The sequence below is a fragment of the Sedimenticola sp. genome, assembly GCF_050289425.1.
Lineage (GTDB): Bacteria > Pseudomonadota > Gammaproteobacteria > Chromatiales > Chromatiaceae > Sedimenticola.
The window spans coordinates 1-115343 of record NZ_JBNKFS010000003.1; the positions used below are offsets into that span (position 1 = coordinate 1).

The following is a 115343-nucleotide window of genomic DNA, read 5'->3' on the forward strand; positions in this document are numbered from 1 at the left end:
GGCGGGGGTGTCTGACTGAAGAGCCAACTCCCTGAGTCGGTTTGAGTTGGAGCTGTTGGGCGAGCCCACTACCAGAACTAAGTCGCACTGCTTGGCTAGCTCCTTGACGGCATCCTGGCGGTTTTGGGTAGCGTAGCAGATGTCGTTCTGTTTTGGGCCCTGAATCTCCGGGAAGCGCTCCTTCAGGGCCTTGATGACCTTGGCCGTGTCGTCCATGGAGAGGGTGGTTTGGGTGACGAACGCGAGGTTTTCGGGATCCTTGATTTGCAGATCCGCTACATCGTCGGCGGTCACCACCAGATAGATGCCACCGCGACCGCCTTGGTTATTGTATTGCCCCATGGTTCCTTCCACTTCCGGGTGGCCTCGGTGGCCAATCAGGATCACTTCATGACCGTTTTTGCTGTGTCTCGCCACTTCCAGGTGCACTTTGGTGACCAGCGGGCAGGTGGCGTCAAATACCTGTAGTTTGCGTCGCTCCGCCTCGCTCCGCACGGCTTGGGCGACGCCGTGGGCACTGAAGATGACGGTGCTGTCTGGCGGAATCTCGTCCAGTTCGTCGACAAATATGGCACCGGCCTTTTTTAAGCTGTCCACCACATAGCGATTGTGCACCACTTCGTGGCGCACATAAATGGGAGCGCCGAATATCGCCAGGGCGCGTTCCACGATCTCGATGGCGCGATCGACCCCGGCGCAAAATCCACGGGGATTGGCGAGTAGTATTTCCATGAGTGACTTGTCCGGTTCTATTCAGGGTTGTTAACGCTGATGATCTCGACAGTAAAGACGATATCATGCCCAGCCAGTGGATGGTTGAAGTCGACCTTCACCTGCTCATCGTCCAGTTCCTGAACGATGCCGGCCAATTCATCCCCGGCCGGCGTGGCGAAACTGACGACCAATTCAGGTTCCAACGCCATATCTGCCGGGAAGGCGCTGCGGGGCATGGAATAAGCCTTCTCTTCATCCCGTGGACCAAAGGCGTTATCCACCTCCAGGATGAGCGACTGTTTCTCTCCCGGCTTCAGCCCGTAAAGGGTCTTTTCAAGGTTTTCTGTCAGGTTGCCGGTGCCCAGGGTGAGCGTAACCGGTTCATCGTCAAAAGTGGTGGTAATGACTGTGCCGTCACACAAGGCGATCGCGAAGTGTAGGGTTACTTCGCCACTTGGAGTGATTTCCGGGGTCTGTTCAGACAAGGTAGTGATTCCGTATAGGTTGTAAATGGAGCTCGATACTATCGAGACGGCACAAGGGTTCAGAGATCCTTGCACCAATAGACCTCTTCGCCGCCATCCAGCCGGGCCAGGACCCGTGCGACAACAAACAGTAGATCGGAGAGTCTGTTGAGATATCTAAGGCCGGTCTGGTTGACCGATTCATGTTCATCTTTGGCTAGTTGTGTCAGTCGTCGTTCGGCGCGGCGACAGACCGCCCGGGCGTGGTGGCAACTGGCGGAGAGTAAGTTGCCGGCTGGCAGGATGAACTCCTGTAGCGGTGGTAGCTGTTCGTTTAGCTGATCCAGGTGTTGTTCCAGTCCTGTCACTGCCGCGTCGCTCATGACGCTATAGCCCGGCATGGCCAGCTCGCCGCCCAGATCAAACAGGCGATGTTGGATCCCGGTCAGCAGCTGTTCGATCTCAGTAGGCGGGCCCTGGGTGATCAGGATGCCGATCAGGCAATTCAATTCGTCAATGGTGCCGATCGCCTCAATACGCGCGTTATTTTTTTCGACCCTTCGGCCGTCACCCAGTCCGGTTGTTCCCTTGTCGCCGGTGCGGGTGTAGATCTTGGAGAGTCTGTAGCCCATGTTTCTCGTGTCTGCCTGGATAGTGGGGATCAGATTATAGCAAGTGACACGCAGGGCGTCTTTGGGATTGATTGGCGGCTGGTTTATGGGGCTATTGCAATAATTTCAATAAGGCGTATGATTTTCTTAATCTAATAATTTATGTAAGTTGCATATCTATATGATTAATAAAGACTATGCGTTGTTTAGTGAGCTGCCGCTATACGAGGTGAAAGAACTGAGTATGGAGGAGGCGCTGCTAGTCCTGGCGGCGGAGAAAGAGTCTCTGCAGCAGACAATATGTTTGTCGGTGCTGATGCCGGAGCGTTGTTCGGCACAAGTGGTATCGCTTTCGGCCGGATCAGCGGCCGCCTGACCGGTATTTCTGTCGGCCGGAGACGTGGTTACCGTTTCGTCAGGAGAGCAGTTCTTGAGTGATGAAGAGATAGCCAAGGACACTGAGTAAAACGGCAATGCTGGCATATTGAAGGATGATGCAGATGCCTGGAAGGCTGTTACACGCTTTGCTGAAACCACACAACTTGCAATTTTTCAAACGATTACCTCCTAACTGCTGCCCCTGATTTAATCATGGTCTGGGGTCTACCTGTCGCTCGCTATCCTCTCATATCCACGGATTTAAACACCCTGTATAAATGCTTATTTATCCATAAGTTATATTTATTCTTGTGATTGACTGAAGGGACCTGTCTATGACCGGTACAAACGATAAGGCTGGTTGGCAGTCACATCAATGAGCAGGCCCGCCTATGCTATTTGGCCTTGGCGGACCTATTCAGATAAAAAACCAGGGGCTATTTTAACGAGGCCGATGGGGTAGAATTGGCAGTTAACTGGCGCTGATACCAGAGTGGGTCAGAAACCTAGCCGATTGAGGAGTATTAAGATGCTGATTGAAGGGCCCATGAATATCACCATTTCTGATCCGGCCGATGGTCAGGGCAAGGTGTTGGTGATCCTGTTTACCCCGGAATTCCAGGCATTGTCACTGGAAGAGCAAGGTAAACAGTTTCAGGACTACATGACCCTGTTATCCGGGCATATGCATTCTACCGATAGTGTTGATGAGCGAAACCGGGCGGGCATGGCGATTATCTACCAATTCGCCGATCAGCTATTACCCCATATCATCAGTGGTGACCTGGCGCTGGAGGAGCGGATTGTGTTGCAGATTCGTCAAGCGTCGCAGGCGGTTGCCCTGACCGACCTGCTTGCCTCAAAACCCAACTGATCGCATGAGTAATCCTTCACCCCAGGTCGGTTTTGTCAGTTTGGGCTGTCCGAAAAATCTGGTTGATTCTGAGCGCATACTCACCCAGCTTCGGGCCGAGGGCTACGATATTGCCTACAGCTATGAAGGGGCCGACTTGGTGGTGGTCAACACCTGCGGTTTTATCGATGCGGCGGTGGAAGAGTCGCTGGAAACCATCGGTGAAGCGCTGAACGAGAATGGCCGGGTGATTGTTACCGGCTGCCTCGGCGTCAAGGAGGATGAGGTGCGTACGGTGCATCCGGGTGTGTTGGCGGTTACGGGCCCCCACGCCTATGAGGCGGTGATGGAGGCGGTGCATGCTCACCTGCCGGCGCCCCATGATCCCTACACCAGCTTGGTGCCGCCTCAAGGGGTGAAGCTGACGCCGCGTCATTATGCCTACCTGAAGATATCCGAGGGGTGTAACCACCGTTGCACTTTCTGCATCATTCCGCAATTGCGCGGGGATCTGGTGAGTCGCCCGGTAGGGGAAGTGGTCAGGGAGGCGGAGAACCTAGTCAGTGCCGGTGTCAGAGAACTGCTGGTGGTGTCACAGGACACCAGCGCCTACGGCGTGGACCTCAAGTACCGCACCGATCTCATCGGTGGGAAGTTATTGAAAACCCGGCTGAAGGAGTTGGCGACGGCACTGGGGGAGCTGCCGGCGTGGACCCGGCTGCACTATGTTTATCCCTATCCCAGCGTGGACGATCTGATCCCACTCATGGCCGAGGGGCATATCCTGCCCTATCTGGATATGCCGCTGCAGCATGCCAATAGCGCTATCCTGAAGGCGATGCAGCGTCCGGCCGCCAGTGAAAAGGTGCTGGAGCGGATCCGCCGCTGGAGGGAGATCTGCCCGGAGCTTACCCTGCGCAGTACCTTTATTGTCGGATTCCCGGGCGAAACCGATGCAGCGTTCGACGAGTTGCTGGCATTTCTGGAAGAGGTGCGACTGGATCGCGTTGGCTGCTTCACTTATTCGCCGGTAGAGGGGGCAACGGCCAATGCATTGGACGGCGCGGTGCCCGAGTCCCTCAAGCAGGAGCGACTGGAACGTTTTATGGCGCTGCAGGAGCAGATCAGCCGTGAACGGTTGGCCGAGAAAGTGGGCAAACAGATAATTGTACTGGTGGATGGGGTGACCGAAGAGGCGGTGTTCGCGCGCAGTTCCTCCGATGCACCGGAGATCGATGGTAATGTGTTGATTGCGGGCGGTTGGGATCTGGAACCGGGCGATTTTGTAGAGGTAAAGATCACCGGCTCGGACGCACACGATCTGTACGCCGAACCGGTGTTATAGCCGGGAGTTCAAGCGGTCTTCGCGCCCAGCGCCTTGAGGATGTTGGCCAACGGGCAGAAGCCGGTAAAGGCGGACTGGAACAGGTTGACGCCGACAAAGGCGGTGAACCAGTGCCAATGGGTGCTATGGAAAATCGGGCTCTGTTCCCAGCCGAGTGCCAGGCTGAGCAGGATAAAGAATCCGGCAAAGGCGAGAATCATACGGTCGACGGTCATGTTATACCTTCCTCTATTCGGGGTGTTCGGGCGAAGGGTATCGCCCTTAAAATGAAAAATACATTAGCATATTCTAATATATTGTCAAATCCATTATGGAGTCCCGGGGTGTGAACAGGGCAGTGGACGGCCACAGGAGGCTGATCGAACGGTTACGGGATCCGGCATGTTGGCCGGATGAGGTGGGGCCGGACCTGGTGATCGAGACCCATATCTCCACCGTTCTGCTGGTTGGCCGGTTCGCTTACAAAATCAAGAAGCCGCTGAACCTCGGCTTTCTCGATTTCTCTACCCTGACGCTACGGCACCATTTCTGTGAAGAGGAGATACGCCTCAACGGACGTCTGGCTCCCGATGTCTATCTCGATGTGGTACCCATCAGCGGCACGCATGATGCGCCACGGCTTTTCGGTAAGGGGAGGGCCATTGAGTATGCGGTGCGTATGCGTCGGTTTGATCAGGCCGGGCTGCTGTCGGAACACCTGGATCGGGTTACGCCGATGGTGATCAACCGTTTGGCCGAGCGTCTGGCCGCGTTTCATACGGCTATCGATACCGCGGATAGCGGTACCGAGTACGGTGATCCGGGGCGGGTGCCGCTTCCCATGCGGGAGAACTTTATCCAGATACGCGCCCTGATCCAGGATCGGACGGTTTTATCCCTGTTGGAGCAGCTTGCCGACTGGACCGAGCGGCGGTTTGAACAACTTGAACCGCTACTGCGTGAACGCAAGCTTGGCGGATTTATCCGTGAGTGCCACGGCGACCTGCACCTGGGTAATATCGCGCTGGAGGGGGATGACCTGCTGATCTTCGACGGTATCGAATTCAATCCGGCACTGCGCTGGATCGACGTAATCAGCGAATTGGCGTTCCTGCTGATGGACCTGGATGAAAAGGGTTTGCAAGCGCTCTCCCAGCGTCTGTTAAACCGCTACCTGGAGTTGAGCGGAGACTACACAGCTTTGCCCCTGCTGCGTTTCTACCAGGTTTACCGGGCCATGGTGCGGGCCAAGGTCACGGCGATTCGACTTGCGCAGGGGGATCTGTTACCGGCCGAGCATGCGCGTCTGGATGCCGAGTTCAACGCCTATCTGCAATTGGCCCGGCGTTATACGGCGAGCGGCAGCGGCGGGGTGATCATTACCCACGGATTTTCTGGATCGGGCAAGAGCACCGGGACCCTGACCTGTCTTGAGCAGTTGTCGGCGGTGCGGGTACGCTCGGATGTGGAGCGCCGCCGCCTGGCCGGCATCGCCGCCGACCAGGCGAGCCATTCGGTAACGGATGGGGGGATCTATCAAGTCGATTTTTCGAGGCGCACCTATGCGCGGCTGGAGCAACTGGCTGGCGCGATTGCCGAGACCGGCTGGGTGGCGATCGTGGATGCCACCTTTCTGCGCCGGGACCAACGGCAACGCTTCCAGCAACGGGCAGAGGCGCTGCAGATACCTTTCCTGATCCTTGATTTTCGTCTGCCGGAGGCGCAACTGCGTCAGCGCATCGCCAAGCGTCAGCGGCAAGGAACCGATCCTTCGGAAGCTACCCTGGCGGTACTGGAAAAGCAGCTTGAAACGGCACAGCCGTTGACAGTAGATGAGTTGAAACAGACTCTCTCTGTCGAGAGTGACCACTTACCTATGGATGAGATCCGGGCGCGGCTCAAGCGTTAGTGTGCTTCCCGCGCTACGCGACTGGCTGGGCTTGTCTGGCACCTGGAGGTACGGTTTATAACAGTTCGGTATCGTCGTGTCGGTAGGGTGGCGCGCAGCAGCAGAGGATCAGCAGGTCTTGATCGCCGCTGTTACGGATGGCGTGGGCCGTGCCAGGTGGGATCAGTACACTGTCGCCGGTCTCTACCTGAAACGTCTTGTCGCCCAGTAGCATCATGCCGCTGCCCTGGGTAATGTGGTAAATCTCTTCCGATTGTCGATGACGATGCAAGTGAGTGGTTACTCCGGGTGGTACCGTGGCCTCGGCCAAGCTCTGGTTTTTTACCGGTTGCCGCCCGGGATGCAGCAGTTCGCGGATCAGTGAACCGTCTTTGGTTTGATAGGGCGCAATATCCCGCTTGGCGCTTTTCATCCTTGTGGCACCTGCCGTGCGGCTTCCCGTATCACCTCCGGGGTGGCGCCGGCCCGGTGGGCGTTTTCGCTGATGTGGCGTCGCCAGGCGCGGGCGCGCGGCTGCCCCTGGAACAGCCCCAGGATATGGCGGCTAATACGGTTTACCGGCGCCCCTTCGGCATGGGACCGTTCGGCAAACGGCATCAACTGTTCAACGATCTCATGACGGCTCGGGATCGGATGGTCATCGCCATACAGGCGGCGATCTGCCTCCGCCAGAATCCAGGGGTTCTGATAAGCCTCGCGCCCGATCATCACGCCATCCACCTGCTGTAACTGCTGTGCCGCTTGATCCAGGGTGGCGATGCCGCCGTTGATGATGATCTCCAACTGCGGAAAGTCCCGTTTGATCCGGTGCACCACATCATATCGAATCGGCGGGATCTCCCGATTCTCCTTTGGGCTGAGTCCGTTGAGCCACGCCTTGCGGGCGTGGATGATGAAGGTGTTGCAACCGGCTTGCGCCACAGTCCGCACAAATTTTACCAACCACTCATAGCTGTCCAGCTCATCGATGCCGATACGGTGTTTCACCGTGACCGGCAGATAAGTGGCATCACGCATGGCGGCAACTCCTTCGGCGACCAGTTCCGGGGTAGCCATCAGACAGGCGCCAAAACGTCCGGACTGTACCCGGTCGGAGGGGCAGCCCACATTCAGATTGACTTCGTCATACCCCCACTGCTCAGCCAATCGGGCGCAGGTGGCCAGTTCAACCGGATCGCTCCCACCGAGCTGCAGCGCTACCGGGTGTTCGGCGGGGTCGAAATCGAGATGGCGTGGCTGGTCACCATGCAGTAGCGCACCGGTGGTTACCATCTCGGTATAGAGCAGGGCGTGACGGGTGATCAGGCGCAGGAAGTAACGACAATAGCGGTCGGTCCAGTCCAGCATGGGGGCAATACAGAGACGGCGGTCGATCATGAGGCGTGGGGTCGTGTTCGTGGATGGCTGAATTGTATCCTTTTCCACCCGTGATACCAATCCGGGGCGAAGGTTATCAGCCGTCATTCAGTCAATTGCATAATGCCGGTATCGACTTGAGGCGGGTTAAGAGGTGAGACGTTTAGCCATCTATAGACTTGTGCACCATAATCGATGTGTCGAAGTCCGCCCGTTTGCCGATGGGATTGTCAAATATCCCGATCGCCAATCAAAACCGAACCGTCTTCTTCAAAATCCTCGTTTTCGATCAGCTTGCGTGCCGCCGCCTGTATTTCCAGCCGGTGTGCGGTGACTGTGCGCATCGGCTCTTCAGTTGAAGCGCCGAACCGGTCGCGTAATAATTCTAACGGAATCCGGCATAACACCCGACGCTTGTCGACATCGGCTGCGACAGTCGCGACTTTTGTTTTGGCATTCCAGCATTCGAGTTTGGGAAATGAGATCACGGAATCTCCGGAGATGGGTGTTTGATGGCGGGTCAGTAACATGTGATCTCCTGTTGAGTGCCTGCATGCTGTCCGGAAGTTGCCGGTTTCGCATGTAATAAAACACCTTGCACGGGTTGGGGTGCGGCGTAAAAAGAGATCCCTTTTCGTGAGCCGGTTATTGTAGTGATGGGTGAGCAATGAAAAGAGGCTTAATTTCAACCCACTATAGCCTAATTTGTCGTCAATTGCCGGTTTACTTGCATGGGGTATGGCAACCGCTTGGTCGCCAACGGGTAATTCGCTGCCGAGAATACGCGGTGGCTGATTCACTTTCATTTCATTGACGGTACTGTAATGATGCGGTCAGACTATTTTGCGCTACGCTATCTTTGAAGGTTTTGCTCTAGTCGATTGATATCCAGTTCCTTGCGATCTACAGTGGTATTGCCTCCGCGATCGAATCGCCGCTGATCGCTCGGTTGGATGGAGGCAGTACCTTGATTGAGTCAGCTGGCTGTCGCCAGTGACCCATGGTTGAATTTAAAATTTCCGGGAGTCGTCAACATGCTACCTGAAGTAAATACTATCCTTTATGCCAGTGATCTGGGAAATCATATGCGGCCCGCTTTCCGCTTTGCGGTCAGTCTGGCGACCAAGTATCACTCAAAGATTGTCATGCTCCACGCATTGGAACCGTTGGGCAGTACCAGTCGGGCGTTGATGGAGAATTACCTGGATGCCGATCAGCGTAAGCGCTTGCAGCAAGAGGGCTATGAGCAGGTCCGGCAGAATATGAAGCAGCGTTTGGCTGCTTTCTCAGCGGATGAACAGGCAGTGCTGGGTGATGACCATTCGCCTGAGGTGGAGGTGGTCGTGGTAACCGGTCATGCGGCACAGGTGATTGTTGAAGAGGCGCGGAAACGAGACGCTGAGTTGATTGTTATGGGGGCCCATACAGATCCCTCTCTTGGACACAAACTGACGGGATCCACCACACGGAAAGTTATTCACGACAGCACAATACCGGTGCTGATTGTACCGGTATAGATCGAGGGGTGAATATTAAATCAATCAGCAACATCTAATCGGCTGAATTGTCCATAGTCAATGGCGTCGCGATAATTTGATGGTAGAACGCATAACCTATGCGAACCTCTGTCGCCCGGGGAAGCCCCGGCGAGATTCGCAATGTTTTCTGCCGATGGAATGAGTTCCGATACGACAGCGGTTGCCAGGCCAGTGAAACCTTTATGTAGATGGAAAACCGGAATAGGCGGAACCGCACCGGTACGCGGGACGCCATCGTTAACTTCCAACACAGACTGATTCGCCAATATGGGTCAGAAGAGGCGCCAGCTCCAGGTCATGCCGTTCACTGCTTTAAAATCCAAGGGCATCCCCTTGCGGACTATTCTGATTGTCCCCTTTGTGGTGCTGATGTTGACGGCAGTCGGCTTGACCGGTTACCTCGCATTTCGCGATGGTCGTCTTGCTGTTCATGACGTAGCGACACAACTGCGTGGTGAGATCAGCAGCAAAATCCAGCGTCATCTGCAGAGCTATCTGAACACGCCGCGGCTGATCAATAAAATCAATGCCGCTGCGTTAGAACAGGGACTACTTGCGTCCGATGATGTGCCGGCGATGGAGCATTATTTCTGGGAACAGATTCAGGTGTTCGATTCGGTTACCAGTATCTATTTCGGCAACCCTCGGGGTGGTTTGGTGGATGCCGGAAGAGAGGGAGCGAAAGGGACGTCTTATGTCATTGCTACCGATGGATTTACGCGGGGGCCATTTAGGAAGTATGCGACCGATAGCCAGGGTAGACGTGTTGATTTACTGTTAACGGTGCCGGATTTTGATGCGCGTAGCCGGCCCTGGTATTCGCGTGCAGCGAAAACCGGGCGGGATGCCTGGAGTGACATCTATATCCTGTTCACCGGTCAGGATATGGCGATTGCTGCCAGTCGACCGGTATATGATACCCAGGGTGGATTACTGGGTGTCGTTTCCAGCGATATTTTTCTCTCCCAGCTTAGCGGCTTTCTGCAAGAGTTGAAAATTGGCAAGACCGGTGAAGCCTTTATCGTCGAGCGATCCGGCTTACTGGTTGCTTCATCCACCGGAGAGGCGCTGTTTTCCCAAGCGTCCAGTGGGCAATCTCGGCAGCGTTTGAATGCCATGGCCAGTGGCACTCCCCTGGTAAACAGCGGTGTCGGTAAATTAACTGAGCAGTTCGGTGGCCTCGACAAGATTGACAGGAGTCACTCCTACCAGTTCAGCGCCGATGGCCAACGTTACCTTGCCCAAGTGACGCCGCTACTGGAAGGCAGTGGTCTCGACTGGTTGATTGTGGTGGCGATTCCCGAGGTCGACTTTATGGCCAGGATCAATGCCAATGCCCGTTTGACGCTGTTGTTGATACTGGCGTTGCTGGTGCTGACCGTGGGGAGTGGCATTTTTGGCGCACGTTGGTTGATGCGACCTCTGGTACATCTAAGCCATGTGGCACGTAATCTGATTCAGGGCAGGGCCGTGAGCCCGGTGAAGCACAGCCGTATTCGTGAAATCGCTGAGTTGACACACTCCTTCAACACCATGACCCACTGGCTGGAGAAGTCGCTGAATGATCTCAATCGGGAGATTGGGGAGCACCGCCAATCCGAAGAACGGCTGCAGAACATCATCGAGGGCACCCAGGCGGCTACCTGGGAGTGGCAGGTACAGAGTGGCGAATTGCGGGTAAATGAGCGCTGGGCGGAGATCATCGGCTACCGTTTGGAGGAGTTGCTGCCGGTCACTTATGCGACTTGGGAGCGCTACGTGCACCCTGAGGACCGGGTCCGTGCCAACGATCGGTTGAAGCGCCACTTCTCCGGAGAGCTGGACTATTACGAGTGCGAAGTACGCGTGCGCCACAAACAGGGGCATTGGGTTTGGGTGATGGACCGCGGCAAGCTGATCGCACGCACGGAGGATGGGGCGCCCCTGCTGATGGTTGGTTTTCATGCAGATATCAGCCAGCTTAAGGAGTCGCAGGCCTCACTGGATCACCTGGCGCATCACGACCCGCTCACTGGTCAGCCCAATCGCTTGTTGTTGAGCGAGCGCATGCAGCACGCCATCCAACGGGCGGAGCGGCATGGTATACCGCTGGCGGTGATTTTTATCGACCTGGATCACTTCAAGCATATCAATGACAGTCTCGGGCACCCCATCGGTGACCAGTTGTTACAACATGTTGCCCTCGCACTGCGGAGTGCCGTGCGCGCGGAGGATACGGTTGCCCGTATCGGTGGCGATGAGTTTGTGTTGCTGCTGGAAGAGATCGAGGGGGTGGATAATGCCACACAGGTGGCACAGAAGGTGATGGCGCTGTTCGACCGACCATTCATGCTCGAGAATCAAGAGATCAGTGTCTCCGCCAGCCTCGGCATCTGCCTCTATCCGCGTGACGGCCGGGACCCTGATACCCTGTTGCGCAATGCCGATGCGGCCATGTATCGGGCCAAAGAGGCGGGCCGCAATAACTACCATTTTTATACAGAAGAGTTGACGCGCAAATCGATTGAACGGGTGCAGATGGAAAATTACCTGCGTCAGGCGATCAAGGGGGAAGAGCTTTATCTGGTTTATCAGCCCCAGGTAGCACTACAGTCTGGTCGGGTCATTGGCGTTGAAGCGCTGATACGCTGGCGCCATGCGCAACTCGGGATGGTATCGCCAGCTCGGTTTATACCACTGGCCGAGGAGTCTGGGTTGATTCATCCGATCGGCGAATGGGTATTGCATACCGCCTGTCGACAGGGACGGGAATGGCTGGATCAGGGGGTCGATTTTGGTCGCATCGCAATCAATATTTCCGGTCGTCAGATCCAGCAGGGCCGGCTGCCCGAACAGGTAAAACGCTTGCTGGAGGAGACAGGATTCCCCGCTGACTGTCTGGAATTGGAGGTGACCGAGGGTTTCATCATGCGCCAGGCAGAAGCGGCCATCGACCAGCTGAGAAAGTTGCGGGAGCTCGGTGTGGTCCTGGCGATTGATGATTTCGGGACCGGTTACTCTTCCCTGAGTTATCTGAAACAGTTACCGATCCACAAGCTTAAGGTCGACCAATCGTTTGTGCGTGATATTCCCGAAGATCCCAATGATATGGCCATTACCGCCGCTGTGATTGCCATGGGGCTCAGTCTCGGTTTGTCGGTGATTGCCGAAGGCGTTGAGACTGGAGAGCAAGTGGAATTCCTTATCCAGCACGCCTGTCAAGAGGGGCAGGGTTACCTGTTTAGCCGGCCGATTCGTGCTGAACAGTTGGTGGAATTTCTGGCGCAGCGGGCCTGTAACGTCAACCCTGACGATTGATCCAAAGTTTCACACCAACCCTTTCTTGATCATCGATCCCAAGTCACAACCGGCAAACAGGTGCAGGTGGTAGTGAGCTACTTCCTGGTGGGCGTGGCGACCGATATTGCTCAGTGCACGGTAACCGTCAGTTTGCAGTCCCAGTGACTCTGCCGCCTGTTGGACGGCGCGGTAGAAGCCGGTCATCGCCTCAGCCGGGGCGGTGCGGGAGAAATCGTCAAAAGAGACGTATTCACCCTTGGGAATGACCAAGACATGGATCGGCGCCTGCGGGGCGATGTCATGAAACGCCAGTGCGTACTCATCTTCATAGACTTTGTTGCAGGGGATTTCTCCGCGCAAAATCCGCGCAAAGATGTTGTTGGGGTCATAGGGCATGGTAGCTCCAGGGTCGGTCCGGTTGTACGGCAGTTGGGCGCCGCGTAGGGGGCGCAGTTTAGCCTAATGCCGTATCGAATGTGAAGGTGGACGGCAGATGGAACTGCGTTGGCATTACAGGCGTCGTTGTCCGGGAGTGGACTGGCATCATGCAGGCATTGCATCGATAAAAAAACCCGGTCGCCCTTGCGGCTAACCGGGTTGTAAGGTCCAGAAAAATACCGGCCCGGATAGCGCGGTTATCAGTCGCTCTTCTCTTTCTTCTCGGCATCCCCTTCTTTGAGGGATTCGACACACTCTTTGATGTATTCGGCCAACTCAGCGGCGGGCACGTTATCTTCCTTGGCAAAGGTGCGGCAGCGCTCTTCAAGACTCTCTTGTGATTCATCTGCGATGATGGCGCTGCTGGCTCCCAGAGTGAGTAACATCAGCAGCAGGCTGTACAACGACGCTTTTTTCATACACAACTATCCTCAATGTGCAAAGGTCAGTGTCACTTGCCGGTGTCGAGGGTGTTCGTCAGGCAAGCAACAAAAAGGCATTCCGGATCATCGTCAATGCGAATATCCGGCGCTATTTATAAGGGATAGTGCGAGCGCTTTCGAGAGAATATTTATTGTCACCACGATCGGTAACGGTGATCGACAAGCGCATCTGCCGGCCACCGTATTCGATACGGTAGCCGGCAGTGTGAGACCCGGTCAGGTCCCTACCAACCGCGGTTGGCACGCACGGTATAGGCGCTCTGTTTGTTACCGACATAGACTTGGCGTGGCCGCCAGATTTTGCCGTCCGCCTGACGCTTCTGTTCATACCAGTGGGCAATCCAGCCCGGGAGTCGGCCAATGGCAAAGATAACGGTAAACATGTTGGTCGGTATGCCGATGGCGCGCAAAATGATGCCGCTGTAAAAGTCCACGTTCGGGTAGAGCTTGCGCTCGATGAAGTACTCATCCTTCAACGCGATCTCTTCCAGTTTGCGGGCGATACTCAGTAACGGGTCTTTTCTTCCCATACGCTCCAACAACTTTTCGCTGACATCGCGCAGGATGGTGGCCCGGGGGTCGAAGTTCCGGTAAACGCGATGACCAAAACCCATCAGTCGCACCGGGCTGTCCTTATCTTTGGCCAGTTTCACATACTCTTCCGCCGTCATGTTGCCGTTATGGATCGACTCCAGCATCTCGATCACTTCCATATTGGCGCCGCCATGCAACGGTCCCCACAGTGCACTGACACCGGCGGCACAGGAGGCAAACAAGTTGGCACCGCTGGATCCCACCATGCGCACGGTGGAGGTACTGCAGTTCTGTTCGTGATCGGCGTGCAGGATCAGCACCATATTCAGCGCGGCCAGGACTTCGTCGTCGATGGTGTACTGCCGGAACGGTTCGGAGAACATCATGTGCAGGAAGTTGGAAACGTAAGGCAGCGACGGGTCCGGATAATTGTAGGGGAGACCGCGTGACCGGCGATAGGCGTAGGCAGCCAGGGTGCGTACTTTGCTGATCAACCGTGCGGCGGCCCGTTCCACTTGCGTGGCGTCTTCCAGTTCGAGGAACTCCGGATGGAAACAGGAGAGGGTGGAGATCATCGCCGAGAGCACGGCCATCGGCGGTGCCGAGCGTGGAAAACCGGCAAAGTGGTGCTTCATATCCTCATCCAGGTTGGCGTTGTTGGTGAGGCTGGCACTGAAACGCTCGTATTGGGATTTGGTGGGTAATTCACCGAAGATCAACATCAGCGCGACTTCGACAAAGTTGGGGTGGTTCTCCAGCGCATCCAGGGAAATGCCCCGGTAACGCAGGATACCCTGCTCGCCGTCGATAAAGGTCACTTCGCTCTGGCAGCTACCGGTATTGCCCAGTCCCGGGTCGAAGGTGATCAGGCCGCTCTGGTTGCGCAGATTACGGATATCGATGGCGTTGTCACCCTCGGTTCCATAGATCAGCGGCAGCTCATATTCCGCCCCCTGGTAGATCAGTTTTGCAGTATCAGACATGGAAAGCTCCCGGAGAAAAGGGATGAATCGGGTTGGTTGCGGCCGTGGAAAATCGACGTGCCTACATTGGCGTATGTTGAGGCTACAGCGGGCTGTCAGGAAGTGTTTTACAACAAAACTTTTTGTCCCAGATGATAAAAATAATTTGTTTTTAAAGCGGATGGGATTGGTTTAAATCTCTGCACGAAATGTCCGTCGGACATCATTTATCGGAGGTGGCAGTCGTGAGCAGAAGGGTGCGTAATGTGTTCGTCGGTGAGTTTGACGAACAGGAGTATCGGTCATCCAACCGGAACCGCAATGGTCGGGGACGAAGCCGATATACCGAGGTTGAAGCACCGCGCCGTCGCAATAGAAACCGCCACAAACCCGAGCGGCGAGACTACGACGACTATTAACGAGGGTGGGAAGGGTATCCCTTTCCCGTACACGTCCTCTGCCGGCTCGATCGATACGGGATCACCGTCTGTTTAATCAGATCCATTATTCATAGTTTCGGATAGGTACCTTGCTATAGCCGCGTCCGTGCACTCTAATTAAAACATGAGGGTGCCGGGTGGACCGGATTAATCTCCGTGCATCATTCCAAAACAAATAAACAGATGCCTGTTGCTTGGACGGAGAAGCGTTTACCGGGTGGCGGATGAATACAGGTGATCGGGGCAGAGTTTCATGTTGCAAGCAATTACTACGGCGCGTTCACTGTTGGTCGGCCAGGGTATCGAACTGCGTCGTCTCAGCCAGGTCAAGATACTCTCGCGTGATCCCACGACTATCGCGGTGGAAGAGGATGGCTATGCGGTGCTGTTCCGTTTTGGTGTCGTGGTGCTGTTCAATGTCTCTGCCCTGGCGGAAGCGTCGTTTTTACAGTTGTTGCGCGATTTTGTTGTTGAGCCCTATGACAACCTGACGGTTGAATCCCTGGAGATCGAGGTGGTACCGGGGGAGGCCGAACGGCTGGAACAGGGTCGGTTGATTCTGCCGGAAGCCGGGTTGCCGCTGCTGCAGGTGGTGGCGGATATCCTGGCCAAGAGTCTGGTGCTGGATGATTATGAAAAACGGGCCGCCGGGGCGTTTGACCGCATCGAGCCGCTGGCGGAGCGCATGCAGTCCGGTGGGCGTCTGCCCAGACAGGTGAATGAACTACTTGGCCATATCGGTGAAATCCTGCAGATTCAACACCGTATGGTGGGGCGTGCCCAGGTTGGAGAGAAACCCGATATCCTGTGGGATCATCCGGAGCTGGAGCGTATCTGGAAACGCCTGGAAAACGAGTACGAGATCGATGAGAGACAAATCGCCCTGGAGCGCAAACTGGACCTGATTAGTAATACCGCCGAGACGTTGCTCGGTTTGTTGCAGGATCGCCGGACCCTGCGTGTGGAGTGGTATATCGTCATACTGATCGTGGTGGAAATTGTGCTCACGCTGTATGAGCTGTTTTTCAGGCACACTGAATGAACCCACCTGACGCGGCTACCGCTGTGCAGATCAGGCAGGCACGCCCCGAAGATCTGGCTGCCTTGGTAGCGCTGGAGCAGCGCTGTTTCGACGCCGATCGCATCTCCCAACGACAGTTCCGTTATCTGCTGACCAAGGGTAATGCCTCGATCCTGGTAGCGGAGGAGGCGGGTGTGCTGCAGGGTGATGTGGTGTTGCTGTTTTCCCGCGCCACTTCCGTGGCACGTCTCTATTCGATTGCCGTGATCCCCGAAGTCAGGGGTAAAGGGCTCGGACGTCGTCTGATGAAAGCGGCGGAAACCGAGGCCTGGGCGCATCACCGGGCGTACCTGCGGCTTGAAGTGCGTAAAGATAATCAGGCGGCAGTACGTCTCTATGAATCGTTGGGTTATCGCCGGCTCGGAGAGTTTCCCGACTATTATGCCGATCACATGGATGCGTGGCGGCTGGAGAAGTCGCTGGCGCCGGATCTGCATCCGGATCTGACACAAGTCCCGTTTTATGAGCAGAGCTTGGAGTTCACCTGTGGTGCCGCATCACTGATGATGGCGATGAAGGCTTTAACACCGGAAGTGGATTTTTCCCGCACTCTGGAACTACGGCTGTGGCGCGAGGCAACCACCATATTCATGACCTCCGGGCATGGCGGCTGTGGTCCCTATGGTTTGGCGCTGGCGGCGGTAAAACGGGGTTATGCCGTCGATGTCTACGTCAGCGGAGAGGGTACCCACCTGGGTGACTCGGTGCGCAGTGAGCATAAGAAAGAGGTGATGCGGCTGGTTCAGGAAGATATGTTCGAACAGCTGCGCGCGCGAGGTGTGCCGGTGATTCGTACCGGCGTCACCGTGCAAGAGATCGAAGAGTGTTTGGCGCGTGGTGGCATACCGCTGGTGCTGATCAGTTCGTGGCAAATCTACAAGGCGCGGGTGCCCCATTGGGTGGTGGTCACCGGTTCGGATGAAAATTTTATCTACGTTAACGATCCGTTTGTCGATCGTGAGGAGGGGGAGACCCTGATCGACTCCATACATATGCCTATTCTCAAGGATAAATTTGCCAGCATGGCCCGCTATGGACGCGTCGGCCTTCAGGCGATGGTGGTGCTTTACCATGATTGAAAACGAATAAGGACGAATACAAGGCGATGCCTGAACATCTATTGCTTGTTGAAAGGGCCAGCTACTGGAAGGGACAGATAGACGGTTATCCGGTGGTGACCGCAGCCGAATATCTGACCGATCCTCGCTGGCAACAGAAAAAGGACCTGCGGATTGTCAATCTCTGCCGCTCCCAGCGTTATCTGGGCGAAGGTTATTACTGCTCGTTGCTGGCTGAGGCGCGTGGCCACAAGATTATCCCCTCGGTCCGTACCCTGCGAGACCTGAGCCGTAAGTCCCTCTACTCATTGGAGACGGAAGATCTGGATAAACAGGTGCAGCGCATACTGGGGCGGCGTCACAAAGGCGTGGAGACCACCTCCTTCAGTGTCACGATGATGTTCGGCAGTTCTCCGCTACGTGATTTCCAGTCCCTGGGTCGGGAGCTGTTTGAGCTGTTTCGAGCGCCGCTGATGCGGGTGTCATTTGAAAAGAAAGGCGAGTGGCGTATTACCGGTATCCGGGCGCTGGGTATTCAGGATTTAAACGACGAACAGGAGGCGGAGTTTGGCGATGCGCTGAAGGGTTACCTCAGCAAACGTTGGCAAGGTCCGCGACAAAAACGCCAGGGTCGCTATGACCTGGCCATTCTGCATAATGCGCAAGAAGCAATGCCTCCCTCCGATGCCAAGGCGCTGAAGAAATTTGTCCGGGCGGCTAAAAAATATGCGCTGGATGCGGAGTTGATTTCACCCAAGGATTTTGGCCGGCTGGGTGAATTTGATGCGCTGTTTATTCGCGAAACCACGGCGATTGATCATCATACCTATCGCTTTTCCAGGAAAGCCGCCTCGGAAGGGCTGGTGGTGATCGATGATCCTGACTCCATCCTGCGCTGTACCAATAAGATCTATCTGGCGGAATTGTTGAAGGCTCATCGGGTCTCCACACCGGAGACCGTGGTGGTGCGCGCCGGCGGGTTGGATGAACTGGAACAGAAGCTGGACTATCCGATCGTGCTCAAAGTGCCGGACGGCTCTTTTTCGCTAGGGGTGTATAAAGTGGAGAGCCGATTGCAACTCGAGCAGGTAGCCAGGCGCCTGTTCAAGGATTCCGATCTGTTGCTGGGCCAGGCCTACACCTACACCCCGTTCGATTGGCGGGTGGGTATTCTTAATCGCAAACCGCTTTACGTCTGTCAGTATTTCATGTCCAAGGATCATTGGCAGATATACGATCATGCGAGTCAGGAAAAGGAGGGGGACTTTCGTACCTTTGCCGTGGAAGATGCGCCGAGGCAGGTGGTGGAGACGGCGCTGAAAGCGGCCAACCTGATCGGCAACGGCCTATACGGCGTAGATCTGAAAGAGACCGATGCCGGGGTGGTGGTGATCGAAGTGAATGATAATCCGAGTATCGAGGCCGGCGTGGAGGATCAGGTGCTGGGTGACAGTCTGTACGATGAAATTATGGCGGAGTTTCTGGCGCGCATAGAGGCGGGGAAAAATCCACTCAGCAGTGGTCGTGGTTCGAACGGTTGATGGCGGGGCGGATGGGCAACTCGAAGCTGCCCATCCACGGTTCTGCCATCGTCAAGTCATGAACCTTAGTCATCCCAGCGTCCAAACCCAGGGATCTTTACGGTATGTTCATCATACAGTCCCTGCTTGGCACTCTGGTGGCAGCGGTCACAATGGCTGAATGATTTGACCTGCGGATTGTCCTGTACCATTTTTTTATCAAGCTCGCTGTGTTCATAAACAAAGTAGCGCAACTCGGTGATGCGTAGGGGCAGCGGCCGGTCTCCCTGTGCCGCCATGATTTTGTTCGGCAAACCGTAGTTGGCCCGGCCGGCGGCATTGTTGAGAAGAAAGTTGCGAATGGCATTGGTGTCTGTCTCGGCCAATTCGGCATTCTCCCCGAAATGGTTATCCAGACTGTCCATGATGGTTTCCCACGAACCTGCCGGAAGCAGACCGGGCTGATAGGGGAAATGGCAACTGCCGCACTCCTGGGTATAGAGCCGGGTCTCTACCGGGTCGATGCCTGGGGTAGTGCGCTCAAACCAGGCGATCAAGGAGTGCTTCCCGTCATCATCATCGCTTAACGCGATACCGGTGGTGGTCAGTAATGAGACGATAACTAAAAGTAAGATGGCTAAATAGGTACGCTTCATGTTTACCTCTCAGTGGTGAGTTATCCGTTCTGGTTGCGTATAAACAGAATCAGGTCGCCCTTCTCCTGTGGTGTGCATTCGCGGCCAAAGGTCCACTTGCAATTTCTCTTGAACCACTTTTCTATTTTTTTACTGTTGGTCAGGCGTTCTGGTGCGATAGCAGGGTTCATCGGGTCAATCACCTTTCCCGTACGGATATGCTTGCCCGGCAGGTTCAGGTTTTTACCATGACAGTCGCTGCATCGTCTGTCATCGGTATCCGGTACAGGACGGTTTGCCTTGAGCCAGAGTTGTCGCCCGGCCATGGGGTCGAACGGTCCAGCTCCCTGGTTCCGGTAACCGTTTAACGATTCGTCTGCTGTTGCGAATACCTGGGACGTGGCGGTAACCAGCAACAAACTCATGAGCAGGTTGTATTTCATGGTGACCTCTTTTAGGTGCGGATCAATAGGGCGCCTGTTTGCGGCCATTGATCATGGATCGGACAAGATTTTCCCCGTGCTGGATACTGGCCATTAAAACGCCGGCAAGATGGAACAACACCAGTAGCAGGGTGAAGTTGGCGAAGAACTCGTGGATCTCTTCGGCGGCCTTGCCGATATAGAGTGGAGCGTTGGCCATAACATCGGCAAGCGGACCGGCAGATTGCTCGGCTCCATAATTGATCAGGCCGGAAAGGATGGTCAGGCTAAGAGCGACCATCAGGGCGACGACCATGGCGCCGCCGGCCGGGTTGTGGCCCACGAACCGATCAGCCTTGAAGCGTACAACCTGCTTCAGGTAGCCGATGACGGTTGTCGGCGGATGGATGAAGTCTTTAAAACGGGCATGGCGTGAGCCGATAAATCCCCAGATTATGCGAAAGCCGATCAAGCCGATAATGGTATAGCCGGCGAAGCTATGTAGTGATATGAAATCATCTTCGGTGATGTAAGCGATCATAAAGCAGATCGCAAGGGACCAGTGGAATAGTCTTACCGGCAGGTCCCATACGCGGACCTCGTTGCTGGGTATATCAGTACGCATAGCGGTTCTCCATTTTGGTTGGCGAGAGCTTATCAGTGAAACCTGAACTCAAGCTTAAAACTCGGGTGTCTCATTGATTGCGCTGCTTGAGTTTCACTTCCTCGATTAGTGCGTCGACCATCTCTTTTTCGGAGATGCGGTTGTCTTGGTCCCTGTCTACATGTTGAAAGTGCCAGATTTCAGGTGTCGTGGAGCGTGCCCTTTTGGGTGCGGCAAATTGTTCGAACTCGACCGGGTCGAGATAACCATCCCGATTTATGTCATAGCCAGAGTACGTGCTCCCACCGTCGGCCTGGGCGGACAGGGAAACGGTCACGAGCACCGCGGCTAATACGCTGGTTGCGGTTGTGAAATGAAAGGGGCCTATGCGCTTGCTATGGGTCATGGTTCTGCTCCCGTCTGTCGGTGGATGTTCCAGTCAGCGTTCAAATGCGGCCATCAAGCCAGCGGCTGATGGGTTTTCAGTGGCGGTCGGTACGGGCCGATCGCCATCTATCGCGCTTTGTTGTACTGAATTCTGATGCGTGTGGATGAAATGAAGCTGAAAACAGGTGACGATAGATGAATCCGATTAGCCGGCTGGGCCCGGATCGTCACCCAGATCGTTGTCGGGTGGTTTTTCTGCTATATAACTGGGTACTGCCCATCATATTTTGGCAAAGGGGGGCCGATGCGTATTGTGCAAAATCGCTGGCAGGCGGCGTCCGGTTGGGATACCCCGTTATTACAAAATAATAAAAGCTATCTGGTATTGGTTTTTGCAGAACGGGCGCTGTTGACAAACGGCGACCTGTTGCGTGAGGTACGGGCCGCCTATCCATCCGCGCAGATAATGGGCTGTTCTACGGCCGGCGAGATTATGGGGCTCGCTGTTTATGATGGCACCTTCTGCCTGACGGCGATTGAATTCGAATATACCCGAGTAAAAGGGACATCGGTCCATGTCCAGGATGCGGGAGAGAGCCATGCTGTGGGGCGTGAAATTGCCCGGCAACTGGCAGCCGATGACCTGAAGCATCTGTTTCTGTTGTCCGATGGACTGGGTATCAATGGCAGTGAGCTGGTTCTGGGCATTACCGAAAGTTTGCCGACAGGTGTGACCGTGACGGGCGGTCTGTCAGGCGACGGTGACCGGTTTGAACAGACCTTGGTCGCCTGGAATGATGTGGCCCGGCGTCAGCAGATATCAGCCGTTGGGCTTTACGGCGAGCGGATCAGCGTGGGCTGTGGTTCGTTGGGCGGTTGGGACAGCTTCGGTCCGGAGCGACTGATCACCCGCTCAAGCGGCAATGTGTTGTATGAGCTGGATGGCCAGTCGGCACTCGACCTGTACAAGACCTACCTGGGCGAGTATGCGATGGGGCTTCCCGCCACGGGTTTACTGTTTCCCCTCAGTTTGCGTCTGCCGGACAATGAAACACCGATCGTGCGCACCATTCTGGCGGTGGACGAATATGAACAGAGTCTGACTTTTGCCGGGGATATCCCTCAGGGTTGTTATGTCCGTCTCATGAAAGCTAACTTCGATCGTCTGGTGGATGGGGCGTCCGGTGCCGCAGAGACAGCGGGAAGGGGGTTGCGCGACAGTCGTCCTGAATTGGCCATACTGATCAGCTGTGTCGGCAGGAAGTTGATCCTCAAGCAGCGGGTCGAGGAAGAGGTGGAAGCCGTGCATGAGGTGCTGGGTGATGGAGTTGTGTTGACCGGTTTTTACTCTTACGGCGAGATCTCCCCCTTTACGCCGGATGCCCGCTGTGAACTGCACAACCAGACCATGACTATTACCGCCCTGTCGGAGCACTGATGCATAAGCTGCTTGCCAGACAGTTGCGCCGATACCTTCCGCCCGAGTGGCAGGAGAAAGATGAGCTGCAGGGATTGTTGCAGGCGATCGATACGGCCTATGTCCAACACGACCAGGACAGGACGATCCTGGAGCGTGCGATGGATCTCAGTTCCGGGGAGCTAACCAGCGCCAACAAGCGCCTGAAGCTGATCCTGGATTCGATTCCGGATGATATCTATGAATTTAACGCCGATAAGCGGGTCCGGCATCGTACCGTCAATAATCGTCTCCCCTTCGTGCTCTGCCATAGCGCTAGTTGCAACAGGTTGTATGAGGTGTTCGTGCAGGATGTGGCGGAACAGTATGACAGTGCCTTGATCGAGGTTTTGCGCAGCGGACAGCCGTTGGAGTTTGAATTCAGTTTTCCGGATGATGACGATACCCGGTTTTACGAGGCGCGGTTGGTCCCGGTGCAAGATGGTCATGTGTTGGCACTGACGCGCGATATCACCAAACGGAAACTGTCCGAAGAGCAGATAGCCTGGTTGGCTTACCACGATAGCCTCACCGGCCTGCCCAACAAGCGGCTGTTTTGCGAGCGGGTTGATCAGGCGTTGATCAACGCCCGACGCCATGATCGCATGGTGGCGGTACTGTTTATGGACCTGGATGGCTTTAAGCTGATCAACGATACCATGGGGCATCATACGGGGGATCTGCTGCTGCAAGAGATAGCGCGGCGGCTTAGGGAGTGTTTACGATCAAGTGACACGATCTCCTATGTAGGGCAGCCGCTGGCCGGCGCTCATACCATTGCCCGACTGGGCGGTGATGAGTTCACTATCCTATTCGATGAGTTCGAGCAGGTCTCCCACATTACCCGGGTCATGCAGCGCATCACTTCGGCTATTGCCGAACCCATCCTGCTGGAAAACAAGGAGCTGGTTATCTCGACCAGTACCGGTGTCGCCGTCTATCCGCAGGATGGGCAGGATACCAACCAGTTGATCAAAAACGCCGACATCGCTATGTACCACGCCAAGGAGCTGGGCAAGAACAATTTCCAGTTCTTTACCGAACAGTTGAACAAGGCCTCCGTTGAACGGCTGCTATTGGAGACCGGGTTACGGCGCGCCCTGGAGAAGGGCGAGTTTGAACTCTATTACCAACCTCAAATGGATCTGAAAAGCGAACGCTTGACGGGACTGGAGGCACTGTTGCGTTGGAAAAGTCCAGAGCTGGGGGGCGTGTCACCGGAGATATTTATACCGATTGCCGAGGAGAGCGGTCAGATCATCAAAATTGGCGAGTGGGTGATCAGTACGGCAATTCAGCAGTTGCTGGCGTGGCAGCGGCAAGGCTACGAGCCGGTACGCATCTCGGTGAATCTGTCCGGTAAGCACTTGCAGAATCATCTGTTCACCGATTACCTGGCGGATCTGCTGGAGGAGACCGGCATCGATACGGAACTGTTGGGGATCGAAATCACCGAGTCGTCCATGTTGATCAATCACGAGCAGACATTGGTGATGCTGGGAGAGCTCCGTTCGATGAATATCAAACTCAGTATGGATGATTTCGGTACCGGTTTTTCCGCCCTCGGTTATCTGCGGCAGTTCCCCATTGATGCGTTAAAAATCGATAAAAGCTTTATCCAGGATATCCGGGTGCGGGATGCCGAAACCGGACTGGTGAAGGCGATCATCGACATGGGGCACGTCCTGGGTATGCAGGTGGTGGCAGAGGGGGTCGAAACCCGGGAGCAACTGGAGTATCTGAAACAGCACCATTGCGATGTTGTGCAGGGCTATTTTTTCAGCCGACCGTTGCCCGCCGACGAACTGGTCAATCTGTTGCAACGGGTATGAGGCGCCTGTCGTGCTGGTCCAGCTATGGTATGGTCGGCGGGTTAACGCCAAATGCGGAAGATTGTCCGGTGACGAGGCGGTTGCACGTCGCGAAAATCGCCCGGCAAACGTGCGTGTGGCAGTTGAATCGAGGACAGCGGATGGTCCGCTGTTTCGGTTTCGCTACGTAGCTCCAGTAACCGTCGTATCCGCTCCGCGGTATCAGGATGGGTTCTGAGTAGCGAGGGTTCCGGGTCGCGATAACCCGGTAGCAACAGACGCTGCCACAGGCTGGAATGTTGCTGCTCGATCTTACCTAGGGCCGACGCCAAGCCGGCGGGATCACCGGTAATACGCACTGCGCTCAGGTCAGCCTGAAACTCCCGTACCCGGGAGAGGCCCAACTGCAGCAGGGCGCTGAGGGTGGGGGCGGCAATCAACAGCAATAGGCCCAGTAGCGGCAGTGGCGCTTGGCCCAGCAGTACCAGCGGTAAGGAGATCAGTGCCAGCAGCAGGCCGAGCATCGACAGCATGTGCGTCAGGCGGCTGATGAGATCCGCCAGATTCATCAGGCGCATATCGTGATTCGCGATATGGCTCACTTCATGGGCCAATACACCGGCTAGTTCCCTGGGTTGCAGCATTTTCAGCAAACCATCGGTGAGCGCGATGGCGGAGCGGCGCGAGCTGCCAACGCTGAAGGCGTTGATGGCGGCGCTGGGGATCCAATAGAGGGTCGGTTGAGGCGTGACGCCGGCACGCCGACAGATCTCCTGCATCATACCGGTCAGGCCCGGTGCATCACCGGGATAGATCGGCCGCGCCTGGTAGAGGCGCAGCAGCCAGTGGGGGGAGATGTCGGGCAGTGTGCTCATGGCGAGGATCACCCCGGCAAACACCCAGGGCCAAACACCTTCACCTAGCAGCAGTTCACTGGTCAACGCCAGCAGCAGGGCCATACTGCCGATTAATAACAGAGTATGTCCCAGGTTGCGCAATCGATGTTCAGTGGACAGGGTTTGATTCATCGTTATCTAGACGGATGACGCACTTCTACTACAGAGGATTGTGTGTCGGCGGCGACATTTCAACCCGAGGTCGTGTCCGCGTATCGGCCGGATCAGCTGAATTCATACATCGACATGCCGATGTTGCCATACATGAAACTATGGTGAAAACGTTTACCGGGTCGGTTACGATCGGCGGCTGCCCAGGCAGTCAACAACGGGGCAAAGTGTTCAACGGTGGGGTGGGCGGTTTCAAACAGTGGGGTAAATCGGTCCGGGTTTAGCAGGTTTTCGAACCGGTTGCCCTCCACGCTCTCCAGTAACCAGCGTTCAAAGCCGCTGGCCCAAGCGTCGGTATGTTCGATTCGATTCATGGCGCGCAGGTTATGCACCGAGCCCCCGGAACCGATGATCAGTATGTCTTCGTCGCGTAACGGTGCTAACGCCTCACCCAGGCGGGCACAACTCGTCAGGTCGTCGGAGGGGAGTGAGACTTGAACGACTGGAATCATGGCTTCCGGATGGCTCAGCATTAGCGGTATCCAGGCCCCGTGGTCGAGTCCCCGTTCGCTGGTCAGCTCGCTGTCAAAGCCGCAGTCGGTTAGCCGTTCGGCAACGCGGGCGGCCAATTCCGGGTCTCCTTTGGCCGGGTAATTAAGCTGATACAAGGCCTGGGGGAAACCGCTGAAGTCGTGGATGGTGGTGTGTGTTTCACTCGCGGTTATACCGACCGGCTGGCGGATCCAGTGGGCGGAGATGATGACGATAGCTCTTGGTTGTGGGAAGCGTTCGCCAAGCTGTTTAAGGGCGGCTACCGCGACCTGTTGGGTCAGGACGAAGTCGGGTGCGCCATGGGAGATAAAGAGGGTTGGATAGGTCGATGGCATGGACGGCTCCTGCTTACAATTCAGCTTATGGTTAAACAGACCGCCAATACGAAGGATGGTTGCCTGTGTGTGACAGGGTGTATATGTTGTACGGACAGATACGTGAAAAACCGGCCGCCAGGGATGATCTGGGCGGATCATTGCATCGACAGGGTAACGGTAGTTTCGAATGATGACATTAGGAAAATTTCTTAAACCGCTGGTTATCGGCGGTCTGCTGAGCCTCGGGTCTACCGATCCCGCGTTTGCCATAGTGGATAAGCAGAGTATCGCTTCCCTCTATGAAGAGGCGTTGATCAAGTTCCGCGAGAAGGATCTGCCAACGGCCGTGATCCACCTCAAGAACGCCCTAAAGGGCGACCCGGAATACCTGGCGGCCCATCTGCTGTTGGGTCAGGCGTACCTGGAACAGGGGGAGGGTGCGCTGGCGGAGCGGGAGTTGAAAACGGCCCGTGACCTGGGTGCCGACGAGGCGCTGGTGGCGGTACCGTTGGCACAGGCGTTCAGGCAACAGCGAAAATACCGGGAGATCCTGGACGAGGTCGATACCGGGGATTTTCTGCCGGCGTTGAACGCGGAGATCATGGTGCTGCGGGGGGATGCCTATCTGGAGCTGGGTGAAGTCGACAGGGCCAATCAAGCCTTTATAAAGGCCGCGCAGTATAACCCGGCATCTACCAAGCCGCTGCTGGGTCTAGTGTCCGTAAAGCTGCGAAACGGAGCGTTCGAGGACATCGGCAAGCTATTACAGAAGGCGATGGATCTGGACTCCGGCGATCCCGATGTATGGCATACCCGGGGGGATGTGGCCCATGCGCAGCATCAATTTAGCGAAGCGGTGGGTCTCTATAACAAGGCGTTGCAACTGAGTCCGGGGAACTACCGGATTCAAGTATCCCTGGCCAGTACCTATCTGGATATGGGGCAATATGCTCAGGCGCTGGGTATCTTGGATAAGCTCGGAAAATCGAAAAATTTTGATCCCCAGGTGCCCTATCTGCGTGGTGTGGCCCTCTCCCGTCTTGGTGATGCCGAAGCATCCAAGGCGGCGATGCTTGAAGCCTCGGCCATCATGGCCAAATTGCCTACCGAGGTGAAGCAGCAACACCCGGAAACCCTGTTGTTGTCGAGTCTGATCGATTACAGCATGAACAAGATGGATGAGGCCTACGCCGGATTGGACGCCTATGTAAAACGGGCCCCCAACAACCCCGGCGCCCGCAAGCTGATGGGGTCGATCCTGTTTCAGAGAGGGCAGTACGATCAAGCCATACAAATATTGAAGCCGGCACTGAAGCAGATTCCAAATGACTACAAATTGCTGACCTTGCTGGGCACGGCCTACGTCAAGATGGGGCGGCACCTGCGGGCCATCGAAATACTCAAAAAGGCCGCGAGTCTGGGTGGCGATGCGGTGGAGGCGCGCACGCAGATAGGCTTGAGTTATCTGGCACAGGGGCAGCGGGATGCCGGGTTGAAGCAGTTGTCCGAACTGTTTTACAGCGTGGAGACAGCGCAGGAAGCGGGCATGACCCTGGTGCTGGAGCATCTGCGACAAAATGAGAACCGGGAAGCGGTCAAGGTGGCCAGGTTGCTCAGTCAACGCCATCCCAAAGATCTGGCACTGTTGAACCTGTTGGCATCCTCCGAGATAGCCGCTGGCGATCTCGCCGGCGCGACAAAACATCTGGAACAGATTCTGAAGCAGGACGCAGACTACCTGGATGCCGAACTGAACCTGGTCAAGATTGATCGGGCGGCGGGTCGATACGGACAAGCCAGGAGTCGCCTCAAAGAGGCCAAAGCGCATCATCCCGAGAGCACCCAGGTAATAGTGGAGCAGGCCCGCCTGGAGGAAGCCGAAGGCCGCCCGGAGGTGGCGCTGGAGCTGTTGCTGAAAGCTGTCGCGCTGGATGAAAAGTCGGTGGCCAATCAGCTCTATTTGGGCGAGTTGTATTTGAAGTTGGGCAAAGAACAGGCGTTGGCCCGGCATATACAGACGCTGGAGCGGTTGTTTCCGGACAATATCCAGGCGATACGCATGATCGGGGTCAGTCAGCTGGCGTTGAAAAATCCCGCCATGGCCCGGTACCAGTTTCGGCGTATGTCAAAAGCGGCCGGTTACAATGCTCCCGTGCTTATGGATGTTTCCCGGTTGTTGCGCACGGCCGGGGATCCGGAAGGGGCTACCTGGGCACTCATGAAAATATTGGAAGAGAATCCGCAAGCCGTACCGGCCAAGATCGCACTGGCCGAAACGCAACTGGCTTCAGGTATGCGCGAGCCGGCCGCAAAGACTATTGGTGAGTTGATACGTTCCCACCCCGATGTGGCGGAGGGTTACCGGTTGCGAGCCGATTTCGATATGCAGCGAGGTGAGTTGCCCGCCGCCATCGCAGGGTATAAAAAAGCCATCGAGATCAGGGAAACGCCGGCTACCTTGCTGAAATTGTATCGGGCCTACCTGGTCGGCGGTGATGTGCAAGGTGGTATAAGCCTGCTGGAAACGAAGCTCAAAGGTAACGTCAGTCCACGGGATACCGGTCTGTTTAAAAAGGCCCTGGCGGAAGGTTATCTGCGGGCCGGTAAAATGGATGCGGCGGCGACGATCTATGAAAAGCTGATCGATGGCGGCAGCCGGGATCCAGAGCTGTATAACAATCTTGCCCTGATCCGCTTCAAGCGACAGGAAAAGGGTGCCCTGGCATTGGCGCGTACCGCGCAGGAGTTGGCGCCGGAGAATCCGGCCATTAACGATACCTTGGGATGGATCCTGGTGCAGGGGGACGCGGCGGCCGAGGGTCTGCGCTATCTGCGTAACGCCGGTCTCAGGGATGCCTCGAGCCGGCGTATCCGTTTCCACATTGCCTCGGCGTTAGTGGCACTTGGGCGCCGGGATGAGGCGAGGCAGGAGTTGCAAGGCTTGCTGGCTCACGGCGATGAATTCGCCGATAAAGCCGAGGCCGCCGCGCTGCTGGAGCGGTTGGGGAAATAGTGTCCGAATATTTTACATCGCTCTCGCAGTTCGCTGGAGCTGTTTTGTTAACAGGCTGAATTTATTTAATTTTTATTTTACGGCATGTGATTTGCATCACATTAATGCGCGCAGACTTTTTGTGGTAACTCGCGCCGAGTGTATTCAAGGCTACTGTCCAGGATTGTACAGATGAAACAAATAAAAGGTTTAATAACAATCATTATGCCGGCATTGCTGGCGCTACTGGTTTCGGGCAATGCGGCGGCCGATTGGTCCTGGGACTTTAACAGTGGCAGCTACGGGTTTGGCACCACGTACAGCAGCATGAGCTACAGTGGCAGCGGTGGTGCTCCGGATGTCACCGTGACCGGCTGGTCCAACGCCAATTACGCCTCCAGCTCATTTGACGGCAGTTACGGCACGGGCGATTTGGTACAGCGTAATATTGCGCAATGGGGAGCAAGCGGCCTCGGGGTCTATAGCAGCGAAGACGGCGGCGTCCCGACTCACGCTATGGATAACCAGACCCGCATTGATGCGATTCTGCTCAACTTTGGCGGCACTTCCGTTACCCTCGATCAAGTGCGTTTCGGCTGGGTTAGCGGGGATTCCGATTTCTCGATGAGTGCCTATACGGGGGGCGGTAGCACCAATCTCTCCAGCATGGGATATGGTGATCTCACGAGTAATGGCTGGACCACGATCGGCAGTTACTACGATCCCGGTACCGGCACCACTTCGGTTAATGCCGGGGAAGTCTCTTCCAGCTACTGGTTGATCAGTGCACTCAATCCGGAGATGGGTGGGATCAATAACCGCAACTTCTACGGCAATGACTTCTTCAAACTGGCCAGCCTTGGCGGTACCGGGCCAACCACCGATGTGCCAGAGCCCTCCACCCTGCTGTTGCTGGGCGGCGTGCTGCTGATGCTTGCCATGCGTCGTCGCCTCTCTGGCCACACCTGCTCCGCCGCGCAGTTACAGGCATAAGTTCAGGCCAAAGCTGGGATACAGAAACGGGCAGCGGAGTAATCCGCTGCCCGTTTTTTTGTCCAGGGATGGACTTATGCTGCGGAGGCCATGGATGGGTGTAGGGGCAACCCCCCGTGGTTGCTCGGAAGGGGGTGCTTTCCGCGAGGGAAAGGGCAGGCACAGGGGCCTGCCCCTACATCGATAGACCTGTTGGTGGGTAGCAGCATTGCTTGGGATGGACTTATGCTGCGGAGGCCATGGATGGGTGTAGGGGCACCCCCTGTGGTTGCTCGGAAGGGGGGGCGCTTTCCGCGAGGGAAAGGGCAGGCACAGGGGCCTGCCCCTACATCGACAGACCTGTTGGTGGTTAGCCGCATTGCCTGGGATGGACTTATGCCGCGGGCGCCGCTTCAAAGCAGAAATAGGGTTGCCAGTCCCAGGAAACTGAGGAACCCGATCACGTCGGTGACGGTAGTCAGGATCACGGCACCGGATAGCGCGGGGTCGATACCCCAACGGTTCAGCAGGATTGGAATGGCAATACCTGACAGGGCCGCGACCAGCAGGTTGAGTACCAGGGCGGCACCGATGATCAGGGCGATACCGACCTCTCCAAACCAAAAATAGGTTACCAGTGAGACGACCAGCGACCAGACCAGCCCGTTGACCGCACCGACCAGTAGCTCTTTGGTGGTGAGCCAGCGCACGTTGGCACTGGCGATCTGATTGAGGGCCAGGCTGCGGATGGTCAGGGTGAGGGTCTGACTGCCGGCGATGCCGCCCATGCTGGCGACAATCGGCATCAGCACTGCCAGGGCGACGATCTGGTCCAGTGCTTGTTCAAAGCGGCCAATGACCCAAGCGGCAGCAAACACCGTAATCAGATTAATACCCAGCCATAGGCCGCGACGACGTGCACTGGGCAGCACCGGTGCAAACATGTCCTCTTCCTCGTTCAGGCCGGCGCTACGCAACAGGGTACGATCGGACTCTTCGCGGATAACATCTACGATGTCATCGATAGTAATACGTCCTAACAGCTTGCCGGCCGCATCCAGCACGGCGACCGAGATCAGGTCGCGGCGTTCAAATAGGGCGGCCACATCGTGTTCGCTAAGGTCAGACTTGACCGTGGCAGCTTCCGGTTGCATCACCGATTCCACCAGGGTGTCGGGATGGCTGGTGAGCAGGTCGGCGACATCCAGTTTACCCAGATAGCCACCCTCATCATCAATCACCATCAGGCTGTCGGTATGGGGCGGCAGGGATTCGTGGCGGCGCAACCAACGCATGACCACAGCGATCGAGACATCACGGCGCACACTGATGACGTCGGTGCTCATGAGTCGTCCGGCACTCCCCTCCTCGTAATTGAGTACGCTGTCCAGACGTTTTCGGTGATCCGTGTCCAATGCCAGCAACAGGGCATGGGTCAAGTCTTCCGGCAGTTCGTCGATGAACTCGGCCAGATCCTCTGGCGCCATCGATCCGGCGGCTGCCACCAGTTCGCCCTGATCCATCTCATCGACGATGGTGGTGCGTGCCTCGTCATGCAGAAACGAAAGGACTTCGCTCTCTTGCGCCACCGGGACTGCTTCCCACAGGTCGCTACGCTGTTCCGGAGGCAGGGATTCGAGCAGACTGGCGACTTCGGCCGGGTGGGTGGCGAGCAGGGTTTGGGTGAGCGCTTCCTGGCGGCCGGTCTCCAGATCGGCAATAACTTGATCCAGGAGTTGGGTCTGAGAGGGTGTGGTCTCTGTTTCGCTGATCATGATTCGCGCTTCTTTACCGGTTGGGTGGCACGGATTAATGGGGTCGCAGGGGCTGCCGGGCAGACGGATATTCTACTTGGAGTACGATTGTGACAGTAACCGGCTCGGTCAGGTATCACTGCCCGCATTGCGGTGGTTTTAGTTTGTTCGAATCAGGGGGGTGATTCGCTGGGTAGATCGGCCGGTTGGCTGATGCCTTCCACTTCCAAGGTGATGTGGCTGACCCGTGGCAGTCGGGTTTTGATGGCCGCTTCCAGTTCGTCAATAATCTCTTCGGTACGTTTTAAACTGACGATGACCGCCGCCCGGGCAGCGGCATAGCAGTGCAGTTTGGCATCGTCCCGGCGCTTTGAGGGTAACTGGTTCAGAATGGCTTCTTGCTCGATTTGAATCCGTTCATGCAACCCCGGCACCACGGCCTCTTCACGTAGTTCCACTTCCGCCACCAAGATGGTGTGTGCCTCGTCAATGATGATAGAACGCAGGTCATGGCAGCGTTCGACCTGATGGTGAGCGGCAACGATTTCCAGGAACAGGGCCTCTGCCTCGTTGTCGCGCATATCCGCCAGGAAGCGCATGTTGGTGTAACCGAGATAGAAGGCGATCATGCCCAGCATGATGGCGATCAGAGCGGAGAAGCTCACGTCCCAGAGCGCGTTGCCGCTGATCGCGCTGAGACCGACCCCCAGGGCGGCGAATGCCAGGCCCAGCATGGCGACGGAATCTTCCAATACCACCGCGACCAGGGTCGGGTCATCTGCCTGCAATAGAAAGCGTAGCGGATTGCTTAGCCCGGCACGGCGCATCTTATCCAGAAACGTCCTGAATGCCACCAGAAATGAGAAACCCTCCAGCAGCAGGGCGATGCCCAATACCGCCAGGTTGATCCACAAGGGATCCAGCTGCCATCCGGCAAAGGTGAAGGGCGTTGCCGCGGTTGCCTGTCCCAGGTCGTGCCAGGAGTGCCAGGCGTGGGCCAGTCCCAGGCCGGAGCCAATGGAAAACAGGCCAATGGCACTCCAGAGGTTCCACAGATATTTTTTCTGCCCGTGACCAAAGGCATAAAGCTGATCGGCCGGGCGCTCTCCTTCACGCAGGCCGATCAGCAGGAAGCCCTGATTGAGGGTATCCATCAGGGAGTGGACCGCCTCGTTCATCATGGCGGCGGAACCGCTGATCAGGGCGGCGCCAAATTTAATCAGCGTGACAATCGCGTTAGAGACGATGGCCGTCAGGACAGCCGTTCTGGAACTGTGGGCCATCGCGCTCACAACCCTTTGATGAAGACTTTGGAGTTACGCTGATAGTTGTACAGTTGCTGCTTGGCCATCGGCAGGGTGCTGACCTGGGTGGGGACGAATCCCCGTTCCCGGAACCAGTGTGCCGTCTGGGTGGTGAGTACGAATAGCCGGTCGATGCCGGCATGCTTCGCCCGCTTCTCCATGTGGGCAAGCAGGGCATCGCCGCGCCCACTTTTTCTGTAGTCCGGGTGCACCGCCACACCGGCCAGCTCGCCGATCCGTTCCTCGACATAGGGATGCAGCGAGGCGCAGCCGATAATGGTGCCGTCCAGCTCCACTACGGTGAAACGTTCGATTTCAGTTTCCAGCAGATCCCGTGAGCGCCGCACCAGCGTGCCGTTGGCTTCCAAAGGACCCAGCAGTTCCAGGATGCCACCGATATCGTCGATGCGTGCGCCGCGGATCTCTTCATAGGGTTCGGCGGTCAGCAGGGTGCCGGCACCGTCGCGGGTGAACAGCTCCTTGAGCAGCGCGCCGTCCATCTGGCGGCCGATCAGATGGGTCCGTTTGACGCCGCCACGACAAGCTTTTACGGCGTGATTCAACTGTTGCACCAGCTCTTCCGGCAGGCTTCTGCGCCGCTGTAGGAGAGACTCCACCTCCCGTGGAATCAAGTTGGTCAATACCTTGTTCCGGGTATCGGTGACCCCCTTGCCTTCGATCAGCATGATCAGCTTGTCGGCACCGAGAGCGATGGCCACGGCGCTCGCCACATCGGCTGAACTCAGATTGAATACCTCGCCGGTCGGCGAATAGCCGAGCGAAGGTACCAGGGCGATGGCGCCCGCATCCACCACACGTTGGATGGCCCCGGCGTCGATGCGCCGTACCATGCCGGTATGGCCGTAGTCGACACCGTCGCGAATGCCGATCGGCTGTGCGGTGACAAAGTTACCGGATACCACCCGGATATGTACGCCCGCCATAGGTGAATTGGCCAACCCCATGGAGAGGCGCGCCTCGATCTCCACCCGCACCGCGCCGGTGGCATCCTTGACACAGGCCAGTGCCTCTTCGTCGGTGACCCGCAAGCCGTTGATATACTGCATTTCGGTTTGGCGCAGACCGAGCCGCTCCTCGATCTGTGGACGTGCGCCGTGCACCAACACTAGTTTGATGCCGAGCCCGTGCAGCAGGGACAAGTCATGGATCAGGTCGGCAAAGCGCTCATCGTCAACCGCTTCCCCGCCAAACAGGATAACCATCGTTTTGCCGCGATGGGCATGGATATAAGGTGATGAATTGCGAAACCACTCAACGAAAGGGTCATGCTTTTTTTTGCTGTTATTTGCCACGCGTATTGTTCCCCTAAGCGCCTATATCCAGGGTAAAGGTCCAGGTCCGGCCTGAGGCCCTTAATGTAAACTGCATTCGACAAGAATTCGAGCGCTAACCCCAGATATTATCTGGAACTGGCGGATGAGTGGGAGCGAGGGCTTTTTGTTAAAGAGGCGGGTGTCCGCGCTGGCAGTAACATGACGGGATGAATGGTCTGCGGTGGTATGACGCAGTTCTGTTGGTGGCTAACCGTCGTAGGGGGAGATTCGGTCGATCAGTTCCTGCCCTATACGGCCCAGATAGGCGTAGCAGCGCACGGCGATCAGCCCGAGGAACAGTACCCACCAGTTCCAAAAGACAACGCCCGCTGCAATGAGGCCCAGCGCGGCAATAAAGGAGCCGATCAGGGCCCAGAAATAGATAATCATGCCGAAACCGTCATACCCGCTAAATAGCGCCTGCAGGCGCTGCTCAAGGGTGCTGTTGTCTCGCTGGCTGGTCAACGGGGTGGGTTTGCGGTACATGGTGTCTTACTCCTGGTCTGTATCGGGCGGTCAAGGCGAAGTCTGACATCGAGCCATCTTTTCGGTGCATAGTTAACCCTTAAGCCACTCTTCCTGACAGTTTAGCAGAGAGGGGCCATACCGAGGCGTAGGGTCGGCGCACCAGACGGCGGTTTTATAGGGATTGTGTTTGCGCTTTGTGAAACACTAAAATCGGGTCGGTAATCGTTCAAAGCCGTCAGGTGTTATCCGCCGGGTGGCTTGCTAATTACACTTGTACAAGCCGAAAAGATTAATAGAGATGAGACAAAGGCCGGTCAACTATCTCCTTCTGTTGCTGTTCATTATGCTGTTGTCGGCTTGCTCGCCATCCTCTCCGGTGACGGTTCAGGTCGACAATGTCAATGCCCGGGTAGAGGTGGCGTCCACCCCCAATCAACGTCAGCGTGGCTTGATGCATCGCCAGTCACTGGGTAAAGACGAGGGGATGCTGATGGTGTTTCCAACACCTCAGGAGGTGAGTATGTGGATGCTGAACACCAAAGTGCCGCTGGATGTGGGTTTTTTTGATCAGCAGGGCGTGCTGCGTTCGGTAGTGCAGATGCAACCGGACGGGGGAAAGCAACTGTATCACTCGCCCCCGCAAACTCTTTATGCCCTGGAGATGAATCGGGGGTGGTTTGATCGTTATGCGCTAGTCCCTGGGGCGCGCCTGAAGCTGCCGTATGCCCTGACTGCAGAGTGAATATCCGGGTTACACGTTTTATTTAAAGCCCCAGTTAGCGTATTCCAAAACCTTCTCCCTCAGGGGAGAAGGGGGTATCGATCGAATGGCCGGAGAGTCCGGCTTTAACCGCCGTGGTACTCACAAACAGAAGTGGCGAATCAATCCCTGTAGCAGGCTGATCATGGGTGGGATGCGATCCAGTCCAATAAATTCGTTTGGCTGGTGGGCTTGATCGATATCGCCCGGTCCGAGGATCAAGGTTTCCATCCCCAGCTGCTGAAGATAGGGCCCCTCGGTGCCGAAAGCGACCGAGCCGGCGCTGTGACCGGTGAGCTGCTCGGCGGTACGCACGATCTCGCTGTCGGCGGCGGTCTCCATCGACGGAATGCCGGCAAACGGGGTGATGATCTCCAGACGCAGATCGCTGCCCGCCATCAGTTGTTCCAGCCGCTGGGTCAGTTCGTTATGCAGATCCTGCAGCACCATGCCAGGTAGTGGTCGTAGATCGATCTGCAGTTCGCAACTGGCGCAGATACGGTTGGGATTGTCGCCACCGTGGATGTGCCCCAGGTTGAGAGTCGGGACCTCCACCTCGAACAGCGGGTTCCTGTGACGTGCCTGCAACTCATCGCGCCAAGCCAGAATATTCCCGATCACCCGGTACATGCCCTCCAGCGCACTGACCCCGAGCGCCGGGTTGCTGGAGTGGCCGGAGCGCCCGTGCAGGCGGATGATCTCCATGCTGATCCCCTTGTGCATGCGCACCGGCTTGAGGCCGGTGGGTTCGCCGATGACCGCATAGCGGCCCAAGCGTCGGTGGGTTTCCAGCAGGGCCTGAGCGCCACACATGTTGCTCTCTTCGTCTGCCGTGGCCAGCAGTGTCAAGGGGTGCTTCAGCTGGTTCAGATCGAGATCCCTCACCGCTTCCAGTGCCAGCGCAAAGAATGCCTTCATGTCCGAGGTGCCGAGTCCGTAGAGACGGTCGTCCCGCTCGGTCAAGCGGAACGGATCGCTCTGCCAGCGCTGTTCATCAAAGGGGACGGTGTCGGTGTGGCCGGACAGCACCAGCCCGCCCGGTCCTTTGCCGGCGCTGGCCACTAGATTGAACTTGTTGGGGTGGCCCGGAATCGGCAGTACCTCTACCTGAAAGCCGGCGCTGCGACACCAGTCGGCCAGGTACTGGATCACCGACTCATTGGACTGGTCCCACTGGGGGCTGATACTGCTGACCGAGGGGGCGGCGATCAGTTGTTGGATCATCGGGATCAGGGCAGGTGTGGACATAAATTCTCTGTGTCGGTCTGGTGTCGGGTTAGAGGGGGCTGATGCCGGCAATCGGGCATCAGCACCTCCGCTGTGATTTACCCTGTAGCTGTAGCGGGATCAGGCGTACCGGTCGAGATTTTCCAGCCAGCGGTTGATCTCTTTGGTGCCTCGTTCAAGAAAGCCGGGATCCTGATATACCTGGGCGATTACGATGATCCCCTGGCCTCTGGCCAGTAACTCCAGGGAAAGTTCCCGCGCCTCTTCCGGATAACCCATCTGGGCGAACTGTTTGGCCAGCCACTGCTGGAACAGATCGAACAGTTGCTTGGCGTCCGTCTTCAATTCCGGCTGGTCCTTGGCCAGTTCCACATTGAGTGAACCCATCGGGCAGCCGGATCGTAGCAGGGCCGGCGTGCTGTCATACATGATTTGCACAAACCGCTCCAACCGGTCGAGTGGGGTTTTGATGCTTTTTTCCCACTCCGACAACATGATCGTGGTGGTCTCCATGCGGCTTTTGATTACCGCCCGCAGCATCTCTTCCTTGGTTTTGAAGTAATAGTAGATATTTCCCCGCGGCACTTCCGCCTCATCCACCACATCAGTGAAGGAGGTGCGGTTGTAACCTTTACGGTAGAAAAGTTGGTTGGCGGCATCGATGATGCGCTGTTGGGTGCGTTCGCTTTTCGTGGCCATAATGATGAACAGTACTCAAGTCGTGGTTTGGATTATAGTCCTAAATTTTTGCCTGAAAGGGAATCGACTATGCTGATTAATTATGGCTGACGGGGGAAACGGCTTATGCGACTGATGCTCACGATGCTGTTGATACTGCCTTGGTGCGCAAGGATTCAGGCGGAAAACCTGACTTTTCTCCACTTGCCGCCGGGCTTTCGGATTGAAGTGGCCGTTAGCGGTGTGGAGGATGCCCGTTCTCTGGCGCTGGGAGAGGACGGTACCCTGTTTATCGCTACTCGCCGGCTGGGACGCGTGTACGCCGTGACCGACCGGGACGGCGATGGCCGGTTCGATCCACCACGGATTTTACTGGCCGGTCTGCGCATGCCCAACGGTCTCGCCTTTCGGGATGGGGGGCTCTACGTGGCGGAGAACCACCGCATTGTCCGTTATGACCGGATCGAACAACACCTCGATCGTCCGCCTGAGCCGGTACTCCTGGCCCGCTTGCCGACCGAATCGCACCACGGGTGGCGCTACTTGGCATTCGGTCCCGACGGTCGGCTCTACGTAGCCATCGGTGCGCCCTGCAATATCTGCAACGAGGCGGGATTCGGTACCCTTATCCGAATGCGCCCGGATGGTAGTGAGCGGGAGGTGATGGCCGCCGGGGTGCGCAATTCGGTCGGGTTCGATTGGCAACCGGAGAGCGGTGTGCTCTGGTTCAGTGACAACGGCCGTGACTGGCTGGGGGACGATTTGCCGCCTGACGAATTGAACCGGGCGACGCAACCCGGCATGCACTTCGGTTATCCCTTCTGCCACACCGGCGACATTCCCGATCCAGAGTACGGGCGTGACCAGTCTTGTGCACGGTTTACACCGCCGGCACTGAAACTGGGTGCCCATGTGGCACCGCTGGGTGTTCGCTTCTATACCGGGAACCAGTTCCCGTCCGAATACCACGGTCAGCTGTTTATCGCCGAGCACGGCTCCTGGAACCGCAGTGAACCGGTGGGCTACCGCATTGGGTTGGCGCGGATTGAAAACGGGCGGGTACTCTCCTACGGGCCGTTCGTGGAAGGATGGCTGGCCTCGGACGGCGTGCGTGGTCGCCCGGTAGACCTGCTGGTGATGCCGGACGGCGCCCTGCTGGTGTCGGATGATTTTGCCGGGGTGGTTTACCGCATTTCGTATAACCCCTCGCCCTGAGGGGTGCCGGAATGAGGTAAATGGTGGATAATCAGCCCATTGTTTTCCGATTTCACCGAAGCTGGAGAAGAGCATGCCCCAATACCGTTCCCGTACCACGACCCATGGCCGCAACATGGCTGGCGCCCGCGCCTTGTGGCGCGCCACCGGCATGAAAGACGGGGATTTCGACAAGCCGATCATCGCGGTGGTCAATTCGTTCACCCAGTTCGTACCGGGGCATGTCCATCTCAAGGATATGGGCCAGCTGGTGGCGCGCGAGATCGAAAAGGCCGGCGGTGTGGCCAAGGAGTTCAATACCATCGCGGTGGATGACGGTATCGCCATGGGCCATGGCGGCATGCTCTATTCCCTGCCGTCGCGCGATATCATCGCCGATTCGGTGGAGTACATGGTCAATGCCCATTGCGCCGACGCCATGGTCTGTATCTCCAACTGCGACAAGATCACACCGGGGATGTTAATGGCCGCCCTGCGGCTGAATATTCCGGCGGTGTTTGTCTCCGGTGGACCTATGGAGTCGGGCAAGACCCGGCTGCACGGCCAGGATCTAAAACTGGACCTGGTGGATGCCATGGTGATGGCGGTGGATGACAAGGAGTCCGACGAGGACGTGGCCGCCATCGAGCGCTCTGCCTGTCCCACCTGCGGTTCTTGCTCCGGCATGTTTACCGCCAACTCCATGAACTGTCTGACCGAGGCACTGGGACTGAGCCTGCCGGGCAACGGTTCGCTGCTGGCTACCCATGCGGACCGCCGGGACCTGTTCCTGGAGGCGGGACGTCTGGTTGTGGATATCGCTCGCCGTTACTACGAACAGGACGAGGCGGCGGTGCTGCCCCGTTCCATCGCCAGCTTTGAAGCGTTCGAGAATGCCATGTGCCTGGATATCGCCATGGGCGGTTCCACCAACACCGTGCTGCACCTGCTGGCGGCGGCGCATGAGGCGGAAGTGGATTTCACCATGGCCGATATCGACCGGCTGTCACGCAAGGTCCCCCACTTGAGCAAGGTGGCTCCCTCCACCCAGCTGTACCATATGGAAGATGTGCATCGCGCCGGCGGCGTGATCAGTATTTTGGGTGAGTTGGCGAAGGGCGGCCTGATCCATACGCAAGCTGGCAGCGTGCATAGCGGTACCTTGGGGCAGGCGATCGAAAAGTGGGATATCGGCCGTAGCCAGGACGAGATCGCCCGCACCCGTTATCTGGCCGGTCCGGCCGGTATCCCCAGCCAGACCGCTTTCAGTCAGGAGACTCGCTGGCCCGACCTGGATTTGGACCGGGCGGGTGGTTGTATCCGCGATATCGAGCACGCCTACAGTCAGGATGGCGGACTCGCGGTGCTGTACGGCAACCTGGCGGAGGCCGGTTGTATCGTCAAGACTGCGGGTGTGGATGAGTCGATCCTGCAGTTTAGCGGGCCGGCACGCATCTTTGAGAGCCAGGAAGCGGCGGTGGAGGCGATCCTGCACGATCGGATCCAGGCCGGCGATGTGGTGCTGATCCGCTATGAGGGGCCGAAGGGCGGTCCCGGTATGCAAGAGATGCTTTATCCCACCAGTTACCTGAAATCCAAGGGACTCGGCAAGGCGTGTGCGCTGATTACCGACGGTCGCTTCTCCGGCGGTACCTCCGGGCTCTCCATCGGTCACTGCTCACCGGAGGCGGCCGAGGGTGGCACCATCGGCCTGGTGGAAGAGGGTGACCGGATCGAGATCGATATTCCCGGTCGCACTATTCGTCTGGCTGTTCCAGAAGAGACCCTGGCAGCTCGGCGTGTGGCGATGGAGGCGAAAGGTGAGCAGGCTTGGCTGCCGGTCAACCGTGAGCGGGTGGTATCCCAGGCGTTGCAAGCCTATGCCGCCCTCACCACCAGTGCGGCCCGCGGTGCGGTAAGGGATTTGAGCCAGTTGAAACGCTGAGCCTGTTCGGTTTCCCCTATTGTAGGGGTAGGCCCGGTGCCTGCCCTTTTTCTGACACCCTGCCGTTACAGCGATCCCCAGGAACTCTTTCGCTTGCGTACTCGCAGGCTAGGCAGGATCAGCCCGAGGATAATGCCGCCGACCACGACCCCGCCACCGATCAGGAACCAGCGTTGCGCGCTGTCGTTGCCCAGCTCACGGTTGGTCTGCTTCAAATCCTCGACTTCCCGGGTCAGGGAAGCCACCTGTTTACGTAGGTCATTGCGCTCGTCGGCGATGCGTACCGCGTTGGCGGCGGTGCGTTTGATCGCCTGCAGTTCGTCATCCAATGTCTGCTTCTCACGCTGCAGTTTGTTGTGCTGACCGGATAGCTCCTTGTATTCATCCTGCAGCTTGCTGAGCTTGGCGCTGAGCTTCCCGGGGGCCTCCTGCAACTCGTCCAGCTTCTTTTCGGCTGCCACCAGGCGGTCCCGGGCGCTGGGGACCGGCATCAGTTGACGAGTCAGGATATAGCCGGTGGCACCGTCCTGGGTCTTGACCAGCGAATAACCGTTTTCCGCATTGCTGCTGATCAGCTCTACCTGATAACCGCTGGGCAGCATGCGGGTGATCTTGTGGGTGGCGCTCTCTCCAGAGCGCAGGGTGACCTTGAATTGGTCCGTTACATAACGGGTTTCGGCCTGCAGATTGGCCACTGCACTCAGCAGGACCAAGGGAATCAGGTATTTTTTCACGCTTACCTCAATGTAGGTGGAAAATTTTCGGGCATTCTTTCAGATAGGTAAGACTCTGTCCAAGCCAGAGATCACAAATCCCCCCATGTCTGCCCCATTTTTGTGCCGGTTATGCACACAGTCCTGTCGTCTCTAACTTAGTTAAAATATGATGTCAACAGTCCAGGCGATTTTCCTATAAATTTTTTAACTTATTGAATAATAAGTAAATAATAAGTTGTATGAAAAATTATCAATCTAACGGAAATTCAGTATTCTTGCGGCCTTACGCCAGTTTCCCAGAATTTGTCCACAAAGTTATCCACAGGTTCTGTGAGTAACCGCTAAACAGCTTTTGTGACAAGCGGATGTCACTTTTGTTGCAAGCTGTCCCTTACAAAGTGCGGCTAACTGACTGACATACAATGTGAACCAGATAAAAATGGGTCCATACCAATGATAGATGAGCCAGCGATCAGGAAGTTGTATATAATGCGCCGCCTTTAATCTACCTTAGTTTGCGGTCCCGCATATGAAACAGTTACGTAATATCGCCATCATCGCCCACGTCGATCATGGAAAAACTACCCTGGTCGACAAGCTGCTGCAGCAGTCGGGCACGCTCGGTGATCGCTTCGGGCCCGTGGAGCGGCTGATGGACTCCAATGATCTGGAGAAGGAGCGTGGAATCACCATTCTCTCCAAGAATACCTCGATCAATTGGAAAGACTATCGGATCAATATTGTCGATACTCCGGGACATGCCGATTTCGGTGGTGAAGTGGAGCGGGTACTGTCCATGGTCGATTCTGTGTTGCTGCTGGTGGATGCCGTCGAGGGACCGATGCCCCAGACCCGCTTTGTCACGCAGAAAGCGTTTCAACACGGCTTGAAGCCGATTGTGGTGGTGAACAAGATCGACCGGGAAGGTGCGCGTCCGGATTGGGTGATTGATCAGACCTTCGAACTGTTTGATCGTCTCGGGGCCACCGACGAGCAGCTTGATTTTCCCATCATCTATGCCTCCGCCATCAACGGCTATGCAAGCGCTGATAGCGAGACCCGGGAGGGCGATATGACCCCGCTGTTCGAGGCTATCGTCAACAACTGCAGTGCGCCGGACGTCGATCCCGATGGCCCGTTTCAGATGCAGGTTTCGACCCTGGCCTATAACAGCTATGTCGGGGCCATTGCCGTAGGGCGTATCACCCGGGGCACCGTGCGACGCAATATGCCGATCACCCTGATTACCCGGGATGGCGATCAACGCCGTGAAAAGATCGGAAAAGTGTTCGGTTTTCTGGGATTGGAACGGGTAGAGGTGGAGAGCGCTTCGGCCGGTGATATTGTCGCGCTGTCCGGAATCGCCGCCCCCAACGTTTCCGATACCCTGTGTGATCCGGAACACCCGCAGATCATGTCTCCCCTGACTGTTGATGAACCGACGGTGAGCATGACCTTCCAGGTCAACACATCGCCCTTCGCCGGCAAAGAGGGAAAATACCTGACTTCACGGCAATTGAAGGAGCGTCTGGAGCGGGAGTTGATCCACAACGTGGCGCTGCGCGTGGAGGAGGGGACCGACCCGGAAAAGTTCCGTGTCTCCGGGCGTGGTGAGCTGCATCTCTCCATCCTGCTGGAGACCATGCGTCGTGAAGGCTATGAGTTGGCAGTATCCCGTCCCGAAGTGATCTTCCGTGAGGTGGATGGCGAGGTGTGCGAACCCTATGAACAGCTCACCGTGGATGTGGAAGAGGATCACCAAGGCGGCATCATGGAAGCCTTAGGGAGCCGCAAGGGTGATTTACAGGACATGGTACCGGACGGAAAGGGGCGGGTGCGTCTCGACTACATCATTCCGTCCCGTGGCTTGATCGGTTTCCAGACCGAGTTCATGACCCTCACTTCCGGATCCGGCTTGATCTATCACGTATTTGACCACTACGGACCGGCCCAGCATGGTGGTATCGCGCCGCGTAACAATGGCGTGATGATTGCCAACTCCACCGGCAAGGCACTGGGTTACGCCCTGTTCAACCTGCAGGAACGGGGACGGCTGTTTATTGAGCATGGCATGGCGGTTTACGAAGGCCAGGTAATCGGTATTCACTCGCGCGCCAACGACCTGACGGTCAATCCACTGAAGGGCAAGCAGTTGACCAATATCCGTGCCGCCGGCAGTGATGAGAACATTATTCTGACGCCGCCGGTCCGTTTCTCACTGGAGCAGGCGTTGGAATTTATCGAGGATGATGAATTGGTGGAAGTCACCCCCAGTGCGATTCGCATCCGCAAACGTCATCTCAAGGAGCACGAGCGGAAGAGAGCGTCGCGCGAGACCAGTTCCGATTGAGATTCCGGGATCAGGGATAATCGCCGCTCCCGGCCATCCCTGGACATAAAAAACCCCGGCAGCTTTCCCTGCTGTCGGGGTATGTCGCCGGGCTTGGTTGGCAAAGGGTTCCAGTCCGTGGAATCATCCGTGAAGTGTGGTGCCGGTCCGGTGGCATCCGTTGTTAGGCGACAGCTATAGATTGCCACCGATCATGGGGCGATGTTGTGCGCTGAATCCCGGTACTTTGTAGGATAAATCTGAAGGATTGAGAAAAAAACGCCTGAAGGAGGCTGTTTTTCGTCATATATCCTACCTCCAGGTCGCAAAACGGAACAGAAAGGGGGAGTGTCTTGATTGGTTTGCTGCAGCGGGTCTCGATGGCGCATGTGGATATCGGTGGAGACCGCGTGGCGGAGATTGGCCGCGGCCTACTGGTTTTGGTGGGGGTTGAACCCCAGGATGGTGAACGGCAGGCGGATCGCCTGCTGGAGAGGCTGCTTGGCTATCGGGTGTTCCCGGACAGTGAAGGGCGGATGAACCGGAGTCTGCGGGATATCGGTGGCGGCTTGCTGCTGGTACCCCAATTCACCCTGGCGGCGGATACCCAAAAGGGCACACGCCCCGGTTTTTCCACCGCCGCACCGCCGGAAATGGGTGCGCAACTGTTCGATTACCTCTGTCGACAGGCTGCCGCCGGTTATGAGCCGGTGGGATTCGGCCAGTTTGGCGCGGATATGAAGGTGAGCCTGACCAATGACGGACCGGTCACCTTCTGGTTGCAGGTGTGAGCTGCTTCCATCGGTAATTCGAGTCGAAACGTTGAGTGGGGTGGGGATTTTCGATACGGGCGGCCACAGGAGGGGCGCCCTACACGCTGTTCATCACGCGGCATAAGCCCATCCTTGGACAAAACCGGCATTTCCCATAGAATGCGCTATTGGCCGTGTTGAAACGGCCCCATGCCGTGTCCGAAGCTGTCGGAGACGGCGGCGAGAGTCCTACCCGGGACAAAGTTATCAATCCGCTGGAGTCGACCCATGCAGCGTCAAGCTGAGATCGAACGCAATACCCTGGAGACCCGTATTCGGGTCAGCCTGAATCTGGATGGCACGGGGGAATCCAAACTTGATACCGGCATGCCGTTTCTCGAGCACATGCTGGATCAGGTGGCGCGCCACGGTCTGATCGACCTCGAGGTCAATGCCCAGGGAGATCTGCACATTGATGGACACCACTCGGCTGAGGATATCGGTATTACCATCGGCCAGGCGGTCGCCCAGGCAATCGGCGATAAAAAGGGTATTCGCCGCTACGGACACGCCTATGTTCCGTTGGACGAGGCATTGAGCCGCGTTGTGCTCGACTTTTCCGGTCGCCCCGGTTTGGAGTTCGACGTGGCCTTTCCGCGCGCCATGATCGGTGCGTTTGATACCGATCTGTTCTATGAGTTTTTCCAGGGTTTCGTCAACCATGCCGGGGTGACGCTGCACGTGGACAATCTGCGTGGCCGTAACAGCCACCACATCGCCGAGACGGTATTCAAGGCGTTTGGCCGCGCGCTGCGCATGGCTCTGGAACCTGATCCGAGGATGGCAGGGGTGATTCCCTCCACCAAAGGCAGCCTTTAACCCTTAACTCTCTGGCAGTCTGAAAGTTATGTCGAAAACCATTGCAGTCATTGATTATGGCATGGGTAATCTGCGCTCCGTCTCCAAGGCGATTGAGCATGTGGCGGGTGCCGACGACCGGGTCTATGTGACCGATGATCCCGAGTTGATCCTGCAGTCCGACCGGGTGGTGTTTCCCGGACAGGGGGCGGCTCGCGACTGTATGGCCGCGATCTCCGATCATCACCTCAATCAAGCCGTTTTACAGGCCGCCAAAAGCAAACCGTTTCTCGGTATCTGTATGGGTATGCAGGTGTTGATGAGCTTCAGCGAGGAGAATCAGGGCACTCCGCTGATGGGGCTGTTCACGGGCCAGGTCAGACACTTTCCCGAGTCCCGGGATGCCCAGGGCGGGCGCTTGAAGATTCCCCAGATGGGCTGGAACCGGGTCAGACAGACCCGCCAGCATCCGCTCTGGGAAGGGATCGAAGACCAGACCCGCTTCTATTTTGTGCACAGCTATTATGTCGATCCGGAAGATCCGGGACTGGTGGCGGGGACAACCGATTACGGCATCCCGTTCACCAGCGTGATAGCCCGGGATAACCTGTTTGCCACCCAGTTTCATCCGGAGAAGAGCGCGGATGCCGGCCTGCGGCTGCTGCGTAACTTTGTTAACTGGGACATCTGACGGCTGAGCTTGCTGTCGCTGATTCTACTTTTAAAGATATAGGTACTGAACGTGTTACTGATACCCGCTATCGATCTGAAGGATGGCCGCTGTGTGCGGTTGCGCCAGGGCCGCATGGAGGATGAAACCATCTTTTCCGACGATCCGGTGGAGGTGGCTGGCCGTTGGGTCGAAGCGGGCGCGCGCCGCTTGCATCTGGTGGATCTGAACGGTGCCTTTGCCGGAGAGCCGGTCAATGGCGGCGTGATCCAGGCCATCGCCAAGGCTTACCCCGATCTGCCGATCCAGGTAGGTGGCGGTATCCGGGACGAACGGACCATTCAGGCCTATCTGGATGCGGGTGTCGATTTTGTCATTATCGGTACCCAGGCGGTCAAGGATCCGGCCTTTGTCGGACGTGCCTGCAGCGCCTTCCCGGGACACGTGATTGTCGGCCTGGATGCCAAAGACGGCATGGTGGCAATCGATGGCTGGGCAACGGTAACCGATCAGGAAGTGACGGAACTGTCGCGCCGTTTTGAGCAGGATGGCGTCTCCGCCATTGTCTATACCGATATCGGCCGCGACGGCATGTTGACCGGGCCCAATGTGGCCGCCACGGCGGCCCTGGCCAATGCGGTCAACATCCCCATCGTGGCTTCCGGCGGTATTACGGATATTGGCGATATCGAGGCCCTCTGTAAGGCCGATACAGGCAATATTATGGGCGCCATCACCGGCCGTGCCATCTATGAAGGTACCCTGGACTTTGCTGCCGGCCAAGCCCTGGCGGATAGCCTGAACGGCTGAGCAACCGACAACCCGAGAGATTACTGAGCATGCTGGCCAAAAGAATCATACCCTGTCTTGATGTGGATGCCGGTCGCGTCGTGAAAGGCGTTAAGTTCGTCGACATTCGCGATGCCGGTGATCCGGTGGAGGTGGCGCGACGCTACAACAGCGAAGGCGCCGATGAAATTACCTTTCTTGATATCACCGCCAGCTCCGATGACCGTGAAACCATTGTCCACGTGGTGGAGCAGGTGGCGAGCGAAGTGTTCATTCCGCTCACCGTCGGCGGTGGTATCCGCACGGCCGAGGACGTGCGGCGCATGCTCAACGCCGGTGCCGACAAGGTGGCGATCAATACAGCGGCGGTGTTTAATCCGGAGTTCGTTAAAGAGGCGACCAGTCGTTTCGGTTCCCAGTGTATCGTGGTGGCGATCGATGCCAAACGGACCAGCGGCGAGGGCGAGCCGGCCAAGTGGGAGATCTTTACCCACGGCGGCCGCAAGCCAACCGGGCTGGATGCCATCGAGTGGGCGCGCAAGATGGTCGAATATGGGGCCGGTGAAATCCTGCTCACCAGCATGGATAGGGATGGCACCAAGATCGGATTTGATCTGGAGTTGACCCGGGCGATCAGTGAGGCGGTGACCGTCCCGGTGATCGCTTCCGGTGGTGTGGGCAATCTGCAGCATCTGGTGGACGGTGTGGTGCAGGGCGGTGCCGATGCAGTGCTGGCCGCCAGCATCTTCCACTTCGCCGAGTACAGTATCGAAGAAGCCAAGCGGTTTATGGCTGACCAGGGTGTAGAGGTGCGATTGTGAGTGATCTGCTGGAGCGCCTGGCCGAAGTGCTGGAATCACGCAAGGGGGCCGACCCCGATTCGTCCTACGTGGCGCGGCTCTATAGTAAAGGTCTGGATGCGATCCTGAAAAAGATCGGTGAAGAAGCCACCGAAACGGTGATGGCGGCAAAGGATGGCGAGCGGGAAAAGATTATTTACGAAACGGCTGATCTCTGGTTTCACTGCATGGTGCTACTGGCCCATCAGGGACTGAAACCCCAGGATGTACTGAATGAACTGGATCGCCGCTTTGGCCTCTCCGGCCTGGAAGAGAAGGCGCAGCGCAAGGAGTAATCCGGGTCATTAAAAACCCTGCGTCTTGGGTTAATTTCAGTTATTATCGGAGTCTTCTGGCGGATCGCTGTCCGTTAACCAGTCGATTGTTTCAATTGGCCGTGGATTTTGTGTCAAATCAGGCCGTCGTTTTGAGTTGGAGAAGAGTATGGGTTTTGGTGGAATCAGTATCTGGCAGTTGTTGATCATCTTGGTAATTGTGCTGCTGCTGTTTGGAACCAAACGGCTCAAGAATATCGGTTCTGATCTCGGCAATGCGGTCAAGGGCTTCAAGGGCGCCATGAAGGACGAAAAGAAGGGCGACGATAGTGCCCGGCTGGAACAGGCCGATGAAGAGAAGATCATCGAAGGTGAGGTGACCAACAAGGAAGAGTCCTCCGATAGCAAGAAATCCTGATCTGCCGCCTGTGCTAACCGAACGTCAGGTTTTTTAAACTATGTTTGATATCGGCTTCTGGGAGTTGGCCATTGTCGGGCTGGTCGCTTTGCTGGTGGTAGGCCCCGAGCGTCTGCCAAAACTGGCTTATACCGCCGGCAAATGGTTGGGTAAGGGCCGGAAAATGATTCAGCAGGTGAAAAACGAGATCGATAAGGAGATCAAGGCGGAGGAGCTGAAGCAGATCCTCGAAGAGCAGAAAAAAGAGATCAGTCCGCTGGAAGAGATTGTGGAAGAGACCAGCGAAACCCTGCGTGACTTTACCCAGGAAGCCAACAAATCTGTCCGAGAGATGGAACAAACAGCCGCCAGTGAGGATGACTCGCAGGAACGGTCCAGTGATACCTCGAAATAGCCGCAACGAACCCCATGACGACAGATAACGACGGGGTTGATACCCTAACCGAACAACCCTTTGTTACCCACCTGCTGGAGTTGCGCGATCGGCTGTTGCGGGCTGTGATCGCGGTGGGGGTTATTTTTGCATCGCTGTTCTATTTCAGTAACGACATCTATGAGATCGTGGCCGGTCCACTGATGGCTCATCTGCCGCAGGGTTCCTCGATGATTGCCACCGAGGTGGCCTCCCCCTTCCTGACGCCATTCAAACTGACCCTGATGTCGTCGATCTTCATCGGTATGCCGTTTATTCTGTACCAGCTCTGGTCATTCATCGCCCCGGGTCTCTATAAACACGAAAAGCGTCTGATGATTCCGCTGGTCGCCTCCAGCGCCGTCCTGTTCTACCTTGGTGTGGTGTTCGCCTACTTTGTGGTATTCCCGCTGGTCTTCGCCTTTATGGCCAGCACGACGCCCGAGGGCGTGGTGATGGCGACCGATATCGCCAAGTACCTCGATTTTGTGCTGAGTCTGTTTTTTGCCTTCGGCCTCGCCTTTGAAGTGCCTATCGCCACCATCATTTTGGTTTCCATGGGCATGACCACGCCGGAAAGCCTGGTGCAGAAGCGACCCTATATTATTGTCGGTGCCTTCATATTTGGCATGTTGTTAACACCGCCGGATGTGATCTCCCAGACCCTGTTGGCGTTACCGATGTGGGTGCTATTTGAAATCGGGGTTTTCTTCTCCCGCATGGTCAAACGCGATAAGCAACGGCGTGAGCAGGAGGAAGAGGGCCCGAACGATGAGGGACCGGATGGTGGTGCGACGGAAAAGACCGACAAGCCAGCGGCTCAGACCGCCGCGCCGGCTTTCGTAACCGACCCGGCCTTTGAAACGGATGATGAACCACTGGATCTGGAGCGTTTCAAACCGCTGACCGAGGCTGAACTCGAGGCGGAGTTGGACAGTATCGAAGCCGAGGAGGAAGAGGGCGGCGATGATCTGGGTGAATCCGATGATGAAGGGATGTACGACGACGTGATCGAGGAGAAGTTACGGCGGGTTCAGGAGTTGCGGGACCAGAACGAAGAGGTCAAGGCTCGCGGTTTGCTCTATGAAATCCTCGGTGAAGCCGGTCCCGAACAAGCCAAGGTGGCACGCAATATCCTCGATCAGCTGGATGAGGATTATTGAGGGCGGTATCGCTTCCTGCGATCGCTTGCTGCCCAACGGGAGAACGATGAACGCGCCGCTTATCTAGCGGTAGCGCATGCGGGTGCCATGCACCAGGGATAGCGTGATCTCTTCAGCGGTCAGCTGTTTCGGAAACAGGGTGCCGGATATCTTTGCACCACTGATGCTGGCGCCTTCCAAATTGGTTTCAGAGAGATCCAGTCCACGCAGATCCGCCTGGCGCAAGTAGCTGTCGCGAAGGTCGAGATTTTTTGCGTCCAGCTTACGTAGATCCAGGGCGCGCAGATCGACGCCTCTCAGATCGCAAGGGGTCCCGGTTTGATGGTGTTGGTTGAATTGATCGACATGCCCTTCTCGGAGCATCTGGTATAGCGGATCGTCTTTGATTGTGGGTATGGCCATACGATTAGTGTTCTATTCCGATGGTTACTGAATGTCGGTAAACAAGCATTAACGGTGGTGTGCTTGCGTCAGGTAGTAGTATAGTTGACGGACTTTTTGTTGCGAACCGGTTTCGTCAACACCTGCTATACTTCATAAAACAACCCGGAAGTGTTGGATGAAGATATTCATACCCCGTGTGCCCAGCGTCACCACGAGCCGTGAACTCAAGCGACTGGTCGAGCGTGTCCTGGAAAAGAAATTCCATATCCCCTTTACCAAGCATCCTTCGGTCAGGAGTTGCGATATCCTGCAGTTCAAGGATGGAAATGGTGTCGTCGAATTCCACGGACTGGTTTCCGTCTACCCCGATGAGGCAGGGACCTGGTTAATCTCCCACTTTAAGAAACAGCGGCTGCACAACAAGTTGCTCTTCGCCAGGCAATTCATGGATCGGAGTCGCGAGCAGAATGTCGTGATACAACCCGAAGATGACCGGCGCCGTAAAAATCTGGATATAGCAAAGGTAACCACCGTGGATGCCAAGGTTGAAGCCATCGATGTCTTCCGGCGTGAATATGGCTCCTGAGACTGCCTGATACGCCGGCCTATTCGATTGCACCGGGGATACGTGCAGCCGATTCGGACAGGCTAAATCACTGTTTGACGAGTGGGATGGACCTAGCTGTCAATCGCTTCGGATGAGCGGAAACAGTTGCGCCCCGCGGCCTTGGCCGCATAGAGCGCCTGGTCGGCGTGTTGCAACAGACTGTCCAGCGGTTCGTTGTCCCTGGAGAGGTGCCCGCCGATGCTGGCACTCAGGTTAATGATTTCGCCATCGCTGGTGACCAGTTGTCGGTTCTCCGCAATACGCTGGCAGAGTCTTGTGCCGATCTGGCTTAAGGTATCGGCATCCGCCGGTTGCACCAGTATCAGGAACTCATCCCCGCCCCAGCGTGAGGCAACATCGTAAGGCCGCAGGGTTTCATGGATCTGGTCGGCCAATAGCTTAAGCGCTTGATCTCCGATCGCATGGCCGTAACGGTCGTTGATCTGTTTGAAGTAGTCCACGTCCAGCCAGAGCAATCCGATATGGCTGGCTTCCCGCTGAGCCCGTTTCAACTCCGTCTCGATCCTTTCAGTCATGCCGCGCCGATTCAGCAGTTCGGTCAACGGATCGGTTTTGGTGAGGTGTTCCAGGGCCAGGGTGCGTTCCTGGATCTTTGCCTCCAGGTTATGGCGGGATTCCAGAATGGCGTGGGCCATGCGCAGGAAACGTTGCATCAGGCGACGGATCTCTCCGCTACCCAGCTCGCCCAGGTGCTCCGTGACGTCCTCCCCGGCCTCGACCCGGTCCATGGCGTTGTCGAGCTGACTCAGTGGCGTCAATACCTGGCGGTGGAGAAACAGGTTCAGCAGGAGAAAGGTGCCGAGCAAAGTGGCGGCATAGACCAGCAGGATGCCGGTGAATTGGCTGAACGGCAGCAGCACATCAAGGTCCATGAGCGTGATCTCATACCAGCCGATTTCGGGCAGATAGGTTACCCCCGCCAAATGCCGTTTGCCGTTAACGCTGACAAATTCGGTAACGACGGTCTGCTTCAGATCCTCCAGTGCTTTCATCGCCGCCAAGATCGCCTTGCGGTCGTCGGGTTGCTCAAAAAGCAGATCAATAGTGCGCTGGTTGGAAGGCTGTTTGCTGATGGAGCCAAAATCAATCAGCGATTCATTGCGATGTATCTGAATGGCACCGGTGTGATCGACAAACAGGCTGGTCACACCGGGCACGCCCTCTTCCACCACGTTCTGTATGAAGCCGGTCAGGTCCAGGCCGGTACCGGCCATGCCGAGTATCTCGTTGCCGTCGCGAATCAGTACATCGATCCAGAGTTTGGTGATGCCGAGTTCCAGGTCGGGATTAACATTGATATGCAGGTCCCGGCCCTGACCGATCAGGTTGTAGAACCAGGCGTCCTTCTCCTGTTTCGGATCGAGGATATAGCGGAACTCTTTCCCACCGAACTCATTGGCGGCATTGTTGTAGTAGTAGTGGCCGTTTTTCAGCAAGGCGACAAAATAGCTCTGGTCATGGAAGTTGAGGCGGAAGCTCTCCATTTCGGCGATGGCGTGGCGGGTCTTCTCCGCATTCCCGGGATGGCGCGCCCAGTCGCGCAGATATTGTGAGTTGGCCAGTTGGCGTGACAGCGCTACCTCGCGCAGGATCGGTTGCAGGGTGCGGCTCTTATCGTAGAGCACCTGCTTTTCCGCATAGCGCATAGCCCACTGCTCGACAATATCTTCCGCCAGCGCGCGTACTGCCCACCAGCCGGCCACTGTCGAGACCAGCACCAGGATGAGAGTAAACAGGTGAAAGCGGGGCTTCAGGTTCATGGGGACAATACGGCTGCCTTATTATGAGTAATATCGGAAGCGCGGGGTAAAACTTAAACAATTTATAATATATTTATGTATTTAGTCCGGATGCGGTGTTCCACTCGCCGAATCAAAGGAAGCGCAGCGGTTGTTTTAAGGGAGCTGGCGGCGGGTTAGCTGGGGAGATTCGGCAGATAATTATCCAGAATCTGCAGATAGTTGGCCCGGGCATAGGCGGATGCATCGCCGGCGTGGCGCTGACTGAGTACCCCCTTCAACTGCTCGATGGAGTCGTACGGACTCTCTTCCAGCCACTGGGTCATGTCATTGAGTATCTGTGTCAACCGGCCTGCTCCGTGCAGTAGCAGGGCGCTGCACAGGTGCACCACATCGGCACCGGCCAGCAGCATTTTCAGCGCATCCTGATAGTCGTGCACGCCGCCGGTGGCGGCCAGGGTAAGTTTCACCTGGCCGTGCAGCATGGCGATCCAGCGCAGTGCCAGCAGGGATTCGGCAGAGCTGGAGAGCTGCAGTCGCGGTGCGACCCGCAAGCTGTCGATATCGATGTCGGGCTGATAGAGACGGTTAAACAGGCTGACCCCGGCGGCCCCCGCCTTCTCCAGGTGGCTAACCATGTGGGCCACCGAGCTGAATTGCGGTGACAGCTTCATGGCGATGGGCAGGGTGACGTGCTGACGCAGTTGGTGCAACAGATCGATGTAGCGCCGCTCTACCTCGGAACCGCTCACCGTACTGTCGCCGGCAATGTAATAGACGTTCAACTCCAGGGCATCGGCGCCGGCCTCCTGTAGCGCCTTACCGTGGCTGATCCAGCCGCCATGGGTGACACCGTTGAGGCTGGCGATAACCGGGATATCCAACGCCTGTTTGAGACGTGTCAGTTGTTCCAGGTAACTCTCCTGTCTGGACAGCATGTTGCTGTGTAGCGGCAGAAAGCTGGCCGCCTCGGCGTGTCCCAAAGCCTGGTTGTTGAGGTAGTCATCCATCACCTGCTGGTCATGCTGCAATTCCTCCTCGAACAGGGAGTACATCACCAGGGCGGCGGCGCCAGCGTCTTCCAGTTGCTTCGCCGTGTCGAGGCTGCGCGACAACGGGGAGGCAGAGGGCACCAGCGGGTTTTTCAGTGGCAGGCCGAGATAGGTGGTACGCAGGTCCATGATCACTCCTTCGCGGGATCGGGCGGCTTCGTGCCCGGTTTGGCGTAGCTGAGTTCCGCCAGTTGACGGTAGTGCCGAAAGTTACTGAGGGCGTGTTTTTGCGCCGCGCCGAGGAACTGCTCCGCCGCTTCCGGATGGCTGCGCCAGAGCATGCTGAAGCGCGTCTCCTGGCTGACGAAATCACGATAGGCGATGGACGGCTCCTTGGAGTCCAACTGTAGCGGATTCTCTTGCTGTTCGACGCGGCGCGGATCGTAGCGGAACAGCGGCCAGTGGCCGCTACGCACTGCCCGGTCCTGCATGGCGTGATTGTTTACCATGTCGGTTCCCCAGGCGGTGCAGGGGCTGTAGGCGATGATCAGCGAGACACCCGGCCAGGATTCCGCCTCCGTGAACGCTTTCAGGGTCTGCACATCCTTGGCGCCGTAGGCGACCTGGGCCACATAGACATCGCCGTAGGCCATGGCGATCATGGCCAGATCCTTTTTCGCCGTTGGCTTGCCGCCGGCGGAGAACTTGGCCACCGCCCCGCGCGGCGTCGCCTTGGAGGTTTGGCCGCCGGTATTGGAGTAGACCTCGGTGTCCAGCACCAGGATATTGATATCGCGACCGGAGGCGAGTGCATGATCGAGTCCGCCGAAGCCGATGTCATAGGCCCAGCCGTCGCCGCCGACGATCCAGACGCTGCGCTTCAGCAGCGTGTCGGCCAGTCCCTCCAGTTGCCGCGCCGCCGGTTGGTCGATCGGCTGCAGTTGCCGGCGCAGCGTAAGGATGCGCTCCCGCTGTGCCTGGATCTCCGTCTCATCCTGCTGGCTGGCCGAGCGCAACTGCTCCACCAGATTCGGGTCTAGTTGGTCGGCAAGCAATTGAAGCAGTTCAACGGCGTGCTCCCGCTGTTTGTCGATAGCGATGCGCAGGCCGAGGCCGAACTCGGCGTTGTCTTCGAACAGAGAATTGTTCCAGGCCGGCCCGCGCCCTTCGGCATTCTGCGCCCAGGGTGTGGTGGGCAGGTTGCCGCCATAGATGGAGGAGCAACCGGTAGCGTTGGCCACCAGCATGCGGTCGCCGAACAGTTGCGAGGCGAGGCGCAGGTAGGGGGTTTCGCCGCAGCCGGAGCAGGCGCCGGAGAATTCAAACAGCGGCTCCAACAGCATGGCGCTTTTCATCACCGTGCCGCGCACCTCGCGCCGGTCGAACTCGGGCAGGGCAAGGAAGTAATCGAAATTGATGCGCTCCTGCTCACGCAGTGGCGGCTGCGGCGCCATGTTCAGCGCGCGTCGACCGGGGTGTTCCTTATCCTTGACCGGGCAGATCTCGACGCAGAGTCCGCAGCCAGTGCAATCCTCGGCCGCCACCTGATAGACGATATGCGCCCCTTCGGGGAACTCCTTACCCTTGACCGGCATGTGCTTGAAGGTCGGCGGCGCGTCGCCGGCTCGATTCGGGTCAAACAGCTTGCTGCGGATGGCACTGTGCGGGCAGACGAAGGGGCACTTGCCGCAGGCGATGCAGAGCGCTTCGTCCCACACCGGGATCTCCAAGGCAATATTGCGTTTCTCCCAGCGTGTGGTGCCGGTGGGCCAGGTGCCGTCGGCGGGAAAGGCGCTGACCGGCAGTTGGTCGCCGAGCCCGGCGATCATTTTCGCGGTCACCTGCTGGACAAATGACGGCGCATTCGCGGCGACCACCGGCGGGCGGTCGAAGGTTGAGGTGACCTGGTCAGGCACCTTAACCGGATGCAGATTGGCCAGGGCGGCATCGATGGCGCGGAAGTTGAGTTCGATGATCTTGCCGCCCTTCTTGCCGTAGGTCTCCTCCACGGCCTGTTTGATGGCGGCGATCGCCTTGTCGCGCGGCAGCAGATCGGAGATGGCGAAGTGGCAGGTCTGCATGATGGTGTTGATGCGCTGCTGCATGCCGCTCTCCTGCGCCACCCGGTAGGCGTCGATCACGAAGAAGCGCAACCGCTTGTCGATCATCTGTTGCTGCATAGGGCGCGGCAGGGTGTCCCAGGCTTGTTCGGGCGGTGCCGCGGTATTGAGCAGGAATACGCCACCCGGCGCGGCTTTCTGCAGCATGTCGTAACGTTCCAGGAAGATTGTCTGGTGACAGCCGATGAACTGCGCCTGGTCGTTGCCGATCAGGTAGCTGGAACGGATCGGCTGCTTGCCAAACCGCAGGTGCGAGACGGTGACGGCGCCGGACTTCTTGGAGTCGTACTCGAAATAGCCCTGGGCCTGCAGCGCGGTGGTTTCACCGATGATCTTGATGCTGTTCTTGTTGGCGCTGACGGTACCGTCGGAACCGAGGCCGTAGAACAGCGCGCAGTTCACGTCGCCAGCCGCATCGGTGTGGAAATCGCTATCCCATGCCAGGCTGGTGTGGGTGACGTCGTCGTGGATGCCGATGGTAAAACCGTTTTTCGGTTTGTCTTGGTTCAGTTCATCGAATACCGCGTTGACCATGCCCGGCGTGAACTCCTTGGACGACAGCCCATAGCGTCCACCGATAATGCGCGGAAGTTCGCGAAAGGGTGACTGCCCGGCGGAGAAGGCCTGGGCGACGGCGGTCAGGATATCCTTGTAGAGCGGTTCGCCGTCGGCCCCCGGCTCTTTGGTGCGGTCGAGCACGGCTATTCGGCGTACGCTGGGCGGCAGGACGGTGAGCAGGGCGGTCGGGTCGAAGGGGCGATAGAGCCGCACCTTGAGCAAGCCCACCTTTTCGCCACGGGCCAGCAGATGATCGACGGTTTCGTGTGCCGTCTCGGCCCCGGAACCCATCAGCACGATCACCCGTTCGGCGTCGGCTGCGCCGACATAGTCGAACAGGCGGTACTGCCGGCCGGTCAATTCGGCGAAGCGGTTCATAATCCCCTGCACCACTACCGGCATCTTTTGGTAGTAAGGGTTGACGCTCTCCCTTCCCTGGAAATAGGCATCGGGATTTTGCGAACTGCCGCGCAGCACCGGATGTTCCGGGTTGAGGGCGCGTTCGCGGTGCGCCTGCACCCACTCGTCGCGGATCAGTTCACGGACCACCGGCGGATCGATCGTCTCAATCTTGGCCACCTCATGGGAAGTGCGAAAGCCGTCGAAGAAGTGCAAGATCGGCACCCGTGCCTCCAGCGTCGCCGCCTGGGCGATCAGCGCCAGGTCCATCGCCTCCTGTACCGAGTTGGCGCAGAGCAGGGCAAAGCCGGTGCCGCGGGTCGCCATCACATCGCTGTGATCGCAAAAGATGGAGAGCGCCTGGGCCGCCAGTGAACGCGCCGCCACATGCAGCACCATAGGTGTCAGCTCACCGGCGATCTTGTACATATTGGGGATCATCAACAGCAGCCCTTGCGAGGCGGTGAAACTGGTGCACAGCGCCCCGGCCTGCAAGGCCCCGTGCAGGGCGCCGGCGGCACCCCCTTCACTCTGCATCTCGACGATGCTCGGCACCGTGCCCCACAGGTTCCGGCGCCCCTGTGCTGACCACTCGTCTGCATGTTCACCCATGGGCGAAGCGGGCGTGATGGCATAGATGGCAATGACTTCGTTGGTGAGGTGGGCAATGGTAGCGGCGGCTTCATTGCCATCAATAGTGGCCATCTGCGGCATTTCTCCTCCCGATGCAGGTGGGATGCGTTTAACAATGGCTCATAGCATAGACCAATGACCGGCATGGTAGGGACTATGGGTGAGAGGATCTCCCTTGATCCTGCGCTAGATCAAAGTGAATATGAAGGCTGGAAAGGGGTTGATTGGGAATCAAGAGCCGGCGACGGAGGACGGACAAATGGATGGCTGGCCTCAAAAGGCAGATGTCTGAAAAGGTTTTTAAACTCGATTTTGAGACTAGGGTGTGACTGGAGTGAGTTTTTACTTTGTGAATTGGTTGGTCCACCTGGGTCCACAGATTTTGTGGCTCATGTCAGACCAAATCTGGCAGTCAGTGTCAGACAGGCTATGGCAACCCCTGAAGTGGACTATAGAGAATATTGGTGATAGAGATCGCAGGGTCTGAAAATAAATGCGTCCCCTTTCGAATCTTATCAGCGAGTCAGGTGAGATAAGGTAACCATTATCGCGTGGTTTCGTCTCCATCTATTTTGCGGCTAGCCCACATAAGCCCCACCCACCCAGCACCCCAAAGAAATTATTTCACCAGACGTCCCTTGTCTGATAACCTGATGAGAATGTAAGGAATATCCAATTGGCAGGATGCTGAAATCACCCCAACCAGTATCCCCATCAAGCTAGCTCGGTGTTGGTAAAAATAAGTCATGGAATGAATATGAAAACGTATAAGGGAAGTTGTCACTGCCAAGCAGTGATATTTGAAATAAATGCGGATTTTCCTGAGCTTACGACCTGTGATTGCTCTATTTGCAAAAGAAAAAATGCATTAATGGTAAAGGTGCATGAAAATGAAATGAGGATATTGAGTGGCGAAGAATCTTTAACGACCTATCAATTTCATACACACACCGCAAAACACTATTTTTGTAAAGTTTGTGGAATATATCCATTTCATAGAAAAAGAGTTACACCAGACTATTTCGGTGTAAATGTTTACTGTCTAGACGATTTCGATCCAGCGGGTATTCCTGTAAGGGCTACGGACGGTGTAGGGATGAAATGATGACGGTTCTAACGAACCACCTGATAAAAACATGCAGCAGAACGTTTTGATTCATAGTTCATTTGTACCACCGCTACGCTATAGCACAAATGCCCCATTCTACAAAACGTCTTTAATGTTGGCGTTAGCGCACAAAAATGAAGCGAAAACTTGTAATTACAGTAGTAATATTTGCCTTGGTGGGGCTTGTGTTTTTTTTATACATGCTAGGCGCATCATTGCAGCCATCTGCTCAAGCGAAATCGGAGCGCTCGCAGCATGACATTTCTACCCTAAAACCAGGCCAATATCGTATAGAGCATTTCGGTCGTCCTGATGCGTGGAGTGATGAAGTATTACTTATCAGGGATTGGGATAAAAAATATTATGCTTATCTTTTACCAACTGAAAATGGAAAGGTCATATTACCCGATCGCTGGTGGGGCTGGGGTTACTACCATTGTGCAGATTTTCGGCCCGAGTTAGATGAATTAGGCTTCATAAAGAAGGACGGCATTATCAAGTGTCATGATAAAGAAACCCGTGAATGGGGGATATCCTTGTGGGAATGGACATATGACGGTAGCCCAAAGGACAAATGGGGTATCGACATGTATTCGCCACCAATAGAGGTTAATAATGGTACTTTATACATTAACAGGTAAAAGCGCTAACCAGTCGCACTAGAAGGACGCTCGTTTCACTCGTGCCTCTGTGCTCAAACGCAGAAAAGGGAGCGGATTTGTTTTCTACGAGTGGCCCCCCTGGACACCCAAGGTCTGCCGGTAGCCATCTGCTGCTACGCCAATGGTTACCGGTACCGAGACGTTTCTGATCTAGTCGGCTCAGCTGCGCCTTAGGACACTCCCGCCCAGATGCACGTAGGGATGTTTGCATTCAATCGGACGGTTACACCATTGATCGATATGTTGGGTGACCGTTTTGTTCAAGGTTCTGGTATCTTTTTCATGGTGGTGGTTCCTTTGGTCGCTGATCAGTTAGCCAACGACGCCTCCGCCTCTTCACCGTTTAATGTCGCCAAAGCCGTACTGCCGTGCTGATGAAAATCATCTTTCCCAGGGGAAGTTATACCGTCCGTGTCTTCTCTACCAGGAAGCTTGAATCTACTATTGATCTTCTCCATGGCCTTGGTTTGATCGGAGAGCTTATGGGTATATTGTTCAAGATCTGATCGAATCAATTTATTTTTTTCACTTTGCTCGAAAACATGCTTGACCTGTTCGGCAATATCCTTTGCGTTGTATGAGATCTCTTCAACAGCAACCACCATCCGCTCCATTTCAGTGGCTACGGTTTGTGTTGATTGATCGATCGATTGGAATGAAATCATGGCATTTAAAACGTTCTCTTGAGTGGAGGATCCCAGCTCGATCCCGGACTTCATGAGGTCGTTCATCTGACGTGACTTTTGATCGAATTGTTGAATGATCTCGCCAATGCTGCTGGTTGCACTGACGGTCTTCTGTGCCAGTGCCCGTACTTCATCAGCCACGACCGAGAATCCACGTCCCGCTTCACCGGCTCGGGCGGATTCGATTGCGGCATTCAATGCGAGCAGATTGGTCTGGTCGGCAAGACCGTTAATCACATCGATGATGCCCAACATCTTCGCGTTGGATTGCATCAGACTTTCTACTTCCTCGTAAGAGCTCTTTATCAAGTCTGAGATACTGGTAACTGAATCAACACACTCCTTGATCACAGCGCTGCCTTCATGGGTTGCATCGGAGGCGGTATGGGCTGAGTCGTTGACGCCCGCAGAACGTTCAACTACATCCGTAACCGCGACAGATATCTGTTCGGTTGCTACCCTCGATTGTTCGGTTTTCTCTTCGATACTTTTGCTGCTGGCCGCAAGTTGGCCCATGACTTCGTCTAGATGCCGGCGAATGTCGATGAGCAGGTTGTTGCCATCCACCACTTGGTGTAGGACATCAGAGACGTCGTCCAGCGTCTGATTGAAGGCCATTCGTAGTCGAGTGAACTCATCGTTGAGGTTGTTGCTGAGTGCTAAGCGATTGGAAAAATCCCCATCGGCAACTTGTTTTAGAAAGGATTGCATTTGGTCCAATTGCCGGGTGAGTTGTCTGGCCGTACTGCCAAGGCTAAAGAATACCACGAGCCCGACAATTCCTGCGGCCAGTAACATTATTCTGGATGCGGTGTATTTGGATTGATCCGCCAGTTCACCTGCTTGTTTAATTACATCCTCTTTTAGAAGTTGGTTCTGCTGTGAGAGGAGTAGCGACAGCTCTTTTATTATGGGCGCCAGTACGGTCTGTGCATTTCGCTCAGCCGAGGCTAAATTTCGAATTTTTTCAAAAGAGCTTCGGTATTGATTGATTACGATGCCAAGCTTATTGGTCTCCCAACGCATCTTTACGGAGGTTTCTTCAAGCCTTTTAAGCGCTTGGTCTATATCCGCTTCGTCCGCTTCTGACCGTGATATGACAAATTTATTTTGAGCTGCGGCTATGTCATCAATATCGGATTCAATCATTGAGAGTGAGACTCCCTTTAAGGCAAATAAAGCCGCGTCAAAATCCTGTAAAGCTCCAATATTCGGGGGGAAGCCCATTATAATCCGGTTGCCTAGCCACTCTTCCCGGTAAGAACGGTACTTTTTTGCTAGCGTCGCTATCTGATCTGAAAAGGAGATCAACTCATGCTGCTGAAGGGTGGTTGCCACCTGTTGCATCGAGGCAGGTAAGAGAGTGATGTTCCTCAGATCCTCTCGGTATTGTTCTATTGTGTCAGCGGATATTTCCGAAGCGAACGCTTCTAAACGTAAAATCTGATTTGAAAAGGAGAGTGATAGCTGTTCATATTTGTTGGCATTGCCTTGTCTGCTAAAACTGCGATCAATATTGTTCAGGCCCCACAACGCAGCGCTTACCACGCATAGCAATCCAAAGAGGGTTAGAAATATTACTATAAGCAGCTTCTGTTTCCAGGAATACTGAGGCACTAAGTTCATCAGATAATCCTCCTGTCGGTTTATTCTTTGAGCGATCCACAGCAGCCCTGTTGTGATACTGGGTTCCTCTAGGGATTGGCTGCTTTATCAAGTAAGGAATTGAGTGTGGTAGTGAATTTATCTCTATCTTCAGGATCATCCAGGCTCATCGATAGATTATTTATAAGTTCATCTATAGATGAGGCTTTCCTTATTTCATCGTCGAACAATACATTGGCGAATGGGCCAATGCAGGTAACGAGAGCGTTATACACCAGTTCCTGTTTCACCATGTCCATCTCCTCAGCAGTTTCTCTTGTGTCTTGTCTGAATAGATCTAGTACTTCGTCGGTAAGCGGAGTGACATTTTCTGAATGGGTTGTGAGGCCAAAATGAAACTTGCATTTTCTCGGTTCATAATCCCTTAGCGCGTCAAGTGCCGGTTTACCGGCAGTCCCTTGATATTTGGCTGAGATGATGTGTCCATCCATAAAGAATATCTGAACCAATTTGCCGTTTGAAAGAACAACAAAAAGCGCGCCGGTCTCTCCACTTTCGAGGTGGTTTGTAATGCTATCTTTTAAATCAACGACACTCGTCATTGTGCAGTTGCCCTTTGCACCGAACTGGCCATATTTCTTCGCTTGACTCGAATGATCGCCAAGTTGATACTTTTTGACATACGATATACTGCCCTTGCCAATTCGCCGACCTCATCCTTACGTTCACTCTCATCGATCTTTGTCGGGAACTCTCCTCTGCTGCATGCGTCTGCTATTTTTGTCAATCTTTTAATAGGTGTTGAGACCTTCAGGCTGGTCATAATAGAGATGAGTAGCGTGAAGCCAACTGTCAATATGACAAGAGCGATGGTGTTGATCCTGCCCTGAATTAGGGTTGAAAACGCTTCGTCATAATCTTGTTGAATGATTAACCGCCAATCGGGGCCTACGGTACGTGAAAGCATGACTTTCTCTCGGCCGTCATGTTGCTTGATTTTGAACTGATCATTGGCTTGTTGATCAATAGCGGGATGATCCGAAAAGTTTTGAAGTGTACTGTTTGATGCGGTATCGGGACCTCCCATAGCAATGAGTCTATTTTTATCATCGATCAGAATCGCCACGCCCGTTTTTCCGATGGTTAAATCTGCTACGTATTGACTGATTGCAGTCAGGGTGGAGCATTGCGTGATGAGCCCAACGGTGGCCGATTTTGTGCTTTGTGGGCCGGTAATCGGTAAAGAGAAGCAATGGAGCGGTACAGGTTTAACCTTCCCAATTAGCACTTGCTGCCCCATTTTTTTACCGGACAAAACTTGTTTAACGTATTCCCTGTCACTGTAATTTCGCAACGGCTTACCGTCACTTCTGGCAATGGCATCTCCCTTGGTGTCCATCACAAACAGCAGTGATACCCAATCAAGATTTGCTTTTGCCGACTTTAAAATGGGTACCAGGTTATCCGCTTCCATATATTTTGCTGCGTCAAGGCTGGCCACCAAGCTGGCATTGCGAATATTTTTATCAACCCAATTTTCTATTTCACTGGAGACAACTTGTGCCGTCTGTTTAAGCTCCTGTTCAACCGCAGCGGTCTGTTCTGCTTCGTTCAGGTGTACCTGATAAATGAAACCAAGAAGGGGAATGCTCGATACTATGAGGCAGTTGAGGAGAATTCTCTGGAACAGATTCAGTTCTATCTTCATAGCGCCCTCTTCTGAGTGTGAGAAAGAAATAGTTGTAGTGGTTTACTGGCTACTACAAGTTTTAGGCCAATCTTTTCCGCTCCTTTCTTAAGTCCCCGGTGCCATTTGCTTTTTATTGAATGGCAAGCGGATCAGATGCGTATCTGATGCGGGAGTTTGCGCCAGAATTGGCTTATGTGTGCGGTCGAATCGGAAATTTTTTGCTTAATTTTCCAAACTGAAACAGGGGGTAGACCGTGGTTTCCATGGTTTTGATCGAGAATGCGTAAAGAGAACGGAACTGTTTTCTACGGGCAAGCCTTGTGTTGGAGTGACCGACTACTTTTGGATGAAAACGGAAATTTATTAAAAGCCTGCGAATGTCAGTTTTTCGAATTGGCAGTTTGGTTTTGCGGGATCGGATAGCGGAGGCTTTTGTTTAATAGTGCAATCAATAAAAAAAGGGTTAGCACGTTTATGCTAACCCTTTGTTGTTGGTGGGCCCACCAGGACTCGAACCTGGGACCAATGGATTATGAGTCCACTGCTCTAACCAACTGAGCTATAGGCCCGAAAAACGGTTGTGATTACAGGTCTCCGTCGAGGAAGCTGCGCAGGTTCTCCGAACGGGAGGGGTGACGCAGTTTACGCAGAGCCTTGGCTTCGATCTGGCGAATACGTTCGCGGGTAACGTCGAACTGCTTGCCCACCTCTTCCAGGGTGTGGTCTGTGTTCATGTCGATACCGAAACGCATGCGCAGCACCTTGGCTTCCCGTGAGGTGAGACCGCACAGCATGTTCTGGGTCGCTTCGCGCAGGCCTTCGCCAGTAGCGGAGTCGATCGGCGAGATGACGCCGGAATCCTCGATGAAGTCGCCCAGATGTGAATCTTCATCATCACCGATCGGGGTTTCCATGGAGATCGGCTCTTTGGCGATCTTCAGCACCTTGCGCACCTTGTCCTCGGGCATGTCCATGCGCTCAGCCAACTCTTCAGGAGTAGCTTCGCGTCCCATCTCCTGCACCATTTGGCGGGAGATGCGATTGAGCTTGTTGATGGTCTCAATCATGTGCACCGGGATACGGATGGTCCGGGCCTGGTCCGCGATGGAGCGGGTGATGGCCTGGCGAATCCACCAGGTGGCGTAGGTGGAGAACTTGTAACCGCGCCGGTATTCGAACTTGTCCACCGCCTTCATCAGGCCGATGTTGCCCTCCTGGATCAGGTCCAGGAACTGCAGGCCGCGGTTGGTGTACTTCTTGGCGATGGAGATCACCAGACGCAGATTGGCCTCCACCATCTCTTTCTTGGCGCGGCGTGCCTTGGCTTCGCCGATGGACATCTGGCGGTTGATCTCTTTGATCTCGGCAATGGTCAGTTTGCAGCGCTGTTCAAGCTCAAGCAGCTTTTTCTGGGCGCGCAATACATCGTCCTTGATCTCCGTCAGTGCTTCGGAGTAACCCTGTCCGTTGTCGATCTGGCGATCGATCCAGGCGAGGTCGGTTTCGTTGTCCGGGAAGGAGGTGATGAACTCTTTACGCGGCATGTGTGCGGTGTTGACGCACAGATCCATGATGGCGCGTTCCTGGCTGCGTACAAAGGCGATTGCGTCGCGCAGGTTTTCCACCAGGGTGTTGAACACCTTGGGGCTGTAGCGGAAGTCCATGAAGGCGGTAGTCAGCTCTTCGCTGGCAGCGATGGTTTTTTTGTGCTCGCGGCCGTGCTTCTCCAGCAATGTGATCTGGTTTTTGGCGGCGGCTCTCAGCACTTCGCTCTTGCGGGCGGCTTCTTCGGGATCAGGTCCACGATTGGGATCTTCTTCCTCTTCGTCCTCATCCTCGTCTTCATCGTCATCGTCGATGTCTTTGCTAGAGGCGCTGGCGTCGGTTTTGGGTGCAGGGACCGGCGCGACAATTTCCGCCTCTTCCTCTTCCGGTTGGGCAAAGCCGACAATCACGTCGGTCAGGCGCATCTCTTCAGCGTCTACCTTTCCCAGGAGATCGATGATGGTGGTGATGGTATCGGGATAGGTGGAGAGGGCGGTCAGTACCTGATTTTGTCCCTCTTCGATCCGCTTGGCGATTTTCAGCTCGCCCTCGCGGGTGAGGAGTTCGACGGTACCCATCTCGCGCATGTACATACGCACCGGATCGGTGGTGCGACCAAAATCGCTGTCCACGCTGGCCAGTGCGGCGGCGGCCTCTTCGGCAGCGTCGTCATCGGCGGAAACGGCGGAGTCGCTCATCACCTGATCATCGGCGTCCGGGGCACTCTCATGCACCTGGATGCCCATGTCGTTGATCATCCGAATGATGTCTTCAATCTGCTCGGGTTCTACGATGCCGTCGGGTAGGTGGTCGTTTACTTCGGCGTAGGTGAGAAAGCCTTGTTCTTTACCTTTCGCGATCAGTTGCTTGAGCTGGGATTGCTGCTGTACCTTATCCATTTCCTGCCTTAAATTCTAAGGGGCGTGCGCGAATGTCAAGCGGCGAAGTATAGCCTTTATTTCGCCGGTTTTCTATACGCGCACACTAAAAAAGTCCCGTCTCGATGTGCCCGGGGTCACGCACTGACGGGCCTATCAATCCGAACGTCTACGTAAGTCAGCAATTTTCTGTTTTTCAGAAAGTAGCTGGCCCAGGCGCTGCTTCTCCTGTTCGGAAGCATCTCCCGTGCTGACTCTCTCCAGCAGTTGGGTGGTTTCCTGTTCGTGCTGTTGTTCCACAAGCCTTTGCAAGGCTCCACGGAACTCCATTTCCATGCCACTTTCGGGGGTGGGCAGCTCGGTGGCGGTGCTCCAGATCTTCTCCAGATGGGAATATTCAGGCTTGCCACGCCAGCGCTCGATGATCTGTGCTGTCCTAAGGTTAGGTTGATTTCGCACGATTTCAAGGAGTTGGCTTAATAAATTGATACCTGGCGCGCGAAAATCCCGCCATTCCGTCGGGATATCGGCCACCTGGCCCAGTTCGGGTTTGATCAGCAGCAGCGTGATAGCCCGGCGTATCGGCGAGAGTGTCTGTTGCGCGCCCTGTTTTTTACGCAGGGGCGGACGTGGTTTGTGTGTGTCGTTCGCGGGCGGATTGCCCAACTGGTGCGTCTCCAGGCCGACTTTTTTTGCCAATCGTTGCTGCATCATCTCGCGGAACAGGCCGGTCGGCAGTTTGGCCAGCAGCGGCTTGGCCAGCTCCGCCAGGCGTGCCCGGCCGCCGAGGGAGTCCATATCCACTTCCGCCTCCAGTTTGTCGAACAGAAAGCTGGAGAGCGGCGTCGAGTGAATGATGCGCTGCTCGAAGGTTTCGCGTCCCTCTTTGCGGACCAGGGTGTCGGGATCTTCGCCGTCCGGCAGGAACAGGAAGCGGGCTTCCCGGCCGTCACGCATATGTGGCAGGGCGGTCTCCAGCGCCTTCCAGCCGGCGTCGCGTCCGGCCCGGTCCCCGTCGAAGCAGAAAATGACTTCGTTGGTGGTGCGAAACAGCCGTTCCAGGTGTTCGGCGGTCGTGGCGGTACCCAGTGTCGCGACGGCATAGCGGATACCGAACTGGGCCAGGGCGACCACATCCATATAGCCTTCCACCACCAGCAGGCGTTCGATCTTGCGCAGCGCCTTGCGGGCTTCATAGAGGCCGTACAGCTCCTTACCTTTGTGGAAGATCGGGGTTTCCGGTGAGTTGAGGTACTTGGGTTTGCCGTCACCGAGGATGCGTCCGCCGAAGGCGATGGTCTGTCCGCGGTGGTTACGGATCGGGAACATGATGCGATCACGGAAACGGTCGTAGCATTTGTCCGCTTCGGGTTCCGAGATCATGCCGGTGACGCGCAGCCGTTCCAGCTGTTTGTCATCCTGTCCCAACTGCTTGATCAGGTTGTCCCAACCCGGTGGTGCGTAACCGATGCCGAAATCGACGCTGATTTCACCGGTCAAGCCCCGTTGTTTGAGATAGTTGACCGCTTTACCCGCGTCCGGGTGTTTGCGCAGTTGCCACTGGTAGAAGCGGGCGGCCTGTTCCAGGGTGTCGTAGAACGGTCGGTAGTCGGGACCACTGTCGCTGCCCCCTTCGCGCGGGACTTCAAGGCCGGCCTTGCCGGCCAGCTCCTCAATCGAGTCGACAAAACCGAGATTGTCGTACTCCATAAGAAAGCCGATGGCGGTGCCGTGCGCGCCGCAGCCGAAGCAGTGGTAGAACTGTTTTTCCCGGCTGACGGTGAAGGAGGGGGTCTTTTCGTTGTGGAACGGGCAGCAAGCCTGGTAATCCTTGCCCGCTTTCTTCAAAGGCACGCGGCTGTTGATCAGGTCGACGATGTCGACCCGGTTCAGCAGTTCGTCAATGAAGTGTGCAGGGATCTTTCCAGCCATCGTGCAATAGTACCTTGTAGCTACTGCTCAGAGACAAAAAAGCTCCGGTCATTCAATATGCCAGAGCTTGGTGCAGGGTTGCCGCAGGTGTGGGATCAGCTGTTCAGATGCTGCTTGATCAGGGCGCTAACGGCCCCCATGTCGGCACGTCCCTGCATTTTTGGCTTCAGTTGCCCCATCACCTTGCCCATGTCGCGCATCGACTCGGCTCCGGTGGCCTGGATGGCTTCGCGGATCAGGGCGTCGATCTCTTCGTTGCTCAGGGCTTCCGGCAGGTACTCCTGCAGGATGGTGATCTCAAACGCTTCCTGCTCCGCCAGTTCGGCTCGACCCGCCTGTTCGTACTGGGTAATGGAGTCGCGACGTTGCTTCACCATCTTGTCCAGCACGACCAGGATCTGGTCGTCGTCCAGTTCGACTCGCTCGTCCACTTCCCGCTGTTTGATAGCGGCCATCAACAGGCGAATCACGCCAAGGCGGGGTTTATCACCCCCCTTCATAGCGGATTTCATATCGTCCTGGATGCGCTTTTTTAGCATGGGATAGAACTGAGACGAAGTCAGATCAGTACTGACGGTCCCACTTGCGATTTTCGCGGGAGACTTTCTTCAGATGACGTTTGACGGCAGCAGCGGCTTTGCGTTTACGCTCGGTCGTCGGCTTCTCATAGTGCTCGCGACGACGCACTTCAGCCAGAACGCCGGCTTTCTCGCAACCGCGCTTAAAGCGGCGCATGGCGACTTCAAACGGCTCGTTTTCTTTTACTCGTACGTTGGGCATTTCCCACCTCAAAAATCGTACCAACGGGATGCTGGAAACATAAGAGCGCGAATTTTACGCACTGTTTTTGCGTTTTGCAAAAAAATTATGGATTTTTCTTGGGATGTGGTGGAATTGCAGCCTCTTCCGGCGGGGGCACCCCGTCGAACCCTGAACATTATTTATAAGGTATGGAGGCAGTCAAGCGGTCCACGGCCAGGTTTGCCCTGGTCAGCGGCGGTTTGCGAAGCGATGCGGGTATTGGGCATAGAGACATCCTGTGATGAAACGGGATTAGCCATTTACGACAGCGAACAGGGTCTGCTCGGCCACAAGCTGCACAGTCAGATCGATCTGCACGCCGTTTACGGTGGAGTGGTGCCGGAGCTGGCGTCGCGGGACCATGTGCGCAAAACACTGCCGCTGCTCACCAGCTTGCTGGCGGAGACCGGTTTGTCCCGGGGGGATATCGACGGTGTGGCCTATACGGCGGGGCCGGGCCTGATCGGCGCCTTGCTGGTGGGGGCGGCGATCGGCCGCAGCCTGGCTTGGGCCTGGGGTGTGCCGGCGGTGGGGGTCCATCATATGGAGGGGCATCTGCTGGCGCCGATGTTGGAGGCGGAGCGTCCGGAGTTCCCCTTTGTCGCGTTGCTGGTCTCCGGTGGGCATACCCAGTTGGTGGAAGTGAAGGGTATCGGTCAGTACCGGTTGCTGGGCGAATCGCTGGATGATGCGGCCGGCGAAGCGTTCGATAAAACCGCCAAGATGATGGGATTGCCCTATCCGGGTGGTCCGGAACTGGCGGCCCTGGCGCTGCAGGGTGATCCGCGTCGGTTTCAGTTTCCCCGTCCCATGACCGATCGTCCCGGGCTCGACTTCAGTTTTAGCGGCTTGAAAACCTTTGCTCTCAACACCCTGCAGCGCGAGGTGACCGGTGACGAAAATGAAGCCCAACTGCTGCAGACCAAGGCCGATATCGCCCGCGCCTTTGAAGAGGCGGTGGTGGATACCCTGGTGATCAAGTGTCGGCGTGCGGTGCGCGAGTGCACGGCGGCTACCCTGGTGTTGGCGGGCGGCGTCAGCGCCAACCGGCATCTGCGCGAAAAGATGCAGGTGGCAATGAAGAAGGAGGGCGCGCGGGTGTTCTATCCCCGTACCGAATTCTGTACCGACAATGGGGCGATGATCGCCTATGCCGGATGGCAACGCCTGCGCTCGGGCGCCCGGGAGTCGCTTGGTTTCGGTGCCCGCGCCCGCTGGCCGATGGATTCCCTGGCCGGGCTCTGAAATCAGTTTTCCGCGTCGGGGCCCTGCTCGTTTTTGATCTTCCCTTCGGAGCCGGACAATAGGTTACGGATATTGCTGCGGTGACGCCAAAACAGAATGACGCTCATCGCCACCTGCATCAGGATCAGCTCCGGTGCCGGCCAGATCAGCCAGACGATGACCGGCGCCAGCGCCATCGAGACCAGCGCGGCGAGCGAAGAGATATTGAGTCCCTTGGCCATCAACAGCCAGAGTGCGGCCACCAATCCGCCGATCTGCCAGTGGATGCCAAATTGGGTGCCCAATGCGGTGGCGACCCCTTTGCCGCCTTCAAAGCGGAAGAACAGCGGGTATAGATGACCGAGAAAAGCGGCCATGGCGACCGCCGCCAACACCAGGGGCGAGACGCCGATCAACTTGGCGGCGAGCACCGGGACAAAACCCTTGAGGCTGTCGCCCAACAGGGTGATGGCCGCTGCCTTTTTGCCGCCGATACGCAATACGTTGGTGGCACCGGGATTATTGGAACCCTGAGTGCGGGGGTCGGGCAGGCCCATCAGGCGACAGACGATGATGGCGCTGGAGAGGGAGCCCAGCAGGTAAGCGGCGAGTATCAGAACGGCGTCGGTCATGATTTAGGGTCTTTAATCGGGCCAAAGCCCATCGGGTTTGCCGAATTCTCCCGATAGCGGGCGATAGGGTCAAGGCTATTTGTTATCCCGGCCGGCTGTTTTACCATGGCCGGATACAACTTCAGAAATAACGGAATACCCCATGGATATAGTTTTTTTACGTGATCTCAGGATCGATACGGTGATCGGCATCTATGACTGGGAGCGGGAGATCAAGCAGACCGTGGTACTCGATATCGAGATGAGTACCGATGTCAGGCGTGCCGCCGCCACGGAAGATATCGCTGATGCCGTGGATTACAAAGCGGTATCGAAACGGTTGATCAGCTTTGTCGAAGAGAGTCAGTTTCAGTTGGTGGAGACCCTGGCGGAGCGTTGTTCGGAGATTATCCGGGAAGAGTTTTCGGTACGCTGGGTACGGCTCACCGTCAATAAGATCGGTGCGGTCAGTGCCGCTTCCGATGTGGGGGTGATCATCGAACGGGGCGAGCGCTTCTGACATGCCGAGAATCTGGATCAGCCTTGGCAGCAATATTGAGCGTGAGCACAACATCCGCGCGGCGTTGCATGATCTGCAGGCTGAGTTTGGCTCCCTGTTGGTCTCCAAGATATACGAGAGTGAGGCGGTGGGTTTCAGCGGAGATGCTTTCTATAACCTGGTGGTCGGCGTCGATACCGAGCGTTCGGTGGATGAGCTGGTGCAACTGTTTCGCGCCATTGAATCGGCCCACGGCAGAACCCGCGAAGGGGGCGGTTTCGCTTCGCGGACCCTGGATATCGATCTGTTGACCTATGGCGATCAAATCATCGACCGGGACGGTCTGCACCTGCCCCGGGACGAGATCACCTGTTACGCCTTTGTCCTGTTGCCGTTGTCGGAGCTGGCCGGCGAGAGCCGGCATCCCGAATCCGGCCAAAGTTACCGGGAATTGTGGGAGCAATTCGACCGGACATCCCAGCGCCTCTGGTCGGTACCTTTTGATACCGGCCTGCCGCCGGTGGCCTGAACGTTTATTGCTGCAGGCTGCGGCCACCGTCCACGGCGATGATCTGGCCGGTGATATAGGGGGCATCCAGGGCCAGAAAGCGAACGGTGCGGGCGATATCCTCCGGCGTGCCGATGCGCCCGAGCGCGGTGCGGGAGAGGATCTCCGCTTTCGCCGGCTCCGGCAGCTCTTCTTGTTCCGGCCACAGGATGGCCCCCGGCGCCACGCCGTTGACCCGGATCTCCGGCCCCAACTCCCGGGCCAGCGTTTTCACCATCATGGCGTTGCCGGCCTTGGCCATGCTGTAGAGGGGATGATCCTTCAGTGGCCGCTCGGCGTGGATATCCACCAGATTGATAATCGCTCCCTGCTGTGCCTTGAGCAGGGGGGCCGCCGCGATGGCAAGAAAAAAGGGCGCCTTGAGGTTGATGCCCATCAGGTCGTCCCACGCTTCGGTGGTCAGCGATGACACGGGCGTGGGATAGAAGCTGGACGCATTGTTGACCAGCAGGTCGAGCCGGCCGCGCCACTGGCTGATCTGTTCGATGATCCCGGGCAGTTGCTCGGTGTCCTGGAGATCGGCCTGGATCAGTTGTACCGAGTCGCTCCGTTCTTGCTCCAGTTGCTGTTTCAGCGTTTCGGCCGCGGATGCGGAGCGGTGATAATGCAAGACGATATCCATGCCGCACTGATGCAGGGTGTGGGCAATCACCGCGCCGATACGTTGTGCGGCGCCGGTAATCAGGGCGACGGGTCGGTTTTCTGCTACCACGTTTGGTTTTACCTCGATTTCTGCTTAATCCGCGGACTTGCTAAACTGGCCGTTAAAACGGTTCAATACCTGCCACTTTATACCGAATAGATGAGTTTACGAAATTCATGATGGAACGGATCAACCCCCGGGCGGCTGAGGCTGTCATGGCTCAATTGCCGGAACCGGATGCGGATGCCCGTCAGCACAGCCTGAATCTGGTGTCGCGGATCCGTGACGAGATCAACGACAGCGGCGGGCAACTGCCGTTTGATCGCTACATGGAGCTGGCTCTCTACGCTCCCGGTTTGGGTTATTACTCGGCCGGGGCGCGCAAGTTTGGTGAGGCGGGGGATTTTGTCACCTCGCCGGAGATCTCCCCGCTGTTTGCCCGTTGCCTGGCGCGCCAATGCCGGGAAGTGCTGCAAGAGACGGGCGGTGACACTATCCTGGAGGTGGGCGCTGGGTCGGGAATCCTGGCGGCCGATCTGCTACTCGAGCTGGAGCGTCTGGACAGCTTGCCGGCTCACTATCTGATCCTCGATTTGAGCCCGGAGTTGCAACAGCGGCAGCGCCAGACGCTGGACCGGCATGCACCCCATCTATTGGAGCGAGTGAGCTGGTTGACGGCGCTGCCGGCGAGCGGTTTCCGCGGCATGGTGATCGCCAACGAACTGTTGGACGCCATGCCGGTGCATCGTTTCCGGCTGCTCCACGGCAACCTGTTGGAGCAGTTTGTCCGCTGCGATGAAGAGCGCTTTGAGCTGATTTGGGAAGAGCCGCAAACCGTCGATTTTTCCCGGCATCTGGCGCCGGCACTGAATCAGATCGGCCAAGTGGACGATTATGAGTCAGAGATCAATCTGCGTGCCGCCCCCTGGTTGGCGTCGCTGGCGGGATGTCTGGAGCGGGGCGCTGCCGTGCTGATCGATTACGGCCATAGCCGTGCCGAGTATTACCATCCGTCACGTAGTCGCGGCACCCTGATGTGCCACTATCGGCACCGGGCGCATGACGACCCGCTGGTCTATCCGGGGTTGCAGGATATTACCGCCCATGTGGATTTTACTGCGATCGCCGAGGCGGCCGTGGCGGCGGGTTTCCAGGTGGCCGGCTACACCACCCAGGCGTTTTTCCTGATGAGTTGTGGACTGGATCAGTTGGTGGCTGAATCCGATGCGGAGGACGCGGCGGCCCACCTGGCCCTGGTGCAGGGTGTCAAACGCCTTACCCTGCCGACTGAAATGGGTGAACGCTTCAAGGTGCTGGGCTTGACTCGGGGGATGGACCGGCCGCTGTGCGGCTTTGCCATGAGGGATATGCGTGAGCGGCTTTAGGTGGTTGGTGCTGCTGTTGCTACTCCTGTTAGCGGGATGCAACACTACTTCGCAGCATGATTCACCGGTAAAAACCCGCCAATTCCAGATGGGTGATATCGCCAAGAGCGATGTCGATATGGTGGCGGAGATCCAGATTCAGTTTTCCATGGAGCATCTGCGGGAGCTGATGGAGAAGCTGTACCGCCGCAATCCCCGCGAGTGGCGAAAAGGGGGGGCGGCCACGCTCGAGCAGGCGCTGGCGCGTGTGTTCGGCACCGCCCGCACGGGCCATTTCCCGGAATTGCAGGGAAAAAAGGGCACAGATGCCATTATGCTGACCTTTGATGAGCGCTACCGCGGGGATCGGGTGCTGGCCTTTGTCGAGGGTTTGCGGGGTATGCTCCTGGCGGCGCACAACGGAAAGCAAGTGTTTTACTTTACCGATGAACTGGATCCGCAAAAGCTTTACAACGCCGCCCGCAATATTGAAATTGCCACCTGGAAATTGGGTCATACCCGGGATAGTGAAGGGCGGCTGTTTCTGATCAGCAACGAAACCGCCGGGCCGGTGATCAATCTCAGCTACGAAAGGCTGTTCGGCAAGCTGATTGCGTTGCAGGATGGGATGGCCAGGATCGTCGCCCAGAGCAGTAACCGGCGTATAAAAACCATTATCCAGTCGGTCGCCTCAGCGGTATTTTTGCCGATCTGATCCCGTTTCCTACGGCGCATGATGGTTGCAAATGATACGAGTTTGTCGCTAAATTACCCCGTGTCAGCAGATTTCTCGAGAGACGTTATGGCTTCCTACAAAAGTGATTTTCAACCCGGCGATATCCTGGAACTGTTTGGGGAAACGTACCAGGTGCTGGAAAATGACGGGATCACCGGGCAGCTGATCCCCTTTCCCTCCGAAAACGTTCCTGCTCATGTGGTGACCTGGGCGGAAGAGGCCGGCGAGTATACCCGTATCGGTCAGGCACAACTGCCCGGCCCGACACCCTGTTCCAGCGGGGACGGCAGTTGTCCGACCAACGGGCGCGGCTCACCACTTTAATCGTCAGGTTTCGACATTCATGGGTGTTGGGTAGTCGCTTGCCGGCTGCCCGGTGCCGCCAATTTTGATACGGTCGATATATCGCGAGCGGCAGTTTCGTGTCAGTCCCGGGTTGACGTAAAATGTGTCGCTTCGCCAGTTCTCAACAAGGAAGCCCCCATCCATGATTGCCGTTTTCAACGCCTTGATCCCGGTTATGGCCATCATCCTGTTGGGGATGTTGCTGCGCCGGGCGCCGCTGTTCACGGACGAGAGTTGGCACGGCTTTGAAAACCTCTGTTATTTCGTGCTGTTTCCGGCGTTGCTGATCAAGACTCTGGCGACGGCCAAAATCGCTTCCACCGAATTGCTGCTCTTCTCCGCCATGGTGCTGTTCGCCATTTTCGGTATGAGCCTGCTGCTGTTGCTGTGTCAGCCGCTGATGCGGCGCTGGCTGGGTATCGACGGCCCGGCATTCACCAGCCTGTTTCAGGGGGCGACCCGTTGGCACGGTTTTATAGCGCTGTCCATCGTCGGCCTGCTCTATGGTGACGAAGGGGTGGCCTATATGGCGATCATCATGGCGGTCATCATTCCCCCGTTGAATGTGATCAACGTGTCGGTGTTGGCGCGCTTTACCGATGGCCCGGGCGGGCTGCAGGATGTGTTGCGCAAGCTGTTGAGAAACCCCTTTATTATCGCCTGTTTCATCGGCGCCACGCTCAATCTCACCGGTATCGGACTGCCGTCGCAGATCTTTTCCCTGTTCGATATTCTCGGCGGTGGGGCGCTGGGGCTCGGTCTGTTGACGGTCGGTGCCGGGTTGCATTTCTCCCTGGTGCTGGATCACCTACTGCTGGTGTCGTTCGGTGCGGCGATCCGACTACTGGGTATGCCGCTGCTGATGTTTACCGGGGCGTGGCTATTCGGGATCGACGGTGTGCCGCGCACCGTGGCGGTGATTGCCGCCGCCGTTCCCACCGCCTCCACCTCTTATATCCTGGCCCGGCAGATGGGTGGCGATGCCCCGCTCATGGCCAATCTGATTACGGTGCAGGTGGTTGCCGCCGCCCTCTCTCTACCGATGATGATCTGGCTGGCGGGTTTTTGATTCAGGCGCTAGAGTTAGAAGGCAATTTCCGTAAAGCGACACTGGATAGAGATCAGGATAAGGAGTCGGCTATGGCTGTTTTCAAAGGATTTCCACAGGACACCCTGTCATTTCTCGGTGAACTGAAGGCCAATAACAACAAGGCTTGGTTCAATGAGAATAAACCGCGCTATGAAGCCCTGGTTAGGGAACCGGCTCTGGCCTTTATCGAATCCATGTCTGACGGGCTGACGGAGATATCGCCTCACTTCCGCGCCATCGCCAAGAAGGTCGGCGGCTCGCTGATGCGGGTCTATCGCGACACCCGCTTCGCCAACGACAAGACCCCCTATAAGACCAATATCGGCATCCAGTTCCGTCATGAACTGGGCAAGGATGTCCATGCGCCCGGGTTCTATCTGCATATCGAACCGGATGGCTGTTTTATCGGTGCCGGCATTTGGCATCCCGAATCGAAAACCCTGGGCCAGATCCGCAGCTTTATGGATGACAATCCAGCGGCCTGGAATAAGGCGGTCAAGGCGGCCGCTTTCGCCAAACAGTTTACGCTGGAAGGCGACAGCCTGAAGCGCCCGCCGCGCGGTTTTACCGTGGATCATCCGCTGATTGACGATCTGAAACGGAAAGACTTTATTGCCATTAAATCGATCGATGCGGAGGCCATTCACTCGCCCCGTTTTACCCAGTCGGTATTGAAGGATTTTCGTCGCACCGATGCCTTTATGCGTTATCTCTGTACTGCGATTAACGTTAATTACTGATCGACTAGATCCCCGCTTAGGTTTGAACAACCTCATCACCTTTAGGTGGTAGGGCTGTCCTGTAATCCAGCGGATGGGTTATGCCTCTGATCACTGCTGTCCCATAAACAATAAGATAAGGGGGTGTGAATAATCGACGATTTACCTCATCCAATCCCCTCACCCCAACCCTGGGCCAGATGTTCCCGACCTGGCCAACCGACTACATCCCTGTAGCCGTCTCCCTGAGGGAGAGGGGGTCTATGGGACAGCAGTGGCCTCTGATGTAAGTGGCTTGCTTATCTTTCGCGTTCCTCTATGATGTGTCGGTGCATATAAAAAGTTAGTTATTTCAATAACTTATATCGGTATAAATAGAATATTGTGATTGAGGTCCAGGCTATGCAATCAGGTCCGCGCGAGATCGAAACCCCGTTCCGCCCCATCCCCTTGGAAGTGCCTGAAGGGATGATGCCGAATGAGTTCTTCAACAGTACCGAAAACCTTAATGATCTGGTGCATAACAACGGATTGCTGGTCAATCCGGAAAACCTGCTGCTGTACCGCAAGGCGCTGGGACACAGCAATGAGTTCGACGCCTCGATCATTTACAACACCTCCAACTGTATCCTCGATCCGCTGGGCCGCCCGGTGCGCCGCACCCAAGTGCCGGACCAGGTAAAGCATGTATGGAACCGTATGAATCAGGTGTTGATCGAGTACATGCTGGAGCAGTACCCCGATCCGGATGAGTCGTTGATCCTGGCGGGCGAGGCGAGCCTGGATGCCACCTGGCCGCTCACTTCGCCGGGGGTGCCCAGCATCCGCATGCTGCACAACCACTTTATCGTGTTCGACAAACAGCAGCTTCGTGCGTCCCGTTTTGCCGATCCGGACAACCCGAACCTGACCGATGGCGGTCAGCACAGCCTGTTTCAGGCTTACATGCATGATGTCTATCATGAGTTCTTCTCACAACTGGATTTGCAGATTCTGAAACCGGTTACGGATGGAACCTGCCGGATCGATCTGACCGGTTATCCGCAGGGGCTGCCCAGTTGGGAGGTGCAGGGCGGGGTGGATGTGTTGAAGCATATCCGTTTCTGGCGTGAGTACGACGCCATCCTGATGGGGTTCATCGATTTCTACCGCACCTTCTTTACCCAGGTGTCGACCCGTAACGCCCCGATACCCAAAGACGCCTATTTCCCCGAACAGATCGAAAACACGCTGATCTATAACAACGACTTCCTCAAGACCGCCAAGAAGGTGCGCGACCAGTGTGTGCACGATGCCAAATATGCCAACGCCATCCGCTGGCAACCGGCCTTCAAGCAGTTGCTCTATCGGGACGATAGCGGGCGGTTGATTATCACCATTAGCCAGAATTCGATCGGCAACGCCATTACCGAACTGTTGGGGGTGGTGGTGAAGCGGACGCCGGATGCCGCCGCCTACGAGGCCAAGGAGCCGCAACTGATCGAACGTCTGTTGGAAGTGCGGCGGCGGTTGGTGGAAGCGGATCTGGGTGAGCCGGTCAGTACCCAGTATTGGGGTACCGACTAGGGCCTATTTGTGGCGCTTGTCCCGTACATAGAGGATCTTGGAGTGGGTGCCGCCCACCTGCCGCTCTTCGATATCAAACAGCTTGGTGGCGGTGACCAGTTCCCCCAGCTTACCGTAGCCGTAGTTGCGCGGGTCAAAATCGGGCGACTGCTTGGCGATGTTGCTGCCGACGGGACCAAGTTGAGCCCAGCCGCTGTCATCGGAAGAGGTGTTGACAGCGTTGCGCAGCAGATTGACCAGTTTGGCATCGCGGCGTAACTCGCCACTGCTCTTCTTGGCAATGGCGCTACCCTCTTCGTCGCTCTTGGCGCGTAGCACTTCGGTGTAGATGAATTTGTCGCAGGCGGAGACAAAGGGGGAAGGGGTCTTTTTTTCACCGAAGCCGTAAACCAGTAATCCCGATTCGCGGATTCTGGACGCCAGCTTGGTGAAATCGCTGTCGCTGGAGACGATGCAGAAACCGTTGAAATTGTTGGTGTAGAGCAGATCCATGGCATCGATGATCATGGCGCTATCGGTGGCGTTTTTCCCTTTGGTATAGGCGAACTGCTGCATCGGTTGGATTGAGTGTTCCAGCAGTACTTCTTTCCACCCCTTCAGGCTCGGTGACGTCCAGTCGCCGTAGATGCGCTTGACGCTGGCGGTGCCGTAGTTGGCGATCTCGGACAGCAAGCCATCGACGATGCTGGGTTGGGCGTTATCGGCGTCGATCAGGACGGCCAATTTATCGGTGTTTTCCATTGTAGCGTGCGTCTGTTTCCATTCGACTAAGCGGGTTGCCTTGCGTTGGCAAGGCGGCGAGTCTGCTCAGACTAACAGACTCACCGGTGTTGAGGAACCGGTTTTGAATCGATGATCCGGACTGCCTTTCCCTGCCCGGGGGTGCCGCGGCTGTAAGGTGGAAATTGTCCTATAATCAAAAGCGTAGTGCGGCGGTGGGATTGGCAATCGGCTGATTGAGCGAGATCACTATTTTGGCGGGAAAGGGTTTTACTCTGACGGTGGGTTGATACTATGACACATCACCCGGGAGCATGAGCGGCGCATTCATATGGAGTATCTACGCAAAACCTACCAACTGAATATCAGCCTGCTGGGTGTGGTGCCCGAGGTATGGCGTCAGGTTCGGGTTGCAGATAGTGATACCTTTGCGGAGTTGCACGATACGCTGCAGATCGCCATGGGTTGGACCAATATCCACATGCATATGTTTATCAAGGATGGCCAGAAGTACGGCATTCCCGATGATCAGTTTCCGGATGACACCCACAATGAGCGGGAGACGCGCCTGCGTCAGGTGTTGAAGAAGCCGGGGGACAATCTGCTCTATATCTACGATTTTGGTGATGCGTGGGAGCACCGGGTGGTGCTGGAGGAGATCCTCCCTTACGACTTGTCACAGACCCTGCCGGTTTGCTGTTACGGCGAACGCGCCTGTCCGCCGGAAGATGTAGGCGGCCCGCCCGGTTACGATGAATTTCTTGAGGCGACGGCCGATCCCTCCCATCCCGAACATGACTATATGATCCGCTGGATCGGCGGTGAGTTCTCTCCTGATCTGTTCGATATCGGCCTCACCAACGAGCTGCTGCGGGAAAAGCATCTCCGTTTGGGTTGATCCGCGCGATCCTTCACTACAGAGTTTTTCGATCGATACTCAATGGATAGTGGGCATGCGTTTCAGCGGTTCGATCAAATTCTCCAGTCCATTGATCTTGATCTCCAACGCCAGGGCCATCAGCCGTCCCAGTTGACCTTCCGGAAAACCCTGATTGGCAAACCAGATCAGGTAAGCCTCCGGCAGATCGATTAATACCCGGCCCTGATACTTGCCAAACGGCATCTCCATCTTGGCGAGTTTGACCAGGTCTTGTTTATCAAACATGGCTCGATAGACAGTCGTGTTAGTCGGAGGCGGCCGGTTTGCTGGCTTTCCGCGTCAGCGGTTTGTGTCCCGCTTCACGGGGTACGGCCGTTTCAGCGTCTTTGGGCTGACGCCGTTTGCCGATATTTTTCTTGTCCCGCAATCGCTGTTTGGCCTTTTTGTTTTTGGCCTTTTCCGCTGTTGTGGAAGCGGTTTTCTTTTTCCCGCCGGCGGCTTTGCCGGAGCGCTTCAGTTTTTTCGGACCACGGTATTTGCCGGCGATCTCTTTGATCAGGCGACGCTCGAACTCATGCTTCAAATAGCGTTCGATACCGGTCATCAGGTTCCACTCCTGATGAGAGATCAGGGATATGGCCAAACCCTGTTCACCGGCACGTCCGGTACGCCCGATCCGGTGCACATAATCCTTACCGCTACGGGCCATGTCGAAGTTGATGACCAGGTCCACGCCTTTGATATCCAGGCCGCGGGCCGCGACGTCGGTGGCGACCAGGGTTTTGATGGTTCCCTGGCGTAGCAGACCCATCATCTGGTTGCGCTCATCCTGGGTCATGTCGCCGTGCAGTACACCGACCCGCAAACCCTGCTTGCGCAGTTCGGGGCCCAGGGCATCCGCCTGTAACTTGGTGTTGGTAAACACCAGGGCCTTGTCGAAGGTTTCATTTTGCAGCAACCAGGCAAGCAGGTTCTTTTTGTGGATTTTGTCATCGGCCGGGATGATCTGCTGGGTAATGCTGCCGTGCCGATCGCGGACCGTGCTGAGTGTGATGACCGCGGGGTCGCGCAGTAATGTATCGATAATGCCTTTCAAACCCCGGTGGCTCAGGGTGGCGGAGAACAGCAGGGTTTGGCGCTCGCTGTTGCACTGCCCGGTGATGCTCAATACATCGTCGCTGAACCCCATGTCCAGCATGCGATCCGCCTCGTCCAGGATCAACACTTCCAGACCCTGGAAGTCCGGTGTGCCCTGTTCCAGGTGTTCCAGCAACCGGCCCGGCGTGGCGACGATGATTTCGGGGTTCTTGCGGAACAGGGCGCGCTGGTATTTGAACGATTCGCCCCCGGTGATCAGGCCGATCTGCAGGCGCGTACCTTTGATCAGCTTCTCTCCCTGTTTCAGGATTTGGTGCGCCAGTTCCCGGGTCGGTACCAGAATCAGCACCCGGGTGCCGCTATCCGGTGCCGGGGTATTCAGCAGGCGATCCAGCGTCGGCAGCATAAAGGCGAAGGTCTTGCCGCTGCCGGTCTCGGCACTGGCGATCAAGTCTTGCCCTTCCAGCGCTAGCGGGATGGCCTGCTGCTGGATCGGGGTCGGTTCATTCAGGCCCAGGTCGTCCAGGGTTTGAAGCAGGCGGGGGTGGAGGGGCAAGCTGGAGAGCAACGGGGTCACCTTGTGTGCAATGAGATCGAAAGAGCCGCTATTGTAATCCATTGGCGGGGGCGATTGGGATAAATCCCTCGGCGATGGAATGGCCGGTTCTATGTGATAATAGCGGCCAATCGCGTGGCAATTTGCAGGGAACGTCTTATGGGCATCGACTGCCGAGCCATATCTTCATCCCGGACGAACCAGTGAACCAATACGATGTGATCATTATCGGCGCCGGTGCCGCCGGCCTCATGTGCGCCGCCACGGCCGGCCGCCGTGGTCGCCGGGTGCTGCTTCTGGATAACAGCCGCAAGGTGGGTAAGAAGATCCTGATGTCGGGTGGCGGGCGTTGCAACTTCACCAATCTGTTTGTGGAGCCGGCCAACTATGTTTCGCAAAATCCCCACTTCTGTAAATCGGCCTTGAAGCGCTACACCCAGTGGGATTTTATTGCCCTGGTCGAGCGTTACGGTATCGCCTATCACGAGCGGGAGCATGGACAGCTGTTCTGTAACGATTCCGCCCGTGAAATCCTGGACATGCTGCTGTCGGAGTGCGAGCAGGCCGGCGTCACCTTGAAATCCAGCTGCGAGGTGGCGGCAGTCAGTGGCGAACATCTCTATCAGGTGAGCACGAATCAGGGCGGTTTTCTTGCCGAGTCCCTGGTGGTGGCCACGGGCGGACTCTCCATCCCGAGTATGGGGTCGAGCGGGTTCGGCTACGACATTGCTAGTCAGTTCGGCCTGAATGTATTACCGCAGCGGGCCGGGTTGGTCCCCTTCACCTTTACTGACCGGATGAAAGGGGTGACCGAGCGGCTGGCCGGCATCTCCCTGCCGGTAACGATACAGTGTGGTGACCAGCTCTTTTCTGAACAACTACTGTTCACCCATCGGGGATTGAGTGGCCCGGTGGTGTTACAGATCTCCAACTACTGGAAGGTGGGCGAAACGATAAGGGTGAATCTCTTACCGGATTTGGATGCGGTTGCGTTATTGCGGGATTTCAAACAACAACATCCGCGCGGCTCTTTGAAAAATCTCTTGGCAAAACAGTTACCTAAGAAACTAATTGCAGAGTTGATGGCGCTCTATTGGCCGCAATGGTCGGAGCGCCCGATCGCCGATATGCCGGATAGCCTGCTGCAAGAGATTGCCGGGCACCTGAATCATTGGCAGTTAAAACCCTCGGGAACGGAGGGCTACCGTACCGCAGAGGTAACGCTGGGTGGTGTGGATACCGATGAGCTCTCTTCTAAAACCATGGAGAGCCGACGTCAGCCGGGCCTCTATTTTGTCGGCGAGGTGATGGACGTGACCGGGCATCTTGGCGGGTTCAATTTTCAATGGGCCTGGTCATCCGGTTATGCCGCCGGACAATACGTTTAACAACCCCATTAAAAGCCGTGGAAATTTAGAAGCATATAGTGATGTGCTTATCTATTCTCCAATAAGCAATTCGACTTAAGTTTAATCTGCAACTGTCGCTACTCCATACAAGACCGCTGAAGACACGGCGGCACCTCGTGGGATTGTGGTTGATTGTACCTACCTGTTGGCACCCACATACAGACAAATACCTGGTGAACAATCCGGCTTGCCGGTTGGGACATTTTTAACTATGAAGATCAAAACCAAACTGACTGTAGGCGCCAGTCTGCTGATGCTCATCCCCGTGGTGATCGTCAGCGCCGTACTGGGGTGGGTCGCCGTAGACAATGGACGTGAGGCGTTGGAAACCAAAGCGCAGAATCAGATGATCGCGCTTAGGAACAGTACGCAAAAAGCGATCGAAAATTATTTTTCCAGGGTGCAGGCGCAGATCGTCACCCTGTCTGACAACCGGATGATTATCGATGCCTTGAATTCGCTGCCGAACGCCTATCGCCTCTATCAGAGCAGCGTCGAAGCGACCGGCGACGCGGGAAAAGCCAAACTGGATAAGATGCGTCAGGATCTGGTGGCCCTGTATACCGGGCCGTTTATGGATGAGTACAAGAAGCAGAACGGCGGGGCTACTATCGATGCCGGACAGTGGGTGGAGAAGCTGAGTGGCACCGGCATTACGCTGCAGAACTCCTATATTACCGCCAACCCCAATCCGTTGGGTGAAAAGAGCAAGTTGATCACCCCGGAAGACGGCTCTTTGTATGAGGTAATGCACAAGCGATTCCACGGTTCATTACGGGATTATCAGGAGCGCTTCGGGTATGAGGATATCTTCCTGGTCGATGCCAAGACCGGCGATGTGATCTATTCGGTGGCCAAGAAAGTCGACTACGCCACCTCGTTGCTGGATGGGCCCTTTGCGGGAACTGCGCTGGCCGAGGTGTTCAAAAAAGCCAATGAATCGGAAGAGCCCGGCTTTATTGCCATGACCGATTTTTCCGCCTATGCCCCCTCCTATAATAATCAAACCGCCTTTGTCGCCTCGCCGGTGTTCACGCGCGGCAAGCGCATCGGTGTATTGATTTTCCAACTTTCAGCCGAACGTATTTCAGCGGTGATGACCCATGAACATAAATGGGCCGATGTCGGACTGGGTGAGTCGGGTGAAAGCTTTATCGTCGGCGGCGACTACACGCTGCGTAGCGACAGCCGCTTCCAGATAGAAAATGAAGCGGGCTATCTGGATAGCCTGAGTAAGTCCGGTATGTCGGCGGAACAGGTGGCCAAGGTAAAAGCCAAGCATTCAGGTATCGGGGTGCAGCAGTTGAAATCAAAGGCTTCCGAGGCGGCGCTGGCGGGTGAGTCGGGTGTGGCGCTGTACACGGATTACCGTGGTGTGGATGTGCTGACCGCCTACGCGCCGTTAAGCATCTCCGGATTCAAGTGGGCGGTTATCGCCAAGATGAATACGGAAGAGGCATTCCGTTCTGTCGAATCGCTGAAGAGTACCATTGCCGGCGTGGCTATTGGCATTGCCGTAGTGGTGTTTGTTGTTGGCGCATTAATTGGCTGGGTCTTTACCGGCCTGATCGTGCGGCCGATCCAGAGCACCGTGGATGCGGTGAAGGATATCGCCGAGGGCGAGGGTGACTTGACCCGCCGCTTGGATGATCGCAGCAAAGATGAACTGGGTGAACTGGCTGGCTGGTTCAACCGCTTCCTGGATAAGATGCAGGGCGTGGTGGGCGAGCTGAACAGCGTGACACAGAATCTGTCGGTCTCCGCCGAGCAGCTATCCAAGGTGTCGGAAGAGACACGGGACGGCATCGGCAATCAGCAAGTGCAGACCGAACAGGCCGCGACAGCCACCAACCAGATGGCCGCGACGGTACAGGAAGTGGCGAAGAACGCCGAGTCCGCCGCCAATTCGGCTATGCAGGCGAGGAACGAAGCGACCGAAGGCAAGGGTACGGTGGATGAAAGCATTGCAACCATTCATCACCTTTCAGCGACGGTTGAACAAGCCGCCGGTGTGATCGGTAGGCTGGAGCAGGATAGCGTCGAGATTGGCGGCGTCCTGGACGTGATCCGCAACATTGCCGAGCAGACCAATTTGCTGGCGTTGAACGCGGCTATCGAAGCGGCGCGGGCCGGCGAGCAGGGCCGTGGATTTGCCGTGGTGGCGGATGAAGTCCGCACATTGGCTTCCCGTACCCAACAGTCGACGCAAGAGATTCAAGAGATGATTGAACGCCTGCAGGCGGCTTCTAAAGAAGCAGTAAAGGCGATGGATGAAACCAACACCCAGGCGCGAAAGGGTACCGACTTCGCGGTGCGTACCGGCGAAGTGCTGGAATCCATCACAAACGCCATCAATCAAATCAGCGACATGAATACCCAGATCGCCAGCGCAGCGGAAGAGCAGAGCGTGGTGGCGGAAGAGATCAACCGCAACGTGGTGGGTATCAACGAAATCAGCGAGCACACCGCAAGGGGTGCACAGCAGACCGCCTCCGCCAGTGAAGGGCTGAACAATCTTGCGGGACAACTGCAGCGTATTGTTGGGCAGTTTAAGATTTAGTTTTTGTTTTGTCTGATGATCAAAGCGTCTCCTGAAAAGGAGGCGCTTTTTTTATGGAGTAAAGGATGGATGTGTAGAGAAAGATAGACATGGGCTGATATTTATTAAATCAATAGAGTCAGCGACCTAGCTGTGCGGCGCAATCAAAGTGCAGCCAGCGTCTGAATGAGTGAATAGTTATATGTGCATTAATCCTCTTTGATAAAGTCTCTTTTTTTTTCTTTCTGAATTCGATTGCGTATTTCTTGAATTCTTTGTTCCAAAAATTGTCTATGCTTTAGGAGCTCGACAGAATTACATAGCTGCACAATTTCCTCAAGAAAATCTATTTTTTCTTGCAGCATCGGTACGGCGCTTTCAGACCAGGATGAAATAATTGGCTCATAGGGAATTTCTTTAAAATCATCAAAACTTTTGTTCTTATCTAAGAATGATTTATAAAAGACCAATTTCCTTTCCAATGAAAACCCGGAAACTACTGAAAATAAGAAGCACATATACTTATTGTTATTAAATTTCGTTTCGATCTCATTAATAATATATTTGTTTTGTTTGTTCAATATTGAATTGTCGGTTTGAGGGTTTACGCTCTTGTTGAAAAAAGATTCATAATAACCAAAGCATTTCCTCTTGCGTTCCTGCTCAAAAACAACTGATGTGATTCGTTCCATAACACTGGCGAAGTCCTCGCGCATCCATATGAATGAATAGTCACGACTATCATCGTGATGGCTTAGGTAATCTTTTCTTGAGAATTTTTCCTCAAGATATCTATCAATGAATGTTTGATCATTATCGAGAAGCATTGTTAAAAAACTTCCATTGTAGTCAGCATGATGATCAACTTTATCTATCGCTATATATGCATCCTCAAGCAATGAAAAATTGCCAGAAAATACAGAGTGTATATTTTTATATATCTCAGTATGTGGATTAAGGAGCTGAGAAATTGAGAGGGCGTACTCCGAAGCGCTACTTGCTCTTCTTATAATAATCGCAATAATTTCAGCGATAAAGCCTTTTTTTATCGCTTCATATTTTAAGAGATAATCAATTTCATTAATGAAATACTTATTATCTGAATTTTCGTACAATTCACATAACGCATCCAAATGTTCTTTTTGAACTTCGTGGCTAGGAAGATTCTGGTAGTAACTGAAAAGCCATCTGTCTTTTGTTGAATATTCAGGAGTATTTATTACATCAAAAACTTTTGTTGCTTCACATCTACGTAACATATTGTACATAACAATCCAAGGGCTTATTTCCAGATAGTCTCCTTGCCAAAGGTAGTGCTTGATAACATTACATGATTGTATAGCATCGCGTGCTAAAAAATTTTCTAGTATGGAAAGTATTCCCTGATTTATTTGCCACTGCGAATATCCTTCAAGTGTTTTCTGGATTTTATAAAGCTGATGAAGTATTTTGTTATAGTCATCCTCTGAATATGAGGCAGTTAATGTATCTATTTTCTTGTTTTTGTATTCTCTATACGCATCATGGCTAAGCTTTAACTCAATCCTTTCTAGTTTATTTGTTAACAGGTCATAAAGCATATATTCTTGCGACCGAAACTTTTCCTTTAGCGTTTTTTTTGTTTTGATATCAAGTCGCTTTAACAATTTCAAATATTTTTGGACTACAATACAATGATAGATATCACTTGGGTCAAGCGCACTGATAAAGAAAGGTAATATGAGTTTTGAGTCATCTTCGACAATACCAGCAACGGAAACATTTCGGCCTGACTGTGTGTGAGCTATCAACAATTTAAGGATGTGTTTTTGGTATCCTTTATTCTTAAATAAATCGAATAACTGTCTTAAAATTTTCTCACGAAGGTTGCGCAGGCTTTTAGATTCAATCAAATCAAATTGCGTAAAAGTTATTGTGTGCGCCCTGCCGGATTTGGCGCAAGAAAAATGGGTGCGCAGATAATTCTCTACCAAAGCTATAAATAATCTAGTGAAATACTCATTTCGTCCTGAGTCACTATATTCTAGTAATTTGTCAATTACTCCATGTTGGATATAGTAATCATAACTGTATGAGTCTGGTTGAAAACCGTATCTGTCAGTGAGGCAATGAAGTATTTTCGGTGTATCATTTGGCTGCTTTTCTGCATACTGAAAAAATAGGTCTAATGACAGCCTGCTCTGATTTCCATCGAGATATCTAAACAGCGAGAGTGTTGAAAGAAATTCAGGTAAAGATGTATTTGGATCAGATTCGAATTTTATATTCTCCAGATCAATACCTGAATTGTTTATGCTACTAATTTTATCCTGTATGTAGATAAGAGTGTCCGTTGGCTTCAAAAACCAAAATACATCAATTAATTGCAGGAAATTATTTTCATCACCGCCCTGCATTTTGCTCCAAGCTTTGTCAACATCTGGCTCCATAACCTTCTTAATTTCATCAAAATTAAAGGTGTTGAGTATTGGGTTTATAGCATCAATGAGTCGTTGTTTATACTTGGGAAATAACTCATTTATCAGTGTTGAGAAATCAATCAGTTTTTCCTTGAAAAACACAAGATAGAAAAGATATGTAGAAAGAACTTGGTCTGATACTTTGACTACTTCATTTTCAAACATATCCAAAACTTCCATGTCATGAAGTTTCTTTGATTCCTCCCAAAAATTATCTGCAGAGATCCCAAATACGTTCTCTATATTTGACCTGAGAATATCATTTGTCCTATCAACGCTTCTAAAGAATGCTACGATTCCGACTACTTTTAAAATATCTCTGTCTTCAAGAGTATCAAGATCTGCCTTTATTGATGAGTAATATTTGTCATATAGTTCTGTAACGTCACTTATACTTTCAAGCGTATTGCTTTCTTTGGCAACTTGCGCTGCCATTACTGATATACGTGGATTTCCTTGAGCGATACCGACTATTCTATCCAGAAATAGATGGTTGTTTATTTTGAACTCATCTTGTAAGAGTTTTTTAATTTCTTCATCAGTAAGTGGATCTATTGTTATCTCAGCGACGCCACCTATAGGCTGACAAATTTCTTTAATTTTATCTAAAGCGTAATCTCTAACGGTAGCGAGAATTTTGAAGGTCTGGTCGCTACGTTTTGTTTGTAATAGATGAACGATATACTGAAAGCCACTTACGCGATTAGCATCATCCACAAAAATAAGAAAATCACCTGAATCAGAAAAGTATGACTTAATATCTTCGAATAAATCAATTCCTTGATTAAATATACAGAAGGCTTTGTATGACTTATTTTCCGAAATGAATTGTCTGTAAAATTCAATAGCGATTCTCGATTTACCCACTCCAGCTTGCCCTGAGATAATAACTAAGTTGCTGCCTTGAACTAAGGATAGCAACTCATTTTTTTCATCTTCCCTAAAGTGAAATTCGGTTTGTAGTGTCGTGGTTAATTTGTTCCTTTCATATTGCGTGACAAACTTGTCGAGAGTTACAATTTGACCGGTATCTACTTCAATACCAAGATAATCTTTAGCAATTCCAGGATACTTTTCTAACAAATCATACGATATAGCTCCCAAACCAAATAGATTTAGATTTAATTTAAACTCTTCACACTGTTCTCGTAAATTATCAATTTCCTCCGCGGATAAATCCGATGTGTAACACAACACAATCTCTTTTATTTTGGCAGTTGCTATGCCTGTCTTGTCTTCATCTAGACACTTTGCTATATCGTCGGAGAATTTGCTATATACTTTGTCACTAGATATCGTTGTGTATTCACCAAATATATACTTTCCATCGTTAGCTGGTATTAAGGTATCTGGCGTTCCCTTTCTGACCTTGTTGCTCCCGGCAATAGAACCAATAGGATTGATTTGCGGATAACCTTTATTTAATAAATAAGAATCCGCAAGTTTTTGAAATGCTCCACCATCTAGCTCTTTCAAAGCATTTTGAATTTGATTTATTTTTGCCATTACGTTCGCGCTGACATATCAGGTAAATTTAAGTGTGTAACGCCACGACTCACAGAGAAAGCCTGGCGCCGGATAAATGTAATTTGTGTATGGTTATTGCACGATGTCCTGCAAAAAATCCGAATAAAGATAATCAGAGTTCGCCAGCAAATTCACTTCTTTACCAAAGCGTGCGTGCATCGACGATCGTACTAGCGATAACATGAACTTACCTAGCCGCTTATTTGACGGTAATGGAACTTGGTCGCCCATTAACGCCAAAGTGTCTGGGGCATTTGCATTTTTGTATAGCTTCCTTTTGGCCTCGTCCCGCTTGCGAGAGAATTTATGAGTGAGCTTGTTGTGTTTAGAAAGAGCGAGTTCGTTGAGCCATTCTTCAATCTGTTCTTGTTCTTCGCCAAGCAATTTGGCAATATGCCCAGGTTCAACAAAATAACTCTCAATATCAGATCCTTCGGTTATAAATGCATGTGCGCCACATGACTCGATCTTGTTTTTCAGTTTTTCTATTTCGTCGTCTGTTAGAAAGTCGTTGTCGACATGAACGATTACCTTAGTGTTTGGTGCTGCCTCCAAAATAAATTCACTTAGCATGAAAGCGGAATTCAGATTAGAGGAAGCCTTGTAGGAATATACGCTCGTTTTAGCCATATCAAATCCCGATGACTCGGCCAATTGACGTATATACGCTAAGTTCGTGTCCTCAGTTAATATAACGCTGTTGATAGTCCCATTAATTAGGTTGTCAAAACTATCTAATGCACCTATATCCATCAGTATAGGCACCTTGCTCAGGTCATTTCCTTGCTCCTGTATTTTTCCGTTCTTCATCCAAACGAAATTGGATTCACCGTATAAGGCCTCCACAAGATGTCTGCTATGCGTTGAAACAATAATTTTTGTTTCTAATCGTTCTACAAGCGCAAGGAAAGATTCGGCTAGCAATCCTTGATTGTCTGGGTGAAGGTGAGAATCGGGCTCATCGAGCAATAGCAATTTTGGTTTAAACAAAGTTGCATATGAAAATATCTGTAGCGCTTGTAGGACGCCGGTTCCAATTAATTCAATTGGTGTTTTCTTCGAGATTGCTCCAGCTCTTACCAGGCAATCAATATGACTGTCATGGACTGGGTCGAAGTTAATTTCAATGTTAAAGTTTGAAAATATTAACTTCATAAGTTGCGTCAATTCAGACAACAACTTTTTCCGTTTTATGAGCAGCAGTACGTTTCTCAGATACAGATTGGCATCACCGCTTGCCACTCCCTTACGGACGACGCTTTCTGAGCGAAATTCCTCTATTTCAGGTATACCAGCAAGCCCAGGAACATATACAGAAAACGGGGGAATAAAGGCGGTAACCATTCCTCCGATTGTTGGATTACCGCTACGTTCGCAGCCAACATTTCCCTCATTTCTTCCTCGGTAAACACGGACCGTGTAAGTGTCTTCGTCGTCATTTTCTATGCCGCGAACTCGTAGGTATCCGAAGGCAGATTGATTTTGATACGGAGCTCCATTTCGAAGGTCTACGAAATTTTTCGAAGGACAATAGAGCAAAGATTGTTGAGTGAAAGTTACGCGATCCAGTCGTCGGGCAGCGACTGCAGCTCCTGCGGAAAAGTGAATACCTTGAAGCATGCTACTTTTACCTGAATTATTAGAGCCTACTAGGATATTGATATCACCCAGTTCTATCTCGACTCTTTCAACCCGCTTGAATCGCTCAAGTTTGATGCTAGTAATTTCCATATTCTTCTCTACTCACGCAGCGCTGTTTATACGGCCCGCACATCCGGCGCAATATACAGCTGTAGAATATATTGACGATTCCGACACATTATTCTGTCCATGTTCTATGTTTTGGGATAATTATGGAGTGAGGCATCATCCCGCCAATAGAAGCTTATTCCTTAATGTCCCTGAGTGTATCAGCCGGCATCCTGGTTGAACAATCACAAACTGAGTGTCCGCTTCATGTCGGAAGCAGCCTTCAGGAGGAGAGCTCGAATATACGTGTTGGCCGTTTATCGGTTATCTGAGCTGAAATCTCATTACATCCGCACGTAATTTGGGCACGATGACTGGTATGTGGCATCAATACTAGCATCTAGCATTTCGATCCGTCAGCTCGTGTCCAGTGTTTGAAAGTGGAGGTAGTCATGCGCGCTATGCCAATCAACTCGCTGAACGATTGCGAAGAAGTGTTCCGATTTGCGCTATTTATTGTTTTCTTTGGTAGTAGTGTTACTTGTGTTTTTCGCTTGTTGTGTTAACGCAGATTATGGATGAGTAAAAGGACTGCGCTTTCTAAATGGCTTTTAGTTGTATACACGCCCTGTTTATGTATTGTAGAAACAGTCAGCGATCAGAATCAGGGTTGAGCTGATCAAAGATATCGTTACTCGAGGCGGGTGGTGTCGGGCGGTTGAGCTGATTCATCAAGCGGATCAAACGCTCATGTTGGGGACGGATGTCGAGCCCTTGGGTGATATAGCGGCGGGCTCGCAGTTGGTGACCTTTCTCCAGTTTTGTCTGGGCCAAGTCGGCGTAGCGGTCGGCGATTTTATCCAGTCCGCGTAGCGCTGCCCGGTTGTCCGGGTCTTGCTTCAGCACGGCGTTGTAATAGAAACGGGCACTGCTGTTGGCGGGGTAGCTGAGATGGTCTGAGGCGAGTTGGCTTTGTGCTTTCGCCAGCAGGTCGTCGATCTTTGAGATGCGCTTGTCTTCGTGGGCCGGCGCTGTGCTGACGGGCGCGGTGGCCACTTCGGTTTCTGGTTCCGCTTCCGGTTTTGGCTCTGTGTCGGGGTTGTCCGCGGCGACCGCTTCGGTGACCACCGGCTCGGCAGGCTCCTCAATCTGTGGTGCGGCGGGTGCGACGACGGCAATCGGTTCTACGTTGGTTGTCTTGTCGGGGAGTGCGGCGGCGGCCTGCTCCGCTTCATCGTCGGAGGTCAATTGCCGGAGGCCGAGCGCGCCCAATAGCACGATCAGTCCCAAGCCCACCAAGAGCGGCCAGCGAAAACGCTTTTTGGATGTGCCGTTGGTTGTCTCCAGCGCGAGCGTCTCCGGGGGCGGTTCCTGTTCCGTGGGTGTATCGAAAAGGGGTCTTTTATCGGAACGGATTTTGCCGCGTAGCGACTGTAGGGTCATGGCCAGTTCGGCACCGCTCTGAAAGCGGTCTTCCGGTTTTTTTGCCAGCAGTTTGTCCAGTACCGGTTGCAGACTGGCAAACTGCTCCGGCAGTTGCGGTAACGGCTTCTGGATGTGGGCCATCAGGGTGGCGGCAAAACTGTCGGCGGTGTAGGGCTTTCTGCCGGTGAGCATCTCATAGAGGATGATGCCCAGGCTGTAGAGGTCGGATCGCCCATCGACCCGACGGATGCCCTGGGCCAACTCCGGACTCAGGTAATGGGGGCTGCCCATCACGGTGCCGGTGACGGTGAGGTCATTGTCGGTTTGGATCAGTTTGGCGATGCCGAAATCGGTGAGCACCGGGGAGCCGTCGTTGCGGAACAGGATATTGGACGGCTTGATATCGCGATGGATCACCCCTTCACCGTGCACGTAGGCGAGGCAGCCGGCCAGACGACCCAGAATCTTCAGCGCTTGGGCCGGTTTGATCCCCTGCACAATACGTGATTTCAGGTCTCCGCCAGGCAGGTACTCCATGGCGATGTAGTAGAAACCGTCCCCCTGGCCGATGTCGAAGATGGCGATCAGATTGCTGTGATTAAGACGGGCGATGCAACGTCCTTCGTTGAAGAAGCGTTCAAAAAACTGTGGGGTGTCCGGATCGTGCAACACCTTCAGCGCCACGGGTCGGCCCAGCGACATCTGCGTGGCGAGATAGACCGTGGCCATGCCTCCCTTACCGAGGATGCGCTCGATACGGTAGCCGGGCACTTCGATCTGCAGGCTACGATTCATAGCGGCTGGAACCTCTGTTTGCATGCGGCCGTGACTCGGTAGGCATAGGCATTAACGAAAAAATAGGTATTCACGCCTCTTTCTGCTCAGGTGACGGGATGTGTCGGGGTCACCGGGTGTTTAGCAGGAAGAAGGTTACCCCTCTAACTGTCTGTGTCGTCCGGCAACCCTGAAAATTGAGGACCGATTCACCTTTCTGCGTGGTTTTCCGCCCTCTGCCAGCGCTTTTTTGCCTCCGCGATGGCCCGGCTGCGGGCCTGGAAGATGATCTCCGGAATCATTTGCTGATTATCGGCCCGGCCTGCCAGGGTGGCCGTGTCGACTGCGGCGGCGGCCTGTTGGACCGCTTTGAAGTAGTCGGCCTGGGGGTAGGCTTGTTGTTCAAATCCCAATCGGCCCCGGGCATCCGCTTCGCAGGCGAGCAGAAATTGGTCGAGTCGTTCGTGACGGCGTAGCGCATCCAGTTTTTGCAGGGTGCGCAACAGGGTGGCCGGTTTCAGCTCGAAGGCGCGATGGCAGTGGGTGTGGTACTCGGCCACCAGTCGGCACAGGTCTCGGGCGCGGTTGGGGATACGCAGTCGCTCGCAGAGTCGATCAACCAGTTTGGCTCCGCGCTGTTCGTGTCCATGGTGACTCGGCCATTCGGCTTTCGGTGTGGTGCCCTTGCCGAGGTCATGCAGCAGGGCCGCCAGCCGGGTTTCCGGTTCCGGGCTGAGAGCGCACGCCTGGCGCAGTACCATCAGGCAGTGAACGCCGGTATCGATCTCGGGATGATGGCGTGCCGGCTGGAGTACGCCGAACAACCGGTCCAGCTCCGGCAGAATGGGTTGCAGGGCCCCGAGGTCGCGCAGGGTTTCAAAGAAAATGGCGGGGTCAGGCGCCTGCAGCGCCCGGACGATCTCTGACCAGACCCGCTCCGGCACCAGTTGATCCAGCTCACCATCCGCCGCCATCTGTCTGACCAGTTGTCGGGTCTCGTCCGCCAGTTGAAATCCGAGCGGTTCGAGTCGGGCGGCGAAACGGGCCAGACGCAGCACCCGAATCGGGTCGTGGCGAAAGGTGGGGGTATGACGAAGCAGGCGTGCCTGCAGATCCTGGCGGCCGTTCAGCGGGTCGATATAGCGGCCATCTTCCGAAAGGGCGATGGCATTGATGGTGAGATCCCGCTGAACCAGGTCATCACAGACCTGGGCCTGTTCGCTTTTGTCGCCGCCGTCACCCCGGGGCAGGGCATACTCTTCGGCGTTTTGGGGGTGCAGGAAGACCGGAAAATCCTGTCCCACCTGGCGATACCCCCGGGCGATCAGCTGTTCGGCGGTCACCCCGGTCACCAGCCAGTCGCGATCGCAGATCGGCAGACCGAGCAATTGATCACGCACCGCACCACCTACCAGATAGGTATGCATGCCGAAGGTGCTAGAATCGCTCATGATGACTCAGCCGAAACCTCTGTTAAAACCGTGATGGCCTGGCGTTACCGCTGGCTTTTACTGGCCTTGCTGACCCTTCTGCAGGGCTGCAGCAGCCTGGGCTATTATAGCCAGTCCATAGGCGGACATCTGCAACTGATGGGGCAGCGGCGTCCCATTAACCAATTATTGCAGGATCCGGATACACCACCTCCCATAAAGCGGAAGTTGCAGCGGGTGGTGGCGATGCGCACCTTTGCCACCGAGGGGCTGGGGCTACCGGATAACAACAGTTATCGCAGTTATGCGGCGTTGGGACGAAAGGCGGTGGTCTGGAGCGTGGTGGCGGCGCCGGCGTTTTCCATCCAGCCCAAGCAGTGGTGCTACCTGTTTATCGGGTGTGCCAGCTATCGGGGCTATTTCTCCCAGAACGACGCGGAAACCTATGCCGCCACGTTACAACAGCAGGGATGGGATGTGGCGGTGTTGCCGGTACCAGCCTATTCCACCCTGGGCTGGTTTGATGATCCGCTTCCCAGCACGGTGATCGATTGGCCTGAAGCGCAAGTGGCTGGCCTGATCTTCCACGAACTGGCTCATCAGCAGCTCTACGTGAAAAATGACAGCGCCTTTAACGAAGCGTTTGCCAGCCTGGTGGAGCAGGAAGGGGTGAAGCGCTGGCTCAATGGGCGGGACGATGCGGCATTAAGCCGCTGGCAGTTGTCGCGCCAGCGGGAAGGGCAGTTTATCGATCTGCTGCTGGCCGTGCGGGATGAGCTGGATCGGCTCTATCGGCAGCCATTGGATGAGCCGTCGATGGGGCAGCGCAAGGCGCGTCTGTTTGAGCAGTTGCGGGAGCGCTATCAGCAACTGAAACAGCAGTGGGGGGGATACGCCGGTTTTGACGGCTGGTTCAGCCATGATCTGAACAATGCCTATCTGGCATCCATCGCCACCTATGAAGCCTGGGTGCCGGCTTTCCAGCAATTGCTTAAGCAGGCCGGCGGCGATCTGGCGGGGTTTTACGCAGCGAGCCGGGCGCTGGGTGAGTTGCCGTCACCGCAGCGGGAACAGCGGTTGCAGGCGTTGCTCCAGGCCGCCGATCCGTAAGCGGGGGTCACCAGCCGATACGGATGTAACGCAACAGGTTGCCGGCCGGATCACGCATCAGCAGACGTCCCTCGGATTCGGCAAATTCATAGGGTCGCTCTTGTCCGCTGGCGATATCCTGCAAGATGATCATCTGCGGCGCGACCTGTGCCAATCGGCCATCACGAAAACTGTCGCGATCCAGGTAGATCCTGAACAGCTCATTCTGGATTACCAGGATCTCTCCGCTCTCGCCCTGCCAGCTGCCGTTCAGGATGAATCCCGGTCGCGGCGCGACGGGGCCGGCATAAGGCGGGTAGGGTGTACCGGGATAGGGTGCGTAACCGGGTAGGCCGTACGGAGCGCCGTAACCGTCCCGCTGGTGCAGCTTTCTCTGGTAGGCCGAGGAGAAGGCATCCATCATATCGAACAGCGTTTCGGCCAGGTTGTTGTAGCGATTGGGGTAGTCGAGCGCGGAAACCGGCAGTGGCAGCAGAGCCAGTAGAATCAGCAGTCGAAATAGCCGTTTTGTCGTCACCTACATCACCCTGTTAGCAGCACCCGGCACGGGACTCAGTTTATCAGAAATTTCCATTTGTATTATCAAGGGCATAGAGAAACTTGCCTGTTGTGCGAAATGGTGTTTATCTTAGGAGACCTTTTCGCACATAAACAGATAATAAAGGTCGGAAAATGGGATCAATAGAGCACAGTGGCGCCGGGGATCGCCGCACCCGGACAAAGGAGATGGTCGATAAGTGGTTGGACGAGCGTCAGCGGATGCTGGTGCTGTACTGCAAACTGGCCGGTATCGAATCATTTAGTCCGGACAAGCCGGAAAAACAGCTATTGCGGGATTTCTGCCAACTGCTGATCGACTATGTCGCGTTCGGGCACTTCGAGGTGTTTGACCGGATCACCTCCGGTGACGAGCGGCGCGGCGAAGTGATCAAAGTGGCGCAGGCGGCGTTTCCGAAGATCTCCGAAGTGACGGAGCTGGCGGTCGCCTTTAATGACAAGTACGACCTCAGCGATCATATACAACCACTGGATACCTTAAACAAGGATCTGTCGATTCTGGGTGAGGATTTGGCGATCCGCATCGAACAGGAAGATAAACTGGTCGAGGCGCTGCTGCGATGAGCGGACCGGTGAGGGCAGTCTGAGAGTCGACGTGGTGAAGAGATTCGACAACTTGTTCCGCTGGCGGCCGGATGCGGAGGAGTTCAGCAAGCCGCTGCAACTGAAGCGACCGTTCAAGCTGCTGTTCGATCGGTTGCCAACCGGTATTGACAACCACCGCATCGATGTCGCCCTGAGCCCAGAGTTTATGGAACGTTGCCGACTGTTCGTGCGGCGCTCCATGATGCACGATGTGACGGAAAACTACTGGGGTGAACCACCGCCTCCGCCGGATAACAAGGATCTCCTGGCCCTGCGCGAGGGGTATGCCGGATTGATGGAGCTGACTGTCGATCGGGCCAGAAAGTACAACCGCCTGGAAATGGTGCAGCTGCTGCAGTTCGGCGTCATGAAATTTCTGCTGCGACTGGTGGGGCAGGAGTACGACCGCCTGCGTAATCAGGTGCAGCGCGCCAAGAATCTGGATAACCATCAATCCAGTGGTCGTTCGGTCCAGTTGCATGACCGTCTGGTGGCGCTGGCGAGAAACGAGCCGGCGATTCGTTATCGGGTCACCCGGCGGCTGTTCCGCGAAATCCTCAAAATCGAAAACATGCGCCTCAGCAAACTGCGCAAATCGGTACTGGGTCGTTCCTGGCCGGTACCCAAACCGCTGCTGTTCAATCCGATGCTGCAACTGCCGTCGCTGTGGGCCGACGAGCAGGCGATGGGGCATTACCCGCTGGTCTGTACCGACCGGGATGACCCGGATGCCTTTGACCGGGTCAATCGTCTGGTGACTGGGTTGTTTGCCGAGTTTCTTCCGTCCTGGTGTGCCAACGTGGAGCCGTCCGATCAATTTGATACCACCTGCAGCAATATCCAGGCGGCCGCCCAGCGTCACCCCGGGGAGCAGGGTGGCCTGATCGGCTATACCGAAACCCTGATGTTGCTGAAGCGCTCGCTGCAGCCGTCGGAATACCAGAGCGGTCAATGCTCCTGGCTGGATAGTCCGGAAAATATCGATCGTATCGTCTACTCGGTGAAACATGGCGGTGCCATCCGCACCGATTTTGACGCCCCGCTGTTTCGCACCACTTGGCACAATGACAAGTGGCCCGGATTCCATCATCGCCTGATGAAGCAGATATTAAAGGCCTTTCATGGCAGCCGCGTTGAGCGCGATCTGCTCGCCTGCCATGCCGGGCCCCTGGTTTACCAGGAGCTGAACCGGCAGGTGCCGGTGCGCCTGCTCTGCCAATATCTGGCCGGTCGAATGACCCGAGGCGATCTGCAGCGCAAGTTGGCTAATCTGCCGGGCAAGATTGCGCCGGCTCAAGTCATCAAGGTGTTGGATCGCATGCGCTCCACCATCAGCAGCATGCCGGCTCCTCGCCGGCGGCGGCGAATATTCAGCTTCCTGCGCCACTTCGCGTTGTTCCGCCGTGATCTGAAACAGGCCTATCAAGCCCACCTGGCCATGCGCCGCATCCATTTGCTGATACGCCCCGAGGATATCGAACTCTCGCGGCGTAACGGCAGCCTGTTGGAGTTCCCGTTGCGCGAGGAGCTGCAGCCGGAACAACACCGAATCCGTAACCATGTGATTATCAAGGCGGACGTACGCGGCTCCACCACCATGACTAGCGAACTGCGTAACCGCAATCTCAATCCCGCCTCTCACTTCAGTCTCAATTTCTTTGAACCGATCAATAAGCTGCTGGAGAACTACGGGGCGAAAAAGGTGTTTATCGAAGGGGATGCGGTGATCCTCAGTATCTTTGAATACGAAGACACCCCTTATCAGTGGCTCTGTGTATCCCATGCCTGCGGTCTGGCCCGCAAGATCCTCCAGGTGGTGGATAACCAGAATGTCAAAAACCGCGAGAATGACCTGCCGGAACTGGAATTGGGCCTCGGTATCGCCTTCAGCGATGAAGCGCCCACCTTCCTGTATGACGAGGGCCGGGAGATCATGATCTCGCCCGCCATCAACCGGGCGGACCAACTCTCCTCTTGCTCGGCGGCGGTACGTAAATCGGAATATGGCAAGCGATTGGGCCGCGGGGTGATGGTGTTGACGCCGGCCCCGAGCGAAACGGTGAACAAGGAGAGTTCGGATAAACTGATCCGCTACAACGTCAACGGGATTGAGCTGGACGTGCCCGCCTACTACAAGCTGAAGTCTGAACTGTCATTCCGCCGGGTCGAGCTGGAGAGCGGCAAACGGGTCATGAACGACCATCTGCTGGTGGCCCGTTATCCGGACCTGGAGGGGCACATGCACGATCTGGTGATTCGCGAAGCGGCGGTCACCGTCTGGGATGGCGAGAAGTCTGGCCGACGCGCGGCCGATGGCCGCTGTTATTATCAGGTGATCAGCGATCCGGAGATGGTGGATTATGCGGTGAAACAGGCCAATCAGCGGCGCCGTCCGCTATCCGGGGCGGTGTCGGCGCCTCAGCAGGCCAAGCCCACTTCTCCCGGCCGCTATCACTGATCGATCATGACCCCTACGCCGGAACGGTGTAGGCCTATTCAAAAAATCCTAGGTTCCTTTTGCGACCACCACTCGGTTGGCGGCCACCTGGTCTTTGGGTTGCACCGGGGACATGCGGGTTGAGAGCCGCTGCAACGGCTGCTGCAGGCGTTGGTCGTAGATGGCCGCATAGCTCAATACCCGTTCGGTATAGCGCCGGGTCTCATTGAACGGAATCAGCTCCACCCAGATGTCGGCGGGCAGGGTGGCGTCCGGCAGCCAGCTCAACACATTATTCGGACCGGCATTGTAGGCGGCTGTGGCCAGCACTTGGTGTTCGCCCAGCTGTTGGTAGACATGATTCAGGTAAGCGGTGCCCAACGTGATATTCAGTTCCGGTTTCAGTAACTGGGCAGGAGCGGGTTTTTTCAGTTTCTCTTTGCGGGCGATAAAGCGGGCGGTCGCCGGCATCAACTGCATCAGTCCGCGGGCACCGGCGGGGGAGTAAGCATCGCTGGAAAAGGCGCTCTCCTGGCGGATTACGGCAAACACCCAGGATTTGTCCAGATCGGTATCGGCCGACTTCTCCGTGACCAGGACCTGGTGTTCCAGCGGGAAGCGTAACTCCAGGTCATCCCAGTAACCGGTGCGGGCCAGGGTGAAGATCGCCCGGTCGTGCCAACCCCAGGATTGGGCCAGCTTGGCGACCCGCTTCAAATCCAGTCGCTTCAGATTGCGCACCCCGGCATGCCACTCACGCCGTGCATCGAGAAACCGTCCCAGTTGGAACAGTTCGCGTGCCCGCAGCAGGGGTGGCCGCTGTGCCAGGCGGTCGATGCCCGGCTGTTGCAGGTCCAGCGGGGTGGAGTCATAGCGATACGGCTGCTGTAGTCTGTCGGCGGCCAGAAAGCCGTGGTAGCTGCGCTGTTTTGCCAGGGTGGCGAAAATGGCTTCCGCCCCGCTGTTTTGGCCGGTCTTCGCCAGCGCCCGTGCCTGCCAGTAGCGCCAGCGATCGGAGTCCTTTAGCCGTTCCGGCAGTTGGGCTATCCAGTCCAATAACTGCTTCCAGTCGCGTTTCTTCAGGGCGCTCCTGAGCCGCGCTTCGTGCAGGGCGTAATCTTTCTCGGTAGGGGTAAAGGCATCCAGTGCGATCAGCGCGTCGGGATGATTGTCGCGTATCATGCCCATCAGTAGGGCGCGCTGTCCGCGATAGCGCTCCCGTTCGCTGAACGGGACGGCCTTTTGTAACGGGCCCCAGAGGGTGACGGCCCGGTCGATATCCCGTCTAACCAACCGTTTGAAGGCATCCAGAACAATACGGCTTTGCGCGGGGCTGCCCGCCAGCCGGGGTATCGCCTGGTCAATCTGCTGCGGGTTGCGCTGTAATGCTTGCCAGGTTTGTAGCCAAGCTTGCTGTTCGCTGTTGAGGTAACGTTTCAGATAGCCGGCGAAGCGGCTCTCCGATGCCTGCATGGCGAGTTCAACCCGTTTCCAGGCCAGCGCCGGCGTCAGTTTTCCTGCGTCGATCCAGCTTTCCAGAATCCGATCGCAGGCTTCAGGTCGTGAGCGGGGATAGAGCCAAATCGGTTCCACCTGGGCCAGTGCTTGTTCGGCCTTTCCGGTTTCGAGCAGAGCGGTCAACTGGTGGCACTGATAGATCGTCCCCAAATTGGGCCGGTAAAAGACCAGGTAAGTCCACCATTTCTCCCGCTCGGCCAGTTCGGTCAGCCAAAGACGCCGCATCCGCTGCGCCAGCGGTGAGTCGGCATAGCGGCTGATGAAGTCATCCACCTGGCTGCTGTCGAGGGTGGGGAGCTGCCGTTGCAGCGCCTGGTACTCCAGATAGGGAAAGAGCGGGTACTGCTTCAGCGAGGCGCGCAGCGTGCGGTATTTGTTCAGGTCACCGCTGGAGAGGATGCGCTCCGCCGCGAGAAATTCACTGCGTTGCCGGTCCAGGTCCGGGCTGGCCAGTACCAGGGCGGGCAAGAGGGTGCAGAGCCACAGCAATGACTGCAGCCGGGTACCGGTTCTTGGCAGAACCACCTCCCTGTTACTCCTTCTGTTGCACAAAACCCGTGGCATGACGCAAAGCTTAGGGGCGGCGGCGGCAAGGTGCAAGGGGGAAAACCCTCTCAATTTACACGGACGTAGCCGATTGCCCGGTGGCGGGTTATACGGGATGATAGAAAGATGGCAACACAATCCCCAGACAGTTCCGAATGGCCCGACAGCCGACAATTGCAGCACATCCTGATCGATATCGCTGAAGCCGAGGTACTCCCTCGCTTTCGTCAGCCCGATATCAGCCGTAAGAGCGACGGCACCTTGGTCACCGATGCCGATTTGGCCGTACAGCAGCGACTGATCGAGCAGTTGGCGGTCAACTGGCCGGAGATTCCCCTGATGGGGGAAGAGATGACGATAGAAGAGCAGCAGGCGCTGGCGGAGCAAGCGTGCTATTGGTGTGTGGACCCGCTGGATGGCACCACCAACTACTCCTCCGGGCTGCCCTATTTTGCCCTCTCCCTGGCCTTGATAGTGGGCGGGCGTTCAGTATTGGGGATTGTCTATGATCCGGTGCGTCATGAATGCTTTCGCGCCGAACGGGGACGGGGTGCCTGGCTCAACGATGAACCGTTGCGCTTGCAGCCCGGTCCCGACGCGCTGAAAGAGTGTATCGCCATCGTCGATTTCAAACGTCTCACGGCCGAGCTGGCGGTGCGGCTCTCCAACCAACCTCCCTATCGTTCACAGCGCTGCTTTGGGGCTATTGCGCTGGAGTGGTGCTGGCTGGCGGCGGGGCGCGCCCACCTCAATCTGCATGGCGGCCAAAAACTGTGGGATTACGCCGCGGGACGGTTGATCTTCTCTGAAGCAGGTGGGGTGTTTAAGGGTAGAAACGAGCCGGAGCATCTGGGGCTGGCGGTGCAGCCGGCGTTGGGTGCGGTGGATGAGAATCTGTTCGGACGCTGGCAGGAGTGGTTGCAACAGGCCGGTTTTGCGACGGCAGAGTAATGCGCCGCCGGTTCGGAGGGCGGTGAGAGTGCGTGCAGCATATAAAATAGAACACTATGTCGGGTGCGGCAGCGTAAGCGGTAACGTACCCGGATAATCTGGAGGTATAGGCATGAGCAGTAACGATGAACAACTGGATATGGAGCTGGGTAGCGGCATCGCGGCCTTCGAGGCGAAACATTTCGCCAGTGCTACCAAGCTACTTTCGGGACTGGCCGAAGAGGGCAATCCGGAAGCGCAATACCGTATGGCGATCATGGCCCAAAACGGCCTCGGCATGACGGTCAACCAGTTGATGGCCTACAAGTACATGAAGGCGGCGGCAGAGAGCGGCATGGCACTGGCCCAGCATGGTCTGGGGTTCATGTACATGGAAGGGGAGTGTGTCGAGAAGAATGGCGCCAAGGCGGTGGAGTGGTTCACCAAGGCCGCCGAGCAGGGATTAGTCGGTTCCCAGACCACCCTGGCGATGATGTATGAGCAGGGTGAGGGTGTGGAGCAGGACCCGGAATTGGCCAGGCGCTGGTACCACGCCGCCGGGTTTACCGAAAAGTAAACCGGTCGCCGGATGAAGGAGCGGGTGCATGAATTCCCCGACCGTCGCAGCGAGCTGCGTGGTGGTCGGATAGAGGACCCGGCTCCCGAACGCCAGAGAAGCCGCGTCGGCGGACTAGTTTGGTTGATCGGGGTCGCCGTCCTGGGCTGGTTGTGGTACAGCGGTCAGTTGCCGCTGGAGCGGCTGGGCTATGAGCTGCGGCAATGGTTGGGCTGGGAAAAGAGCGCGTCGCCTCCTTCCTCCTCCCGACGCGTTCAGGCGCCGACGCTCCCCGTGCTACCAGGCCCGGTACCGCCGGCGACAATCCCTGCTGTTACGGCGGCCCCTCCCGTCAGGACGGCAACCCGGGATGCACCGGTTGAGGTGGCGGCGGGTGACGGGATTCCACTCTCGATCAGTCGCGGTTTCAGACCGGTGGGTTTCAAGATCGGCGTCACCTCCCATCCGCTCCCGTTCACCGGCCGTCCCGGATCCCTGCATCGACGGTTGCCCCCCTTTCAGGGGCCGGTGCAGAAATATGGGCGCATCGATATGGCAAACGGCATCAGTTATGCCTTTGTCCTGGATACCGATCCGCAGGGGTATCGGCTGTATGTGGATCGCAACCGAAATGGGGATTTGAGCGATGACGGGGAACCGCTGGTCAATCGGGGCAAGGGCCGGTTTGCCGGCCGATTGCGGCTGCTCCTGGCGCGCATGAGCGGGATCGCGGCGTTAAAAGGTGATCTGGAGCTTTGGATATTTTCCACCGACCAGAGTTGGCGCGATCACAGTCTGCGTTTCTATAACCGCACCCAGCTCTCCGGCGAGTTGCAGATCAAGGGGCGGCGTTATGCCGCCTACCTGACCGACAATCTGCATCCGGATGGCGACTACACCAACGACGGTATCAGTATCGATAGCGACGGGAATGGGCAGATAGACCGGGCTACCGAGATGCACGCCCCGGGTGACGGGGTCACCCTGGATGGAGAGCGCTATCGTTTCCGTATCGTTCGTTAACCGCCCGACTGTGTGCGCCGCTGGCGGACCGCTTCGGCCAGGGTGCGCAGCAGCGGTTCGGTGTCTTCCCAGCTGATGCAGGCATCGGTGATGCTCTGTCCGTAGGTCAGCTCTTCATCGGCGCGCCAATCCTGGCGGCCAGCCACCAGGAAGCTTTCGATCATCACGCCGTTGATGCGGCGGTCGCCACGGGCGATCTGGCCGGCAACGTCGCGACCCACGTCGATCTGTTTCTGGTGACGCTTGCGTGAATTGGCATGGCTGAAGTCGATCATCATGCGCGGTTTGAAGCCGGATTGCTCCATCTCTTCCGACGCGATGTTGATGCTTTCGGTGTCGTAATTGGGCCGGCTGCCGCCGCGCAGGATCACGTGGCAATCCTCATTGCCCTTGGTGGTGAAGATGGCGGAGTGGCGCTCTTTGGTTACCGACAGGAAACAGTGCGGCTGGGAGGCGGCGCGGATCGCATCGAGGGCGATGCGCAGGGTGCCGTTGGTGCCGTTCTTGAAACCGACCGGGCAGGAGAGGCCGGAGGCCAGTTCCCGGTGCCCCTGACTCTCGGTGGTGCGGGCGCCGATGGCGCCCCAGCTCACCAGGTCGGCGATGTACTGGGGGCTGATCAGGTCAAGGAATTCGGTGCCGGCGGGCAAGCCCATGCTGTTGACGTCCAGCAGTAGTTGGCGTGCCAGTTTCAGTCCTTTGTTGATGTGGAAGGTGCCGTCCAGATCCGGGTCATTGATCAACCCTTTCCAGCCGACGGTGGTGCGCGGTTTTTCAAAATAGACCCGCATCACGATCAACAGATCGTCCGCCAACTCTTCGCGCAGTGCGTTCAGACGGGTGGCGTAATCGCGTGCCGCGGCGGGATCATGCACCGAGCAGGGACCGACGATTACCAGAATCCGGTCATCTTCATCGTGCAGAATGCGGTGGATTTCACGACGCGCATTAAACACCGTGTCGGCGACTGCATCGGTAACGGGGAATTCGGCCAGCAGGTCAGCCGGTGCTACCAGCTCTTTAATGGCTTCGATGCGAAGGTCGTCGGTCTTGTGGCGCATGGTCTCTCTCATAATCGGTAATGATAATCAGCTGACAATTGTATAGCCTAATCGATCCCGGCAACAGGGACTCCTGACAGGGGCGGGTGGCTTGTGTATGCTGCCTCTTCACAACAATCTTTCAAAGTGAGGTGGCGTGATGACGGAACTGACTCTGGTAATCGGCAATCAAAATTACTCCTCCTGGTCGCTGCGGGCGTGGCTTTTCCTGGCCCACCATGGCATCCCCTTCAACATCAAAAAGGTAAAACTGTTTACCGACAGCATGGAGCGAGAGCTGGCGGTGCACTTTTCGGACAACAAAGTGCCGGTGCTGATCGACGATGATCTGGAGGTGTGGGATTCGTTGGCGATCCTGGAGTATCTGGTTGAACGTTTTCCCGAGACCCGGGGTTGGCCGCAGGAGCGTTCCGCCCGGGCGGTGGCCCGTTCGGTCTGCGCCGAGATGCACTCCGGCTTTTTCGGCTTGCGGGGTGAGTTGCCGATGAACTGTCGGCGCCGTTTCCCGGGATTCCAGCCCGGCCCCGAGGCGCAGCGGGATATTGACCGGGTCCTGGGATTGTGGAACTTCTGCCGCGAACGTTATGGGGCGAGCGGTCCCTGGTTGTTTGGTGAATTCAGCGTTGCCGATTGTATGTATGCGCCGGTGGTGTTGAGGCTGTTGAGCTACGAGATTGAGATGGATCCGGTCTCCGCCGCCTATGCCCAGACCCTGTTTGATAGTGCGGCGATTCAGCAGTGGGTGAAGGAGGGTCGTGCGGAGGACGCGGTGATCGACGAGGATGAGGCGGACTGGCCAAGTGTACCGTTTTAAGGCTTGCCGTGAGCGGTGTGAGGCATATCCATCAGTAATCAGCGGTATTTAGCCGGCTCCTGCCCTGCTACATTTCCAGTATCAAGGAACCTCTGATTGATTCGGAGGTTCAGGCTGCACAGGGATGTGTAGCCCTGTTCGATGACTGTAAGTGATTGAACATAAAGAAAACTCGAAATTATATTTTTTTGTTTTCGTGCGCTGATATAGCCAGGGATAGCGTTAATCAGGGCTTCCTTTAGCAATGAAGTTGGACGTGGTCAGGTTGCAGATAGCCATTCATAGCCGTATCAGCGAAATACCCGCCGCCGGGTGGAACGGGCTGGTGCGGGATAACAACCCCTTGATTCGCCATGAGTTCCTGCATGCCATGGAGCAGCATGACTGCGTGGGAGAGCGCTTTGGCTGGCTTCCCCGACATATCGCCGTCTATCGTGACGGGCAGTTGGTGGCGGCCATGCCGCTGTATGAAAAACACAACTCCTACGGTGAGTTTGTCTTTGACAACGCCTGGGCCGATGCGTACCACCGGGCCGGTCTTGCCTATTTTCCCAAGCTGGTCTCGGCCGTGCCCTATACGCCGGCCTCGGGGCAGCGGCTGTTGGCGGCGCCGGGAGAGGAGGCGACGCTCTATCCGGTACTGCTGGAGACCGTGTTGCAGCTGGCCGATCGGATGGGTGCCAGCAGTTTCCACTGTCTGTTCCCGGCTGATGAAGGGTTTGAGTTTCTTGCCGGGCAGGGGTTGCTGACCCGTCACGATGTACAGTTTCACTGGCACAACCGCCACTACCGGGACTTCGATCAGTTTCTCGACGGATTGGTGGCCAAGAAGCGCAAGAATATCCGTCAGGAACGGCGACGGGTGGTGGAGGCGGGCGTCACCCTGAGGCGGCTTAACGGACACTCCGCCTCGACGTATGACTGGCAGCGGTTCACCCATTTTTATAACAAGACCTTCAGTGAAAAATGGGGCATGGCCACCTTCAACTACGGTTTCTTCCGTGAGGTAGCAGCACAGCTACCGGACCAGGTGTTGCTGGTGCTGGCCGATCTGGAGGGTGAGTGTATCGCCGGGTCGCTCATGTATCAGAGCGATACCACACTCTATGGCCGGCACTGGGGTAGCGACTGCTGGGTGGACGGACTCCATTTCGAGGCTTGCTACTACCAGGGCATTGAGCACTGTATCGAGCAGGGGTTGGCCTGCTTCGAACCCGGTGCGCAGGGAGAACACAAACTGCCGCGGGGATTTGTTCCCACCCTGACCCGTTCCAGCCACTGGATAAGGGATGACGGGTTCCGTGGCCCGATTGCCCGTTACACCGAGCATGAACAGGCGGCCATTGCCGCCTATCTGGATCAACTGCAGGCGTCGATACCCTATCGTGAGGCGGTGACCGAATGAAGCGGAATGTTGGATAAGCGATGAAACCCTATTCTGAATCCTGTGACCAGAACCGCGAGCCGATCCTGTCGGTCATCAAGCCGCTGTTCGCCGATCGGCGAGGCGTGTTGGAGATCGGCAGTGGCACCGGTCAGCATGCGGTCTACTTCGCCGCCGCATTGCCTCACCTTACTTGGTACACCAGCGACTGCCCGGAATATCATGCCGGTATCCGCCTGTGGCTGGAGGAGGCGGCGCTGCCCAATGTTTGCGCACCGCTGCAGCTGGATGTGGCCCGTTCCACCTGGCCGGAGCTGGAGGTGGACGCGGTCTTTTCCGCCAATACCGCCCACATCATGCATTGGCCGGAGGTGGAAGCGATGTTCGCCGGTGTCGGCGGACTGCTCCCGTCGGGAGGGCTCTTTGCCCTCTATGGACCGTTCAATTACAACGGTCTTTTCACCAGTGATAGCAATGCCCGTTTCGATGGGTGGCTGAAGGGACGGGATCCGGCCATGGGGGTGCGGGATTTTGAAGACCTGGATCGCCTCGCCGAAGCGGCCGGTATGCGGTTGCTGAATGATTACGCGATGCCGGCCAACAACCGTATTCTCTGTTGGCAACGCCAGTAGCCGAACAGCCGTTAGGCGCTCTGTGCCTGACTGATTTGCTGTTTCACCAGTTCGCGGGTCTGTTCCACCCACTGTTCCCGCTCAATGCGGCCGGGAAAATGCAGGTGGTTGTTCAACCAGCGGATGTTTTCCTTGCTTAGGGCGGCGATCTGGTAATAGTGGTAGATGCCCAGATCGTTCAGGGTCTGTTCAATCTTGGGGCCGATGCCGCGTACTTTTTTCAGGTTGTCCGCCTCACCTTTGGGTCCCGGCAGCGGGGTGGGGCGCCAGTCGTCGGCGATCACCGGTTTGGCTTTTTCCGTACTGGGTTTGGGCGCTTCGGTGGTCGATTCCAGCGCCTGCAGGCGTTTTTTGTACTCGTTTAATTCAGCGCGTAGCAGTGACACGATGATATGGTCGTCACCACGGCCGATGGCTTCGCCATCACTCTTTTCGTCGTCCTGAAAACCGTGGGTAAAACCGCGCAGCAGCCAGCCGATGACGCCCCCCAGGCCGAATGCCAGCAGTATCCAAATCAGTATCTGAAAAAAAAGGTAACCCATCTCTCTATTCCTTTACCTGTCCGGCGACTTTCGTTCTTTTATCTGATCCCGATCAGCGTGCCTTGACTGTCGATGTCCAGGGGGAGTCGCTGGTCGGTTTGTCGGTGGCGTGTTGGTTGGTCGGCACGATGGTGAACGAATCAATGACCTGATTGACGCCTTCCAGTGCCGCCAACAGCTCAACGGCTCGACCGGCCGCCTTTTCTGATGGTGCTTCACCCCTTAGCCGCAGGTTGCGTCCTTCCACCTCTATGTTGACCCACGGCAACTGCTTTTCAGACACCAGGGTTTCACCGCGAAGGGTGAGATCCTGTTCGATTTTGTGTGTGCCGTTATACAGGGCGAGCAGAAGAATTAACACGAAACCGGTCAATCCCAGTAACTGGGTTGCGCGTTTACTCATTTCGTTAAACAGCCTTTCATGCAGTGATTCACAGTATGCAGGTTGGTGCTTTATATCTACTCTGATTTTACCGGGTGGGCAACCACGCGCTCAGTTGAAACGGCGAGACAGCGCGTTACTGTGAACAGGTGGACAGGATGGGCCACGGGTCAGCGCGCGGCCTGTTCGGTTATCCGCGGCCGGCATCGGTAAATTTAGTCTAATTCTGCTCAATTTTTCTCATTTCCTGTCGATAATATACCTATACGCCCCGGAAGTAGGGGCAGAGACACCGGACGTCCTTATTAGTTTGCATGGCAAGTTTGTGCAGAAGCCAGTTCTGATAAGGAGCAAGAATGACCCGACCTGTTTTGTTAAGCGCTGTCAATCACCCTGACCCCACTGCTGTTTCCTAATATGCGGATATTTCCTAGAAATGCAGGTATCCGCGCCAAATTGGTGACTATTTTTATAGTGATCAAGGTGTTACCGCTGGTTGCCCTGGCCTGGCTTGCGTGGCAGGGTATTCAACACCTGGGTGGTGAGTTGCAGGGACAGCTGGAAAAGATGTCGGGTGAAATGCGTACGATCACCGGTAACGTTGGGAAGTTGGCGATTGATGAATCGGTGACGGCCCTCGATCGCCAGGCCCAGGAGTCGATTGAACGACAGACCACGGTGACAGCGGCGGCCGTTGCCGATTTTCTCCATAGCATCGACCGGGATATCTCCTATGTGGCGTCATTTGATCCCGGTGAAGAGATTTATCGACGCTTTCTCAGTAGCCGGAAACGTGATCTACCGGTGCACGGACCCTGGAAAATCAACGAACAGGAGGATGCCTGGGTTCCTGCTGAGGAAGTGGCCGAGGATGTGACGCCGGTCGAGGCGATACTGAAAGATAATCAGCGGGAGTTTCATTACCGTCCTCCCCAGGGGCGGCTGCACCTGGAGTCCCGGCCTCTCTATCTGGAACTCACTTTTGTCGATCTGAGCGGACAAGAGCGGATCAAGATCACCACCTCGGATCTGCTCGCCAAGACGCTGAACGATGTGTCAGACAGACACAATACCTGGCTCAAGGCGGAAGATTACTTCTCCAAATTGTCCGCGTTGGCGGATGATGAAATCTATGTGTCCGATGTGAAGGGGGCCTATGTCAGTACGCCGCTGATCGGTGCATTCACGCCGTATCATGCGGCGAAGCGCGGTGTGGCTTACCAACCGGAAGCGGCCGCTTATGCCGGCAAAGAGAATCCGCTGGGCAAACGCTTCCAGGGACTGGTTCGCTGGGCCAAACCGGTCATCCGGGACGGGCAGCGTATCGGCTATGTCACGCTTGCACTCGACCATAGCCATCTCATGGCCTTTACCGATCACCTGGTGCCCACGGCGGAACGGTTCTCTGAAATCTCCGATGCCAGCAGCGGCAACTACGCCTTTATGTGGGATTACAAGGGGCGAAATATCTCTCATCCGCGGGACTATTTTATTGTCGGTTACGACCCGGAGACCGGTCACCCGGTTGCGCCCTGGCTGGATAAGCAGACCTTCGATCGCTGGCGGGCGAGTAAACTGCCGATTGAGACCTTTCTCGAAGACGAGCCGACATTCGCCGACCAGTCACTGGAGATCAAGCCGGCGCTGGAACAGATTGCCCGGGGGGAGGTGGCCCTGGATTGCCGCTATCTCAAGTTTGCCCCCCAGTGTGCCGGCTGGTGGAACCTGACCCGGAATGGCGGCTCGGGATCGTTCGTCATTTTCTGGAGCGGGATATGGAAGCTGACTACCGCCGCGGCCATCCCCTATTTCACCGGACAGTACGCCCAGTCGCCCCGCGGCTTCGGTTTTGTAACCATTGGTGCCAACGTGCATGAATTTCATCTGCCGGCCACAGAGGCACAGAAGCAGATCGATCAGGTCATCCTCAAAGAGAAAGAGCGTATGGATGACGAACAGGCCGGCATGCAAGCGTTCATCGGCTCCAGCCTGCAGCAACTCACCTATAAGTTATCTTTCTCCACTTTGCTGATGGTCGTGATTGTGGTGATTGTGGGGATCTGGATGGCCTCCTACATTACGCGCCGGATCCTCTATCTGATTGGCGGGCTGCGCCGTTTCCAGGAAGGTGATCTGCAGTATCGGTTCAAAGTGGAGACCGAGGATGAGATGGGACGGCTGGCCCACTCGTTCAATGCGGTGGCCCTGACCATCGAGAATGCGGTAAACAAACTGCAGCAGCAGGTGACGCGTCGACGCGAAGCGGAGAAGGGGCTGGAACAGGTCAAGCGGGATCTGGAGAAGACCGTGGCACAGCGCACGCGGGAACTGAAGATGATCAACCTGATGCTATCCAAGGAGAATCAGGAGCGGAAAAAGGCGGAAGATCAGATGAAGATCATGGCGCAGTACGATGATCTGACCGGGCTGGCGAATCGGACGCTATTCAAGGATCACCTGAATATGGCGCTGGCCAGAGCGCACCGCAACGATGAACAGTTGGGCCTGCTCTTCATCGACCTGGATAAATTTAAAGAGGTGAATGACAGTCTCGGTCACGATATTGGCGACGCGCTGCTGATCGAGGTGGCCGATATCTTCAATTCGAGTATCCGGGAAGGGGATACCGCCGCCCGGCTCGGTGGCGATGAGTTTGCCCTGATTGTGACCGGTATTCTGGACACCGATCACCTGGCGGATCTGGCGCAGCGACTGCTGGAGGCGTTGTCCGGTGATTTTGAGATACGCGGCCACCATGTGGAGACCGGTTGCAGTATCGGGATTGCGCTGTTCCCCGATGACGCCGATCAGCCCGACCAGTTGCTGAAGCATGCCGATACCGCCATGTATCAGGCTAAGGAGCAGGGGGGATGCGGTTTCCAGTTCTTTATTCCGGAAATGCAGGAGACGGCCGAACAGCACAAAAAATTACGTCGTGAACTGCGTGATGCGATCGCCAATGGTGAGTTGTTGTTGCATTACCAGCCCAAGTTGGAGATCGCCAGTGGGGCTATCATCGGGGCCGAGGCGTTAGTGCGCTGGAACCATCCCGAGCGGGGGTTGGTGGGGCCGAACGAATTCATTCCGATCGCCGAGAAGAGCGGGCTGATCAATGCACTGGGTGAATTTGTCCTGGATGAAGCCTGCCGCCAGAACCAGGCGTGGCAAAAGCGCGGTTTCCAGCCGATCCGCATTGCGGTGAATTTTTCCCCGGTCCAGTTGCGCAGCGCAGATATCGTCGAAGTGGTCGAGCGGACGCTGGCTACTTACGAGTTGGCCCCGGAGTGGTTAGAGGTGGAGTTGACCGAGACCACCGTGATGTATGAGCAGGATGACAACCTGAGTACCATCAGTCGCTTGCAGGCGCTGGGCATATCGGTATCCATCGATGACTTCGGTATCGGTTACTCGTCGTTCGATCGGTTAAAGCGGTTGTCGTTTGATGTGATCAAGATCGATCGCAGCTTCATCAACGGCATCGGCAACGCCAATGATGAAGCGGTAGTGCGGGCTATGATCGGTATGTCCCACACCCTCAATGTCAAACTCCTGGGTGAAGGTGTAGAAACCCCTGAACAGTTGGAGTTCTTGCGTCGTGAAGGGTGCGATCAGTACCAGGGCTTCCTGTTCAGCAAGCCGCTGCCGGCCGACGCCTTCTCCAGCCTATTGCAACAGCAGACCAGCCAAGCCTCCTGATAGCCGGTCTCCGCCGGCTATTTTTACCTCCCGTTGCTGGCGCATAGCGTGAACCAGCCCCCAGTTTTTGATGGCATTGCCCCGGCCGGCGCCGCAAGGCGTCGCGTCTGCGAACTGCTCTATACTGAAGCAGTCGAACAAGGCTTATGCTGCACGGTTTTTTCAATACGCTTATACAGAGGGTTGAAGTGAGGGGGGATTTTATTTGGCGATCGATCGTACACGTCGGTAACCGGCGCAGGAGGGATAATGCGACGGGTTGAATGGACCGATGCCGGGGACCTTCCTCGTGCCACGAGACGCTTTTCCACCGGCTCGCTCTATCACTGGTCACTGGTCGGCTTTTTGCTGGTGACGCTGCCCCTGGTAATGGCCCTGATATCGGGTCTGCTGGCGGTGAGCGAATATACCGAAAAGAGTCAGCAGGCGCTGTTTCAAACCGTCAGGGCGACGGAAGGCGGGCGGACGCTGCTGGAACGGTTGGTCTCTATGGAGCGGGGTATTCGTCAATTCCAGATTTTGCAGGATCCGGAGTTGCTGTCGGTGTACCGATTGCATCACAACGCGTTTGTCGAGGTGGCGCAGGGACTCCGCTTTGACGATCTGTCGAAGGATCTGCGCATTCCGTTAGAAGGGCTGGTGGCGGCCGAGCAGGGGCTGTTTCAGCATATCCAGGAGAAGATCGGCAAGGCCCGAACATCGCTCACTACCGATGATCTACAGGGCTACGTGACGCTGACACTGCAGGCGCGGGCGCTGCTGCAGACCGGGGGCAAGCAAGTGGGTATCGAGGCGGAAGCGCTGTCCAGGGAAGCGAGCCGGGTGCGCGGATCGATGCTGCGCTGGGCCATCCTGGCACTACCGCTGGCACTGGTGTTGGGCTTGTTGTTTGTCTATCTGTTGACCCGGCCGATCAGGCATATAGAGCGGGTGATCAGTGAACTGGGTGCCGGACGCTTTGATCAACCGGTGGAGATTCGCGGGCCGAGTGACCTGGAGGCGTTGGGACATCACCTGGATTGGCTACGGCAGCGATTACGGGCGTTGGAGGGTGAGAAGCAGCAGTTTATCCGTAATATTTCCCATGAACTGAAGACACCGTTGGCCACCCTGCGGGAAGGGGCCGACCTGCTGGAGGATGAGGTGGTCGGTGAATTGAATCCGGAGCAGCGGGAAATTGTTCAATTGATGACCATCGGCACGCTTCAGTTAAACGGATTGGTGGAGAATCTGCTGGAATTTCAGCGACTGGCCAATCAGCGTACGTTGGCGGAGCCCAGTGAGTTCGAATGGGCGCAGCTGCTGAGGAAGTTGCTGGATGATTACCGGCTGCTGTTGAAGAGCAAGCAACTGCAGATAGTCGACAATTTGATGACGGTAACCATACAGGGTGACAGAGAGGCGATCCGCATGGCGTTGGGCAACCTATTGAATAATGCCATCAAGTTTTCTCCCGAAGGGGGGCGGATCCGCCTTAGTCTGTCGGTCGAACAGGGTATGGGTTCATTTCTGATCGAAGATCAGGGGGAAGGGATTTCAATGCAAGATCAGCCATATGTATTTGAGGAATTTTATCAGGGTACCAGCAGCGGTCGATCCAGCGTGAAGGGGTCCGGGCTGGGGTTGGCGCTGGTGCATGATACGGTGTTACGCCACCGCGGCGGGATCTCCCTGCTGCCGGCGACGGAGGCGTATCCCGGTGCCCGTATCTGCATGGAACTGCCGCTTGGTCCGGACCGGTTGCCGGGGGCGATCACATGAAGCGGATTGGTTGGCTCTGTCTCCTGCTGCTCTTGTCCGGTTGTCAGCATAACCTGATCCGCCATGACGATAGTCTGACCGCCACGCTCAAGATGGCAACGATTACGCCGGGCATGACCCTTGAGGATTTGATGGCCTTTTCCGCCCGTTTCCAGGCTCATTCCGCTCGGGAACAGGCGACACTCTGTCAGGATATACGCCCCGTTGTGAGTCGCGACGGCAATCCCTGGAGCGGCTGGTATCTGGCCACCGCGATAAGTCTGAACGAGGCGTGCGGCGAGCCGGCGGAAGCGATAGGCTTGATCAACCGGCTGTTGGGGAAACGCTTCGTGGCGGAGGAGGTGCGTCAGTTTGCCGCTTATCAGCTCAGCCTGTTGCAACAGCGACAGCAGCAGGCCCAACAGTTGCATAAGCTTTCCCTGGAACAGCAGAAGTTGCAGGAGCGGCTGAACCGGGAGGATCAGGTAAGACGCTTGCTGGAGAAACAGCTGCGCGACCTGAAACGGATTGAGACCAGTATTAATCAGAGACTAGATGAAAAACAGTAACGGACAAACCGATTCATCGCAGCGCCGGCGGGTGCTGTTGGTGGATGACGACCCGAGCCTGCTGCGGTTGCTCTCCTTGCGGCTGACCGCGATCGGCCTGGTTGTTGAGTGCGCCAGCAGCGGCGAGCAGGCGGTGGGCCTGGTGCCCCAGTTCAGGCCTCACCTGGTGGTGACGGATCTGCGCATGGGCGAGATGGATGGCCTGGCCCTGTTCCGCTATCTGCAACAACATTATCCCTTGTTGCCGGTCATTATCCTGACGGCCCACGGCACCATTGCCGAGGCGGTGGAGGCGACCCGCCAGGGCGTGTTCGGTTTCTTGACCAAGCCCTTCGACAGCAAGGAGCTGATTGCCCAGGTCGAGCAGGCGCTGGATTTGGCGGGCGAACCGCACGCCGAGAGCGAGCCGGGAGATCAGCCGGATTGGCGGGCGGAGATCATCACGCGCAGCCAGTCGATGGAGCAGTTGTTACAGGAGGTGCAACGGGTCGCCCAGGGGGATGCCAGCCTGTTCATCCACGGTGAGAGCGGTACGGGAAAAGAGTTGATTGCGCGCGCCGTACACCGTGTCAGCCCGCGCGCCCAAGGCCCGTTTGTCGCCGTCAATTGCAGTGCCATTCCCGCCGAACTGTTGGAGTCGGAGTTGTTCGGCCACGTGCGGGGGGCTTTCAGTGGCGCCGTGGCTTCCCGTGACGGCCTGTTTCGCAGTGCCGATGGCGGTACCCTGTTCTTGGACGAAATCGGCGATATGCCGGCGCTGTTCCAGGTCAAGCTGCTACGTGCGCTGCAGGAGCAGCGGATAAGACCGGTGGGTGCCAACCAGGATATTCCAGTGGATGTGCGCATGATCTCTGCCAGTCACCATGACCTGGATGCGTTGGTGGAAGCGGGCGATTTCCGTCAGGATCTCTACTATCGATTGAATGTGGTGACACTCAGCCTGCCTTCCCTGAGTGAGCGGCGTGAAGATATCCCGCTGCTGGCCAATCACTTCCTGTCCCGCATCAGCCCCCGCTATGCCAGCCGGGTCAAAGGCTTTTCCGCTGAGGCGCTGACGGCTCTGGTGCAGTATGACTGGCCGGGCAAT

General features: G+C 55.8%; 103 protein-coding genes and 1 tRNA gene (1 of these 104 running past the window's edge). 55 read left to right on the plus strand and 49 right to left on the minus strand.

Annotated features, from left to right (window positions below; translation table 11 throughout):
• The 3 genes from ispH to ACQY5R_RS02365 all read right to left on the minus strand — a co-directional run.
• Positions 1-732, minus strand: a 732-nt coding sequence (gene ispH / locus ACQY5R_RS02355) for a 4-hydroxy-3-methylbut-2-enyl diphosphate reductase (RefSeq protein ID WP_428603993.1), incomplete at its 3' end; no start/stop codon positions are given.
• A 17-nt stretch (positions 733-749) separates the two neighbouring features.
• Positions 750-1199 carry an FKBP-type peptidyl-prolyl cis-trans isomerase gene (locus ACQY5R_RS02360; RefSeq protein WP_428603996.1) on the minus strand — a complete coding sequence of 150 codons (450 nt, stop codon included), beginning with the start codon at positions 1197-1199 and terminating at the stop codon, positions 750-752.
• 59 nt (positions 1200-1258) lie between these two features.
• Complete coding sequence (locus ACQY5R_RS02365) at positions 1259-1810, minus strand: cob(I)yrinic acid a,c-diamide adenosyltransferase (protein ID WP_428603999.1); 552 nt, start codon at positions 1808-1810, stop codon at positions 1259-1261.
• A gap of 160 nt (positions 1811-1970) precedes the next feature.
• Between ACQY5R_RS02365 and ACQY5R_RS02370 the strand changes: the two genes are divergently transcribed.
• From ACQY5R_RS02370 to rimO, 3 genes are all read left to right on the plus strand, one after another.
• Complete coding sequence (locus ACQY5R_RS02370; RefSeq protein WP_428604001.1) at positions 1971-2165, plus strand: hypothetical protein; 195 nt, start codon at positions 1971-1973, stop codon at positions 2163-2165.
• A gap of 531 nt (positions 2166-2696) precedes the next feature.
• Positions 2697-3041 carry a transcriptional regulator gene (locus ACQY5R_RS02375; protein ID WP_428604004.1) on the plus strand — a complete coding sequence of 115 codons (345 nt, stop codon included), beginning with the start codon at positions 2697-2699 and terminating at the stop codon, positions 3039-3041.
• Positions 3042-3045: 4 nt separating this feature from the next.
• Positions 3046-4365 (plus strand): 30S ribosomal protein S12 methylthiotransferase RimO, encoded by a 1320-nt coding sequence (rimO, locus tag ACQY5R_RS02380; RefSeq protein WP_428604006.1) that lies wholly within the window; start codon positions 3046-3048, stop codon positions 4363-4365.
• An 8-nt stretch (positions 4366-4373) separates the two neighbouring features.
• Here rimO and ACQY5R_RS02385 read toward each other — a convergent pair whose 3' ends face one another.
• Positions 4374-4580 carry a YgaP family membrane protein gene (locus ACQY5R_RS02385; RefSeq protein WP_428604009.1) on the minus strand — a complete coding sequence of 69 codons (207 nt, stop codon included), beginning with the start codon at positions 4578-4580 and terminating at the stop codon, positions 4374-4376.
• Between the two features lie 110 nt (positions 4581-4690).
• Between ACQY5R_RS02385 and ACQY5R_RS02390 the strand changes: the two genes are divergently transcribed.
• Positions 4691-6253, plus strand: coding sequence for an AAA family ATPase (locus ACQY5R_RS02390; protein ID WP_428604012.1), 1563 nt, complete (start codon positions 4691-4693; stop codon positions 6251-6253).
• A gap of 55 nt (positions 6254-6308) precedes the next feature.
• On the opposite strand, the gene ACQY5R_RS02395 is transcribed toward ACQY5R_RS02390, so the two are convergent.
• The 3 genes from ACQY5R_RS02395 to ACQY5R_RS02405 all read right to left on the minus strand — a co-directional run bounded on the left by ACQY5R_RS02395 (position 6309) and on the right by ACQY5R_RS02405 (position 8409).
• Positions 6309-6665: a cupin domain-containing protein gene (locus ACQY5R_RS02395; protein ID WP_428604014.1), complete on the minus strand. Its 357-nt coding sequence runs from the start codon at positions 6663-6665 to the stop codon at positions 6309-6311.
• Entirely contained in the window at positions 6662-7630 is a 969-nt protein-coding gene (dusA, locus tag ACQY5R_RS02400) for a tRNA dihydrouridine(20/20a) synthase DusA (protein WP_428604481.1), read from the minus strand. The genes ACQY5R_RS02395 and dusA overlap by 4 nt, the downstream gene beginning before the upstream one ends.
• Before the next feature lie 209 nt (positions 7631-7839).
• Complete coding sequence (locus tag ACQY5R_RS02405) at positions 7840-8409, minus strand: DUF1488 domain-containing protein (RefSeq protein ID WP_428604017.1); 570 nt, start codon at positions 8407-8409, stop codon at positions 7840-7842.
• A gap of 234 nt (positions 8410-8643) precedes the next feature.
• Between ACQY5R_RS02405 and ACQY5R_RS02410 the strand changes: the two genes are divergently transcribed.
• Together ACQY5R_RS02410 and ACQY5R_RS02415 are read left to right on the plus strand one after the other, a co-directional pair.
• Positions 8644-9126 carry a universal stress protein gene (locus ACQY5R_RS02410; RefSeq protein ID WP_428604019.1) on the plus strand — a complete coding sequence of 161 codons (483 nt, stop codon included), beginning with the start codon at positions 8644-8646 and terminating at the stop codon, positions 9124-9126.
• A gap of 288 nt (positions 9127-9414) precedes the next feature.
• A complete protein-coding gene (locus tag ACQY5R_RS02415; protein WP_428604022.1) occupies positions 9415-12444 on the plus strand; it encodes a bifunctional diguanylate cyclase/phosphodiesterase in 3030 nt (1009 codons plus the stop codon).
• A 9-nt stretch (positions 12445-12453) separates the two neighbouring features.
• Here ACQY5R_RS02415 and ACQY5R_RS02420 read toward each other — a convergent pair whose 3' ends face one another.
• From ACQY5R_RS02420 to ACQY5R_RS02430, 3 genes are all read right to left on the minus strand, one after another.
• Positions 12454-12822, minus strand: coding sequence for a histidine triad nucleotide-binding protein (locus tag ACQY5R_RS02420; RefSeq protein ID WP_428604025.1), 369 nt, complete (start codon positions 12820-12822; stop codon positions 12454-12456).
• A gap of 242 nt (positions 12823-13064) precedes the next feature.
• Positions 13065-13283, minus strand: a complete 219-nt coding sequence (locus ACQY5R_RS02425; RefSeq protein WP_428604028.1) for a hypothetical protein — start codon at positions 13281-13283, stop codon at positions 13065-13067.
• A 248-nt stretch (positions 13284-13531) separates the two neighbouring features.
• Complete coding sequence (locus ACQY5R_RS02430) at positions 13532-14824, minus strand: citrate synthase (protein ID WP_428604031.1); 1293 nt, start codon at positions 14822-14824, stop codon at positions 13532-13534.
• 224 nt (positions 14825-15048) lie between these two features.
• Between ACQY5R_RS02430 and ACQY5R_RS02435 the strand changes: the two genes are divergently transcribed.
• The 4 genes from ACQY5R_RS02435 to ACQY5R_RS02450 all read left to right on the plus strand — a co-directional run bounded on the left by ACQY5R_RS02435 (position 15049) and on the right by ACQY5R_RS02450 (position 18923).
• Positions 15049-15222, plus strand: a complete 174-nt coding sequence (locus ACQY5R_RS02435) for a hypothetical protein (protein WP_428604034.1) — start codon at positions 15049-15051, stop codon at positions 15220-15222.
• Between the two features lie 274 nt (positions 15223-15496).
• On the plus strand, positions 15497-16285 hold the full coding sequence (locus ACQY5R_RS02440) for an RMD1 family protein (RefSeq protein ID WP_428604036.1): 789 nt from the start codon (positions 15497-15499) through the stop codon (positions 16283-16285).
• Positions 16282-17403 carry a GNAT family N-acetyltransferase/peptidase C39 family protein gene (locus tag ACQY5R_RS02445; protein ID WP_428604039.1) on the plus strand — a complete coding sequence of 374 codons (1122 nt, stop codon included), beginning with the start codon at positions 16282-16284 and terminating at the stop codon, positions 17401-17403. Before ACQY5R_RS02440 ends, ACQY5R_RS02445 begins: the two co-directional genes overlap by 4 nt.
• A 26-nt stretch (positions 17404-17429) precedes the next feature.
• Positions 17430-18923, plus strand: coding sequence for a RimK family protein (locus ACQY5R_RS02450; protein ID WP_428604484.1), 1494 nt, complete (start codon positions 17430-17432; stop codon positions 18921-18923).
• Between the two features lie 65 nt (positions 18924-18988).
• On the opposite strand, the gene ACQY5R_RS02455 is transcribed toward ACQY5R_RS02450, so the two are convergent.
• The 4 genes from ACQY5R_RS02455 to ACQY5R_RS02470 form a co-directional block, all read right to left on the minus strand.
• On the minus strand, positions 18989-19558 hold the full coding sequence (locus tag ACQY5R_RS02455) for a cytochrome C (RefSeq protein ID WP_428604041.1): 570 nt from the start codon (positions 19556-19558) through the stop codon (positions 18989-18991).
• Positions 19559-19578: 20 nt separating this feature from the next.
• Positions 19579-19980, minus strand: a complete 402-nt coding sequence (locus tag ACQY5R_RS02460) for a DUF1924 domain-containing protein (protein WP_428604043.1) — start codon at positions 19978-19980, stop codon at positions 19579-19581.
• 22 nt (positions 19981-20002) lie between these two features.
• Entirely contained in the window at positions 20003-20584 is a 582-nt protein-coding gene (locus tag ACQY5R_RS02465; RefSeq protein ID WP_428604045.1) for a cytochrome b/b6 domain-containing protein, read from the minus strand.
• Between the two features lie 70 nt (positions 20585-20654).
• Complete coding sequence (locus ACQY5R_RS02470; protein ID WP_428604047.1) at positions 20655-20969, minus strand: EF-hand domain-containing protein; 315 nt, start codon at positions 20967-20969, stop codon at positions 20655-20657.
• Between the two features lie 285 nt (positions 20970-21254).
• On the opposite strand from ACQY5R_RS02470, the gene ACQY5R_RS02475 reads away from it, so the two are divergent.
• Together ACQY5R_RS02475 and ACQY5R_RS02480 are read left to right on the plus strand one after the other, a co-directional pair.
• Positions 21255-22388 (plus strand): FIST signal transduction protein, encoded by a 1134-nt coding sequence (locus ACQY5R_RS02475; RefSeq protein ID WP_428604050.1) that lies wholly within the window; start codon positions 21255-21257, stop codon positions 22386-22388.
• A complete protein-coding gene (locus tag ACQY5R_RS02480) occupies positions 22388-24238 on the plus strand; it encodes a putative bifunctional diguanylate cyclase/phosphodiesterase (RefSeq protein ID WP_428604053.1) in 1851 nt (616 codons plus the stop codon). The genes ACQY5R_RS02475 and ACQY5R_RS02480 overlap by 1 nt, the downstream gene beginning before the upstream one ends.
• Before the next feature lie 41 nt (positions 24239-24279).
• Here the strand turns inward: ACQY5R_RS02480 and ACQY5R_RS02485 are convergent, their stop codons facing one another.
• Both ACQY5R_RS02485 and ACQY5R_RS02490 read right to left on the minus strand, forming a co-directional pair.
• Positions 24280-25245, minus strand: a complete 966-nt coding sequence (locus tag ACQY5R_RS02485) for a zinc metalloprotease HtpX (protein ID WP_428604055.1) — start codon at positions 25243-25245, stop codon at positions 24280-24282.
• A 92-nt stretch (positions 25246-25337) separates the two neighbouring features.
• Positions 25338-26111, minus strand: coding sequence for a DODA-type extradiol aromatic ring-opening family dioxygenase (locus ACQY5R_RS02490; protein ID WP_428604058.1), 774 nt, complete (start codon positions 26109-26111; stop codon positions 25338-25340).
• A 169-nt stretch (positions 26112-26280) separates the two neighbouring features.
• Here ACQY5R_RS02490 and prsT point away from each other — a divergent pair, with 169 nt between their 5' ends.
• Positions 26281-29106, plus strand: a complete 2826-nt coding sequence (prsT, locus tag ACQY5R_RS02495) for an XrtA/PEP-CTERM system TPR-repeat protein PrsT (RefSeq protein ID WP_428604061.1) — start codon at positions 26281-26283, stop codon at positions 29104-29106.
• 171 nt (positions 29107-29277) lie between these two features.
• Positions 29278-30078 carry an exosortase-dependent surface protein XDP1 gene (gene xdp1, locus ACQY5R_RS02500; protein WP_428604063.1) on the plus strand — a complete coding sequence of 267 codons (801 nt, stop codon included), beginning with the start codon at positions 29278-29280 and terminating at the stop codon, positions 30076-30078.
• Positions 30079-30470: 392 nt separating this feature from the next.
• Here xdp1 and mgtE read toward each other — a convergent pair whose 3' ends face one another.
• The 4 genes from mgtE to ACQY5R_RS02520 all read right to left on the minus strand — a co-directional run bounded on the left by mgtE (position 30471) and on the right by ACQY5R_RS02520 (position 34935).
• The gene (mgtE, locus tag ACQY5R_RS02505; protein ID WP_428604065.1) at positions 30471-31832 is read right to left on the minus strand and encodes a magnesium transporter; all 1362 of its coding nucleotides are present in this window, start codon (positions 31830-31832) and stop codon (positions 30471-30473) included.
• A 152-nt stretch (positions 31833-31984) separates the two neighbouring features.
• A complete protein-coding gene (locus ACQY5R_RS02510) occupies positions 31985-33094 on the minus strand; it encodes a cation diffusion facilitator family transporter (protein WP_428604068.1) in 1110 nt (369 codons plus the stop codon).
• Positions 33095-33099: 5 nt separating this feature from the next.
• Positions 33100-34428, minus strand: a complete 1329-nt coding sequence (gene argA, locus ACQY5R_RS02515) for an amino-acid N-acetyltransferase (RefSeq protein WP_428604071.1) — start codon at positions 34426-34428, stop codon at positions 33100-33102.
• A gap of 228 nt (positions 34429-34656) precedes the next feature.
• The gene (locus ACQY5R_RS02520) at positions 34657-34935 is read right to left on the minus strand and encodes a hypothetical protein (RefSeq protein WP_428604073.1); all 279 of its coding nucleotides are present in this window, start codon (positions 34933-34935) and stop codon (positions 34657-34659) included.
• Between the two features lie 280 nt (positions 34936-35215).
• Here ACQY5R_RS02520 and ACQY5R_RS02525 point away from each other — a divergent pair, with 280 nt between their 5' ends.
• The gene (locus ACQY5R_RS02525) at positions 35216-35659 is read left to right on the plus strand and encodes a DUF192 domain-containing protein (protein ID WP_428604075.1); all 444 of its coding nucleotides are present in this window, start codon (positions 35216-35218) and stop codon (positions 35657-35659) included.
• A gap of 120 nt (positions 35660-35779) precedes the next feature.
• On the opposite strand, the gene argE is transcribed toward ACQY5R_RS02525, so the two are convergent.
• Positions 35780-36925, minus strand: coding sequence for an acetylornithine deacetylase (gene argE / locus ACQY5R_RS02530; RefSeq protein ID WP_428604076.1), 1146 nt, complete (start codon positions 36923-36925; stop codon positions 35780-35782).
• A 99-nt stretch (positions 36926-37024) separates the two neighbouring features.
• Positions 37025-37603 carry a TetR/AcrR family transcriptional regulator gene (locus ACQY5R_RS02535; RefSeq protein WP_428604078.1) on the minus strand — a complete coding sequence of 193 codons (579 nt, stop codon included), beginning with the start codon at positions 37601-37603 and terminating at the stop codon, positions 37025-37027.
• Between the two features lie 105 nt (positions 37604-37708).
• On the opposite strand from ACQY5R_RS02535, the gene ACQY5R_RS02540 reads away from it, so the two are divergent.
• Positions 37709-38797, plus strand: coding sequence for a PQQ-dependent sugar dehydrogenase (locus ACQY5R_RS02540; RefSeq protein ID WP_428604079.1), 1089 nt, complete (start codon positions 37709-37711; stop codon positions 38795-38797).
• A 73-nt stretch (positions 38798-38870) separates the two neighbouring features.
• On the plus strand, positions 38871-40721 hold the full coding sequence (gene ilvD / locus ACQY5R_RS02545; RefSeq protein ID WP_428604081.1) for a dihydroxy-acid dehydratase: 1851 nt from the start codon (positions 38871-38873) through the stop codon (positions 40719-40721).
• Between the two features lie 65 nt (positions 40722-40786).
• Here ilvD and ACQY5R_RS02550 read toward each other — a convergent pair whose 3' ends face one another.
• Entirely contained in the window at positions 40787-41455 is a 669-nt protein-coding gene (locus ACQY5R_RS02550) for a TIGR04211 family SH3 domain-containing protein (RefSeq protein ID WP_428604083.1), read from the minus strand.
• A gap of 511 nt (positions 41456-41966) precedes the next feature.
• Between ACQY5R_RS02550 and typA the strand changes: the two genes are divergently transcribed.
• The 10 genes from typA (at position 41967) to tatC (ending at position 49942) form a co-directional block, all read left to right on the plus strand.
• Positions 41967-43787, plus strand: a complete 1821-nt coding sequence (gene typA, locus ACQY5R_RS02555) for a translational GTPase TypA (protein ID WP_428604086.1) — start codon at positions 41967-41969, stop codon at positions 43785-43787.
• A gap of 332 nt (positions 43788-44119) precedes the next feature.
• Positions 44120-44557, plus strand: coding sequence for a D-aminoacyl-tRNA deacylase (gene dtd / locus ACQY5R_RS02560; protein ID WP_428604088.1), 438 nt, complete (start codon positions 44120-44122; stop codon positions 44555-44557).
• Positions 44558-44806: 249 nt separating this feature from the next.
• Positions 44807-45397, plus strand: a complete 591-nt coding sequence (hisB, locus tag ACQY5R_RS02565) for an imidazoleglycerol-phosphate dehydratase HisB (RefSeq protein ID WP_428604091.1) — start codon at positions 44807-44809, stop codon at positions 45395-45397.
• A gap of 28 nt (positions 45398-45425) precedes the next feature.
• Positions 45426-46067 (plus strand): imidazole glycerol phosphate synthase subunit HisH, encoded by a 642-nt coding sequence (hisH, locus tag ACQY5R_RS02570; RefSeq protein WP_428604094.1) that lies wholly within the window; start codon positions 45426-45428, stop codon positions 46065-46067.
• A gap of 51 nt (positions 46068-46118) precedes the next feature.
• Positions 46119-46856 carry a 1-(5-phosphoribosyl)-5-[(5-phosphoribosylamino)methylideneamino]imidazole-4-carboxamide isomerase gene (gene hisA, locus ACQY5R_RS02575; RefSeq protein ID WP_428604097.1) on the plus strand — a complete coding sequence of 246 codons (738 nt, stop codon included), beginning with the start codon at positions 46119-46121 and terminating at the stop codon, positions 46854-46856.
• A 29-nt stretch (positions 46857-46885) separates the two neighbouring features.
• Positions 46886-47656, plus strand: coding sequence for an imidazole glycerol phosphate synthase subunit HisF (hisF, locus tag ACQY5R_RS02580; RefSeq protein WP_428604099.1), 771 nt, complete (start codon positions 46886-46888; stop codon positions 47654-47656).
• On the plus strand, positions 47653-47970 hold the full coding sequence (locus ACQY5R_RS02585) for a phosphoribosyl-ATP diphosphatase (RefSeq protein ID WP_428604101.1): 318 nt from the start codon (positions 47653-47655) through the stop codon (positions 47968-47970). Before hisF ends, ACQY5R_RS02585 begins: the two co-directional genes overlap by 4 nt.
• A 148-nt stretch (positions 47971-48118) precedes the next feature.
• A complete protein-coding gene (gene tatA, locus ACQY5R_RS02590; protein ID WP_428604104.1) occupies positions 48119-48367 on the plus strand; it encodes a Sec-independent protein translocase subunit TatA in 249 nt (82 codons plus the stop codon).
• 40 nt (positions 48368-48407) lie between these two features.
• Positions 48408-48761: a Sec-independent protein translocase protein TatB gene (tatB, locus tag ACQY5R_RS02595; protein WP_428604106.1), complete on the plus strand. Its 354-nt coding sequence runs from the start codon at positions 48408-48410 to the stop codon at positions 48759-48761.
• Between the two features lie 14 nt (positions 48762-48775).
• Positions 48776-49942 (plus strand): twin-arginine translocase subunit TatC, encoded by a 1167-nt coding sequence (tatC, locus tag ACQY5R_RS02600; RefSeq protein ID WP_428604109.1) that lies wholly within the window; start codon positions 48776-48778, stop codon positions 49940-49942.
• Between the two features lie 63 nt (positions 49943-50005).
• Here tatC and ACQY5R_RS02605 read toward each other — a convergent pair whose 3' ends face one another.
• Positions 50006-50344: a pentapeptide repeat-containing protein gene (locus tag ACQY5R_RS02605; RefSeq protein WP_428604111.1), complete on the minus strand. Its 339-nt coding sequence runs from the start codon at positions 50342-50344 to the stop codon at positions 50006-50008.
• A gap of 157 nt (positions 50345-50501) precedes the next feature.
• On the opposite strand from ACQY5R_RS02605, the gene ACQY5R_RS02610 reads away from it, so the two are divergent.
• On the plus strand, positions 50502-50912 hold the full coding sequence (locus tag ACQY5R_RS02610) for a hypothetical protein (protein WP_428604114.1): 411 nt from the start codon (positions 50502-50504) through the stop codon (positions 50910-50912).
• A 92-nt stretch (positions 50913-51004) separates the two neighbouring features.
• On the opposite strand, the gene ACQY5R_RS02615 is transcribed toward ACQY5R_RS02610, so the two are convergent.
• The 3 genes from ACQY5R_RS02615 to nifJ all read right to left on the minus strand — a co-directional run bounded on the left by ACQY5R_RS02615 (position 51005) and on the right by nifJ (position 57467).
• Positions 51005-52714 carry a diguanylate cyclase domain-containing protein gene (locus tag ACQY5R_RS02615; protein WP_428604116.1) on the minus strand — a complete coding sequence of 570 codons (1710 nt, stop codon included), beginning with the start codon at positions 52712-52714 and terminating at the stop codon, positions 51005-51007.
• 155 nt (positions 52715-52869) lie between these two features.
• Entirely contained in the window at positions 52870-53874 is a 1005-nt protein-coding gene (locus ACQY5R_RS02620) for a dihydroorotate dehydrogenase-like protein (RefSeq protein WP_428604119.1), read from the minus strand.
• A 2-nt stretch (positions 53875-53876) separates the two neighbouring features.
• Positions 53877-57467: a pyruvate:ferredoxin (flavodoxin) oxidoreductase gene (gene nifJ / locus ACQY5R_RS02625; protein ID WP_428604121.1), complete on the minus strand. Its 3591-nt coding sequence runs from the start codon at positions 57465-57467 to the stop codon at positions 53877-53879.
• A 685-nt stretch (positions 57468-58152) separates the two neighbouring features.
• Here nifJ and ACQY5R_RS02630 point away from each other — a divergent pair.
• Complete coding sequence (locus ACQY5R_RS02630) at positions 58153-58500, plus strand: GFA family protein (protein WP_428604123.1); 348 nt, start codon at positions 58153-58155, stop codon at positions 58498-58500.
• 137 nt (positions 58501-58637) lie between these two features.
• Positions 58638-59144: a hypothetical protein gene (locus tag ACQY5R_RS02635; RefSeq protein ID WP_428604126.1), complete on the plus strand. Its 507-nt coding sequence runs from the start codon at positions 58638-58640 to the stop codon at positions 59142-59144.
• 329 nt (positions 59145-59473) lie between these two features.
• Here the strand turns inward: ACQY5R_RS02635 and ACQY5R_RS02640 are convergent, their stop codons facing one another.
• The 8 genes from ACQY5R_RS02640 to rpsU all read right to left on the minus strand — a co-directional run bounded on the left by ACQY5R_RS02640 (position 59474) and on the right by rpsU (position 68281).
• Positions 59474-61477: a methyl-accepting chemotaxis protein gene (locus ACQY5R_RS02640; RefSeq protein ID WP_428604129.1), complete on the minus strand. Its 2004-nt coding sequence runs from the start codon at positions 61475-61477 to the stop codon at positions 59474-59476.
• A gap of 68 nt (positions 61478-61545) precedes the next feature.
• Positions 61546-62058 carry a hypothetical protein gene (locus tag ACQY5R_RS02645; RefSeq protein ID WP_428604131.1) on the minus strand — a complete coding sequence of 171 codons (513 nt, stop codon included), beginning with the start codon at positions 62056-62058 and terminating at the stop codon, positions 61546-61548.
• The gene (locus tag ACQY5R_RS02650) at positions 62055-63164 is read right to left on the minus strand and encodes a HAMP domain-containing protein (protein ID WP_428604134.1); all 1110 of its coding nucleotides are present in this window, start codon (positions 63162-63164) and stop codon (positions 62055-62057) included. Before ACQY5R_RS02650 ends, ACQY5R_RS02645 begins: the two co-directional genes overlap by 4 nt.
• Positions 63165-63638: 474 nt before the next feature.
• Positions 63639-63715: transfer RNA gene (locus tag ACQY5R_RS02655), tRNA-Ile, on the minus strand.
• Positions 63716-63730: 15 nt separating this feature from the next.
• Positions 63731-65590, minus strand: a complete 1860-nt coding sequence (gene rpoD, locus ACQY5R_RS02660; RefSeq protein WP_428604137.1) for an RNA polymerase sigma factor RpoD — start codon at positions 65588-65590, stop codon at positions 63731-63733.
• Positions 65591-65725: 135 nt separating this feature from the next.
• A complete protein-coding gene (gene dnaG, locus ACQY5R_RS02665) occupies positions 65726-67501 on the minus strand; it encodes a DNA primase (protein ID WP_428604139.1) in 1776 nt (591 codons plus the stop codon).
• Between the two features lie 95 nt (positions 67502-67596).
• Positions 67597-68040, minus strand: coding sequence for a GatB/YqeY domain-containing protein (locus tag ACQY5R_RS02670; protein ID WP_428604142.1), 444 nt, complete (start codon positions 68038-68040; stop codon positions 67597-67599).
• A 25-nt stretch (positions 68041-68065) separates the two neighbouring features.
• Entirely contained in the window at positions 68066-68281 is a 216-nt protein-coding gene (rpsU, locus tag ACQY5R_RS02675; protein ID WP_029132016.1) for a 30S ribosomal protein S21, read from the minus strand.
• A 231-nt stretch (positions 68282-68512) separates the two neighbouring features.
• Between rpsU and tsaD the strand changes: the two genes are divergently transcribed.
• On the plus strand, positions 68513-69547 hold the full coding sequence (gene tsaD / locus ACQY5R_RS02680; protein WP_428604486.1) for a tRNA (adenosine(37)-N6)-threonylcarbamoyltransferase complex transferase subunit TsaD: 1035 nt from the start codon (positions 68513-68515) through the stop codon (positions 69545-69547).
• A 2-nt stretch (positions 69548-69549) separates the two neighbouring features.
• Here tsaD and plsY read toward each other — a convergent pair whose 3' ends face one another.
• Positions 69550-70158 (minus strand): glycerol-3-phosphate 1-O-acyltransferase PlsY, encoded by a 609-nt coding sequence (gene plsY / locus ACQY5R_RS02685; RefSeq protein WP_428604146.1) that lies wholly within the window; start codon positions 70156-70158, stop codon positions 69550-69552.
• A 142-nt stretch (positions 70159-70300) separates the two neighbouring features.
• Between plsY and folB the strand changes: the two genes are divergently transcribed.
• Both folB and folK read left to right on the plus strand, forming a co-directional pair.
• Positions 70301-70657 (plus strand): dihydroneopterin aldolase, encoded by a 357-nt coding sequence (gene folB, locus ACQY5R_RS02690; RefSeq protein ID WP_428604149.1) that lies wholly within the window; start codon positions 70301-70303, stop codon positions 70655-70657.
• Position 70658: 1 nt separating this feature from the next.
• Positions 70659-71165: a 2-amino-4-hydroxy-6-hydroxymethyldihydropteridine diphosphokinase gene (gene folK / locus ACQY5R_RS02695; protein WP_428604152.1), complete on the plus strand. Its 507-nt coding sequence runs from the start codon at positions 70659-70661 to the stop codon at positions 71163-71165.
• Between the two features lie 4 nt (positions 71166-71169).
• On the opposite strand, the gene ACQY5R_RS02700 is transcribed toward folK, so the two are convergent.
• The gene (locus ACQY5R_RS02700; protein WP_428604155.1) at positions 71170-71916 is read right to left on the minus strand and encodes a pteridine reductase; all 747 of its coding nucleotides are present in this window, start codon (positions 71914-71916) and stop codon (positions 71170-71172) included.
• A 110-nt stretch (positions 71917-72026) separates the two neighbouring features.
• Here ACQY5R_RS02700 and ACQY5R_RS02705 point away from each other — a divergent pair, with 110 nt between their 5' ends.
• The 6 genes from ACQY5R_RS02705 (at position 72027) to ACQY5R_RS02730 (ending at position 77667) form a co-directional block, all read left to right on the plus strand.
• Positions 72027-73232, plus strand: a complete 1206-nt coding sequence (locus ACQY5R_RS02705; protein WP_428604488.1) for a class I SAM-dependent methyltransferase — start codon at positions 72027-72029, stop codon at positions 73230-73232.
• Positions 73219-73926, plus strand: coding sequence for a hypothetical protein (locus tag ACQY5R_RS02710; protein WP_428604157.1), 708 nt, complete (start codon positions 73219-73221; stop codon positions 73924-73926). Before ACQY5R_RS02705 ends, ACQY5R_RS02710 begins: the two co-directional genes overlap by 14 nt.
• 87 nt (positions 73927-74013) lie before the next feature.
• On the plus strand, positions 74014-74271 hold the full coding sequence (locus tag ACQY5R_RS02715) for a hypothetical protein (RefSeq protein WP_428604160.1): 258 nt from the start codon (positions 74014-74016) through the stop codon (positions 74269-74271).
• 163 nt (positions 74272-74434) lie between these two features.
• Positions 74435-75361: an AEC family transporter gene (locus ACQY5R_RS02720; protein ID WP_428604163.1), complete on the plus strand. Its 927-nt coding sequence runs from the start codon at positions 74435-74437 to the stop codon at positions 75359-75361.
• Positions 75362-75432: 71 nt separating this feature from the next.
• Entirely contained in the window at positions 75433-76122 is a 690-nt protein-coding gene (locus tag ACQY5R_RS02725; protein WP_428604166.1) for a DUF2461 domain-containing protein, read from the plus strand.
• A 381-nt stretch (positions 76123-76503) separates the two neighbouring features.
• Complete coding sequence (locus ACQY5R_RS02730) at positions 76504-77667, plus strand: hypothetical protein (RefSeq protein WP_428604169.1); 1164 nt, start codon at positions 76504-76506, stop codon at positions 77665-77667.
• A 3-nt stretch (positions 77668-77670) separates the two neighbouring features.
• On the opposite strand, the gene ACQY5R_RS02735 is transcribed toward ACQY5R_RS02730, so the two are convergent.
• Complete coding sequence (locus tag ACQY5R_RS02735) at positions 77671-78408, minus strand: NYN domain-containing protein (protein WP_428604172.1); 738 nt, start codon at positions 78406-78408, stop codon at positions 77671-77673.
• Between the two features lie 310 nt (positions 78409-78718).
• Between ACQY5R_RS02735 and ACQY5R_RS02740 the strand changes: the two genes are divergently transcribed.
• Positions 78719-79285: a plasmid pRiA4b ORF-3 family protein gene (locus ACQY5R_RS02740; RefSeq protein WP_428604175.1), complete on the plus strand. Its 567-nt coding sequence runs from the start codon at positions 78719-78721 to the stop codon at positions 79283-79285.
• Between the two features lie 39 nt (positions 79286-79324).
• On the opposite strand, the gene ACQY5R_RS02745 is transcribed toward ACQY5R_RS02740, so the two are convergent.
• Together ACQY5R_RS02745 and ACQY5R_RS02750 are read right to left on the minus strand one after the other, a co-directional pair.
• Positions 79325-79552, minus strand: a complete 228-nt coding sequence (locus ACQY5R_RS02745) for a DUF3820 family protein (RefSeq protein WP_428604178.1) — start codon at positions 79550-79552, stop codon at positions 79325-79327.
• Between the two features lie 19 nt (positions 79553-79571).
• Positions 79572-80984 (minus strand): DEAD/DEAH box helicase, encoded by a 1413-nt coding sequence (locus ACQY5R_RS02750; RefSeq protein WP_428604181.1) that lies wholly within the window; start codon positions 80982-80984, stop codon positions 79572-79574.
• A gap of 140 nt (positions 80985-81124) precedes the next feature.
• Between ACQY5R_RS02750 and ACQY5R_RS02755 the strand changes: the two genes are divergently transcribed.
• Together ACQY5R_RS02755 and ACQY5R_RS02760 are read left to right on the plus strand one after the other, a co-directional pair.
• The gene (locus ACQY5R_RS02755; RefSeq protein ID WP_428604184.1) at positions 81125-82309 is read left to right on the plus strand and encodes an NAD(P)/FAD-dependent oxidoreductase; all 1185 of its coding nucleotides are present in this window, start codon (positions 81125-81127) and stop codon (positions 82307-82309) included.
• Between the two features lie 232 nt (positions 82310-82541).
• Positions 82542-84890, plus strand: a complete 2349-nt coding sequence (locus ACQY5R_RS02760) for a methyl-accepting chemotaxis protein (protein ID WP_428604187.1) — start codon at positions 82542-82544, stop codon at positions 84888-84890.
• Between the two features lie 188 nt (positions 84891-85078).
• Here the strand turns inward: ACQY5R_RS02760 and ACQY5R_RS02765 are convergent, their stop codons facing one another.
• The 4 genes from ACQY5R_RS02765 to ACQY5R_RS02780 form a co-directional block, all read right to left on the minus strand.
• A complete protein-coding gene (locus ACQY5R_RS02765; RefSeq protein WP_428604190.1) occupies positions 85079-88834 on the minus strand; it encodes a hypothetical protein in 3756 nt (1251 codons plus the stop codon).
• A gap of 93 nt (positions 88835-88927) precedes the next feature.
• Entirely contained in the window at positions 88928-90586 is a 1659-nt protein-coding gene (locus ACQY5R_RS02770) for an AAA family ATPase (RefSeq protein ID WP_428604193.1), read from the minus strand.
• A 609-nt stretch (positions 90587-91195) separates the two neighbouring features.
• Positions 91196-92764 carry a serine/threonine protein kinase gene (locus ACQY5R_RS02775; protein ID WP_428604195.1) on the minus strand — a complete coding sequence of 523 codons (1569 nt, stop codon included), beginning with the start codon at positions 92762-92764 and terminating at the stop codon, positions 91196-91198.
• A gap of 188 nt (positions 92765-92952) precedes the next feature.
• Positions 92953-94170: a multifunctional CCA addition/repair protein gene (locus tag ACQY5R_RS02780; protein ID WP_428604491.1), complete on the minus strand. Its 1218-nt coding sequence runs from the start codon at positions 94168-94170 to the stop codon at positions 92953-92955.
• A 57-nt stretch (positions 94171-94227) separates the two neighbouring features.
• On the opposite strand from ACQY5R_RS02780, the gene ACQY5R_RS02785 reads away from it, so the two are divergent.
• The gene (locus ACQY5R_RS02785) at positions 94228-95283 is read left to right on the plus strand and encodes an aminopeptidase (protein ID WP_428604197.1); all 1056 of its coding nucleotides are present in this window, start codon (positions 94228-94230) and stop codon (positions 95281-95283) included.
• Between the two features lie 7 nt (positions 95284-95290).
• On the opposite strand, the gene ACQY5R_RS02790 is transcribed toward ACQY5R_RS02785, so the two are convergent.
• Positions 95291-95800, minus strand: coding sequence for a hypothetical protein (locus tag ACQY5R_RS02790; protein ID WP_428604200.1), 510 nt, complete (start codon positions 95798-95800; stop codon positions 95291-95293).
• 155 nt (positions 95801-95955) lie between these two features.
• On the opposite strand from ACQY5R_RS02790, the gene ACQY5R_RS02795 reads away from it, so the two are divergent.
• Positions 95956-96405 carry a sigma D regulator gene (locus ACQY5R_RS02795; protein WP_428604202.1) on the plus strand — a complete coding sequence of 150 codons (450 nt, stop codon included), beginning with the start codon at positions 95956-95958 and terminating at the stop codon, positions 96403-96405.
• Positions 96406-96439: 34 nt separating this feature from the next.
• Positions 96440-98884: a hypothetical protein gene (locus tag ACQY5R_RS02800; protein WP_428604204.1), complete on the plus strand. Its 2445-nt coding sequence runs from the start codon at positions 96440-96442 to the stop codon at positions 98882-98884.
• Positions 98885-98932: 48 nt separating this feature from the next.
• Here the strand turns inward: ACQY5R_RS02800 and ACQY5R_RS02805 are convergent, their stop codons facing one another.
• Positions 98933-100906, minus strand: coding sequence for a transglycosylase SLT domain-containing protein (locus ACQY5R_RS02805; RefSeq protein WP_428604206.1), 1974 nt, complete (start codon positions 100904-100906; stop codon positions 98933-98935).
• Between the two features lie 147 nt (positions 100907-101053).
• Here ACQY5R_RS02805 and ACQY5R_RS02810 point away from each other — a divergent pair, with 147 nt between their 5' ends.
• The 3 genes from ACQY5R_RS02810 (at position 101054) to ACQY5R_RS02820 (ending at position 103436) form a co-directional block, all read left to right on the plus strand.
• Positions 101054-101878: an inositol monophosphatase family protein gene (locus ACQY5R_RS02810; protein ID WP_428604209.1), complete on the plus strand. Its 825-nt coding sequence runs from the start codon at positions 101054-101056 to the stop codon at positions 101876-101878.
• A 112-nt stretch (positions 101879-101990) separates the two neighbouring features.
• Positions 101991-102434, plus strand: a complete 444-nt coding sequence (locus tag ACQY5R_RS02815; RefSeq protein WP_428604212.1) for a tetratricopeptide repeat protein — start codon at positions 101991-101993, stop codon at positions 102432-102434.
• A gap of 12 nt (positions 102435-102446) precedes the next feature.
• Positions 102447-103436 carry a hypothetical protein gene (locus tag ACQY5R_RS02820; protein WP_428604214.1) on the plus strand — a complete coding sequence of 330 codons (990 nt, stop codon included), beginning with the start codon at positions 102447-102449 and terminating at the stop codon, positions 103434-103436.
• Here ACQY5R_RS02820 and aroG read toward each other — a convergent pair.
• Positions 103433-104497: a 3-deoxy-7-phosphoheptulonate synthase AroG gene (gene aroG / locus ACQY5R_RS02825; RefSeq protein ID WP_428604216.1), complete on the minus strand. Its 1065-nt coding sequence runs from the start codon at positions 104495-104497 to the stop codon at positions 103433-103435. The two genes, ACQY5R_RS02820 and aroG, sit on opposite strands and share 4 nt — an antisense overlap.
• Before the next feature lie 139 nt (positions 104498-104636).
• Here aroG and ACQY5R_RS02830 point away from each other — a divergent pair, with 139 nt between their 5' ends.
• The 3 genes from ACQY5R_RS02830 (at position 104637) to ACQY5R_RS02840 (ending at position 107327) form a co-directional block, all read left to right on the plus strand.
• A complete protein-coding gene (locus ACQY5R_RS02830) occupies positions 104637-105311 on the plus strand; it encodes a glutathione S-transferase family protein (RefSeq protein WP_428604219.1) in 675 nt (224 codons plus the stop codon).
• Between the two features lie 244 nt (positions 105312-105555).
• Complete coding sequence (locus tag ACQY5R_RS02835; protein ID WP_428604221.1) at positions 105556-106716, plus strand: GNAT family N-acetyltransferase; 1161 nt, start codon at positions 105556-105558, stop codon at positions 106714-106716.
• A gap of 20 nt (positions 106717-106736) precedes the next feature.
• Positions 106737-107327: a DUF938 domain-containing protein gene (locus ACQY5R_RS02840; protein WP_428604223.1), complete on the plus strand. Its 591-nt coding sequence runs from the start codon at positions 106737-106739 to the stop codon at positions 107325-107327.
• A gap of 11 nt (positions 107328-107338) precedes the next feature.
• Here the strand turns inward: ACQY5R_RS02840 and ACQY5R_RS02845 are convergent, their stop codons facing one another.
• Both ACQY5R_RS02845 and ACQY5R_RS02850 read right to left on the minus strand, forming a co-directional pair.
• Positions 107339-107869: a hypothetical protein gene (locus tag ACQY5R_RS02845; RefSeq protein ID WP_428604225.1), complete on the minus strand. Its 531-nt coding sequence runs from the start codon at positions 107867-107869 to the stop codon at positions 107339-107341.
• 52 nt (positions 107870-107921) lie between these two features.
• Positions 107922-108272, minus strand: coding sequence for a BON domain-containing protein (locus ACQY5R_RS02850; protein ID WP_428604228.1), 351 nt, complete (start codon positions 108270-108272; stop codon positions 107922-107924).
• A gap of 438 nt (positions 108273-108710) precedes the next feature.
• On the opposite strand from ACQY5R_RS02850, the gene ACQY5R_RS02855 reads away from it, so the two are divergent.
• The 4 genes from ACQY5R_RS02855 to ACQY5R_RS02870 all read left to right on the plus strand — a co-directional run.
• On the plus strand, positions 108711-111947 hold the full coding sequence (locus ACQY5R_RS02855) for a putative bifunctional diguanylate cyclase/phosphodiesterase (protein WP_428604231.1): 3237 nt from the start codon (positions 108711-108713) through the stop codon (positions 111945-111947).
• A 249-nt stretch (positions 111948-112196) separates the two neighbouring features.
• On the plus strand, positions 112197-113708 hold the full coding sequence (locus tag ACQY5R_RS02860) for an ATP-binding protein (protein WP_428604234.1): 1512 nt from the start codon (positions 112197-112199) through the stop codon (positions 113706-113708).
• On the plus strand, positions 113705-114256 hold the full coding sequence (locus ACQY5R_RS02865; protein WP_428604237.1) for a hypothetical protein: 552 nt from the start codon (positions 113705-113707) through the stop codon (positions 114254-114256). The genes ACQY5R_RS02860 and ACQY5R_RS02865 overlap by 4 nt, the downstream gene beginning before the upstream one ends.
• Positions 114243-115343, plus strand: the 5' portion of a protein-coding gene (locus ACQY5R_RS02870) for a sigma 54-interacting transcriptional regulator (protein WP_428604239.1). It continues 303 nt past the right edge of the window; the window shows 1101 of its 1404 coding nt (coding positions 1-1101); it begins with the start codon at positions 114243-114245; its stop codon lies off the right edge, out of view. The genes ACQY5R_RS02865 and ACQY5R_RS02870 overlap by 14 nt, the downstream gene beginning before the upstream one ends.

What these genes read in the sequence shown, in the direction of transcription:
- ACQY5R_RS02410 (WP_428604019.1), top strand. Translation starts at nt 8,644, where the DNA reads ATGCTACCTGAAGTAAATACTATCCTTTATGCCAGTGATCTGGGAAAT.
- rimO (WP_428604006.1), top strand. Translation starts at nt 3,046, where the DNA reads ATGAGTAATCCTTCACCCCAGGTCGGTTTTGTCAGTTTGGGCTGTCCG.
- ACQY5R_RS02650 (WP_428604134.1), bottom strand. Translation starts at nt 63,164, where the DNA reads ATGAAGATAGAACTGAATCTGTTCCAGAGAATTCTCCTCAACTGCCTC.
- prsT (WP_428604061.1), top strand. Translation starts at nt 26,281, where the DNA reads ATGATGACATTAGGAAAATTTCTTAAACCGCTGGTTATCGGCGGTCTG.
- hisB (WP_428604091.1), top strand. Translation starts at nt 44,807, where the DNA reads ATGCAGCGTCAAGCTGAGATCGAACGCAATACCCTGGAGACCCGTATT.
- ACQY5R_RS02810 (WP_428604209.1), top strand. Translation starts at nt 101,054, where the DNA reads ATGGCAACACAATCCCCAGACAGTTCCGAATGGCCCGACAGCCGACAA.
- plsY (WP_428604146.1), bottom strand. Translation starts at nt 70,158, where the DNA reads ATGACCGACGCCGTTCTGATACTCGCCGCTTACCTGCTGGGCTCCCTC.
- hisH (WP_428604094.1), top strand. Translation starts at nt 45,426, where the DNA reads ATGTCGAAAACCATTGCAGTCATTGATTATGGCATGGGTAATCTGCGC.
- ACQY5R_RS02480 (WP_428604053.1), top strand. Translation starts at nt 22,388, where the DNA reads ATGCATAAGCTGCTTGCCAGACAGTTGCGCCGATACCTTCCGCCCGAG.
- ACQY5R_RS02520 (WP_428604073.1), bottom strand. Translation starts at nt 34,935, where the DNA reads ATGTACCGCAAACCCACCCCGTTGACCAGCCAGCGAGACAACAGCACC.
- ACQY5R_RS02540 (WP_428604079.1), top strand. Translation starts at nt 37,709, where the DNA reads ATGCGACTGATGCTCACGATGCTGTTGATACTGCCTTGGTGCGCAAGG.
- ilvD (WP_428604081.1), top strand. Translation starts at nt 38,871, where the DNA reads ATGCCCCAATACCGTTCCCGTACCACGACCCATGGCCGCAACATGGCT.
- ACQY5R_RS02605 (WP_428604111.1), bottom strand. Translation starts at nt 50,344, where the DNA reads ATGGCCATACCCACAATCAAAGACGATCCGCTATACCAGATGCTCCGA.
- nifJ (WP_428604121.1), bottom strand. Translation starts at nt 57,467, where the DNA reads ATGGCCACTATTGATGGCAATGAAGCCGCCGCTACCATTGCCCACCTC.
- ACQY5R_RS02475 (WP_428604050.1), top strand. Translation starts at nt 21,255, where the DNA reads ATGCGTATTGTGCAAAATCGCTGGCAGGCGGCGTCCGGTTGGGATACC.
- ACQY5R_RS02735 (WP_428604172.1), bottom strand. Translation starts at nt 78,408, where the DNA reads ATGGAAAACACCGATAAATTGGCCGTCCTGATCGACGCCGATAACGCC.
- ACQY5R_RS02775 (WP_428604195.1), bottom strand. Translation starts at nt 92,764, where the DNA reads ATGAATCGTAGCCTGCAGATCGAAGTGCCCGGCTACCGTATCGAGCGC.
- ACQY5R_RS02730 (WP_428604169.1), top strand. Translation starts at nt 76,504, where the DNA reads ATGCAATCAGGTCCGCGCGAGATCGAAACCCCGTTCCGCCCCATCCCC.
- ACQY5R_RS02645 (WP_428604131.1), bottom strand. Translation starts at nt 62,058, where the DNA reads ATGACGAGTGTCGTTGATTTAAAAGATAGCATTACAAACCACCTCGAA.
- ACQY5R_RS02610 (WP_428604114.1), top strand. Translation starts at nt 50,502, where the DNA reads ATGAAGATATTCATACCCCGTGTGCCCAGCGTCACCACGAGCCGTGAA.
- ACQY5R_RS02640 (WP_428604129.1), bottom strand. Translation starts at nt 61,477, where the DNA reads ATGAACTTAGTGCCTCAGTATTCCTGGAAACAGAAGCTGCTTATAGTA.
- ACQY5R_RS02725 (WP_428604166.1), top strand. Translation starts at nt 75,433, where the DNA reads ATGGCTGTTTTCAAAGGATTTCCACAGGACACCCTGTCATTTCTCGGT.
- ACQY5R_RS02850 (WP_428604228.1), bottom strand. Translation starts at nt 108,272, where the DNA reads ATGAGTAAACGCGCAACCCAGTTACTGGGATTGACCGGTTTCGTGTTA.
- ACQY5R_RS02720 (WP_428604163.1), top strand. Translation starts at nt 74,435, where the DNA reads ATGATTGCCGTTTTCAACGCCTTGATCCCGGTTATGGCCATCATCCTG.
- hisF (WP_428604099.1), top strand. Translation starts at nt 46,886, where the DNA reads ATGCTGGCCAAAAGAATCATACCCTGTCTTGATGTGGATGCCGGTCGC.
- ACQY5R_RS02785 (WP_428604197.1), top strand. Translation starts at nt 94,228, where the DNA reads ATGGCCTGGCGTTACCGCTGGCTTTTACTGGCCTTGCTGACCCTTCTG.
- ACQY5R_RS02740 (WP_428604175.1), top strand. Translation starts at nt 78,719, where the DNA reads ATGGAGTATCTACGCAAAACCTACCAACTGAATATCAGCCTGCTGGGT.
- ACQY5R_RS02795 (WP_428604202.1), top strand. Translation starts at nt 95,956, where the DNA reads ATGGGATCAATAGAGCACAGTGGCGCCGGGGATCGCCGCACCCGGACA.
- ACQY5R_RS02840 (WP_428604223.1), top strand. Translation starts at nt 106,737, where the DNA reads ATGAAACCCTATTCTGAATCCTGTGACCAGAACCGCGAGCCGATCCTG.
- ACQY5R_RS02815 (WP_428604212.1), top strand. Translation starts at nt 101,991, where the DNA reads ATGAGCAGTAACGATGAACAACTGGATATGGAGCTGGGTAGCGGCATC.
- ACQY5R_RS02365 (WP_428603999.1), bottom strand. Translation starts at nt 1,810, where the DNA reads ATGGGCTACAGACTCTCCAAGATCTACACCCGCACCGGCGACAAGGGA.
- mgtE (WP_428604065.1), bottom strand. Translation starts at nt 31,832, where the DNA reads ATGATCAGCGAAACAGAGACCACACCCTCTCAGACCCAACTCCTGGAT.
- ACQY5R_RS02615 (WP_428604116.1), bottom strand. Translation starts at nt 52,714, where the DNA reads ATGAACCTGAAGCCCCGCTTTCACCTGTTTACTCTCATCCTGGTGCTG.
- ACQY5R_RS02440 (WP_428604036.1), top strand. Translation starts at nt 15,497, where the DNA reads ATGTTGCAAGCAATTACTACGGCGCGTTCACTGTTGGTCGGCCAGGGT.
- ACQY5R_RS02375 (WP_428604004.1), top strand. Translation starts at nt 2,697, where the DNA reads ATGCTGATTGAAGGGCCCATGAATATCACCATTTCTGATCCGGCCGAT.
- tatA (WP_428604104.1), top strand. Translation starts at nt 48,119, where the DNA reads ATGGGTTTTGGTGGAATCAGTATCTGGCAGTTGTTGATCATCTTGGTA.
- ACQY5R_RS02465 (WP_428604045.1), bottom strand. Translation starts at nt 20,584, where the DNA reads ATGCGTACTGATATACCCAGCAACGAGGTCCGCGTATGGGACCTGCCG.
- ACQY5R_RS02745 (WP_428604178.1), bottom strand. Translation starts at nt 79,552, where the DNA reads ATGTTTGATAAACAAGACCTGGTCAAACTCGCCAAGATGGAGATGCCG.
- ACQY5R_RS02525 (WP_428604075.1), top strand. Translation starts at nt 35,216, where the DNA reads ATGAGACAAAGGCCGGTCAACTATCTCCTTCTGTTGCTGTTCATTATG.
- tatC (WP_428604109.1), top strand. Translation starts at nt 48,776, where the DNA reads ATGACGACAGATAACGACGGGGTTGATACCCTAACCGAACAACCCTTT.
- ACQY5R_RS02455 (WP_428604041.1), bottom strand. Translation starts at nt 19,558, where the DNA reads ATGAAGCGTACCTATTTAGCCATCTTACTTTTAGTTATCGTCTCATTA.
- ACQY5R_RS02620 (WP_428604119.1), bottom strand. Translation starts at nt 53,874, where the DNA reads ATGGACCTGCGTACCACCTATCTCGGCCTGCCACTGAAAAACCCGCTG.
- ACQY5R_RS02370 (WP_428604001.1), top strand. Translation starts at nt 1,971, where the DNA reads ATGATTAATAAAGACTATGCGTTGTTTAGTGAGCTGCCGCTATACGAG.
- ACQY5R_RS02670 (WP_428604142.1), bottom strand. Translation starts at nt 68,040, where the DNA reads ATGCTAAAAAAGCGCATCCAGGACGATATGAAATCCGCTATGAAGGGG.
- ACQY5R_RS02485 (WP_428604055.1), bottom strand. Translation starts at nt 25,245, where the DNA reads ATGAATCAAACCCTGTCCACTGAACATCGATTGCGCAACCTGGGACAT.
- ACQY5R_RS02830 (WP_428604219.1), top strand. Translation starts at nt 104,637, where the DNA reads ATGACGGAACTGACTCTGGTAATCGGCAATCAAAATTACTCCTCCTGG.
- ACQY5R_RS02630 (WP_428604123.1), top strand. Translation starts at nt 58,153, where the DNA reads ATGAAAACGTATAAGGGAAGTTGTCACTGCCAAGCAGTGATATTTGAA.
- ACQY5R_RS02860 (WP_428604234.1), top strand. Translation starts at nt 112,197, where the DNA reads ATGCGACGGGTTGAATGGACCGATGCCGGGGACCTTCCTCGTGCCACG.
- rpsU (WP_029132016.1), bottom strand. Translation starts at nt 68,281, where the DNA reads ATGCCCAACGTACGAGTAAAAGAAAACGAGCCGTTTGAAGTCGCCATG.
- ACQY5R_RS02425 (WP_428604028.1), bottom strand. Translation starts at nt 13,283, where the DNA reads ATGAAAAAAGCGTCGTTGTACAGCCTGCTGCTGATGTTACTCACTCTG.
- ACQY5R_RS02535 (WP_428604078.1), bottom strand. Translation starts at nt 37,603, where the DNA reads ATGGCCACGAAAAGCGAACGCACCCAACAGCGCATCATCGATGCCGCC.
- ACQY5R_RS02450 (WP_428604484.1), top strand. Translation starts at nt 17,430, where the DNA reads ATGCCTGAACATCTATTGCTTGTTGAAAGGGCCAGCTACTGGAAGGGA.
- ACQY5R_RS02835 (WP_428604221.1), top strand. Translation starts at nt 105,556, where the DNA reads ATGAAGTTGGACGTGGTCAGGTTGCAGATAGCCATTCATAGCCGTATC.
- ACQY5R_RS02470 (WP_428604047.1), bottom strand. Translation starts at nt 20,969, where the DNA reads ATGACCCATAGCAAGCGCATAGGCCCCTTTCATTTCACAACCGCAACC.
- folB (WP_428604149.1), top strand. Translation starts at nt 70,301, where the DNA reads ATGGATATAGTTTTTTTACGTGATCTCAGGATCGATACGGTGATCGGC.
- dusA (WP_428604481.1), bottom strand. Translation starts at nt 7,630, where the DNA reads ATGATCGACCGCCGTCTCTGTATTGCCCCCATGCTGGACTGGACCGAC.
- ACQY5R_RS02705 (WP_428604488.1), top strand. Translation starts at nt 72,027, where the DNA reads ATGGAACGGATCAACCCCCGGGCGGCTGAGGCTGTCATGGCTCAATTG.
- ACQY5R_RS02490 (WP_428604058.1), bottom strand. Translation starts at nt 26,111, where the DNA reads ATGCCATCGACCTATCCAACCCTCTTTATCTCCCATGGCGCACCCGAC.
- folK (WP_428604152.1), top strand. Translation starts at nt 70,659, where the DNA reads ATGCCGAGAATCTGGATCAGCCTTGGCAGCAATATTGAGCGTGAGCAC.
- ACQY5R_RS02820 (WP_428604214.1), top strand. Translation starts at nt 102,447, where the DNA reads ATGAAGGAGCGGGTGCATGAATTCCCCGACCGTCGCAGCGAGCTGCGT.
- dnaG (WP_428604139.1), bottom strand. Translation starts at nt 67,501, where the DNA reads ATGGCTGGAAAGATCCCTGCACACTTCATTGACGAACTGCTGAACCGG.
- argE (WP_428604076.1), bottom strand. Translation starts at nt 36,925, where the DNA reads ATGTCCACACCTGCCCTGATCCCGATGATCCAACAACTGATCGCCGCC.
- ACQY5R_RS02445 (WP_428604039.1), top strand. Translation starts at nt 16,282, where the DNA reads ATGAACCCACCTGACGCGGCTACCGCTGTGCAGATCAGGCAGGCACGC.
- ACQY5R_RS02460 (WP_428604043.1), bottom strand. Translation starts at nt 19,980, where the DNA reads ATGAAATACAACCTGCTCATGAGTTTGTTGCTGGTTACCGCCACGTCC.
- ACQY5R_RS02770 (WP_428604193.1), bottom strand. Translation starts at nt 90,586, where the DNA reads ATGGAAATTACTAGCATCAAACTTGAGCGATTCAAGCGGGTTGAAAGA.
- ACQY5R_RS02780 (WP_428604491.1), bottom strand. Translation starts at nt 94,170, where the DNA reads ATGCATACCTATCTGGTAGGTGGTGCGGTGCGTGATCAATTGCTCGGT.
- ACQY5R_RS02760 (WP_428604187.1), top strand. Translation starts at nt 82,542, where the DNA reads ATGAAGATCAAAACCAAACTGACTGTAGGCGCCAGTCTGCTGATGCTC.
- aroG (WP_428604216.1), bottom strand. Translation starts at nt 104,497, where the DNA reads ATGCGCCACAAGACCGACGACCTTCGCATCGAAGCCATTAAAGAGCTG.
- ACQY5R_RS02385 (WP_428604009.1), bottom strand. Translation starts at nt 4,580, where the DNA reads ATGACCGTCGACCGTATGATTCTCGCCTTTGCCGGATTCTTTATCCTG.
- ACQY5R_RS02715 (WP_428604160.1), top strand. Translation starts at nt 74,014, where the DNA reads ATGGCTTCCTACAAAAGTGATTTTCAACCCGGCGATATCCTGGAACTG.
- rpoD (WP_428604137.1), bottom strand. Translation starts at nt 65,590, where the DNA reads ATGGATAAGGTACAGCAGCAATCCCAGCTCAAGCAACTGATCGCGAAA.
- ACQY5R_RS02765 (WP_428604190.1), bottom strand. Translation starts at nt 88,834, where the DNA reads ATGGCAAAAATAAATCAAATTCAAAATGCTTTGAAAGAGCTAGATGGT.
- ACQY5R_RS02420 (WP_428604025.1), bottom strand. Translation starts at nt 12,822, where the DNA reads ATGCCCTATGACCCCAACAACATCTTTGCGCGGATTTTGCGCGGAGAA.
- ACQY5R_RS02750 (WP_428604181.1), bottom strand. Translation starts at nt 80,984, where the DNA reads ATGGATTACAATAGCGGCTCTTTCGATCTCATTGCACACAAGGTGACC.
- ACQY5R_RS02845 (WP_428604225.1), bottom strand. Translation starts at nt 107,869, where the DNA reads ATGGGTTACCTTTTTTTTCAGATACTGATTTGGATACTGCTGGCATTC.
- tatB (WP_428604106.1), top strand. Translation starts at nt 48,408, where the DNA reads ATGTTTGATATCGGCTTCTGGGAGTTGGCCATTGTCGGGCTGGTCGCT.
- ACQY5R_RS02415 (WP_428604022.1), top strand. Translation starts at nt 9,415, where the DNA reads ATGGGTCAGAAGAGGCGCCAGCTCCAGGTCATGCCGTTCACTGCTTTA.
- ACQY5R_RS02395 (WP_428604014.1), bottom strand. Translation starts at nt 6,665, where the DNA reads ATGAAAAGCGCCAAGCGGGATATTGCGCCCTATCAAACCAAAGACGGT.
- typA (WP_428604086.1), top strand. Translation starts at nt 41,967, where the DNA reads ATGAAACAGTTACGTAATATCGCCATCATCGCCCACGTCGATCATGGA.
- tsaD (WP_428604486.1), top strand. Translation starts at nt 68,513, where the DNA reads ATGCGGGTATTGGGCATAGAGACATCCTGTGATGAAACGGGATTAGCC.
- ACQY5R_RS02510 (WP_428604068.1), bottom strand. Translation starts at nt 33,094, where the DNA reads ATGGCCCACAGTTCCAGAACGGCTGTCCTGACGGCCATCGTCTCTAAC.
- ACQY5R_RS02865 (WP_428604237.1), top strand. Translation starts at nt 113,705, where the DNA reads ATGAAGCGGATTGGTTGGCTCTGTCTCCTGCTGCTCTTGTCCGGTTGT.
- ACQY5R_RS02430 (WP_428604031.1), bottom strand. Translation starts at nt 14,824, where the DNA reads ATGTCTGATACTGCAAAACTGATCTACCAGGGGGCGGAATATGAGCTG.
- xdp1 (WP_428604063.1), top strand. Translation starts at nt 29,278, where the DNA reads ATGAAACAAATAAAAGGTTTAATAACAATCATTATGCCGGCATTGCTG.
- ACQY5R_RS02635 (WP_428604126.1), top strand. Translation starts at nt 58,638, where the DNA reads ATGAAGCGAAAACTTGTAATTACAGTAGTAATATTTGCCTTGGTGGGG.